Genomic DNA, 115,343 nt, shown 5'->3' with positions numbered 1-115,343 from the left:
CAATGGAAGCCTCATGTCATCCATTCGCATATGTTTCATGCAAATATAATTGCAAGATTGGTAAAAATAAATAAAAAAAATATTCGTATTATTTGTAGTTCTCATTCTAATTATGAAGGTGGAGCATTACGTATGATGATGTATGCTATGACTGAAAAATTATGTGATGTGCACACAAATGTAAGTTCTAATGCTGCAACTGCATTAATGCTTGCTGGTGCAGTAAGAAAAAGAAAAATTAAAGCCGTTTATAATGGTATTAATGTAAAAGATTATTATTTAGATGAAGTGGAAACCAAATACTTACATAAAGAGTTTAACTTGAAAGGTGAAGCTAAAATTATAATTACAATAGGGAGGATAGATACTCCTAAAGATTATCCGAATTTACTAAAAGCATTTAAAATAATTTATGAAATAGATGATAATACTCACTTATTTGTAGTAGGAAATGGGCCAAAAAAAGAAGAAATCATGCTATTAGCTAATAATTTAGGTATCAATAGTAATGTTAAATTTTTAGGCATACGGAATGATATTTCTAAGCTGTTAAATGCATGTGATTTATTTATTTCATCTTCTGCATGGGAAGGATTTGGTCTAGCTATATTAGAGGCAATGATTTGTAAAAAACCTATTGTAGCAACTGAAACAGATGGTGCGAAAGAATTATTAAATAGTGAAAATTTGGTTGAGATTGGTAATCCAGAACTTTTGGCTAAAAAAGCACTACAAAAACTTCAGAGTAATTTGAGAACAATTGAATATAGTGGAATTGAGAGATTTGATTGGAATGAAATCTCTAAAACTTGGCTATCTTTATATGAAGGAAAAGATTTTTAAATGATTAAGATATCTAGTACACTCTATATTTTAGCTGGTCTTTTAGTACTTTCTGGTGCTTTTTACTCTATAGACTTTTTAAAAGTAATTTCTCTAGGGGTATTTGGTATATGTATATTCATTTTTTTTGTGTTCGCATTAACTGGAAATAAAAATAATTTAATCTTAGATAAAAGTGGTATTATTTATATTTTATTTATATTTTCTTTTGTGTTGATGTTGATATCGGCAGCATTAAATAATGCTATTGATTTATTTATAGGTGTTCTTTTATTTCTTTTATTAGTAATTAATTTTTCTATTTTTAATTTGAATAAAGCTTGTTTTGATTTTTTTGATAAACCTGTTAAATTGACTTTTTTAATTATTACTTTAATAAATTTTTCATTTGGTTTTTCCATTCCATTTAATGGTGCATTTTCTAATCCTAACTCCTTAGGTGGAATTTATGCAATGTTATCATTTTTATCAACAGGTATATTATTAGATAAAGCTTATAATTCTAAAGGTAAAAAAATTGATTATTATTTATTACTTATAATTTTGTTAAGTACTTTCCTTACGTTAGTATCAAACAGTAGGATATCCTTTATTAGTTCTTGTTTGTGTTTAATAGTATTGTTTCTATATTTTATGATAAATAGTTTTAATTTAAAGAATGGAATTAGTATTAAAATTAGTTTTTTTAAGAAGATGGTAGCAACTTTAGTTGTTGGTATTAGTGCTATCCTTATTCTTTGGGAGGAGATTGAGGACATCTTTGTAAAAAAAGTAATGTATAAAATGGATGACGGGGGAGGTGTTACGGGTGGAAGAAATGAAGTTTGGGATGCAATTATTGATAACAGTTTAATATTTGGTCATGGTAGATTTTCTCCACACTTAGAATATTTTGATTTAGCAGCCCATAATACTTTTTTAAGTATATATGATCAGTTTGGATGGTTAAGTTGTTTTTTCTTCGCCATAACTGTTGTTTTTGTTGCTTTTAATGTTTTTAATCCCAAAAATATAAGAAGCTACGGAATTACTCCAAGTTTTATATGCTTTTCTTTTCTTTTCTTATCAATTTCTGAAAGTATGATTAATAAAACTATTTTCTTTTGTTTTTTAATGATTGTAAATTTAAATTCTTTTAAAAAGAATAGTGTTTTATAAATGAGGATTGTTTATGACTAGAAGTATCTCTATTGATGTGCTAAAAGTTATTTTGGCACTTTTTGTTATAGCTCTACACTCTAAAATATTTATAGATTTTAATGATATATTATATTTTTTTTCAGTTAATGGTATTTTTAGGATAGCAGTTCCAGTTTTTTTAGTCATTACAGGTTACTATTTTTATTTAGTTACTAATTTTGCTGCGTGGTTAAAGAGAGTTGCTTTTTTATATATAATATGGATGTTTTTTTACGGTCTTTTTTATATTGATTTTTCTTTATCTGTTTATGCTTTATTGAAAAATATTTACTTTATTTTATTTGGTTATCATCATTTATGGTATTTAATAGGAACCGTTTTTGGTGGTATTTTGTTATTTTATGTGAAAGATTTTAATGTTAAATTTCAATTTTTTTTAGCAATTCTATTTTTTACTTTAGGATGTATAGTTCAATATTTAGGAAACTTCCATTTATTTAACTCTAAGTGGGATATGGTGTTAAATGCTAATCCTATTTATAGAAATTTTTTAACCGTTTGTTATCCCTTTTTAACTTTTGGTTATCTTATTCATAAATTTAATTTAACTGCTAAATATAAAAAAATTGCCCCATTTGCTGTAATAATTTCTTTAATTCTTCTATATGTTGAAGTTTATGTTAATTATTTCTTTATAAGCAAAACAGATCCATTAGATCTAATGTTTTTCTTAATGTTATTATGTCCCTCTCTTTTCATATTTGTTTTTAACTTAAATATTAAAGGGCAAGGGAAAAAGTTGGCACTTTTTTCAACAGCTTTATATTTGATACATCCTTTATTTCAAAATTTACTTAAATCTTTTAATATCAATTCAATTGAATTGTTTCTCGTGACCGTTGTTCTCAGTTGTTTAGCTTCTATCGTATTGATCATGTTAAACAAAAAAATTAAGGTTATTTTGTGAGTGAAGTTGAAAACAAAATGAAATTTTTAATGATTAGTAGTTTTTTACCTTCAGTTTTAAATTTTCGTGGAAAATTACTAGAGGCTATTCATCATCAAGGCTATGAGATTCATATTATTGCCCCCGATCTTGAGCTGTTTCAGCCTGAACTGGACAAACTAAAATCTCTTGGTTACTCAGTTTACTCGGTTGAAATGCAAAGAACAGGGACTAATCCAATTGCAGATATAAAAACACTATTTGAAATCTATAAAATTATAAAGAAGATTCAGCCAGACTATGTCTTGTCATATACGATTAAACCTGTGATCTACGGCACGCTTGCTACTTATTTGGCAAAAGTGCCAAATCGTTTTTCACTCATCACAGGATTGGGATATGCTTTTCAGAATGTAGACGGTACAAGTAAAAGAAGCACGTTTCAAAAAATCGTACATTGGCTTTATAAACAAGCATTAATAAGATCGTCCAAAGTTTTTTTTCAGAACCCTGATGACCTTGCTTTATTCCAACAATTAAATTTATTAAGTAATAAGGTTCCAGCCGTAGTTGTCAACGGGTCTGGTGTTAATGTGACTGATTTTGAAGTTGTAGGTTTACCGCGTACTTTGAATGGTGACGTTAAGGTTTCTTTTTTATTAATTGCTCGATTATTAGAAGATAAAGGTATAAGAGAGTATGTAGAAGCAGCCAAATTAATAAAAAAAGAATATCCTCAAATTGAATTTAATTTAGTGGGTTGGATAGATGAAAATCCAACCGCGATAAAACAGCAAGAATTAGATTCCTGGATAGATGAAAAAATTATTAAATACTGGGGGAAGCTTTCTGATGTTCGTCCCGCTATTGCTGAAACTTCAATTTATGTATTACCTTCCTATAGAGAAGGCACACCTCGTACTGTCTTAGAAGCAATGTCTATGGGGCGAGCTATTATTACAACAGATGCTCCTGGATGTAGAGAAACTGTAGAGCACGACGGAAATGGTTATTTGGTTGAAGTAAAGTCTGTCACTAGTTTAGAGATGGCAATGAAAAAATTTATTCAGAATCCTGAATTGGCTGAAATTATGGGAACACGCTCTAGAGAAATTGCATTATATAAATATGATGTACATCAAGTGAATCATCATATGATGACAGAAATGGGAATTAAATAAGTGTTAAAACGTTTACTTGATATCATTATTGCTTCTATAGCCTTAATTTTGCTCTCGCCATTATATTTCTATGTTGCATATAAGGTGAAAAAAAACTTAGGCTCGCCAGTATTGTTCCGCCAAGTTCGCCCAGGTTTACATGGGAAACCGTTTGAAATGATTAAATTTCGAACCATGAAAGACGCAACAGATGCGCAAGGTAATCCTCTGCCTGACAATGAGCGTTTAACCCCATTTGGTAAAATGCTTCGTTCTACCAGTTTGGATGAAATGCCTGAGCTTTGGAACGTGATTAAAGGTGATATGAGTATTGTAGGTCCAAGGCCCCTATTGATGGAGTACTTGCCACTTTATAATAAAGAACAGGCGAAACGCCATGATGTACGTCCAGGAATGACTGGCCATGCTCAAGTTAATGGACGTAATGCAATTGGTTGGGAAGAAAAATTTAAACTTGATACGTGGTACGTTGAAAACAGATCGCTTTGGTTAGATTTTAAAATTATGCTGCAAACCGTTAAAAAAGTAATCGCTAAAGACGATATTAATGAAGCGGGTGAAGCTACGATGACCAAGTTTACAGGTTCAAAGTCGGAAGCAGATAAATGAGTAACCAGATCTATGCGATTTATGGTGCTTCAGGCTGTGGCCGCAGTTTGATGCCTGTTGCAAGACAACAGCTTCAACGTCAGGGTATTGCGGCTGAAATTTATTTTATTGATGATAGTTTACAAGAAGAAAAGATAGTAAACGGACATACGGCCTTAAACTATCAAACTTTTAAATCAATAGAATGCTCTAATAAGTATGTATTAATCGCTATTGCGAATAGTCAAATTCGTGAAAAAATTGCAAATCAGTTGGCTACAGATAATATTAAACTTTGGTCTGTACAAGCTGATAATACAGTCATTATGGATAATATTGAAATGGGTGAAGGTGCAGCACTGAGCCCTTTTGTTTCAATTACATCAAATATAAAAATCGGTAAATGTTTTCATGCTAATTTATACAGTTATGTTGAGCATGACTGTGTGATTGGTGACTACGTTACATTTGCTCCAGGCGTTAAATGTAATGGCAATATTCGTATTGAAGATCATGCGTACATTGGTGCTGGAGCCGTCATTAAACAAGGTACACCTGACAAGCCGTTAGTCATTGGTAAAGGTGCTGTTGTTGGTATGGGGGCTGTAGTAACTAAAAGTGTAGCAGCTGGCGTAACAGTTGTGGGCAACCCCGCCAGAATTTTAGAAAGAAAGTAAGAAGTATTTTTTTATTAGGAAATCAGAATGTTAAACACTGCATTTGAACCATGGCCAAGTTTTACTACAGAAGAAGCTGACGCAGTCAAAAATGTATTACTATCAAATAAAGTAAATTATTGGACTGGTCAAGAATGTAGAATTTTTGAAAAAGAATTTGCCGAATTTTCTGGTACAAAATATGCGGTAGCTTTGGCAAATGGTACCGTGGCATTAGATGTTGCATTAAAAGCTTTAGACATTGGTGCTGGTGATGATGTTATTGTGACGTCTCGTACTTTTCTTGCTTCAGCAAGTTCTATTGTAACGGCGGGTGCTAATCCTGTTTTTGCCGATGTAGAATTAGATTCTCAAAACATTTCACGACGTACGATTGAAGCTGTCATTACACCAAATACGAAAGCAATTATTTGTGTACATTTAGCTGGTTGGATGTGCGATATGGATTCAATTATGCAACTTGCTGCTGAGCGTGGCATCTATGTTATTGAAGATTGCGCACAGGCTCATGGTGCAAAATATAAAGGTAAAGCTGCAGGATCAATCGGTCATATTTCTGCTTGGTCTTTTTGCCAAGATAAAATTATGACAACTGGTGGTGAGGGCGGTATGGTCACCACAAATGATGAAGCACTGTGGAAAAAAATGTGGTCATATAAAGACCATGGTAAAAGCTACGATAGTATTTATAATAAACAACATCCTCCAGGTTTTCGTTGGTTGCACGACTCATTTGGTACCAACTGGCGAATGATGGAAATGCAAGCAGTTATTGGTCGAATTCAGTTAACACGTATGGCTGAATGGACACAAAAACGTACTGAAAATGCCGGAAAGATTTTAAAAGCGTTTGAAAGCTCTCCTTACTTTAACGTTCATATCCCTTCTGATGACTATGTACATGCATATTATAAATGTTATGTGCAAGTGAATTTAGAGACGTTACCAGAAGGTTGGACACGTGATCGTATCATGCAAGAAATTAATGCCCAAGATGTGCCTTGTTTTAGTGGCTCTTGTTCTGAAGTTTATTTAGAGCATGCTTTTGATGGAACCCCATGGCGTCCAGAGAAACGTTTGGAAAATGCACAGCAATTAGGTGAAACAAGCTTGATGTTCTTGGTACATCCAACTTTAAGCCAAGATAGTATAGAAAAAACAATTAGTGCAATTAATGCTGTTAGTAGAGCTATACAATCATAAAAAATGCGAAGCTATTCACTAGCTTCCTTTTGAATTATGATCTGATTTAAAGTTATGTAACCGCTGCGTAAATTTTATTTCTAGTTATATGAGAAATGAGTATAAATATCGCACGGTTACTAGAACGATTAGAAGAGTATTGTGAAAAAGATTATTTATCAGTTTGCGTCTGCCCCAAGACTTGCCAAACAATGTTTTTTGGTTCTTGTAGACCTTTTTGCGTTTCCTGTTATTTTGTGGTTATGTTACGCCATTCGACTATTTGATTTAGGTGCTGATGTTATCCCAGGTATTAACTATGGAGTAGCCATCGTTACTATCGTTGCTATTTTAAGTTTGATGGTAACAGGGGTATATCGCTTTATTGTTCGTACTTTTAACGAAGCTTTTATTGCAAAATTAGCGCTTGCTGTTTCGCTAATGGTCATCGTTTTATATAGCTTAAATGCATTCTCGGCAGCTTTTGTTCCAACTTCAATTCCATTGATGTTTGGTTTCTTAATGTTTAGTTGGGTTTGGTGTAGCCGTGCATTTATCCGTTTTATTATAAAGACTGCTTTACTCACAGGGGAAGAAAGAAAGCGTATCGCAATCTATGGCGCAGGTGATGCCGGTCAGCAAATTGCAGCTGTGCTTTATCGTTCTGGTAACCATTTACCTGTCTTCTTCATTGATGATAATCCATCTTTGCAAGACCATATGGTTGGTGGTTTAAAAGTACTATCTTTAGAAAAAGCGTTACAACGGTTTAAAAAATATAGAACTGATGAAATTTTATTAGCATTACCCTCAGTAGGTCGCGTACGTAAAAGTGAAATTATCCAACAGTTAGAACCAGTACATCTTAAAATCACTGAACTTCCTGGCCTTACTCAGCTGGTTGATGGTGAACTAAAAGTTGCTGATATTCGTGAAGTAGACATTATTGACTTATTGGGACGTGACCCAGTACCCCCTGTAGATCATTTACTTGCAAAAAATATTCATAATAAAATCGTGATGGTAACAGGTGCGGGCGGATCTATTGGCTCGGAGTTATGTCGACAAATTATTAAAAATCAACCTAAAATGTTGATTATTTATGAAATTACGGAATTTGCTCTTTACAGTATAGATAGAGAATTGCGTCTAAGCGCTCAATGTGAAATTGTTCCAATTTTAGGTACGGTTCAGGATCAACAAAAATTAGAGCGTATTATTGAGCAATATAGTGTACAGACTGTTTATCATGCCGCTGCCTATAAACATGTACCTTTAGTAGAATGTAATCCAATTGCAGGATTAAAGAACAATGCGATTGGAACAGCGAATAGTTTAAATGCAGCTGTGAAAAAAGGGGTTGAGACATTCGTTCTCATCTCGACTGATAAAGCCGTACGTCCAACCAATGTTATGGGCGCCTCAAAACGCATGGCCGAACTTTATTGTCAAGCAATGGCTGAAGCTCAGAAGCAAACTCAAATTAGTATTGTACGTTTTGGTAATGTATTGGGTTCTTCGGGCTCTGTAGTGCCGTTATTTAAAAGTCAGATTGCAAAAGGTGGTCCTATTACTGTGACTCACCCTGATGTAACACGTTACTTCATGACTATTCCTGAAGCATCTCAGTTAGTTATTCAAGCTGGTGCTTTAGGTAAAGGTGGAGATGTCTTTTTACTTGATATGGGTGAACCTGTTCGTATTCAGGATTTAGCTCGACAAATGATTTCTTTAAGTGGTTTAACTGTGCGTGAACAAGACTCAGTCCAAGGGGATATCGAAATTCGCTATAGCGGATTACGCCCTGGGGAAAAACTTTACGAAGAATTATTAATTGATCAAGAAAATACTGAATATACCGAGCATAGTAGAATTCTTCGATCATTTGAAAAGTTCTACCCTCTCACTGAAATTCAAGAAGTTTTTGATCGAGTTAATAATATGACTGCTGTTCAAAAAGATATTGATTGGGCTCTTTGTCAACTCGAACACTATGTTGATGGTTATAAACGTAGTAAAGATATTATGGTTAATTAGAGAGTGAATGTGTGATTAAAAAGGCAGTTTTACCGGTAGCTGGATTAGGTACACGTTTTTTACCAGCAAGTAAGTCAATTCCCAAAGAAATGGTCACAGTGGTTGATCGCCCTGCAATTGAATATGTCGTGCGTGAAGCTGTAGAGGCTGGAATTGAGCAAATTATTTTGGTAACTCATTCATCTAAGGCATCAATTGAAAATTATTTTGATCGAAACTTTGAACTAGAAACGACTCTAGAGCAAAAGAAAAAATTCGATTTACTTGAAGAAATTACACAGATTATTCCTTCTCATGTAAGTGTGGTAAGTGTAAGACAACCACAACCTTTGGGTTTGGGGCATGCTGTTTTATGTGCAAAAAGTATTGTTGGGCAAGATGATTTTGCTGTGTTATTGCCAGATGTATTGGTGCAAGATAACTCAGGAAAAAATGATTTATCGCGTATGATTTCACGCTATGAGTCAAGTCAAGCTGCTCAAATCATGGTTGAAGCAGTAGCAGATCATCTTGTAGATCAGTATGGAATTGTTGATGTAGAGCAGAGCCCGAATGAGGGTGAAAGTATTGCTATGCGGGGAATTATCGAAAAGCCTGCTATAGGTTCTGCACCGTCTAATTTATCTGTGGTAGGGCGTTATATTTTACCCGCTAAGATTATGCAGCTTTTGGAAAATACTCCGAAAGGCGCGGGCAATGAAATCCAGTTAACTGATGCGATTGCAATGCTTCAAGAAACGGATACCGTTGAAGCCTATCGGATGCAAGGCCAAACTTTTGATTGTGGTAGCAAGCTTGGTTATTTGAAAGCTGTACTACACTATGGGGTTGCACACCCTAAGTTAGGATTGGAATTTAAACAGCTGATTCAAGAACTTAAATTATAAAATTTTGTAGTTCTGCTCAAGTATTTGTAAAAACTACTGAATATAGTAGCTGAGCAGTATATTCTCTTCCTGTAAAAGGAAGAGAAATCTATAAAATACGAAAAAATCAGGTGTGCAATGAAAATCGCAGTATTTGGAACAACGTTACATGCCGGTGTGATGGCAGCGTTATTAGCTGAATATGGTAATCAAATTTACTGGTGTACAAGTGTCACCTGTGAAGAAAATATTTCTGTACTTTCCTATCAAGATCAAGACGTAAATAATTATTTAAATAAGCAGCGAAAAGCGGGTTTCTTAAAAGAGAGCCCTTTTTCTGAGATTCCTTTAGATATTGAAGTTTATCTATTTTGTTTTAGCCCAACACAAATTGAACTTGCGTTAAAAACAGTAGAAAAACTAAGTGAACGGCCAATTGTTCATCCGCGATTAATGATTAATGGCTCTACTTTTGGTTTGCATGGTACAGAGAAATTAAAACAGTATTTGCCAAAAGATGAGTGGGTTTACTTTCCTGATGTGATTCAGGAAGGTAATGCCATCAATAGTGTATTGAATGTAAAACATGTCATTGTTGGTGTTGAATCTAGGGATGCGAGTGAAACTATGCAAGAGTTATTGCGTCCTTTTTTCCAATTTAGTTATCAATATTTATTTATGCCGATTTTAGATGCTGAGTTCACCAAACTGAGTATTTCAGGCATGTTGGCTACCCGCATTAGTTATATGAATGACTTGGCTATGGTCGCTGAAAAGTTAGGTATTGATATTGCGAATGTAAAGCATGGTATCGCTGCTGACACACGTATTGGCGCTGCATATTTATCGCCAGGTGTAGGATTTGGCGGTGAGAACTTTTCGCATGATATTTTAACCCTTTCGAGTACTGTCTCTGAAACTGGAACAAAAAGTCGACTTTTGGAACAGGTCTGGGCGATTAATGAGCAGCAGAAAGAAATTTTATTTCGGAAGTTATGGAATTATTATCACTGTAGTCTAAATGGCAAAACAGTTGCGATTTGGGGTGCTTCTTTTAAAGAAAATACCTCGAATATACATAATTCACCGATTCATATTTTATTAGCCGCATTATGGGCACAGGGTGTAATAGTACATCTGCATGACCCTCAAGCTTTAGATGAAATAGCTGCAACTTATGGGCATCGTGAAGATTTAATTTTATGTACTGATCAATATGAGGCGGTACGAGATGCTCATGCATTATGTCTAGTCACGGCGTGGAAGCAATATTGGAGTCCTGACTTTAAGCAACTACAACAGTTAATGAAGCATCCTTTAATTTTAGATGGACGTAATATTTATGATCCTGCCTATGTAAAGGCGAAAGGTTTTGCTTATGAAGGAGTTGGTCGCTTATGAGTAAATCAATTGAGCAATTTCCAAAGGAATTAGTTTCACCTTTAGCCCATCTTCAAACTTTAGGCGAAAAAAACTCAAAATTACATATAAAAGAGTTATTTGCTTTAGAGCCAGATCGTTTTCAAAATTATTCTGTAAAATTTGATCAATTATTTTTTGATTATAGTAAGCACCGCTTAACCAAAGATATTTTGGGACAGTTAATAGCTCTTGCAAATATTAAAAATTTAACTGAATGGATTAATCGCCTTTTTTCACAAAATAAAATTAACTGTACTGAGCAACGTGAAGCAATGCACTGGGCATTGCGTTTACCAGCTGACTATTCAAAGTTTTCAGATTTAACAGAACAAGTTCATAGCCAGTTACAACGTATGTATGCCTTAGTGGAAAAAATCCATGCGGGACAATGTCGTGGCTCAACTGGTGAGGTAATTCAAGACGTTGTTAATATTGGGGTGGGCGGTTCTGATTTAGGACCACAAATGGTCACTCATGCTTTATCTGATTTTAAGGTAAAAACAGCTAAACCTTTAAATATTCACTTTGTATCTACGATGGATGGTAGTCAGTTATCTGAGTTGCTCCATCAACTTCGTCCTGAAACAACTTTATTTATTATTTCATCTAAATCTTTTGGTACGATTGATACCTTATCAAATGCACAAACAGTTCGTCAGTGGCTTGAAAAAGTGTTAGGAACACATGCTCGTGTATTAAAAAGTCACTTTATTGGTATATCTACAAAAGCTGACAAAATGTCAGAATGGGGAATCGCGCCTGAAAACCAGTTATTACTGTGGGACTGGGTAGGTGGGCGTTATTCTCTATGGTCTTGTATCGGTTTACCTATTGCTTTGACGATTGGTGTGGAAGGCTTCCAGCAGCTCTTAGCAGGAGCTCATGCCGTCGATGAGCATTTTCAAAATACGAGTTTTGATCAAAACATTCCGGTGTTAATGGCATTGTTAGGAATCTGGAATAATAACTTTTTAAATATTCAGACCCATGCAGTATTACCCTATGATGGGCGATTAAAATATTTTGCGGCTTATCTGCAACAGTTAGAAATGGAATCTAATGGGAAGTCAGTACAGCGCAATGGCCTAAAAGTTGAGCTTGATACTTGTCCTATTATATGGGGCGAGGTTGGACCCAATGCCCAGCATGCTTTCTATCAGTTGTTACATCAAGGTTCACAAGCAGTAAGCTGTGATTTTATTGCGCCAATTCAACGTTATAACGCAGATCATTTTACTTATGTGGAAAATGCGGAAGCTCTCGTTGAACAACATCATCTGGCACTTTCAAATTGTTTAGCACAATCAAGATTATTAGCTTTTGGTAATGAAGCTTTAGACTCGACTGAATTAGAGAATTTACCAATTTATAAGCAATATGAAGGTAATCAACCAAGTTCTACATTATTATTAGATGAGCTAAACCCGTATAATCTAGGAATGCTGATCGCTTTATATGAACATAAAGTATTTGTTCAGTCTGTGATTTGGAACATTAACCCGTTTGATCAATGGGGTGTTGAAAAAGGTAAACAGATTGCTGATCAGTTACTTCCGATTTTAAATGGTATTCAAAGTGATTTTTCAACACTTGATGCCTCGACTCGGGGGTTAATTAAAATATTGTTAGGAAAGGTAGATGGCTAAAATTCTAGTCACTGGAGGGGCCGGTTATATAGGTTCCCATACTTGTATCGAGTTATTAGATGCAGGATATGAAGTCATTGTTTTTGATAATCTTTCGAATAGCTCAGAAGAATCTTTAAATAGAGTTCAAGATATCACTCAAAAAAGTTTAACTTTTGTGCAGGGTGATATCCGTAATGCAGATGAACTTGATCGTGTTTTCGAAAATCATTCAATTGATGCTGTTATTCACTTCGCAGGTTTAAAAGCGGTCGGTGAAAGCCAAGAAAAACCGCTCATTTATTTTGATAATAATATCGCGGGTAGCATTCAACTGGTTAAATCGATGGTACAAGCTAAGGTTTATACACTAGTGTTTAGCTCTTCCGCTGCTGTATACGATGAAAGCAATATATCGCCATTAAACGAAGACATGCCAACAGGTATGCCAAGTAATAACTATGGTTATACTAAATTGATTGTTGAGCAATTATTGCAAAAGTTATCGGCATCTAATCCACAGTGGTCAATTGCATTGCTTCGTTATTTTAACCCAGTAGGTGCACATAAGAGTGGCCGTATTGGTGAAGATCCACAAGGTATTCCAAATAATTTAATGCCTTATGTGACTCAAGTTGCTGTTGGCCGCCGTGAGAAATTATCCATTTATGGAAATGACTATGACACGGTAGATGGCACGGGCGTACGTGACTATATTCATGTGGTTGACTTAGCGAATGCACATTTGTGTGCTCTAAATAATCGTTTACAGTCGAAAGGTTGCCGAGCATGGAATATCGGTACAGGCAATGGTTCATCTGTTTTACAGGTTAAAAATACCTTTGAACAAGTTAACGGCATACCTGTAGCCTTTGAGTTTGTAGCTCGTCGAGCTGGCGATGTTGCAACATCTTTTGCAGACAATAGCCGTGCAGTTGCTGAGTTAGGTTGGCAGCCTCAATATGGCTTAGAAGATATGCTCAAGGATAGTTGGAATTGGCAGAAGCAAAATCCTAATGGATATAATTAAATACCAATAAAAAAAGGAGCTTATAGCTCCTTTTTTTATTATGAATTAGTTCTGAATCAACCCAGTCAACTCATCTACATAATGTTGCATTGGCTGAGCTTGGCGGTCTGCACGGCTTTCAATGTTGAGGCGTAGTAAAGGCTCAGTGTTTGACGCACGGACATTAAAGCGCCATGAACCAAAGTCTAGACTTACACCATCAGTGCGGTCAATTTGTGGATTTTGATCGGCATAGAAATCAAAAATCTTTTGAATAGTGATCTGTGTGTCAGCCACTTTAAAATTGATTTCACCGCTACAAGGAAACTTGGTAATCATATTTTCAACAAGCATTGAGAGTGATTGTCCTGTTTCAGAGAGTAGGGCAATGGTGAGTAACCAAGGAATCATGCCGCTGTCGCAGTAAGCAAAGTCACGGAAATAGTGGTGAGCACTCATTTCTCCGCCATATACAGCATTGTGTTCGCGCATGACATCTTTAATAAATGCATGACCAGATTTTGACTGGACGGCAACACCGTTGTATTGATTAACGATATCAAATGTGTTCCAAACCAAACGTGGGTCGTGAACAATTTTTTCGCCAGGTTGTTTAATTAAGAAAGCTTGAGCTAAGAGGCCAACAATATAGTAGCCCTCAATGAACTGTCCTTTTTCATCAAATAAGAAACAGCGGTCAAAGTCGCCGTCCCAAGCGATTCCCATATCTGCTTTATGCTCAATTACAGCATTTCGGGTACTGTCACGGTTTTCAATTAAAATTGGATTAGGGATGCCATTTGGGAAAGTACCATCTGCTGCATGGTGAATTTTAATAAATTCAACGGGTACGTTAAGCGCTTTAAATTTTTCTTCGATTGCATCAATCACATGACCCGCAGCCCCATTACCCGCGTTTACCACTAACTTTAACGGGCGAATTTTTGCAGGTTCAATATAGGTAATTAAGTGATCAACGAACTCAGGCAAAATATTATAACTTTGAGTAGTACCTTTTTGGCTAACCTCTTCAAAGTTATTGGTTTCTGCTAAAGCCTGAATTTCTTTTAAACCCGTATCTGCACTAATTGGACGAGCATTTTCTCGTACAAGTTTCATGCCGTTATAATCCATTGGGTTATGACTAGCAGTAACTTCAATTCCACCTTGTACATCTAAATGAAAAGCGGCGAAGTAAACTTCTTCGGTACCTGTCATGCCCAAATCAAGCACATTCACACCCGCATAATTTAAACCGCGGATGGTCGCTTGTTTTAAATCCTCACTGCTTAGACGAATATCACAACCAACTACTACAGTCTTTGGTTTGTAGATCTGTCCATAAGCACGGCCAATTTTATAGGCGATTTCTTCATTCAATTCGGTGCCGAGTTTGCCTCGGATATCATAGGCTTTAAAACAGGTTAAAGTAGTCATTATTCAGTTCAATACAAATGATTTGAGTTTTGAGCATTATTATACATTTCTCAATAAATGGTTATGTTTATAGTTTTTATATTCAAGTTTTACGCTTTATTTCTGTAGATGATATTTAAATTTATAAGAACGTTTTTTACGACTTTAGTCTAATAATAAAAGTTCTAAATTAGAAAGAGCTTGATTTTACTTACCACTATTGGTCATACCAATTTTAATGGTTATTTAGTGATTGACCTTGATAATAGCTGTGTTTATGATGCGACCTGTGGTTTAAGGAATAACATTTGCACTTAAATTTTAATTGGTCATACCAATTGTGCTAAATGTTTAAAATTTTAAGGTACAAAAAATTCGCCTCGGCATTTCAAGGAGATGACAATGCTCAATATGTGGCAACAACTTTATGACCCTTTAAATAATATTTGGCTGTCCAGTGCAGTTGCATTAATCCCGATTATTTTCTTCTTTTTAGCATTAGCAGTTTTTCGTTTAAAAGGCAGTATCGCGGGTACAGGCACAGTCATTATTGCATTATTGATTGCTCTCTTTTTCTATGAAATGCCGGGTCAAATGGCCTTTGCTTCTATCATTTATGGTTTTTTCTATGGTCTATGGCCAATTTCATGGATCATTATTGGGGCAGTCTTTCTATATAAAATTTCGGTAAAAACAGGCCAGTTTGAGGTTATTCGCTCAAGCATTTTGTCAATTACCGAAGACCAGCGCCTACAAATGCTATTGGTTGGTTTTGCTTTTGGTACTTTCTTAGAAGGGGCAGCGGGTTTTGGTGCTCCTGTGGCAATTACCGCCGCACTACTTGTAGGTTTAGGCTTTAAGCCACTTTACGCTGCTGGTTTATGTTTGATTGTAAACACGGCGCCAGTTGCGTTTGGTGCAATGGGTATTCCAATTATTGTGGCGGGGCAGGTTTCCGGTGTAGATACCATGGAAATTAGCCAGATGGTTGGGCGTCAGTTGCCATTTTTAACGTTGATTGTGCTGTTCTGGATCATGGCGATTATGGATGGCTGGCGTGGTGTGAAGGAAACTTGGCCTGCTGTATTGGTTGGTGGTGGTGCTTTTGCGATTGCCCAATATCTTACATCTAACTTTATTGGTCCTGAATTACCGGATATTACCGCGGCAATTGCTTCATTGGTCAGCTTAACTGTGTTGTTCCGTTTCTGGAAACCAAAACATATTTTCCGTTTTGAACCTGAAGCTGGTCAAACTTTGGTTCAGCAGCCTACAACCGTTCAACGTTATAGTATTGGAAAAATTGCTAAGGCGTGGTCTCCATTTGCGATCTTAACTGTCATGGTCACAATCTGGAGTGTTAAGCCATTTAAAGCATTATTTGCAAAAGATGGTGCTCTTGAGCACTGGATTTTTAAACTTGAAGTGCCGTACTTGCATAAATTGGTCGAAAAAATGCCACCAATTGTGGCAGAGATGAAGCCATACGAAGCGATTTATAAGTTTGACTGGTTCTCTGCAACAGGGACTGCAATTTTTATTGCTGCAATCATCACTGCTATTTTCTTGAAAATGAAAGCGAGTGAAGCAGTAACGACTTTTGGTGAAACACTCAATGAGTTAAAAACACCGATTTATTCCATTGGTATGGTGTTGGCTTTTGCCTTTATTGCAAACTATTCAGGTTTATCTGCAACTTTGGCTTTGGCTCTATCACATACGGGTCATGCGTTTACTTTCTTCTCGCCATTCTTAGGTTGGCTTGGTGTATTCCTTACAGGTTCAGACACCTCTTCAAATGCTTTGTTTTCTGCACTACAGGCGACCACAGCTCAGCAAATTGGTATTCCAGAAGTATTACTTGTAGCAGCGAATACCAGTGGTGGTGTGACAGGTAAGATGATTTCTCCACAGTCGATTGCGATTGCTTGTGCAGCAGTAGGATTAGTTGGAAAAGAATCTGACTTGTTCCGTTTCACGGTAAAACATAGCATCATATTCACTGTCTTTGTTGGCATCATTATTACGGTTCAGGCTTATCTGGTGCCGTGGATGATTCCATAACTCCAGTGAAGGAAACGCGATGAGAATCTCCGATCAAGTGGTCATGAAATTGCAGGCATTAATTGAAGAGCGTCACATGAAAAAAGGTGATCGTTTGCCTGCCGAACGCCAGCTTGCAACAAGCTTAGGAGTTTCTCGTCCTTCTTTGCGTGAAGCGATTCAACAGCTCAATAGTCAAGGTGTACTCAGTAGCCGCCGTGGAGATGGGACTTATATTCAGCAGTTACCTGAACAGTGGCCACAGCAACTGATTGTAAATCCAATTAGTAACCTGATTGAAGAAGATCCGCTGTACCGTTTTGATGTGCAAGAGGCGCGGTTATTACTTGAAGGTGGCACAGCATGGTATGCCGCATTGCGCTCAACACCTGAAGATCGCGCCAAAATCCGTCATTATTTTAATGAAATTAGTCGTCATCAAAATGCGGGTGACTCAGCACAAGCTGCGGTGGCAGATGCTGAATTCCACTTGGCGATTGCAGAAGCATCTCATAATGTGGTGCTGATTCAGATGATGCGTAGCCTGTTTGATTTGTTGCAATACAACGTCTTGTTGGGACGTAAAAAAGTTTATAACGATCCAATAAATAGTGACTTGCTGAGTGAGCAGCATTTTCAGGTCATGGATGCGATCGATCGTAAAGATCCCGAGGCCGCACGCCAAGCTGTCTGCGGTCATATTGAATTTGTGATTAATCATGTGCGTTCTCTGGATGAAGACGAAGCTCGCCAGAAACGTGCAAATCGTTTAAATAGAGTTGATTCAAAATGATTATTTCTTCTGGCAATGATTATCGTGCTGCGGCACAGCGTCGCTTACCTCCATTTTTATTTCATTACATTGATGGTGGAGCGTATTCGGAACATACCTTAAAGCGTAACGTACAAGATTTGTCAGAAATTGCATTGCGTCAGCGTGTGCTTAATGACATGTCAGCGTTAAGTTTAGAGACAAAACTGTTTAATGAAACATTGTCGATGCCAGTTGCGTTGGCACCGGTTGGTTTAACAGGCATGTATGCACGCCGTGGCGAAGTGCAGGCAGCGATGGCAGCCGATAAAAAGGGCATTCCATTTACGCTTTCAACGGTTTCGGTGTGTCCGATTGAAGAAGTTGCGCCTGCAATTAATCGCCCAATGTGGTTCCAGCTTTATGTATTACGTGACCGTGGGTTTATGCGTAATGCTTTGGAACGTGCAAAAGCGGCGGGCTGCTCAACACTTGTGTTTACTGTAGATATGCCTGTGCCAGGTGCGCGTTACCGTGATGCCCATTCGGGAATGAGTGGACCAAATGCTGCAATGCGTCGTTATATGCAGTCTATGTTTCATCCACATTGGTCGTGGAATGTCGGCTTAATGGGCCGTCCGCACGACTTGGGCAATATATCTAAATATTTAGGTAAACCGACTGGTCTTGAAGATTATATTGGCTGGTTGGGCTCGAACTTCGACCCATCGATTTCATGGAAAGACCTTGAGTGGATTCGTGAATTTTGGGATGGCCCAATGGTGATTAAGGGGATTTTAGACCCTGAAGATGCCAAAGATGCCGTGCGTTTTGGTGCAGATGGTATTGTGGTGTCAAACCACGGCGGTCGTCAGTTAGATGGCGTGATGTCATCTGCTCGTGCATTGCCTGCAATTGCTGACGCAGTGAAAGGTGATTTGGCGATTTTGGCCGACTCAGGCATCCGTAATGGCCTAGATGTGGTGCGTATGTTGGCGCTCGGTGCTGATACGGTTTTGCTTGGCCGTGCATTTGTTTATGCCTTGGCAGCAGCAGGTGGGCAAGGGGTGTCGAACTTGCTTGATTTGATTGATAAAGAAATGCGTGTTGCGATGACGCTTACGGGTGCTAAGTCGATTTCGGATATTAATGCGGATTGTTTAGTACAGGCGATGAAGCTCTAATATTTTCGTATTAACTTTGATGATATTGGCACGACGGAGTCTTATCGGGAAAAGTTCAATATAAGTAGCTAATTGACGTTACTTTTTTAAAAAAGTAACCAAAAACTTTTGTTTCGATGACGGTACGTCCTTGCTACCGCATCGAAACGGCGGCATCCCTGCCGCCAACCGCGATAGTAAATATAGGGCTGATTCACATTAGAGAATGAGCTAATTAAATTATAAATTACAAACGGTAAGATCCCGTCGTGTTGGTCTAATTTGATAAATGGATGACCAAAAGGAAACCATCATGCAAACATTTTCTCCTCAAGTAGTGATCGAACGTTTACAGAATATTGTAGGGCGTTCGCATGTTTTGACTGATGATCAAAGTATGCGTCAGTATCGTCAAGGTCGTCGTTTTGGTGAGGGGAAAGTACTTGCTGTGGTGGTGCCGGGGAGCTTGCTAGAGCAATGGCAGGTGCTCCAAGCTGCAATTGATGCTGATTATGTGGTGATTATGCAGGCGGCGAATACAGGACTCACTGGTGGTTCAACCCCGTATGGTGATGATTATGATCGTCCTGTTTTAGTGATGAGTACGCGTCGTTTAAAAGGCATACAAGTCATTCATGATGGTAAGCAAGTGATTTGTTTACCGGGTGCGACCTTAGATAATTTAGAGCAAATTTTAAAAGGCTATGATCGTGAACCGCATTCAGTAATTGGTTCATCTTGTATTGGGGCATCGGTACTTGGCGGTGTGTGTAATAACTCGGGTGGTGCGTTGGTACGCCGTGGTCCTGCGTATACTGAGCTGGCGTTATATGCTCAGGTGAATACTGCTGGTCAATTAGAGCTGGTGAACCATTTAGGGGTGAATTTAGGCTCGACTCCCGAAGAAATTTTGACACGTTTAGAGAAGCAGAAATATAAAGCCGTAGATATTTTAGATGATGGCGAAAAGCAGGCATCGGACCATCGTTATGCATACGATGTGACTCAGGTCGATGAAGATACACCCGCGCGCTTTAATGCAGACCCGTCACGATTGTTTGAAGCCTCGGGTTCGGCTGGTAAAGTCTGTGTGTTTGCGGTACGCCTTGATACCTATGAAAAAGTAGAGAGTAATGTCTTTTATATTGGCAGTAATGATGCCGATGATTTAACCGCTATTCGTCGTTACTTACTAACCTCACTACCAAGCTTGCCGATAGCAGGTGAATATATTCACCGAGATGCTTACTTGATTGGTGAAAAGTACGGAAAAGACACGTTCTTATTTATTGAAAAATTTGGCACAGCCAATGTTCCCAAAGCTTTTGCGATGAAAGATAAAGTCGATGGTTTCTTAGAAAGATTTAAAATTAAAGGTTTAACGGATCAGATTTTACAGGCAATTACCTTCTTTTTACCGAGTCATTTGCCTAAGCGTATGACCGAGTATCGAGATCGTTATGAGCATCATTTAGTGCTGCGTGTCGAAAATAATTCAAAAGCACAGACCGAGCAGTTTTTAAAAGAATATTTTGCAGTGCATCAGTCAGGTAGCTATTTCGTATGTAGTGAAGAGGAAGGGCGAAAGGCTTTCTTACACCGTTTTGCGATTGCAGGGGCAGCAATTCGTTATCGAGATACGCATCGTAGTGAAGTTGAAGATATTGTGGCGCTTGATATTGCGTTACGTCGCAATGACCGTGAGTGGGTAGAGCAACTGCCAGCCGAGATGGAAAAGAACATCCTTCATAAGCTTTATTATGGGCATTTCTTTTGTCATGTTTTTCATCAGGACTATATTCTTAAAAAGGGTAATGACCCTTTAGAAATGGAACATCAAATGTGGAAATTACTCGATGTGCGCCGTGCTGAATATCCAGCAGAGCATAATGTCGGGCATCTCTACATTGCTAAACCTGCCTTAGCCAATTTCTATAAAAAACTCGACCCAACTAACAGTTTTAATGTGGGGATTGGGCATACCTCAAAACTGAAGTATTGGGGCAAAAGCAAACCTTAGTATTGAGATATAAAAAAAGGCGCCGAAGCGCCTTTTTTAATAGCTGTATTATGCCGCTTCTGTTGATTTAGTAAGCACTTCTGCAACTGCTTTAGCAACAGTGTAAACATTGTTCATGTTTAAACCAGCAACACAAATACGACCACTGCGTACTAAATAAATTGCATATTCTTCACGCAAGATATCAACTTGTTCCGCAGTTAAACCTGTGTAGCTGAACATACCTTTTTGGTTTACAAGGTAGCTAAAGTCACGATCTGGTAGTGCTTTAGTGAGTTCGTCTTTCAAGATGCTACGCATTTTAATAATACGCTCACGCATCTCTTTTACTTCACCTTGCCATTGTTGGTTAAGTTCAGCGTCATTTAACACTTCGTCAACCAACCATGCACCTGTTGTAGGAGGGCTAGAGTAAATACGACGTACAGTCGCTTTTAACTGACCGAATGTGCATTGAGCAGCTTCTGCATCATCACAAACGAAAGTTAAGCCGCCAACGCGCTCGCCATATAAAGAGAAGATTTTAGAGAACGAGTTGCTCACAATGAAGTTTAGACCCGCTTGGTCTAAAGCACGGATTGCATACGCATCTTCTTCCATACCGTCACCGAAACCTTGGTAAGCGATATCTAGGAATGGAATAAGGTTACGATCTTTTAATACTGCAATCACTTGGTCCCATTGTGCTGGATTTAAGTCAGCACCCGTTGGGTTGTGGCAGCATGGGTGCAATAACACAATGCTTTGCTCAGGCAAAGTTTTAAGTGTAGAAAGCATACCGTCAAAATCTACACCACGTGTTTCGTTATCGAAATATGGGTAGAAATGAGTCTTGATACCAGCGCCATTGAAAATCGCAACGTGGTTATCCCAAGTTGGTTGGCTTACCCAAACGTCTGAATTTGGGAAATAATTTTTTAAGAAGTCAGCACCAACTTTCAACGCACCTGAACCACCAAGCGTTTGGATCGTCACAGCACGGCCAGCTTTAACTGCTGGGCTGTTTGCACCAAATAAAAGTGCTTGAATTGCTTCACGGTAAGGTTTGAAGCCTTCCATTGGCAAGTAAAGTTTGGTTTTACCGTTCTTAGGCTCAATACGCTTTTGCGCCTCAAGAATGGTTTCTAACTGAGGAACAATACTGTCTTCGTTATAATAAAGACCAATACTCAAGTTTACTTTCTCAGAACGAGTATCAGCGTTGAACTGTTCCATTAAAGATAAAATTGGGTCGCCTGCGTATGGGGGGATATGTTGAAACATCAAAAAAGTCCTTTCATTCAACAATATGCATAGAGTTAAGTTTTTTCTGTTTCGAAAAATACGTTACATCTATGTCGATGCTCAATAATGTACCAATAAAGCTACCATGAAGCACCTGATAATTTCACTAATATCGATATTTCCCAGAAGAAACGATAAAAAAGATGTAAAAGAAATTATGGTAAATAGATACTAATTTATAACTCATGATTTCATTTAAATAGATTGTCTACAATCTTGCTGTAATACATGCCTTGTAGACTAAAGTTTGAAACAAAAAATTAGCTATCTAAAACTGATACCAGAAAAGCCATAAAACGATAGATAAAATTATATTAAACATTTGTTTTGTAATAACTAATAGGTAGGCAGTGTAAGTGTCTAAATATAGGGTGAAATAAGCGGTCAAACGATAAAAGTTGACCTGATGCGTTCTCTAAAGTGTCAACAATCACCTTGATTTTTTTCATTCATACCGCTATAAAACTGATAATTGATTAGAAATTGTCGACAATATGCAAGATTTGACCTTCGCACCAGAGCCATTACAAAGTCAGGGAAGAACACTGACCGAGAATGTATTTAAACAAATACAGACGGCGATTGTTTTGGGTCAAATTCCGGCAGGTAGCAAAATTTCTGAACCCGAACTGGCAAGAACTTATGGCATTAGCCGTGGGCCTTTGCGTGAAGCGATTCATCGCCTTGAAGGGCAACGTTTGGTTGAGCGCACAGCTCATGTTGGTGCACGCGTGGTTTCGCTTTCACTGCAACAGTTTAAAGAGCTTTACCAAATTCGTGCGTCTTTAGAAGGTTTAGCCTGCAATCTTGCTGCACAGCATATTGATAAAAAGCAAATTTTGGCGCTACGTGATGTTTTGCGTATGCATGCTGAAGATGAAAACTTTAAAGCAGGTAAAGGATATTACTTGCAAGAAGGGCAGGATGATTTTCACTACTGCATTATCAAAAGTAGTGGAAATAAAACCCTAGAAAAAATGCTATGCGATGAGCTCTATCATCTCATCCGCATGTACCGAATTCAGTTTTCAAACACACCCGATCGACCGAGCAAAGCTTGGGACGAACACATCCGTATTTTAGATGCAATTGCAGAAGGCGATGGTGAACTTGCCGAGCTGCTCATGCATCGACATATCAATGCTTCTTACAAAATTATTGAGCAAACACTGCTACAAGCACAAGGAGAACATAACAATGGCTAAACAATCCGCAGGTCAGCTATTTCGCGATGCAGTAGCCCAAGAAAAGCCATTACAAGTGGTTGGAACCATTAACGCCAATCATGCACTTTTGGCAAAACGTGCAGGTTATAAAGCGATTTACTTATCAGGTGGTGGTGTAGCCGCTGGTTCTTTAGGCTTACCTGATTTGGGAATTAGTAACCTTGATGATGTATTGACAGACGTACGCCGTATTACCGATGTATGTGATCTTCCATTATTGGTCGATGCCGACACAGGTTTTGGTGCTTCTGCATTTAACATTGCCCGTACTACAAAAGCACTGATCAAGTTTGGTGCTGCGGCAATGCACATTGAAGACCAAGTGGGCGCAAAACGTTGTGGTCACCGTCCGAACAAAGCCATTGTGACTCAAGAAGAAATGGTTGACCGTATTAAAGCTGCGGTTGATGCGCGTGGTGATGACAGCTTCGTGATTATGGCACGTACCGATGCATTGGCAGTAGATGGTTTACAAGCTGCAATTGACCGTGCAGGTGCTTACATTGAAGCGGGTGCAGACATGTTGTTCCCTGAAGCAATTACCGAGCTTGATATGTACAAGCAATTTGCTCAGACAACTGGTGCACCAATTTTGGCAAACATTACCGAGTTTGGTTCTACACCACTGTTTACTACTGAAGAGTTAGCATCTGCCGATGTAAGCCTTGCGCTTTATCCGCTTTCTGCTTTCCGTGCCATGAACAAAGCAGCCGAAACTGTATATGAAACTTTACGTAAAGAAGGTACACAAAAGAACGTGGTTGATATTATGCAAACGCGTAAAGAGTTATATGAACGCATTAACTACTATGCGTTTGAAGACTACTTAGACAACGCATTTGCTAAAAAGAAATAAGAAGTAAAACACGGTACATATGCCGTGTTTCCCAAATAATTTAAATAGATAGGAAAGGACAATCTTATGAGCTCAAATGAAACAACAACAGGCTTCAAACCAAAAAAATCAGTTGCACTTAGCGGACAAGTTGCAGGAAACACAGCACTTTGTACCGTAGGACGTAGCGGTAACGACTTGCACTATCGTGGCTATGACATTCTTGACCTTGCCGTCGGTAGCCAGTTTGAAGAAGTTGCTCACTTGCTTGTACATGGCAAACTACCGAACAAAGCTGAACTCAAAGCATATAAAGCAAAATTAAAAGCACTTCGTGGCTTACCAGCAGCACTTAAAACTGCACTTGAACAACTTCCTCCGTCTGCACACCCAATGGATGTAATGCGTACAGGTGTTTCAGTTCTTGGTTGCTTAACTCCAGAACACGAAGACCACAACGAAGCGGGCGCAAAAGACATTGCTGATAAATTAATGGCGAGCCTAGGCTCAATGCTGCTTTATTGGTACCACTTCAGCAACAACGGTCGTCGTATTGAAGTTGAAACTGATGACGACTCAATTGCAGCGCATTTCTTACACTTACTTCATGGTGAAAAACCATCTGAAGAGTGGATTGAAGCAATGCATACATCTCTCATTTTGTATGCTGAGCATGAGTTCAATGCGTCTACATTTACTTCACGCGTGGTTGCAGGTACAGGTTCAGACATGTACTCGGCAATTACTGGCGGTATTGGTGCACTTCGTGGACCTAAACATGGTGGTGCGAACGAAGTTGCATTCGTAATTCAACAACGTTATGACAATGCAGACGAAGCAGAAGCAGATATCCGTAGCCGTGTTGAGAAGAAAGAAGTTGTGATCGGTTTTGGTCACCCAGTCTATACAATTTCTGACCCACGTAACGAAGTCATCAAAAAAGTTGCGCACGACTTAGCACAAGCGCAAGAGAACACCAAAATGTACCTCATTGCTGAGCGCTTAGAAGCAGTGATGAAAGATGCGAAAAACATGTTCCCGAACCTCGACTGGTTTAGTGCAGTGAGCTATCACTTAATGGGTGTTCCAACTGCAATGTTCACACCATTATTCGTAATTGCACGTACAGCAGGTTGGTCAGCTCACGTGATTGAACAACGCCAAGACGGCAAAATCATTCGTCCAAGCGCGAACTACACAGGCCCTGAAAACCTCAAATTCAAACCATTGGCGGAGCGTGGTTAATGAATACAAAATACCGTAAACCGCTGGCAGGTACCCAGCTTGAATATTATGACGTGCGTCAAGCCGTTGAAGATATTCAGCCAGGCGCATACGAAAAACTGCCTTACACATCTAAAATACTTGCAGAGCAATTGGTACGCCGTGCCGATGCCGAGAATTTAACTGCTTATTTAAAACAGTTAATTGAAAGCCGTCAGGACTTGGACTTTCCTTGGTACCCAGCGCGCGTGGTGTGTCATGACATCTTGGGTCAAACTGCACTGGTTGACCTTGCAGGTTTACGTGATGCGATTGCCGACAAAGGTGGCGACCCATCTAAAGTTAACCCAGTTGTGCCGACTCAGCTTATTGTCGACCACTCTTTAGCAGTGGAGTACGGTGGTGCTGACCCAGACGCTTTTGCAAAAAATCGTGCTGTTGAAGACCGTCGTAACGAAGACCGTTTCCACTTTATTGAGTGGACTAAAACTGCATTTAAAAATGTCGATGTAATCCCTGCGGGGAACGGCATTATGCACCAGATTAACCTAGAGAAAATGTCTCCGGTGATTCAGGCGCGTGATGGCGTAGCATTCCCTGACACATGCGTTGGTACAGACTCACACACGCCACATACAGACGCTTTGGGCGTAATTTCTGTGGGTGTTGGTGGCTTAGAAGCTGAAAACGTAATGTTGGGCCGTGCATCTTGGATGCGTCTGCCAGACATTATTGGTGTTGAGTTTGTAGGTCAGCGTCAAGCAGGCATTACTGCAACAGATATCGTACTTGCTTTAACCGAGTTCTTGCGTAAAGAGCGCGTAGTGGGTGCTTACCTTGAGTTCTTTGGTGAAGGTGCTGACAGCATGTCTGTGGGTGACCGTGCAACCATTTCGAACATGACTCCAGAATATGGCGCTACGGCTGCAATGTTCTACATCGACCAAAACACAATCGACTACTTACGCCTAACAGGCCGTGAAGATGCTCAAGTGGCATTGGTTGAACAGTACGCAAAAGAAATCGGTCTTTGGGCATCTGACATGACCAAAGCAGAGTACCCACGTGTACTACGTTTTGACCTATCAAAAGTAACGCGTAACATCGCTGGTCCATCAAACCCACATGCACGTGTTTCAACTGCGGACCTAAAAGAAAAAGGTATTGCTGGTGTTGTTGAAAACCGTTCTGATGGCTTAATGCCTGATGGCGCAATCATTATTGCTGCAATCACTTCATGTACCAACACTTCTAACCCACGTAACACCGTGGCGGCAGGTTTGTTGGCACGTAAGGCAAATGAGCTAGGTTTGGTTCGTAAACCTTGGGTGAAATCATCATTTGCACCGGGTTCAAAAGCAGCTGCACTTTACCTTGAAGAAGCGGGTGTTCTAAAAGACTTAGAACAACTTGGTTTTGGTATTGTGGCTTACGCTTGTACGACGTGTAATGGTATGTCGGGCGCGTTAGATCCAGTCATTCAACAAGAAATTATTGACCGTGACTTGTACGCAACAGCAGTACTGTCTGGTAACCGTAACTTCGATGGCCGTATCCATCCATATGCAAAACAAGCGTTCTTAGCATCTCCACCGCTTGTTGTGGCTTATGCAATTGCGGGCACAATTCGTTTTGACATCGAAAAAGATGCTTTAGGTCATGACAAAGAAGGTAACCCGATTTACTTGAAAGACATCTGGCCATCTGATGCTGAAATTGATGCGTTAGTTAAAGAAGCTGTGAAGCCTGAACAGTTCCGTAAAGTCTACATTCCAATGTTTGACTTAGGCGTAACAGAAGAAGCTGAAAGCCCACTTTACGACTGGCGTCCACAAAGTACTTACATCCGCCGTCCACCATATTGGGAAGGGGCGTTGGCTGCACCACGTACTTTAGCGAACATGCGCCCACTTGCAATTTTGGGTGACAACATCACCACTGACCACTTGTCGCCTTCAAATGCGATTTTGATGGACTCAGCTGCGGGTGAATATCTTCATAAAATGGGCTTACCAGAAGAAGACTTCAACTCATACGCAACTCACCGTGGTGACCATTTGACTGCACAACGTGCAACATTTGCGAACCCGAAACTCTATAACGAAATGGTAGTTCGTTCAGACGGTACCATTAAGCAAGGTTCAAAAGCGCGTGTAGAGCCAGAAGGCGAAGTGATGCGTATGTGGGAAGCGATTGAAACCTACATGAACCGTAAACAGCCATTAATTATTGTTGCGGGTGCTGACTACGGTCAGGGTTCAAGCCGTGACTGGGCTGCGAAAGGTGTACGCCTTGCAGGTGTTGAAGTGATTGTGGCAGAAGGTTTTGAACGTATTCACCGTACTAACTTGGTGGGTATGGGCGTGTTACCACTTGAGTTTAAACCGGGTGTAAACCGCAAGACTTTAAAACTAGATGGTACTGAGCTTTATAGCGTGATTGGTAATATCGCGCCGCGTTCGACTTTAACTTTAGTGATTGAACGTGCTACAGCGGATGGTAAAGAAGAGATTCTTGAAGTGCCAGTGACTTGCCGTTTAGATACAGAAGAAGAAGTTTCTGTATATGAAGCGGGCGGTGTATTACAGCGTTTTGCACAAGACTTTTTAGAAGGCCAAGTGGCTTAATATTGAGTTAAAAATAATTGATACGGTTTTAAAAGCCCCGCTTTAGAGTGGGGTTTTTTATTTATTTACACATAGTTAATTAATTATAAAGAATGACTGCATATATTATATTTTTTAAAATTATTTTATTTTTGTCATCAAATTCTCTTTAACTTACATTAAGATACGCGGCTCTTACACTTAAATATAAATCACAATAGATTTCTTGGAAAAATATCAATGCGTAACTTATTCATTATTTCAATTTGCTCTCTTATATTAACTGCTTGTGGGACGATGCCTTATGTAAGTACAGAGTACCCTTTACGTGCAGGTTTAATTCAACCTGTGAAGGTTATTGGTAAGGCAGATGTAACCAATGCTCAAACTTCAGATGAACGAGTGATTGTATATTCTTATATGGGCACAAAACTGGACTCTAGCATTAAGTCTATTACAGAAACGATGGTACAACAGACTCAAAAAGAACTATTGAAAAATGGTCAACCTGTTGATGGTAATGGATCGAAATCGATTGCGATTAAAGTAAATTCATTACGTAGTACCTACACCAATCTGCTTTTCTGGCGCAGTAAAATTAAATTCGAAGCGACTTTAGGAAATGGACAAACTATTCCATTTACCGTTCCTCATACGAGTGGTGTGTTAGTACAAGATTTAAATGGATGTATTGCAGAAGGGGTAATGACTTTACTCAATGATGCACGTGTAAGAAGCTATTTAGCAGAAAAATAAGAATATAAAAAAAGCCCGACATCCTGTCGGGCTTTTTCGTATTTGGTTGCTAGATATGACTCCTGTCGTATCTCACGCTCCTAGTGCATGAACCTATTATTGTTGTTTTATGTTCCGGAACATCCTGTTCCTGTATGAACTCATGATAGGAAAAAAGTGGTAAGTCGCCAATCCGCTAAATCCCTAAAAGTTTGTAAGATAAATCGTACAAATAACATTTTTTGCATTTATGCCATCATCATCGGGCGAAATGGACAATTGACAATCACTCTAACTGGGTTATATTCCTGTTTAATATCTATACGATTACAGGAATGCAATCATGGTAACAGCTGGCGAAAAACCCGGAACAGGCTTCTATTTCTGCGCTCAATGTGGCCAGAGAGTGTTTTTAGAAATTAATACAGATCGTTTACCACCATGCACTAAATGCTATTGCACTGAGTTTAAACGTTAAGAATAAAATAATATTTGCGTTCGCATTTAACAAAAAGCCCTGTCACCCGATGGGGCTTTTTGTTAGTTTAAAATAAGACTTACATAACAAGACCCGCGATGGGCATGAAAAAGGAAACCGTTATGGAAACTATATTAGGTTTATGTATTGGCGTGGGGCTGAGCGCTGCCTGCGGTTTTCGCGTGTTTGTACCGTTGTTAGTGATGAGCATTGCAACAATGATGGGATGGTTTGAGCCATCAAAAGGTTTTGAGTGGTTGGCCATGCCATCGGTTTGCTTGGCTTTAGCTGTGGCAACAGTATGTGAAGTTGCAGCTTATTATATTCCATGGGTCGATAACGCTTTAGACACGGTCGCGACTCCTGCGGCCATGATTGCTGGTACGTTAACGACCATGGCTGTGAGTAGTGGTGAAATGTCACAGTTCGCAGGTTGGGCGGCAGCGATTATTGTGGGCGGTGGTACGGCAGGTGTGGTGCAAATGAGTACAGTTGCTGCACGTGGTGTTTCAACTGCAACCACAGGCGGCTTAGGGAATTTTGTTGTCGCTACAGGGGAGTGGATTGGAGCAATCTTGCTTTCGGTTTCAGCTTTGTTAGTTCCTGCGCTTGTTGCGATTGTGGTGGTTATTGCTGTTATTTTGGCAATACGTTGGATACGCCATAAAAAGCAAGAACAGGCGCATAGTCCGCTATAGGTTAACTTCAATATCATTTTTAAATGACCATAAAAAAAGCCCAACATCCTGTTGGGCTTTTTCGTATTTGGTTGCTAGATATGACTCCTGTCGTATCTCACGTCCTGATGCATGAACCTATTATTGTTGTTTTGTGTTCCGGAACATCCTGTTCCTGTATGAACTCATCATAGGAAAAAAGCAGGGTGTCGCCAATCCGCTAAATCCCTAAAAGTTTGTAGGTTAAAGCGTACATTCAGAAATGATTTAACTTTTCAAAATGAATATGAATAATAGCCACCTTGTTACTTTAAGAAAAAAATCAAATGCGTATTAGAAAATCTTCAAGACTATTAGTTCTTAATGAAAATTATCAAATTTTGTTATTTCAGTTTACCCATACAAATGATGCTTTGGCTGGACAATTATATTGGGCAACCGTAGGTGGCGGGCTTGAGGAAGGGGAAACCTTCGAGCAAGCAGCTTGCCGAGAGCTTTATGAAGAGTTAGGCGTAGTACGACAGAATGTAGACACGCATGTTGCAACACGCAATTTTGAAATGATGTTGCCGAGTGCGGAAGTTGTAATTTCTAATGAAAGGCTCTTTATTGTTTTTATTAAAAAAGAAGAAGTGAATACGTCAAACTGGTCAGAACATGAAAAACTTGTGATTAGTAAAAGTCGTTGGTGGACATTTGATGAACTAAGCCAAACCAACGAGACTGTTTATCCAAACAACATTCCTAATATTCTTGCAGATAGTCTGCCAGAGATTTTTAAACCCTAAAATCCCAATATTCAGATATAAAAAAAGCCCAACATCCTGTTGGGCTTTTTCGTATTTGGTTGCTAGATATGACTCCTGTCGTATCTCACGCTCCTGGTGTATGAACCTATTATTGTTGTTTTGTGTTCCGGAACATCCTGTTCCTGTATGAGTTGATATTAGGAGAAAAGCAGGGTGTCGCCAATCCGCAAAATCCCTAAAAGTTTGTAGGTTAAAGCGTACAAGGATGTTAAATACTTTATGGAGTTCTAAGAATTACGTCATTATTAACGTATTAGAACTCTAACTAAGCTTTATAATATCCACTTAAATTTAAAGAAGAAAATGATCATGGCTTTAATAGAAAAAGTGGTTCCTGTGGTATTTAGGGAAATAAATAATAACTTGGAGATTTTAGTATTTAGACATCCGTTAGCAGGAATTCAAATCGTTAAAGGCACCGTGGAGCATCAAGAAAAGTTAGAACACGCCGCTTTGCGTGAGCTTTATGAAGAATCTGGAATAAAGAGTGCTCAAATTCATTCATACCTAGGTAAACATATTCCTTCAGAGGCAGGGCCTGATTGGCATGTTTTTGTGTGTAGTACACATGAGACTTTAAAAGATAAATGGTCACATTTTTGTGAAGATGATAATGGATTAACTTTCGATTTTTTCTGGCATCCTTTCTTAAGTGCTACAACAAAAGAATGGCATCCTCTTTTTAAAGAATTATTTGAATTTATTAAATCTAAATACAAGTTCAACTAACTAAACAACTTTAGGCCCCTGCGCCACAACAGGCTTTAATCTTTTGCGCTGATTTAAAGTAATAAACTATTGCGGCACAGAGATAAAGGGGCTAAGCCAAGCGCTTAACCCATCTCATTTTTGTCACACCGTTGCATGACGTTAAAGAAAGTAGGGGCAAAGTCCTGTGGGAGAACAGGACTTTGCAAACTGACATGTTCTAGGCGTTGCATGAGCTTAGGAGAGTAAGCTTGTTCAAGTCGCTGATAAATACAGTCACAACTGGTTTTGCTGTGTCCACCCGACAGGCAAATTTTTTCAAAATCCTGTTGGGTGTGTAATTTACAGCCCGAAATACCCAAGCTGCCTAGAACGAAACTTAAAGCCAAAATAGGTTTATAAATTGTCATATTATTCTCATAATAATTTATATCTATGAGTAGAATAAAAAATATAATTGGTTTTAGGGTTTTAAATAAATTTTAGGTAATAATTAATCCTCCCATAAATATAGGAAAATAAAATAATTAAATTTTTAAAATAAAAATAATTTATAAATTTAAAAAATAAGGCAATAGAAAACCCAAATTTTAAATAAATAAAATGATTAAATTGGAGAGGGAATAAGTTTGAAAAGTATCATGGTCAACTCCTTAAAAAATGGAGTCCTACCACCAGATCACCGTCAATTGATTATGGTGGTAGAACGAAAGAGGGTTGACAGACTGGAAACAAAGGAACCAGCACACACAAAGGTGTCCCCCTTCCGCCCTACCATAGAGAAAAAGGGGGCGAACGAGTTCCCGACACACAAAATAAGAATTTTGCATATCGTCTTTGTTATTCGCGGTCTGTCAAAACCGTCTGGCAATGTAGGCCAGCAACGAGATAATAATCGGTGATTTTAATTACGTCAATTTAATATTTAAAATATTTTTGATTTAATAATAAAACTAAATTTATTCTTAAAATAATAGAATTAATGTTTATATTTAATTAGAAAAAATAAAGAATAAAATGATTTGGATATATAATTTTATTAGTAATCGAAATTTATCATTTTATAAATAAAAATATTATAGGCGTGACCGACTTTATTCTAAACTTTTAAGAACTTCTTTAGCATCTACATCGCCTGCATTGGCAGCTTGCTGAAACCATTTCTTTGCCAGTTGTGGGTTTTTCGGCGTGCCTTCACCATTTAAATACATTTGGGCCAAGTTGTACTGGGCATCACTTTCGCCATGCTCAGCCGCTTTGGTGTACCACTTAAGCGCTTGCTCATTACTTTGTGAGACGCCGTGACCTTTATTATATAGCTGAGCTAAATTATATTCTGCGGGTGGGTAGCCTTGTTCGGCAGCACGACTAAACCACTCAAACGCCTGCACATAATTTTGCGCAGTTCCTTCACCTCTGTCATATAACACCCCTAAGTTATATTGCGCTTTAGCATGACCTTTGGCCGCAGCCTTAGTAAAATAATCAAAAGCACGCTTGGCATCTTTTTCGACGCCAGCACCTGTGTAATACAGCATTCCTAAACTATATTTTGCACCTACACTTCCATTTTGGTCAGCAGCCGTTAACCATTTAAAAGCTTGCTCAAAATTTTTAACAACGCCTTGTTCGCCACTTAAAAGCATCATGCCTAAATGATATTGAGCAACGGGTTGCCCTTGTTCCGCACGATATTGAATATCGGCGACACTCGGTTCAGCAAATGCTGAAGAATGAAGTGAGAAAATCACGGTAAATATATAAAAAGCAGACTTTTTTATTTTCATATCTCATCCTGAATTTTATTAATTTGAAGATTTATTTAATTTTATATCTATTTGAATATAAAAGAAAAATGTCAAATATGTCTCTGTGGCTGATATCACTTTAAAATGATCTGATTTTACTTTTTAAATATCTATTTAGTAAGAAGTTAACCTAAAACAGCATATTTAGACCAGTTACATTTTGAAAATGAGTATAGATAGACAGGTCAGTATTTTTTTAATTAAAATGCGGCCTAAATATAAGTTTGATTGATAATAAAAATGCAGATGAGTGTGTCGAGTATATTGGAACGTTTAGGCCTTGTTTCACAAAATCGTGCTGTTCATATCCAATTCTCAAATCAGTCTTTAAATCAGCAAGTCTTCTTACAACGTATTGAAGGCGAACATACGCTCAATCAGGGCAGCGTTGCTGAGTTACTGTGTCTGTCGACAAACGCGCATATTGCATTAAAACAATTTATTGGCTGTCAGGTTGCTGTCGATCAGGTCACTGACATGGGCCAGTTTTTTAGAACTACAGGTATTATTACCGAAGCGAGCCAAGGGCAAAGTGACGGCTCACTCACCATTTATAACCTCACCTTAAAAGACCCAACCGCACTCTGGCATAAACGCCGCAATAGTCGCGTGTTTATGAATAAAAGCGTGCGGGATATTAGCGAAATTCTGTTTAAAGAATGGCAGGGGAAAAGCCCGTTATTTGCCTCAAGCTTAACGCTCGATACGGCAGGTTTAAGCAAAGACTACGATGTGCGTCCGTTTGTGATGCAGTCAAATGAAAGCGATTATGACTTTTTAACCCGTTTGTGGCGTAGTGAAGGTATTAACTGGTTAGTCGATGAATCACAGCTTTTGGTTGCTGACCCGAATGCTTCTATTCAGCCACAAGTACTCCGTTTAATTGACGAGAATCAAAATTATAAAGCTCTTGAACGCCGTAGCCTACGCTACCAGCGCAGCAGTGCTACAGAACAGTTCGATACGATTACTCAAGTCAAAGCTGAGCGCCGTTTACAACCAACTTCGGTTCATGTGCAACGCTGGCAAGCCGATGCGCTGCAACAAGAAGAAGGCAGTGGTAGCGTACAAGGCACCCAAAAGCACAGTGAACACTATGACAATGCGAGCCTAAACCTTGAAGATGCATGGCATGTTAGCCCCGCGTGGATGCAGGACTTAAACGGTGAAGACCAAGCCACAGCTTCAGGCAATAGCCAGATTGAACAGCTTAACCAGCACATCAATGCTTATCATCACCTGAGCTCTAAACAGTTTACGGTTTCAGGTAACGTCCGTGATGCACAGGTGGGTTACTGGTTTGAGCTCAATGATCACCCTGAACTTGAACGACACGACAGTGCTGATAAAGAGTTCTTAATCTTAAGCAAACACTACTATAACCAGAATAATTTACCGAAAGAATTACAACAGCAACTCGAGCGCTTATTACCAAAAGACAAGCTCAAAGCAGCCCAACTCGACAGCCAAAATCCTGAGCAGCGCCACTTTGCTGAGCTGAATGTCGTTCGACGCAACACTAAAGCTGTGCCTGAATATAGCCCACTAGAACACCGACCAGCAGCTTACCCGCAGCGCGCTAGGGTTGTGGGGCTGGAAGGAGAAAGCATCCATGTCGACCAGTGGGGGCGTATTAAAGTTCGTTTCTTGTTTACCCGAACTGACGACCATAGTCATGACGGTGGAGCAGGAAGTAACGATAATGACACCGACTCAGCTTGGGTCGATGTACTCACCCCGTGGGCAGGTGCGGGTTATGGCGCACGCTTCTTGCCACGTGTCGGTGAGATCGTGGTCATCGACTTCTTTGACGGCAATATTGATCGGCCATTTGTGGTGGGCCGTATTCATGAAGCTGAACGGCATCCAACCCAGTTCGACCAGAAAGGCCAATTACCTGACACTAAAAAACTCAGTGGTATCCGCTCCGAAGAAGTCGATGGTAAAGGTTTTAACCAGCTACGTTTTGATGACACCACAGGACAAATTAGTGCCCAGCTACAAAGTAGCCATGCAGCTAGTCAGCTCAACTTGGGTAACTTAAGCCATCCAAAAGACAAGGCGGAAAGTGATGGTCGTGGTGAAGGTTTCGAACTCAGAACAGACCAATGGGGAGCGGTAAGAGCTGGTAGTGGTTTACTTGTTAGTACCCACAAACAGGATCAAGCCCAAGGCGTACACCTTGATGCAAATGAGGCCAAGCAACAAATAGAAGGCGGTCTTAGCAATGCCAAGGCACTCAGTGAAGTCGCTAAAAATCAGCAAACTGACCCGTTAGAAAATTTAGAAAACCTAAAATCCTTTATTGAAAAACTTGAGCAGCAAGACAACGCAAAAGCCAAAACCTTTAAAGAGGCGATTATGTTGCTAGCGAGCCCAAATAGCATCGCGCTGAGCAGTAACGAAGACATTCACTTAAGCGCTGATGGCCAGCTAAACCAAACTGCTGGAGACAGCATTAATCTGTCTACCCAAAAGAACTTGATTGCACATGCCCAAAATAAAATTAGCCTTTTTGCGGCTCAAGAAGGGGCAAGACTGTATGCAGGTAAAGGCAAAGTCGAGATACAAGCACAAGGCGACGGGGCAGATTTAATTGCCCGTAAAGCTGTTCAGATTATTTCAGCAGAAGACAAAATTGAAGCGACAGCAGCCAAAGAAATTGTGCTCACCGCAGGCGGTTCTCAAGTCAAAATTACTGGTTCTGGCATTTTTATGACCACCGGCGGTAAATTTGAAGTGAAGGCTGGACAGCATTTGTTTATGGGGGGCGGGAGTGCGAATAGTTCATTACCGTATCTACCCGAACAAGGAAAGCAAAAATATGGTTTATGGTTTGATGTAATGGATAAACAAGGAAATAAACTAAAACCTGGCACGGGATATATTATTTTTGACGAAAATAATAAAGAAATCGAACGTGGTCAGTTAGATCGAACAGGCTTGGTTAAGTTAGAAACGGAAGAGCCGAACAAGCAATATAAAATACATGTGGAAATTTAAACATGAATGATGCTGCTATTGCTCTACAAAGCTTTGCAAAACAAACCTGCGGTCATGCATGTGTCATGCCTCCTATACAACCTGTAGTACTAGATGTCTATAAACAAAGTTTTACTGCATTTGTTGGTGGTGCTGCTGATAAATATCAATTTCTGGGGCGCCCTTTAGATATAGATTTCCCAGATGATATTGGAGCTGGACCTACAGGCATCATGAAATCATGTATGAGAAAATTTAAAGAGGCATCTGGCTCACAGATAAATAAAGCTAAATTTGAGTACTATGGTTATGAAGAAGCTTATACTAATGATAGTGTTGTAAGACGATATAGAGGAAAATTATTATTAAATTTACTCACAGATATAAAAAATATTTTGAAAGAGGAACCAAATACACAAATAAATTTAGTTGGACATAGTTTAGGAGGATGGAATGTTGCAGGATTATCAGAAGAATTATCTAAAGCAAAAATCTGTACAGTTCATACTCTTATAACAATAGACCCAGTGGGCATTAGACTTAGTAAAAGTGGTATGGGAACAGATAGGGCCCGTATTTATTATTTAGAGCCAGACCCAGTTGCGAAAAAATGGATTAATATCTTTTCTCAACCTTTAAAGAACTATAGGGATGATTATATAGCAATCTTAGGTGGAAGATGGAACGATGATGATACGGCAAAAGCTAATTTTAATAGTGTTTCTACTTATCATCATGGAGAAGCATCTGAAATGTTTTTTGAAAAAAAGTTTTTGGAAAATAAAATGTCAGCTTCAGATCTTTTAGTTTCTGAGTTAAAAAAGGTCATAAAATGAGAAAAAAATTATTTTTATTGAGTTCCTTGTTTTTAATAGGTTGTAGTGAGAGTTTTTCAAACTTCACAATAGATAATGTAGTTAAAAGTAATGAAAAGTTAAGTTTTTCTATTAATTTTAAAGATAATAAGATTTTAGATAAAATAAGAGAGTCATCATCAAAAAAAATTGTTTGTAATAATACTGCTAATCACAACCAAATGTTAGATGCTTATATAAATAAGATTGAGAATAACAAAATTGATGTATCTGTAGAATTTTGCTCAAATAATGATAATAGAAGCTGCGAGCCTATAGATATAAGTTCAGTTAAAAAAATTAATTTAGAATGCCAAGCAGTTTTCTCTGCAATGATTGGTAATGTCTCTAAATCAGAAAAATTTCCAATTATATGGGAAGAAAAATAATTAAATAATTTTGCACTCTATAAGCATAAATTTAAAAAGTAGAAGAAGCCTAATAAATTACGCTTCTTCTCTCATAAGAAATTATTTAAGCAGCTTGAATTGCTTCTCCACAAAGAGAGACGGTTTCTTGCTTATGCTGGTGTAAGTACCAAAACTGCTCCGCAATGGTTTCTGGATGTACTGTGTAGGTCTTATCTTGTGCGCCTGCTGTTCCATCTACGAAGCCATTCACAATCACTTGGCTTACGTAAACATTTGAGTCAGCAAGACTATGAGCAAGTAAGTTAGTGGTTTTATATTGAGCAGCGGCAGCAATTGCTAAAGATGAATATTCTTTAGCAACCAAATCAATTCCTACTGCATCGAACGCAAAAATTCCATTGGTTGATAAAATACTACCGTTATTCTTTTCTAAATCACGTAAGCAAGCTTGTACCGTAGCAATATAGCTTGAAACGCGAATATGAAAGCTTTTGGTTAGCTCTAGTGGAGGGGTTTTTAATATGTTGCCTTCAATATCATGAAAAGCATTCCAATGAATATTTTTAATCTCTCCTAATTGATCTTTAATACGTTTAATAAGATTTGGTATGTTTTCAAGAACCGCTAAATCACATGTAAAAGCATAAGCTTCTATACCTTGTGTTTTAAGTTCTAAAATGGCCTTTTCGAGTTTTTCGGCATTTCTTGCCACTAACCCGATTTTATAGCCTTCTTTACCAAATTTATGTGCTACGGCTTTAGAAATACCTGTTCCATAACCAAAAATTATAATATTGTTGTTCATTATAAAGTTCCAAAAAACCAATTATTTGGTTAGAAATAGTTTATAATATGTTTTTATAATGTATTCAAGCGAAAAAATTATATCTGAGAATAATGTAGAAAAAACAAAACAAAAAATCTTAACAATCGTAATCAGTAAGTTTGCTTTGAATGATCTGGATGGACAACGATTGATAAATTTGCAATATCATGAAAAGCGTTGAGCAATTATTATTGAATCAGCTAAACGATTGCTAGTGAAACAGTTCTTATAAGTAATATTGATCTTAATCAAAACATTCTAAATAAATCGCCTAGATTAATTTTTAATTTGACTTCTCTATCTTCCTATCATAAATTAATTGGAACGATCATTCCTGTTAGATGTGTGTATGCGAACTAAAGAATTTGAAACTGATGAAATTGCTGATGCTGCAATGCAGGTTTTTTGGCGCCGCGGTTATGCTGCTACTTCAGTTCAAGACTTGGTTGACGGTACAGGATTATCTAGAAGTAGCCTTTACAACACCTTTCAAAACAAACAGGGTCTATATCAACAAGCATTACAACGCTATGAACTTTTAACTACACTAAATAATGTGAAGTTGTTGTCTGGTTCAGGTTCTCCGAAAGCGCTTATTCGACAATTACTTCTTAATATTGTTGAAGATGAGCTAAGTGATCCAGAACACAAAGGGTGTCTTGTTGCAAATGCGTGTTTGGAGCTGGCTGGCCATGACGAAGATGTCGCTCAATTCGTTGTAAGTAACCTACAGAAACTACAACATGCTTTAGAGAGTTTGTTAATTAAAGCTCAACAGTCGGGTGAAATTTCTTCTACCCAAAACCCGCGTGCGTTAGCGAGTTTTTTTGTAAATACTATTCAAGGTTTACGTGTTTTGGGGAAAGGCAGCCCGCTTGAGCAAAGAAAGCAATGTTTAATGGATGTAGTCGAGGTTGCTTTAAACGTTTTATAAAATTCATTTAAACCTTAACTATTGTTGAGCTGAATAGTTAAGGTTTTTATTTAATTTAAATTGGAATGATCATTCCTAAGTAATATTTTTAGTTCACATGGAGAACAAAAGTCTTTCCATCCTAACGCTATAAAACGAGTTATAGCTATGCAGAGAAAGCGAAGAAACTTGAAAAAGAATGTGAGAGTAAAACTTTATGAATATTAAGAGTAATGGAACATCTACTCAGTTAACCGAAAAGTTTTCTGCTCAATTACCGATTTGGAAACTGTTGGCTTTTACAGTTGCAGGCTTTCTGACCATCATGACAGAAACCATGCCAGCTGGGCTTTTGCCCCAAATCAGTCAAGGGCTAAATATTTCAGAGGCTTATGCAGGGCAGCTTATAGCCGTATATGCCTTAGGTTCTGTTTTAGCGGCAATACCGCTTATTAGTCTCACCCGTAGTTGGAATCGGAGACCCTTATTACTCAGTGCTATTGCAGGTTTGTTTTTATTTAATGCGATTACTGCTTTATCAAATGATTATATTTTGACGTTAATTACTCGTTTTATTGCAGGTATGGCCGCGGGTGTTATATGGGGGCTTTTAGCGGGTTATGTAAGACGCATGGTGGCAGCATCGTATCAAGGACGAGCTTTAGCAATTGCTGGAGTTGGGCAGCCAATTGCTTTATCTATTGGTGTCCCTTTAGGTGCGTGGTTGGGAACGTTGTTTGAATGGCGTGGCGTATTTTGGATCATGTCTTTATTGGCATTGATTTTATTTGTCTGGATTCGTTTTAGTATTCCAGATTTTGTGGGCCAGCCAGCACACAAAAAGTTGCCCATTTTAAAAGTTCTTTTAATGCCGGGTATTAGAGCTGTTTTAGCAGTTGTCTTCCTTTGGATATTGGCTCATAGCATTCTCTATACTTATATTTCACCTTTCTTGGCCTCGACAGGGCAGCTATACAAAGTTGAGACTATCCTTTTTATATTCGGCATTTCTTCTATAGTCGGCATCTTGATTACGGGGATGTTTATTGATCGTTCATTAAGAAAAATAACGCTTTTAAGCTTATTTATCTTTGTAATCGTAACAGCGCTCTTAGGTTTTTATAGTTCTTCAAGTTTTGTCGTACTGGTGGGTGTAGTGTTATGGGGAGTAACTTTTGGTGGTGCTCCAACACTATTACAAACAGCATTAGCAAATACTGCGGGTCATGAAGCAGATGTAGCGCAGTCCATGTTAGTCACGGTATTTAACCTTGCTATCGCATTCGGTGGAATGGTGGGTGGTGGATTGCTTGAAAGTTTTGGGGCTGCCTATTTTCCATGGTTTATGCTGGTTTTTGCCCTGATCGCGTTATGTACTGTTTACCATGCCCAGAAACATGGTTTTATTTCTTCATAAAAGATTTTGCCCTTCATGGTTAAAAGTGAAGGGTGATTTACTTTTATAGTCTGATGTACTGTCACTTAAAATAATTAATGGCTTGGTAAAATAAACCGTAAAAAACAAATAAAATGGAATTTAAATTTAACTAATTATTATGAAATGGAAATATATTCTTTTTAATTTTAATTATTGCGTAAAAATTCCCAAAAATATTTAAAATTAGCTGTTCTTAGAAAAACAATCCCACAGGGTACTGGCTAAACTATATCTCAAGGGTGTGATAGGGATCGAAAAGAGTAGCATGCACCAAAACGTATAACGTTAGTGTGTACTCACCCAAAAGGTCTCGATTCGGCTTAGGACGCTATAGATCAAAAGTTTATAGGCATAAGGTTCTAACTTACAAAGTTATAATTGTTGAAGTAAACCATAGATGGTTTCCCTTGACACCCTAAAAAATTCTCTATAATAAAAATTATACTTTACAAGAATATAATTCATGAATAAGCCTTATCTTTCTACCTTGCCGTATGACAGCCAAATCTCATCTCAATTGAAAAATGCTTACTTCCACGACTCGTGGAGTATTGTGCTGGGTCAACCCGACCTGAATGTATTTGGGCAGCTCATCAAACTGTTCCATCACACTCCTCAATGGATAGAATGGAGTATGAACTTGCGTAATAAAATTACTTCAAAGATCGGGCTTAAAGATTTAGGAAGTTTTAAGCAGATTGATTCGAATAAAAAAGAAAATGAATATGTAGCTGGTGATCGGATTGGAATTTTTACCTTGCTACAACGTACCGAAAATGAGTTAGTCATTGGAGATGATGATAAGCATTTAAATGTGACTTTATCTATTTATAAAAATGAAAATACTCAAGTGCTTACAGTGACTACAGTGGTACATATTAAAAATTTGCTTGGGCGATTGTATATGGTACCTGTAATTCCTGCTCATCGAAAAATAGTGCCAGCGACTTTACAGATATTAGGTTAGAGTACTATTTTTATTTACGATGCAATCAGCAAAAATCGTTTATATACTAATCTTATTATCATAATAACGAGCTGAATAATATGGAAAATAAAAACCATTGTCGCCAATGCGCTGTTTGTGGAAAGAGTTTTCCTTTAAAAGATCTTGTGTCTGGTGAAGTCATTCGGAATGTCATTAGTGATGAAATTATAAAAGATCATCCAGACTGGACTTACTCAAGCTTTATTTGTCGCGCAGATCTGGCAGATTATCGAATTAAATATGTGCAGTCGCTATTACGCTCGGAGAAAGGCGAACTCTCTAATTTAGAAAATGAAGTGATTGGCAGTATGCAACGCCATGAGCTGATTAGCCGAAATACAGAAACAGATTTTGATCAAAAATGGACGCTTGGAGAAAAACTGGCAGATAAAATAGCCACTTTTGGGGGGAGTTGGGCATTTTTAATTTGTTTTGCTTTATTTTTAATAGGCTGGATAATTTTAAATACAGTTGTGATGGTAGTACGTCCAGTCGATCCGTATCCTTTTATTTTGCTTAATTTAGTTTTGTCATGCTTAGCTGCAATTCAGGCGCCGATTATTATGATGAGCCAAAATCGCCAAGAAGCCAAAGACCGCTTACGTTCTCAACATGACTATCAGATTAATTTAAAAGCGGAACTTGAGATTCGCCACCTGCATGAAAAAATGGACCATCTTTTGTCGCATCAGTGGGAAAGGCTTGCACATATTCAAGAAATCCAGCTCGATCTTTTAGCTGAAATGAATAAAAAACGATAAAGATTTTCTGAGTTTCACGTGGAACATGAATAGAGCGTTATAGATTATTTTGCGGTAGGTCTGAAATTTCTTTATGATCTGCCGCCATGCTCCATTGCTGCTTCTACGACCATGCCTTTAAACGACAATTTTGTTTACGCTCCACCACAAGATCCACTTTCAATCCTCTTTGAAGATGACGATTTGGTTGTGGTTGATAAACCTGCAGGTTTGTTATCAGTAATGGGTCGTTTACCTGAACATCATGACAGCGCTTATTTACGCGTGTTGGAAAAGTTCCCTTTAGCTAAGGTTACCCATCGTTTAGATATGGCAACTTCAGGTCTACTCATGTTTGCCAAACATCGTGATGCAGAAGTTGCGGTAAGTAAAATGTTTCAGGCTAGAACAGTCAAAAAACATTATATTGCTTTGGTGCAAGGCCAAGTCACAGAAGAGGGTAGTGTTGAAGTTCCACTCATTACCGACTGGGAAAATCGCCCAAGACAAATTGTACATTTTGAACTAGGCAAACACGCTAAAACCTTGTTTCAGCCTTTGGTTTATGATGCTCAAACAGATCAAAGTCGTGTTTTACTGGAGCCAGTAACAGGGCGTTCGCATCAGCTACGTGTGCACATGATGCATATTGGACATCCGATTATGGGTGACAAGCTTTATCATCCTGAGCCTAAACGTTTTCATTTAAACCGAATGGCACTACACGCAGCATATTTGGCTTTCCAACATCCATTAAATGGAACGAATGTAGTGATTGAATCGCAGATACCTTTTTAAAATTTATATACAATTAAAAAGTTAATTTGATGCAATTGGGAACGGAATATATACCCAAACTGCAATAAAAGTCGGGTATTCTTAAGGCCGAATAATATTAATACGGCGACAACAACAAGGATCATTCTATGACTCGTGACTACGAACAATTTCCAGATGACGATAACGGCAATGTACTTTGGCAAATGGCTGAAGATGGGGATGATTTAACCGATTTACATGAAATTGAATTTTCTATTGCTTTTCAAGATCAGAAAAATGCAGAGCAATGTGCGCTCTATTTGCTTTACCAAGAACAAAAAGTTTCACTTTTCCAAGATGACTCTGTTGAGCCAAATGAATGGGTGATTACTGTCTTTGTCAACATGGAACCAGAGTATTCAGATATTGTTGACTTAGAGCAATGGTTTACCAGCATCGCTGAAAAATTTCAGGGCGAATATGATGGATGGGGCTGTATGGCCTATGTCTTTGATGAAGATGACGAAGAAGATGACCTGCTACAATAAGGTCTAAAATAAAAGGTAGGAGATAATCATGAACTTATCTCAAAAACAAATTGCTGTACGGTTTTTAGAGCTTGCCGCTGCTGGCGAGGTCGATGAAGCTTATAGCAATTATACTGCTCCAAACTTTAAGCATCACAATCCTTATTATGCGGGTGATGCGACCTCTTTGAAGGAAGGGATGCGTGAAAGCGCGGCTGAAACTCCAAACAAAGTCTTTGACGTTCAACATGTGATTGAAGATGGTGATTTGGTCGCTGTGCATTCTAAACTTGAAATGCAAATGAATGGGTTAACCACCTTGGCAGTAGTTCATATTTGTCGTTTTGAAAATGGAAAAATTGCTGAGTTTTGGGATGTCGGTCAAGTACAGCCCAACCCAATCGTCAATGAAAATGGTATGTTCTAGTGAAAAGCCCGAAATGATTCGGGCTTTTTTATTTATGGATGAATCAAAATTTCCACTGTGCTGAAATTGAAGCATTGAGCGGCTCACCTGGTTGAATCCACAAATCGCTATAGCTTGAGACGTAGTAGGTTTTATCAAACAAATTATTCACATTAAGTTGATAGCGTAAACGATCAGATGGGGCATAGTAACCATTTAAATTGACCAGTGTATAGCTTGGTAAATTAAAGCCATTATCAAGGTTATGACCACTGCGCTCGCCAACATAGGTAAGGTTAGCTCCTACACCTGCTTTTCTTGCACCTTCTTGTAGAAATTCATAATTGGTGCTTACTGAACCTTGATGTTTGGGTACATTGCTCAGACGTGCACCTTTGGCAAGGTCTTGGTCTTTTTCAATTTGAGCATCGGTATAACTATAATTGGCATTAACCAACCAGCGGTCATTGATCTGACTATTTAAATCAAATTCAAACCCTTGGCTGCTGACTTCGCCTGCCGCGGTTTGAAAGTTACTGTCAATTGGATCGGTTGTCAGTACATTCTGTTTTTTCATTTTAAACAAAGCAAGACTCAGCACACTTTGGTCATTCATTTTATATTTGGTGCCGACCTCGTAGCTTTCGCCTTTTTCAGGAGCGAAGGTTTGTCCATTTCGGTTCATACCACTATTCATTGCAAATGAGCGACCATAGTTTGTATAAAACGCCCATTGGTCAGAAGCTTTAAAATTTACTCCGAAACGTGGACTATTTTGATGAAGTGTCTGGCTATTTTCAGTCTGAGTCAGGTGATTTTTAAAGTCTTGCTCGACCTGATCAAAACGGTTACCAAATAACATACTCCACTGATCATTTAAAAAGATCTGGTCTTGAATATTGAGTGCAAAATAACGCTGGCGCTCTTTAGTATTGGTAAAAGGAGCTAAGTTCGGTAAATATTTACCATATTCTGGTTGGTAAATATCAATAGTATTTGGAGTGTCTGAGCTGTGGTTGCGTCGCAGTTGATATTGTTGATAGTTGAGTTGACCAAGCTCGGTTGAAAGTAAAATTTCATGGCGCGCCCAGGACGTATCAAACTTACCAAGTAATTCCGTCTGAGCCAGCACATCTTCACTTTGATAATCACGATAGCGGCGTTGGCGTTCTAAAGTACGACCCTCGGCTTGTATGCGTCGTGGTTCTGTTGAAAAGCCGACCATTTGGGCGTCTTTATAGCTAACCGCACTATTTAGCTTCCAGTCAGGGCTAAACTCGTGACTAAGACGTAACTGGTAAAAGTAATCTTTTACTTTCATCTCGCCGTCATCAGGTTCTCCCGTAAATGTTTTCGGATCCATCACAAACTGGTGATTGACTGTGCTCACACCACGGTCAAAGGTTCCTTGGTGTTCAGTAAATTCACTGTCAAAGTCGAGTTGTGTTTGGTCTGAAATTTTCCATGTGAGCTGTGGTGAAAAGAACCAGCGTTCACTGCTGACATGATCACGGAAGCTTTGATTATCTTCGTGGGCAACCGCTAACCGATAGGCCAGTTCATCGTTAATCGGCGCGGTGTGTTCCAGACTTATTCGATATTGTTCTTGGGTATTGGCACGTAAGTTAACTTCACTTTCGCTTTCCCACTGTGGTTTTTTACTGTTGAGATTGAGCAAACCTCCTGTTTCCCCACGGCCATATAGCGCAGCCATTGGCCCTTTTAAAAATTCTAAAGAGTCAATATTTACAATGTCTTTAGGAGCACTAATCCCTCGGTTTACACTCAAACCGTTTCGAATCATGGCTGCTCCTAAATTTGGGTCACCACTAAAACCTCGGAAAGAGTAATTATCCCAAAAGCCGCCGCCATAATTATTTTGATGAAAAACGCCACTGACTAAAGTCAATGCATCATCAATCCGCTGCACGTCTTGTTGTTCTATTGTTTGCTTAGAAACAAAAGCACGATTGAACGGCACATCCAAAACATCGTGAGAAAATTTAGTCGCCGAGCTATTTTGGCTCACATCTTCTTGAGAACTTTCAGCTTGAATACGTATGGTCTCAAGTACCGTTGACGTTTCTTCTCCCCAAGTGAGTGTCGATATAAACGATAATCCTAACGAAGACAACAATCCTAATTTGTGTTGCATAAATGAACAGCCATAAAAGACAAAAGGAATTAAATGTAATAATATAACGTTACATTATTTTATTGATTATCGCTATGTCTTTAGAAAAAAATATTGAGCGTTTACAGTCGATTGATGCCTTACGTGGTTTGGTCATCCTCATTATGTTACTCGACCATGTGAGAGAAACTTTCTATTTGCATAGGCAGGTTATAGACCCAATGGATGTAACAGTAACTGAACCTGCCTTATTTGGTAGTCGGTTATTGGCACATATTTGTGCGCCGATTTTTGTACTTTTAACTGGAATTTCAGCTTTTTTATTTCAATCAAAAAAACAGGATTTACAGCAAACTCGAGCTTTTTTATTAAAACGTGGCTTATTTTTGATTGCATTAGAGCTCACGCTTGTGAACTTTGCGTGGACAGCAACCTTTCCACCTGAAGTCATTTATTTACAGGTGATATGGGCGATTGGTATTAGCATGGTGGTGTTGGCTTGCTGCGTGAGTTTACCCTTACCTGTGATCGTTAGTGCAGGCCTAATCATTGTTTTTGGGCATAATTTGTTAGATTCAGTGCACTTCTCACAAGGCACACTACAAAATATATGGTTCGTTTTACATGAACGTGGTTGGATCGAGTTTGCAGGGATCAAGCTTCGCACAAGCTATCCTGTTTTGCCTTGGATCGGGGTGATTTTACTGGGCTATGCCTTAGGTCAGTTCTTTAGTTCAAAATATTCAGTAAAGCAAAGAAGCCGCGCTTTACTCAGCCTTGGTTTAGCAAGTATTGGGTTGTTTGTTTTACTACGGTTTATCAATATTTATGGCGACCAGCCTTGGCAACATTTTGAGTCATTACAACTGACATTAATGAGCTTTTTTAACCTCACTAAGTATCCACCATCTTTATTATTTATTTTACTGAATGTTGGAATTGGTTTGATTGTGTTGGTTGTTTTTGAACGAATGCAGCAATACTCGTTTTTAAAACCATTGGTGGTGTTTGGTTCAGTGCCTATGTTCTTTTATTTATTGCACTTATATGTTTTGAAACTGATATATGTATTTGCGCTAAGTGTGTGGGGAGCTAACTATGGAAATTATTTGTCGGTCAACCATGTGTGGATGTTGTGGTTAATTACGATTGCGCTGTCTTTTACACTCTATCCAGCGGTTAAATGGTTCTCGAAATTCAAACATCAAAATAAACATATTTCGATTTTAAAATATTTTTAAAACGTGAGTAAAGCGAGTCTAGACAAGCCTCGCTTTACTTGCTTACATCTAGATATAGAGTTTCTTTCACTTCTTCCATGACCACATAACTGTGTGATGATGCTGAAGCAGGGAGTTTCTTTAAAAGATCTCCTAATAAGCGGCGGTATGCGCTCATTTCTTTTAAGCGAGCTTTTACAAGATAGTCAAACTCACCTGAAATAAGGTGACATTCGAGGACTTCAGGAATCTCAACTAAGTCTCTAGCAACCTGATCAAATACATCGCCTGATTTGGCAGATAACTTAATTTCTAAAAAGACGAGCAGGTTACGGTCTACGTAGGCTGGATTTAACCTTGCGTAATAACCCATGATAATGCCATCGCGTTCAAGACGCTTTACACGCTCTGAACAGGGAGTTGTCGATAGGTTGACTCTCGATGCCAATTCACTAATCGCAATTCGTCCTTCGCGCTGCAAAATATCCAGAATCATGCGATCTATACGATCTAAGGGGCGCATAGATATTTCCTCTTTTTTTAAAATTCTCGCGAGAAAAACATAAATTTACCTAGATTATACCCTGAAAAACAGTGAAATAAACTATTGAAGCAGAAATATACTAGTTAAATAAACTGGTGTGCGTGAGGGAATAGAAATGCGCGTAATTGTATTAGGTAGCGGCGTTATCGGAGTGGCAAGTGCCTATTATCTAGCTCAACAAGGAGCTGAGGTCACTGTTCTTGACCGTCAGGCAGGCCCTGCTGAAGAAACAAGCTTTGGCAATGCAGGTCAAATTTCGCCAGGGTATTCAACCCCTTGGGCAGCACCAGGAATTCCTTTTAAAGCTGTGAAGTGGATGTTCCAACACCATGCACCGCTTGCGATTAATTTAGATGGCAGCATGTGGCAGTTACAGTGGATGGCGCAAATGCTAAAAAACTGTAATCCACAAAGTTATGCTGTGAACAAAGAACGTATGATGCGTGTGGCTGAATATAGCCGTGATTGCTTACGTGAACTTAGAAAAGATACAGGCATTAATTACGAAAACCGTGCGAAGGGTACTTTGCAGCTATTTCGTAAAGAAGCACAAATGGAAGCGGTTCAACGCGACATTAGCGTGCTACAAGAATGTGGCGTGAGCTACGAATTATTAAATGGCAACGAACTTGGTCGTGTAGAACCAGCGTTGGCAAATACGCAAGATAAACTGGTTGGTGGTTTACATTTACCAAATGATGAAACAGGTGACTGTTATTTATTTACCAATGCTTTAGCTCAAATTGCCAAAGAGTTGGGTGTTAACTTCCAGTTCAACCAGAACGTAGAAAAATTGATTGTTGAAGGCGATGAAATTAAGGGTGTTCAGGTCAATGGTAAAGTTTTAACTGCTGACCGTTATGTTTTAGCGTTTGGTAGCTATTCACGTGATTTCTTGAAACCACTCGATCTACAGTTGCCTGTATATCCTGTGAAAGGTTATTCGTTAACGATTCCTATTGTTGACCCTGCTTTTGCTCCGCAATCTACGGTGCTTGATGAAACTTACAAAATTGCGATTACTCGTTTCGACCAACGTATTCGCGTAGGTGGAATGGCAGAGTTAAGCGGTTTCAATTTAGGTCTGAACGAAGACCGCCGTGCAACCTTGCAAATGGTGACTCAGGACTTGTTCCCGGGTGGTGATATGGCGCAGGCGTCTTTCTGGACTGGTCTACGTCCAATGACACCAGACAGTACCCCAATTATTGGTGCGACTCGCTTTAAAAATCTGTTCTTGAATACAGGTCACGGTACTTTAGGTTGGACCATGGCGTGTGGTTCAGGAAAATTAATTAGTGACATCGTATTGAATCATAAGACTGAAATCAGTACAGATGGTCTTTCAATTCAGCGTTATTCACACGCGCATGCTGCATAACGGACGTTAGGAATTAATCATGCCTCGTCCTATTACCGCAGTGATCCACCGTCAAGCCTTACAAAATAACTTGGCGGTGGTACGCAAGGCTATGCCAAACAGTAAGGTCTTTGCCGTTGTAAAAGCCAATGCTTATGGACACGGAATTGAACGTGTCTATGAAGCGTTTAAAGCAGCAGATGGCTTTGCCTTACTTGATCTTGATGAAGCAAAACGCATTCGTGCTTTAGGCTGGACAGGCCAAATTTTGTTGCTCGAAGGGATTTTCTCTCCTCAAGATTTATTTGATTGTGTGCAGTATCAACTCAGTTTCACTATTCATAGTGAAGCGCAAATCGAGTGGGTAGAAAAGCATCCTTATCCAGCCCAATTTGATGTTTGCTTAAAAATGAACAGTGGTATGAACCGTCTTGGTTTTAAACCACAGCACTATGTTCAGGCATGGGAACGTTTAAATAACTTGGCAAATGTGTCCAAGATTACGCACATGATGCATTTTTCAGATGCAGATGGTGATCGTTTTGGCCATCAAGGTATCGATTATCAAATCACTGCATTTGAAGAAATTATTAAAGATTTACCGGGTGAAAGGTCGGTAAGTAATAGCGCGGCAATTTTACGCTATCAAGACCAGCTCAAATCAGATTATGCACGTAGCGGCATCATGCTTTATGGCAGCTCGCCAGATTACCCGACGCATAGTATTGCGGACTGGGGCTTACAACCGACCATGAGCTTACGCAGTGAAATTATCTCCGTTCAGCATTTAGAGCCGAATGAAAGCGTAGGTTATGGATCAAACTTTGTCGCAGAGCAGCCCATGACGATTGGAATTGTCGCTTGCGGTTATGCCGATGGTTATCAACGTATTTCACAGACTGGCACTCCTGTTTTGGTGAACTCTGTACGCACTCGTACAATTGGTCGCGTTAGCATGGATATGCTGGCAGTCGATTTAACCGGCATTGAGAGTGCCAAAGTCGGCAGTGAAGTGGTGCTCTGGGGCCAATCAAGTACAGGTGTTGTTTTACCTATTGATGATGTCGCAGTTTCATCTGGTACGGTGGGTTATGAACTGATGTGTGCAGTCACCGCCCGTGTTCAATTTATTAATCAGGTATAAGGAAATCCGAATGTCACATTCAGATATACAAAAGATCAATAGCAATGAAGTCATGAGCGCTGTGACTGTTTTTAACAAAGTAGTTTATCTGTCAGGTCAAGTACCTAAAAATACTGAGCAAGACGTGGCAGGCCAAACTCGTGAAATTCTTGCAACGATTGATGAACTTTTGGCATTAGCCGATACCGATAAATCTCGCTTGCTCTCTGCACAGCTCTATTTAAAAAATCTTTCTGACTTTTCAACTGTAAATGCAATTTGGGTTGACTGGTTAAAAGGGTGTGTTGCTCCATCACGTGCCACAATTCAGGCCGATTTGGTCAACCCAAATTGGTTAATTGAAATTGCCGTGACGGCAGCACAAAAGTAATTCGTTTTTACTCCAAAAATGATGATGTATCTAACAGAAGGAAGATAGATACGGTTTATCCAGTCATTTTTTGGTGAACAGATTCAGTGACCTATGGTATACGGTTCGATTTTCGCCATAGGTTGCTGATCTTAACAAAGGAATTCAAAAAGGAATTTTAATATGACAACGGCTCGTCATTCAGATACAGAAAATTCTCCTGATCATCTGCAACGAAAACTGTCTAACCGTCATTTACAACTGATTGCAATTGGCGGTGCAATTGGAACCGGCCTATTTATGGGTTCGGGCAAAACCATCTCCCTCGCAGGTCCTTCAATCCTTTTGATCTATATGATTATTGGAGGCATGTTCTTTTTCATGATGCGTGCAATGGGCGAGTTGCTCCTTGCAAATCTGCATTACAAATCTTTTGTTGATATGGCTCATGACTTGATTGGTCCTTGGGCCGGTTACTATTTGGGCTGGACCTATTGGTTAGGTTGGGTGCTGGTTGGTATTGCGGACCTTTCAGCGGTCATTAACTATTTAGGTTTTTGGCTGCCCGATGGCACAAGCTTTTCTCCTACTCAGCAGGCTATGATTAGCGCAGGCTGTGTATTGTTTGTGATGGGTCTTAACCTACTGACAGTCCGCCTATTTGGTGAAATTGAATTTTGGTTCGCACTCATTAAAATCTTGGCGATTATTGGCCTGATTGGTGTGGGTGGCTATATGATTTTTAGCCATTTCCAAGCTCCTCAAGGCGCTGTGGCAAGCGTGAGTAATGTGTGGTCACATGGCGGTTTATTCCCGAAAGGCACCGAAGGCTTCTTGGCAGGATTCCAGATTGCTGTATTTGCTTTTGTCGGGGTTGAACTGATTGGTACAACGGCTGCTGAAACGAAAGATCCAGAGAAGAATTTACCTAAGGCAATTAACGCAATTCCAGTACGTATTATTTTATTCTATGTGTTAGCACTCTTTATTGTGATGTCAGTGACACCTTGGGATCATATTCGTGCAGACAAAAGTCCGTTTGTTGAGTTGTTCTTAAATGCGGGTATTCCGGTTTCTGCCATCATTATGAACTTAGTGGTGCTATCTTCGGTGATGTCTTCAATGAACAGCGGCGTGTTTTCAACCAGCCGTATGTTGTTTGGTTTATCAAAAGATGGTCAGGCACCAGGTGCATTTGGTCGTTTATCAAAACGTGCAGTACCTTCAAATGGTTTGATTTTCTCATGTATCTTTATTATGGGTGGTGCAGTACTTCAGTACTTTGTTCCAAACACGATGGAAGCATTTACTCTGGCAAGTTCACTCTGTGTGATTCTATTCATTAGTGTCTGGAGTCTCATCATGGTGTGCTATTTGCGCTATCGTAAATTACGCCCTGAATTACATGAAAAATCAACTTTTAAAATGCCAGGTGGCGTTTGGATGAGTTATATCGTTCTGGCATTTATGCTTTTCACTTTAGTCATCTTGGCACTTGAGCCAGATACGTTGAAAGCACTCTATGTCAGTCCAGTATGGTTAGTCATCTTAGGTGTCACCTATCATGTGCTATATAAACCCCGCATGAAAAAACTAGGGCGTGAACTCGTCAACGATCATTAAGTTTTATTAAAAAGCCAATCAATCATGATTGGCTTTTTTTATTTTTATTGGATTTTTTATCGGAATAATATTGTTTATTTTTAAATCATCAGTGCAATTTTGAGGGTGTTGGCAAAGTACATATAGCATTATCACATGCTAAACTTCGGCTAATCTGGAGTACCCAGATCGATTAATTAAAATTGCCGTGAAGGCAGTACATAAATAATGTGACTTAAAAAAAATCAGGACAAACGATTTATCAATTAAGGAAAAATATACTTGAACATCTTGTCCTGAGGTATAGACTCAGCAACCCTCGATATACGGTTCGTTTTTCTCCCTATAGGTTGCTGATTTTAAGTTAAGCAAAATATAAAAAGGACTTCTAATATGACAATGGTTCATCATCCAGATGAGGCAGGCTCCCCTGATCATTTACAACGGAAATTAAATAATCGCCATCTACAAATGATTGCAATTGGCGGTGCAATTGGAACCGGTCTATTTATGGGCTCGGGCAAAACCATCTCCCTCGCAGGTCCTTCAATTCTCGTTATCTACATGTTAATTGGTGGCATGTTCTTTTTCTTAATGCGTGCATTAGGTGAACTACTGCTTGCTAACTTACATTACAAGTCATTTGTCGATATGGCATATGATTTGATTGGACCATGGGCTGGTTATTATATAGGTTGGACCTATTGGTTAGGCTGGGTACTGGTTGGTATTGCGGATTTATCTGCGGTCATTAATTATTTAAGTTTTTGGCTGCCCGAAGGCGCCAGTTTCTCACCAATGCAACAGGCCATGATTAGTGCAGGCTGTGTACTATTCATTTTAGGGCTTAACCTTCTTACGGTGAAGTTGTTTGGTGAGGTTGAATTCTGGTTCGCACTCATTAAGATCTTGGCAATTATTGGCCTGATTGGTGTGGGTGGCTACATGATCTTTACTCATTTTCAAGCTCCACATGGTGAAGTTGTGAGTGTAAGTAACGTGTGGTCGCATGGTGGAATATTTCCAAAAGGCGTAAGCGGATTTTTGGCAGGTTTCCAGATTGCCGTGTTTGCTTTTATTGGTGTTGAACTGATTGGTACAACAGCAGCTGAAACGAAAGATCCAGAAAAGAACCTACCGAAAGCAATTAACGCGATTCCAGTACGTATCATCCTATTTTATGTGTTAGCACTTTTTGTGGTGATGTCAGTGACTCCTTGGGATCACATTCGTGCAGACAAAAGTCCGTTTGTTGAGTTGTTCTTAAATGCGGGTATTCCGGTTTCTGCCATCATCATGAACTTGGTGGTGCTGTCTTCAGTCATGTCATCTATGAACAGCGGTGTGTTTTCAACCAGCCGTATGCTGTTTGGTTTATCAAAAGATGGTCAAGCGCCAAGTGCATTGGGGCGTTTATCAAAACGTGCCGTACCTTCAAATGGTTTGATTTTCTCATGTATCTTTATTATGGGTGGTGCAGTACTTCAGTACTTTGTTCCAAACACGATGGAAGCATTTACTCTGGCAAGTTCACTCTGTGTGATTCTCTTTATTAGTGTATGGCTTCTGATCATGGCGTGCTATTTACGTTACCGTAAGTTGAGTCCAGAGTTACATGCTAAATCGACCTTTAAAATGCCGGGTGGAGTGTTGATGGCGTATGTTGTCGTTGCATTTTTCTTGTTCACTTTAGTGATTTTGGCACTAGAGCCAGATACCTTAAAAGCATTATATGTCAGTCCATTATGGCTGGTTGTTTTAGGCGTTAGCTATCATGTGTTTTATAAACCGCGCATGAAAAAACTAGGCCAAGAAAGTTTTGATTAATTATTCATAATTTCAAAAAAGCCAATCATTCGTGATTGGCTTTTTTTATTTGATATCTAATCCACCAATAAATGCTGATATTTATCGGCTTGTTTACGCAAATAATCCCAGACAAGTTTAATGCGCGGTTCATGCTGTAAATCAACAAAAGTCAGCATCCAAAAGGTATGAGTAAAGCGAACTTGCTGCTCTAAAACCACGTCTAGTTCTGGTTTATCATCTGCTAGAAACTTGGGTAAAATCGCAAGTCCTGCACCAGCACTCACCGCAATTTGTTGAGCCAAAATACTGCTGCTACGGAAGTTCGCATTAAGCTTTAAGGGTAAACGTTCTAAACAGTACAACTCAGGGCTATACACCAGATCATCAATATAGTTCACAAAGCGGTGTTGGGTTAAATCTTCTAAACCACGAATGGGTGGGTTTTGTGCCAGATAGTTTTGGCTGCCATAAATTTTCAAGCAATAGTCTGATAACCGCGTAATAATGTAGGGTCCGGATGTTGGACGGTCAATGGATACCACAATGTCTGCCTCACGGTGGGAGAGCTTAATCATTTTGGGTACTGGAATCAGGTCGATGGTGAGCAGTGGATATTGAATAGAGAACTCAGCCAGTAAACGGGCCAAAAATGCAGTGCCAAAACCTTCAGGTGTGCCAATTCGCACACGACCTTGCAAAGGTTGATGTGGTTTTTCAATTTGTAAGAAAGCTTGCTCCATTTGCTCAACTCGAGGAACAAGTGCCATCCCTTCAAGTGTCAACTCATAACCAGTCGCTTCACGCTTAAACAGCGTTGTACCCAAAGCAAGTTCTAGGGCCTGAATCCGTCTAGCCACTGTACTGTGTTCGACACCAATAATCCGCGCAGCGTTGGTCAAGGTTTTAGTCCGCGCTAAAACCAGAAAAAAATGTAGATGATCCCAATCTACTTTCATTTTTGTTGTCATCCTTGTGCATATTTGCACAACAATCGTGCATGAATTTCCGTTGGTGGTCAAAGTTTTCTTTGCTAGTCTCAATTGAAACTGGAATAAAGAAAATATAATCAAAAAGTATTTTCTAATAATTGAACACAATAAAAATATGGCCTACGGAGAGGTTATGAACACAATCCAAAAAATCGAATTGGAAACCGCTAAATTACTTATTAACGGAAATTTTATCGAATCTGAAACACAGGAATGGCAAGACATTGTTAACCCTGCGACTCAGGAAGTGATTGGTCGTGTACCATTTGCAACGGTTAAAGAAGTTGACGCTGCCATTCAGGCTGCACAAGATGCGTTTGCTTCTTGGCGTCAAACTCCAATTCAGGCACGTATGCGCATCATGCTTAAGTTACAAGACTTAATCCGTGCCAACATGAAAGAAATTGCCCAAGTACTAACGGCGGAACAGGGCAAAACCTTGGCAGATGCAGAAGGCGATATTCAGCGTGGTCTAGAAGTAGTTGAACATGCATGTTCGATCGGTACTCTACAGATGGGTGAATATGTTGAAGGTGTCGCACGAGGTGTAGATACTTATACCTTGCAACAACCTTTGGGTGTCTGTGCGGGTATTACGCCGTTTAATTTCCCTGCCATGATTCCGCTTTGGATGTTCCCAATGGCAATTGTGTGCGGCAATACTTTTGTTTTAAAACCATCAGAACAAGATCCGTTATCAACTATGATGCTGGTTGAGCTTGCGATTCAAGCAGGCATTCCAGCAGGTGTGCTCAACGTTGTGCATGGCGGTAAAGAAGTAGTTGACCGTCTGTGTACACATAAAGACATTAAAGCGATTTCATTTGTGGGTTCAACTACGGTTGGAACACATGTTTATAACCTTGCAGGGCAACATGGCAAACGTGTGCAGTCGATGATGGGTGCAAAAAACCATGTGGCTGTCATGCCAGATGCCAATAAAGAGCAAACCTTAAATGCCTTGGTCGGTGCAGCATTTGGTGCAGCGGGGCAACGCTGTATGGCATTGTCAGTTGCGGTAATGGTGGGTGAAAGTAAACAGTGGATTCAAGAATTAGTTGAAAAAGCGAAAACCTTAAAAGTAAACGCAGGCCATGAGCCAAATACTGACATTGGCCCAGTCATTTCAAAACGTGCTAAAGCGCGTGTGCTTGATTTAATTAATAGCGGTGTTGAGCAAGGTGCAGAGTTGCTACTCGATGGTCGTGATGTTCAAGTTCAAGGCTATGAATCGGGCAACTTTGTAGGCGCGACGATTTTTAGTGGCGTAAATACCGACATGCGTATTTATAAAGAAGAAGTCTTCGGTCCTGTACTTTCCATTATTTGTGTAGACACCCTTGAGGGAGCGATTGCTCTAATCAATGCCAACCCATTTGGTAACGGTGTAGGTCTATTCACACAAAGTGGTGCGATTGCACGTACTTTCCAAAACTTAATTGATGTTGGTCAAGTTGGTATCAATATTCCAATTCCTGTGCCAGTGCCTTTCTTTAGTTTTACTGGTTCAAGAGGTTCAAAACTTGGTGATTTGGGACCATACGGCAAACAGGCTGTGCAGTTCTATACACAAACCAAAACTATTACCAGTCGCTGGTTTGAAGATAGCCATGAAGTTGGTGCAGTAAATACAACTATTAGTTTACGTTAAGGGGATCACGGATGAATATCGCCTTTATCGGTCTAGGCAATATGGGCGGCAGAATGGCCCATAACCTCCTTAAAGCCGGACTCAATGTTTATGGATATGACCTCAGTGAAGTTGCTATTCAGCACTTTGCCGAGGCAGGTGGTGTGGTCTGCGACAGCCCACAGGCAGCAGCGAAACAAGCTGATGTGGTCATTAGCATGTTGCCTGCGGCCAAGCATGTTAAAGAAGTTTACTTGGGTGAAAATGGTGTTTTAGAAGTGCTAAAAGCAGGTAGCTTATGCATTGATAGCAGTACCATTGACCCACAAACCATTAAAGACATTGCCGCTGTTGCGCAAAGCAAAAATATTAAAATCTGTGATGCACCAGTCTCAGGTGGAACCATTGGTGCTCAAGCAGGAACTCTAACCTTCATGGTGGGTGCCGATGAGCACACCTTTAACGAAGTGAAATCTGTGCTCAGCCACATGGGCAAAAATATTGTTCATTGTGGCGATGTCGGTGCAGGTCAAATTGCCAAAATCTGCAACAACCTGATTTTAGGTATTTCAATGGCTGCTGTTGCCGAAGGTATGGCACTCGGTGTGAAGTTGGGCATCGACCCACAAGCATTGGCAGGTGTCATTAATACCTCAAGTGGCCGTTGCTGGAGTTCAGATGTGTGTAACCCATGGCCACATATTAATGAAAATGCGCCAGCATCTCGAGGCTACCAAGACGGTTTTGCGACTCAGTTAATGCTAAAAGATTTAGGACTTGCTGTAGAGGCCGCGGGCCAAGTCAAACAGCCAGTTGTATTAGGTGGCATGGTACAGCAGCTTTATCAGCAAATGTGCATGCGTGGTAATGCTAATCTCGATTTTTCAAGCATTATTCAGCAATATTTGCCACAAGAAGCATAACAGCAAAGCCAAAGGATGGCTTTAAACACATTAAACCCTGTCGTGAATAACAACAAATCCGGACTGAGGGAAAAGATATGATGGATTATCAAAATGCTGCACAGGCTTTCGATTTGGAAAGTACTGCAAAACAGATGTTATCAGGTTCACTTGATGCCTTAAATGCTTGTTATGAATGCTGTGATAGACATGCCGATGGCAACAAAATTGCGCTGTATTGGCAAGGAAAAGACGGACGAAAAGAGCAATATACCTTCCGTGAACTAAAAGAATGGTCGAGTCAGTTTGCCAACTTTTTAAAATCACAAGGTGTGAAAGCAGGCGACCGTATTTCAGGGCTATTACCGAGAACACCTGAACTGATTGTGACTATTTTTGCAGCTTGGCGCATAGGTGCAGTCTATCAACCCCTATTTACTGCATTTGGTCCAAAAGCGATTGAGCACCGTATTCAGCTTGCACAAAGTAAGCTAGTGGTAACCGATGTAGGTAATCGTAGCAAGCTTGATGAAATTGAGAATTGTCCTGCAATTGTGACGGTGGCCGACACACAAGGTACTCCGCTTAAAGTAGGTGATTTTAACTTTTGGAATGAAGTGAAGCAGCAGTCCGATCAATGCGATCTGGTTATGCGCAGCATTCAAGATCCTTTCTTGCTCATGTTTACTTCAGGCACTACCGGGCCAGCGAAACCATTGGAAGTGCCATTAAAAGCACTGATTGCCTTTGGTCGATATATGCAAGATGCCATTGGTTTAACTGAAGAAGACTCATTTTGGAATATTGCAGATCCGGGTTGGGCATATGGTCTGTACTATGCGATTACTGGGCCGTTATTCTTGGGCCACTCTACTTTGTTCTATGAAGGTGGTTTCAGCACAGATAGCCTATGCCAAATTGTGAAAGATTATAAAATTAACAACTTGGCAGGCGCACCAACTGCTTACCGCATGATGATGGCGGCTGATCCAGCACAAATGGCGCCGTTAAAAGGCCTATTCCGTGTCGTTAGCAGTGCAGGTGAACCGCTCAACCCAGAAGTGATTCGCTGGTTTAAACAAGTCTTAGACGCTCCGATTTATGACCACTATGGGCAAACTGAAGTGGGTATGGTGGTGTGTAATCACCATGGTTTAAAACATGAAATTCATGCTGGTTCAGCAGGTTTCCCAAGTCCGGGCTACCGTGTTGCGATTGTCAATGAACAAGGTGAAGAACTTCCGGCAGACACACCAGGAATTTTAGCGGTCGATATTAGCCAGTCTCCAATGATGTGGTTCGGCGGCTATAAAGAAAGCCGTAAATCGCCTTTCGTGGGTCATTACTATTTAACTGGCGACACTGCCGAGTTACATGCTGATGGCAGCATGAGCTTTGTGGGCCGCAGTGATGATGTAATCACCACATCAGGTTACCGCATTGGGCCTTTCGATGTAGAAAGTGCCTTACTCGAACATGACGCAGTGATTGAGGCGGCAGTGATTGGTGTGCCTGACCCAGACCGTACCGAAGTGGTTAAGGCATTTGTAATTTTGGCTGCGGACGCTCAACCTTCAGAGGCACTTGCTGAACAACTTAGCCAATTTGTTAAAAGACGACTTTCTGCACATGCGTACCCGCGTTTAGTTGAATTTGTGAGTGAATTGCCTAAAACTCCAAGTGGTAAAATCCAGCGCTTTTTATTGCGTAATCAAGAAATTGCTAAACAACAAGCTAAAGCAGGGTAAAGGAAATAATAATGCAATTTACCGAAGAACAATTACTCATTCGTGATATGGCGAAAAGTTTCGCCCAAGAACAAATTAAGCCTAATGCCAGCGATTGGGATCGAGACGGAACGTTCCCGAAAGACACCTTAGCCCAAATGGGACAACTCGGTTTTATGGGTATGCTTGTTTCAGAGCAATGGGGCGGTTCAGACACAGGTAACTTAGCCTATGTACTGGCCCTCGAAGAAGTGGCAGCAGCAGATGGCGCGACTTCGACCATCATGAGTGTACATAACTCGGTTGGTTGTGTGCCTATTTTAAAATTTGGTACAGACGAGCAAAAAGAGCGTTTTTTAAAACCTTTGGCACAAGGTGAAATGATCGGCGCTTTTGCCTTAACGGAACCACATACGGGATCAGATGCGGCAGCTCTTAAAACTCGAGCGGTGAAAGATGGCGATGATTACATTTTAAATGGTGCTAAGCAATTTATTACCTCTGGTGATAATGCAGGCGTCATTATTGTATTTGCAGTGACCGATCCAAGTGCAGGCAAAAAGGGCATTAGTGCATTTTTAGTCCCACGCGAGACACCGGGTTATGAAGTGATTCGTGTTGAAGAAAAACTAGGTTTGCATGCTTCAGATACCTGTCAGATTGCCCTCACAGATGTACGCATTCACAAAAGCTTAATGCTAGGCAAAGAAGGTGAGGGTTTAAAAATCGCCCTCGCCAATTTAGAGGGTGGTCGTATTGGTATTGCTGCACAGGCAGTCGGTTTAGCACGTGCGGCGCTCGAAGAAGCGACTCACTATGCAAAAGAGCGTATCACTTTTGGAAAGCCAATTTTTGAGCATCAAGCTATAGCGTTTCGCCTTGCCAGCATGGCAACTGAAATCGAAGCAGCGAGACAACTGGTTCACTACGCTGCGCGTTTAAAAGAAGCAGGTCAACCGTGTCTCAATGAAGCTTCAATGGCCAAACTATTTGCTTCAGAAATGACTGAACGTGTGTGTTCGAGTGCCTTACAGGTGTTTGGTGGTTATGGCTATCTTAAAGACTTCCCGATTGAGCGCATCTATCGTGATGCCCGTATTTGTCAAATTTACGAAGGCACAAGTGATATCCAACGTTTAGTGATTGCGCGTAGTCTATAAAACCAGAACAAGGAATAAATAATGCAGTGGCAAAGTATTTTATTAGAAAAGCGTAATGGGGTTGGACTGATTACATTAAATCGCCCTCAAGCGCTCAATGCTTTAAACAGCGAATTAATTAGTGAAATTAATCAGGCATTAGATCAGCTCGAAAAAGACCGCGAAATTGGCTGCATGGTATTGGCAGGTTCTGAAAAAGCTTTTGCCGCAGGTGCAGACATTAAAGAAATGGCTGATTTAGCATTTCCTGATATTTATTTTGATGACTTTTTTCATCTTGCAGACTGTATTGCACAGCGCCGTAAACCTCTAATTGCAGCGGTGAGTGGCTATGCATTAGGTGGTGGCTGTGAACTAGCACTCATGTGTGACTTTATTTATTGTGCTGACAACGCTAAGTTTGGCTTACCTGAAGTCACCTTAGGGGTAATTCCGGGTATTGGTGGTACACAACGCTTAACCCATGCCATTGGTAAAGCCAAGGCAATGGAAATGTGTTTTACCGCTCGTCAAATGGGTGCTGTAGAAGCAGAGCAAAGTGGTTTAGTCGCACGAGTGTTTAGTAAAGAAGAATTACTTGAACAAACCTTGCAAGCCGCAGAAAAAATTGCGGCACGATCTTTAACTGCAAACATGATGCTCAAAGAAACTATTAACCGCGCTTTTGAAGTAAACCTTACCGAAGGCTTACGTTTTGAAAGACGTATGTTCCATTCAATTTTTGCAACATCTGACCAAAAAGAAGGAATGCAGGCTTTTGTTGAGAAACGAAAGCCAAATTTTAAAAATCAATAAGAGATCAATAAAATGAATACAGAAAATCACTTAATGATTGAGCAACAAGGTAAGTTGGGCGTGATTACCTTAGACCGTGTGACTCATCTCAATGCATTGTCGCTAGATATGATTAAAAGTATTGGTGCCCAATTGGAACTGTGGCGAAATGATGCTGCTGTTCAGGCAATTTTAATCAAATCAAATAGTCCAAAAGCCTTCTGTGCTGGTGGCGATATCCGCTATCTCTACGACAGTTATAAAAATGGCTCGGCTGATTATAAAGGCTACTTTAGTGCCGAATATAAAATGCTAAATATACTGCGTGAATATGCAAAGCCAGTGATTGTTGTGCTTGATGGCTATGTTTTAGGTGGCGGTTTTGGTTTAGCTCAGGCTTGTCACATTGTTGTGAGCAGTGAAAAGTCCAGATTTGCTATGCCTGAAACAGCGATTGGCTTTTTCCCAGACGTTGGCGCAACACACTTCCTGTCTCGCCTTGATGATATTGGCGTTTATATGGCAATTACGGGTGAGCAGATTAGCAGTAGTGATGCGCTTTACCTCGATTTAATTGACTACCATGTGCCAAGTGAGCAGTTACAAGCTTTGCAGGATGCTCTCGTTGAAGCGCCAAGTTTACGCAAAGAGGGAATTGAACACATCATTACCCGATTTATTACTCGCCCTGCTGAAAGCGAACTCAAACAGTTGGCCGAAGGCATCCGTAAACACTTCGGCTTTCAGCATTTAGATGAAATCGAACAAAGTCTTGAAAATGAACAAGATGAAGGCTTAAAAACTTGGGCAAGTAAGATGCTTAGTATTTTGAAGCAGCGCTCATTTATTGCCAAACAAACCAGCTTAAAACTGCAATATTTAGGGCGGGGACTATCTTTACCGCAATGTATGCAGCTTGAGCGTGATTTACAGGACATCTGGTTTGAGCATGGTGACTTTATTGAAGGGGTTCGTGCCCTTATAGTCGATAAAGACAAACAACCACAGTGGCAAGAACGTAATTCGAAATTTGAGCCAATTTTAGAAAAATTGAACTAAATCGAATTACAAAAACATAAAAAGCTTAAGGAGATAAAGCGAGACCTGAAAATGCTTATGGTCAGGGCTGGTCATAAGCATAAAAAAGACAAAATAAGAAAATCTAAAAAGGAAATTGCGATGCAAACAGTACATGGAAACGGTTCACATACTAAAAAGTCATCACATCGATTAGCAGGTATCTCTAGCATGGTCGGCACCACTATTGAATGGTATGACTTTTTTATTTACGGTGCGGCAGCGGCGCTGATTTTTAATAAATTATTTTTCCCAAATCTGGATGCACTGACGGGTGTACTTGCTGCATTTGCCACCTATGCCGTTGGGTTTATTGGCCGTCCACTAGGTGGTTTAGTCTTTGGTCATTTTGGTGACAAAATTGGCCGTAAATCGATGTTGCTGTTGACTCTGATGCTCATGGGGATCCCAACAGTACTCATTGGCTTATTACCGACTTACGAATCAATTGGTTATTGGGCTGCGATTGGTCTGGTTATTTTGCGTTTCATTCAAGGAATGGCAATGGGCGGTGAATGGGGCGGTGCTGTGCTTATGGCCGTTGAGCATGCACCCGAAGGTGGTAAGGGCTTTTGGGGAAGTTTACCTCAAGCGAGTACGGGTGGCGGTTTAATGCTAGCCTCAATCGCACTCGGGCTGGTGTCGTTATTACCTGAACAAGCTCTATTTAGCTGGGGTTGGCGTTTACCGTTTCTTGCCAGCATTATTTTACTGGTAGTAGGTTGGTACATTCGAGTGAAAGTACCAGAGTCACCAGATTTTGAAAAAGTAAAACAGCAGTCTGAAGAAGTTAAAGTTCCTGCTTTACAAGTTTTTAAAAATCATCCGAAGCAACTCATCACCATTATTTTGGCGCGTGCTGCCGAGAATGCATGGTTCTATATTGCTTCAACCTTTACATTGGCTTATACGACTGCACAACTTGGGATCGCACGCCAAGACATTTTGTTTGCCACCATTTGCGGTGCAATAGTCATTCTATTTATGACACCATTCTGTGGACATTTGTCAGATAAAGTCGGCCAACGCAATATGTTTATGTTTGGTCTATGCGTTTTAGCACTTTACTGCTATCCATTTTTCACCATGCTCAACACAAAAGATCCGGTATTAGTCTGGACAGCAATTGTTTTAGCGATTGGAGTGGTCTTTCCAATTATGTACGCACCACAAGCTCAGCTTTTTGCCCGTCAATTTCCGGCAGAAATTCGATATAGCGGAATCTCAATTTCGGTACAGTTGGCTGGGGTACTTGGTGGTGGTTTAGCACCGTTAATTGCAACCAAACTTTTAAGTATCGGGCAGGGTAATCCTTATTTAATTATGATTTATATTGGATCTATGGCTATCGTTGCGATTATATCGACTTCATTTATGCCACGTGATTGGAATACTAAAACTGATGAGGCTTACCATAAGAAAGCAGACTTAAATTTGAAAACCAAAATTACTGAGTAGTCTTAATATTAAGTTTGAAGCTTTAAACAGAGAAAAGCCCTAATCTTTTGACTAGGGCTTTTGAAATTTAGCGAGCGAAACGAGATTAGGGCTTAAGACCTTCATCTTTGCAATGTCACCAATATTATTTAACCAACTACACTTCAATCAAGCATGCAAACATAGCATATCCATCAATAACCATTGGCGGTCCTGCACGATGAGCACGGAAACCCGCAGCACGTAATAATCGCTCTACACCAAGAGGTGAGGTCGTAATGAGTTGTTTTGCACCTTGTTCTCTTGCAAAGTTGATCGCTTCTTGCAGAATGGCAATAGACACAGGAGATGACACTGCTTGACTAGCAGAGGTCGGCGGATTCGAGAAATCTACAGCTGAAAATCTTGATAATTCCCAGATTTCTGATGAGCAAGGAATCGGCATGCCATTCATTAATTGAGGGAATATTTCACCCAGTAAATAGGGTTGAGTCGTGGGTAGCAGTCTGGCACAGCCAATAATATTGGATTCTCTATCTTGAGCGACGACATAAGCTGTATCGACTTTATCAAATTGATCTAGTTCTTCATTGTGTGGACAGTTCAACTCCCACCCTAAATGTTCAACAAATACCTTGTAGCGGTAACTTTTAAATTTAGTATATAAGCCTTCTGAAAAATTGTTTTGAAATCCAGCAATAATATTCATTACAAGTGCTTCCACTTATTTTTCAGGCGACTTTACTCGACAGCTGAAAAGGTGGTAACTGTAAGAATTTACAGGTTTCTAAGAGAAATTTGGACTTAATTTAGTCTTTGTTTGCGTTGTATTGATTTGAGCATAAATGAACTGTTCCCAAAACAACGTATCTATTTTTTTTTCGATTAATGTTTCAGTAATATCAAATCCAATATCTGTACCAGATACATCAACAATCATGATATTGCTTCGAGGTAGCCCAATTCGTTTTAAGCTAGCAATTCCATTTTGCTCAACAAACTCCCAGTCCCATCCAGTACTTAAAGCTGGGGTCAGTGATGTTGCCCATTCAGTAAACCCATAATATAGAATTTGAGAATCCTCAATTTGTGTAGATTCAACAATAGATATGAGGTGTTGGAGGGGGTAATTCATAAGCTGATTTTCATTCATCCGAATAAAACCATCAGTTGAGATTGAGAAATCAGGGTGTATTGTGACCATGCTACCTGTTCAAGTGACTTGAATTACAATTCTATAGATAAATAACATAAATTATTGCCAACAAAATACTGTTATGTTTTACAGGTTAATCGTAATCTGATAGTGCACAACGTTAAGCTGTTCTTTAGAAAGTACTTCAGGCAGTGAGGTTTAATTATGCAGAAACTGAGCACGCTGTAGCTTCAATATGAAAGGTACCCGTTTCAAGATTATTAGTGGGGTAAATTTATCCTGTGCATTGTAGATAATATCTATCCTTATTATTAAAGCAATGTTTTTGAGATCACTATAATTATTTTAAATTTTACCTAATAATAAATAAAAGGCTCATACGGAGTATATTGTGAGTGGATGTTATTCTTTAGTTAAATTAATATAAATATACAAATAAGAATAAATAATAGACGCTTTTTAAAAATAAAAAGTACTCATTTTTGTAATAAAATGCATTCTTTATATTTGAGATTTTCAAGCATAATTTACATATGCAATATAACAACCTTAAAAAGCTTTCTGAATATAGTTTATCCGAAGAATTTACCACCCTCTCAGGCTTAAAATGTTGTTAATTGGATTATGAATTCACTATATGCAACTAAAAAGTGCTTTATGAATGAGGTCTAATGAGAGTAAATGGAAAATTGGCAAGAGGATCTACTATCAGCATCCCTGATGGTAAAAAATAAATATCAGCTATTTGAGGTCGTCAAATCTACGGCTTTAAAGCTTGGATTTGATTATTGTGCTTATGGTATGCAGGCACCATTATCTATTGCTGAACCAAAAATGATTATGTTGAATAATTATCCCGAAGCATGGCAGAAGCGTTATGTTAAGCAGCAATATGTAGTAGTTGATCCAACCGTACAGCATTGTATGTTGTCACTTCAACCTCTTGTCTGGTCGAGCCAATCTGCAAACACACAAGCTCAAAAAGATTTTTGGGAGGAAGCGCGCTCTTATGGGTTGAATGTCGGTTGGGCACAGTCAAGTCGTGACTTTATTGGTACAAGAGGAATGTTAACACTAGCAAGATCCACTGACCAATTATCAGAAAAAGAGCAGAAAGCTCAATATACCAATATGTTTTGGTTGTCTCAGACAGTACATTCCAGTATTGCTAAAATTGTGAATGAAGCAGAATTTACTCAGTTTAATCTTTATTTAACCAACCGAGAAAAAGAAGTTCTACGCTGGACTGCGGAAGGTAAGACGTCAGCAGAGATTGCCCAGATTATCGGGGTGACTGAAAGAACAGTAAATTTTCATCTTGGAAATTCAATGCAGAAGCTAAATGTGAATAATAAAATTTCAGCAGCTATTCGAGCCGTAATGTTGGGAATTTTATAAAGGCATATATAAAAAACAGAGAAATTTAATAGCGGGTTTTAATAAGATAAATTATTATATGGCATGTATTTAAAATTAATTACTTGAAAATATTTTAATTAAAAGTGTTTTAATTGAAATTTAATTTATATAGAAATTTTTATTTTAAAATAGATTTTATATTTTGGTTTTAATAATAAAATAATGAATGAATTTATTTTATTAATAAAAATATTTTTTAATTAGTACTCTTGTTGGAAACTTTAGTATTCGTGTTTTATAGACCCTTGAAAGATGAAGTCTATTGACTTATTAGAGTTATATATTAGTCACAAGGCTGTACATAATTTTAAGCTATTCAAATGCAAATTTAAGCAGATTCCTTTGGGGCTTTATCCTTGTAAATAAAGGCTATGAGAAGATCTTGCCTGAATCATCTATTGCCTTTAAGTAAAGAAAATACATAGTCAATTAGATGCTGAATAGAAGGTCTACAATCAAGAAATTCACAAAATAAGAATATGAACAGGGCCTCTGGTTGGTATGCCAAAAACCTTTAGAAATCCTATTAAATATTAATGAAATAAGAGGAATTGAATTCGAGTTTTAATTTAATTGTCAGTGTTCACAATATCGAACTGAATAAAAATAATTTATGAAAGATACCCCGTGTCTTAATTTTCAATAAAAACAAGCCAACCTGTAAACCCTTACAGGTGTAATAAAAAACATTAGCACATAAAATATAATGTGAATTTATATTTTAAACAAAAAATTATATTCATTTTTATTAAAAGCCCTCAGCTAGAAATGTAGTTTCTGAATTAGCAAATTTAAGGGTGAATTATAAATAATCGGAGTAAGTTATGGCTGTAATGGGTACGGATAATATCATTGCAACTTTGGAATCCCACGCAAATTCAAATGGAGCTAAGGTTGCTTTCGAGTATTTGGGACGCCAATCTGCTGGTATTCAATCTCTAACGTATGCAGATCTGAATGAACGGGTTCAATATCAAGCCCAAATATTAATGAATCTTGTCGATAGCGGTGATCGTGCCGTATTGTTGTTTGAACCTGGGCTAGACTTTATCGTTTCGTTTTTTGCCTGTCTGAAAGCTAAGATTATCGCAGTACCTGTCAGCTTGCCTTTTAATCGCAACGGTTTTTCAAATATTTTGAATATTATGAATGACTGTGAGCCAAAGATAGTCCTCACAACTAAAAAGATTCTTGAGCTATCCGGTCTTATTACATTAAAAGCTCAAAATGAAAATTTAATATTGCATGCTGTTGATGCGGAATTACAGCGTGACTTGGTGGAAAAGGATTTTCCGCATATTGATGAAGAAGATATCTGCTTTCTTCAATACACTTCAGGGTCAACAGGTTGGCCTAAAGGTGTGATCGTCACCCATAAAAATATCATGGCAAATGAAGTCATGATTGCTGAAGCTTTTGGCACACAAGTTGATGATATCGGTCTTACATGGCTACCTGTCTATCATGACATGGGGTTGATCGGTTCGGTTTTGCAGACCGTGTATGTGGGTCTGACCTGCTATGTAATGTCACCGCTGGATTTTATCCGTAAACCTCTTAAGTGGCTGAAATTCATTAGCGAGAAAGGTGTCACGATTAGTGGTGGACCAAACTTTGCCTATGAGTTGTGTCTACATCGCATCTCGAACGAGGAAGCTGCATCGCTTGATCTGAGTCGTGTACGTGTGATGTTTAATGGTGCTGAGCCGATCAAAGCTAACGTCATGCAGCGTTTTATGGAGAAGTTCAATACTCAGTCGAAATTGAGACTGGATACTTTCTTGCCGTGCTACGGCTTGGCAGAAGTTACGCTCTTAGTCAGTGGTGTGACTGGGCCTCTCAATGCTATTTCAATCGATCGTGAAAAGTTGAATGCCAATTTGGTGCAGACCAGTAAAGATCAAACCGCCGTGCAAGTGGTGAGCTGTGGCAAGATTTCTACACACATTGATTGTCGTATTGTCAATCCGCATACCCGCAAAGAGGTAGGAGCTGATGAAGTCGGTGAAATCTGGCTAGCAGGCGAGAGCGTTACTGCGGGTTACTGGCAGAAGCCAGAGGTCAATCAGGAAACCTTTGCTGCTACCATCCTCGATAAAGTAGGTAAGCCTAGTCAAGTGCATTACTTGAGAACTGGTGATATGGGCTTTGTCAAAAACGGAGACCTATATGTGACTGGTCGCCTCAAAGATGTGATTATCATCCGTGGCAAGAACTATTACCCGCAAGATATCGAGTGTTCTGTCGAAGTGGCGCATCCTGCTGTCCGTAAAGGTTGTGTCGCAGCAGTGAATTTCGGTAATTCTGACGGTGTCACGGTTGTGCTTGAGATCAAAAAGAAGTCGATAGACAAGACTCTTAATTTTGAAACCATCAGAACTCTGGTTAAAGAGCAAGTGGCGGCTGATATCGGCTTGCCTGTAGAAGGTGTTTATTTGCTGCATCAAGGTCGGATCAACAAGACCACTAGCGGCAAAATCAGAAGAAGAAAAATTAAAGAGCAGATCGAGCGCGGTCAACTGATCTGTTTAACCCATCCAAACCGTAGAACGGTGATGGCCCGAAACTATGTCAAGAACGGCTTAGAAATCATCCGTGATCGTGAGCAGCGGGGGCAACTGATTCGTTATAGCTCCAATCTACTCAACTCAATGATCAAGGAAAGAGAAGTGCGCGCGCTCATTTTTAATCGATTGAAAAGTGCTTTGTTTTAATCCTTACCCTTTAATCATTTGAGCAAAAACTCATGTCACTTACATCTAATTTGCGGCAGTTTCAATCTGCTGCTCGTCTGGAGCAAATTTTAGGCTCCGTACATGATATCAATAATGATTTTTCTTGGTCCGCTGCCATTGAGCGTGATGAGAAAGAACAATACCCTCAGCGTGCTGTTGATTTTCTGAATGCCGTGGGCATGAACCGTTTTTATGTACCTTCAGAGCTTGGAGGTCGCATGGAAATTGGTGAAGAGTTGCTATATCTGCATCGTGTGCTGGCGCGACGTGATCTAACCATCAATTCGACCTATAGCACGAATGCTTGGTCTGTGATCGTATGGATCGGTGGTAATGCGAACCAATGCCAAAACATTGCTAGTCGAATTTTGAGTGGTGCTGCACCTGCGCTGGCTTATAGTGAAAAAGCGCATGGAGCTGACCTTTTATCTAGTGAAGTAACTGCACAAGCTACTGAAAGCAAGTACGTCTTAAATGGCGAAAAATGGTCAATCAATCGCGCGACTCTAGGTGACTCTTTAAGTCTGATTGCTAAAACGTCGGATGACCGTGGTCCACGTAGCCTGAGTGCATTCTGGCTTGATAAACGCCATATGGTTTCTAAGGAAACTTATAGCCTGAACCGTCTGCCAACAGTGGGTATGCGTGGGCTAGATATTAGCGGTATTGGCTTTAACAATGCTGAAATTCACAAAGATGCTCTGATCGGTGAAGAAGGTCAGGGGTTGGAGCTTGGACTCAAGACGCTACAAGTGACGCGTGCATATTGCAGCAGCTTCTCTCTGGGTGCTGGTGATACGATGCTGCGCATCGCGACCGAGTTTGCTATCGAACGCGAGTTGTATAACAAAAAAGTCATTAGCATTCCGCTCGTACGTGAGCAACTCGCTACTGCTTATGCTTATCTGTTAGCAGCTGAGGTATTATCACTCGTTGGCGCGCGCGGGCTACATGTCTGTATTAATCAATTCAGTACATGGTCACCGATCATCAAGGTACTGGTGCCTGAGTATGTCGAGTCATTGGCTAAGATCACTTCCTCGGTACTTGGGTCACGTTTTTTCTTAAGAAATGCATATGCTGATGGAATGTACCAGAAAGCCTTCAGAGATCATCTGATTGTTAGTGTGTTTGACGGTAGTAGCACCGTCTGTCTAGACAGCCTGAGTTTTCAACTCAAATCTGCCAATAAAGGGCGTAGTAAAAAAGCCAACCATCTCGACCAAGCTGAAGCTAAATCACGCTATCGCCAGTTATATGACTTACAGGTGAAGACGGACGCTATTGATTTTCGTGAGCTTGAGATTTTCAACCGCGATGGTGACTTGGTGATGGAGTCATTGGGAACGATCATCGAGATGCTCAACGATGCGGACGTTACAGAGGGATTGACTACTGAGATCCTGTCCTCGCTACGTGAGCGTGCTGATCAGCTTCTTATCGAGCAGCGCACGCTAGATCAAAAAATTCAGGATTATTTCTCAAATTCAGAAGCGGCTAAAGAGTTTGAAACTTTGCGTTTCAGTCTGGCCCGCGATTATGCCGAGCTATTTTCTCGTATTGCTGTGTTGGGTTTCTGGATCTTTAACCGTCATGGCTTAAGACCAGCTTTGCAGGATGGTGCATGGCTGATCATTTTCCTAAATGCTGCTGAAGGGCAGACGATCCCTCCAATGACATCACTGCGTGAAAGCACATTGGCAGATCTGCTAGACCGAATTTCAAACAACCATATGTTATCTGTCATCGATTTTGCACTGGCACCGCGTGATGCCCAACCAGTTAAAGAGGATATTAACCCATGAATAAAGATAAAGCTTACTGGAGCGAAATCATTCGTACGCTAGTAGCCAAAGAAATGCGTGTCGAACCAGAGGCTCTTGATCCGCAGCAAAAATTTACTAGTTACGGTCTTGATTCTATCGTCGCTTTGTCGGTGTCAGGGGATCTGGAAGATCTAACACAACTGGAACTTGAGCCGACACTACTATGGGATTACCCGACCATTAATGCGTTGGCTGAATATATTGTTTCTAAGTTGCAGCAGGGAGTTGCTTCGTGAATAACCTTGTACGACTGGAACCTGCAATTTTATCGCGCCATGCGATTTCTGCAGAACAGCTCGGCATCTGGTATATCCAGCGGCTTGAGTCAACTTGCAGTGCCTACAATATGGTGGTGGCCTTTGATGTGAAGGTCAACCAGCCATTAGGCAACAAGCCAATGGAGATTCTAGAGGCGGTAATGCATGATTATCCGCTGTTGCGTGTCAGTATGCCTGCCAATGATCAAGGTATTGAGCAACTCATCTGGGATCGAATCTATCCTAATATCGTCTTCTCTGATGCTCGCCATGTCGATGCATCTGATTTGACGCAATTGGTCGAGCAGGATACTAAACAGCCATTTGACCTGACTCAACCACCGCTGTGGCGTATTCATTGTTATGAACGTGGTGAAAATCACTATGTGATTGCAGTCGTGATTCATCATGCCCTCATGGATTTCTGGTCGATTGGTCTCTTACTGCGTGATGTTGGCAAACGTTTTGGACTAGTTACAGAGTCAGACGTAGTGAACGGAATCGAGTTCGCACAGTATGCCGATAAGCAGCAGAGTACTGCGATTGACGATGCTGATGAGAGTCTAATTTTCTGGAAAAATGCATTGCAGCATGCACCACACGTGCATAGCATTCCGCTTGATTATCCTCGGCCGGCTGTGCAGCAACACAAAGGTAGCTCACTGGTGTTCCGTGTGCCTGAATCAGTGTCGTCTGGTCTTGTGAACTTAGCGAAAGATTATGAGATCACGCTGTTTGGACTCGTACTATCTGGCTTCTATATCCTGCTACATAAGCTATCGAATGAAAATGAACTCGTTATTGCTACACCTGTAGCTGGTCGACTTGAACGCTCGTTGCGCAATGCGCTGGGGCAGTTTGTCAATACGATTGCTATTCACATGGACATCGATGCTGATCAGACTTTGCGTCAATTTACACAGCAGGTGCAGGAACAATTAAGACAGAGCCTCAAGCATCAAAAAGTTGCCTTTTCCAGAGTGGTTGAAGCTGTTTCACCAAAGCGTGATGGTAGTATTAACCCATTAGCTCAGGTGGGAATGTTCTGGGAACGTCTAGGTGGTATGGATGAGTTTAAAGAACTACTCCTGCCAATCCAGACCCCAGCGACCTTGGTTGGTCAAGATTTGACGTTAGGAAGTTTCCCAGTTCGCCAGCAAGAAGGTCAATTAGATCTTACGCTGGAAATGGGCGGTGATTATCAAGGCGAACTGGTTGGTGTATTGAAATATAACTCTGAGTTATTTTCTGCACAGTCTGCCGAGAATATGGTGCAACTGCTGCAAGCTGTACTATCAGAGATGGTGGCTCATCCTGAACGTAAGATCGTTGAGTTAGATATTGCGCCTGATTATGTGGATTGCATCCAGTTTGAGACCCTACGTGGGCAGGCTACTGATTATCCTCAACATGATCTACTTGGAATGATTCTAAAGCAGATTGATGAGCGTGGTGACAATCATGCTTTGACCTCAAAGGGTCATGCGGTTAGCTATCGTGAGTTAGGTCAACATATCGCTGGTATTGCTGACTATTTACGTGCGCATGGCGTTACCCGTGGCGATCGTGTAGGTCTGATGTTAGATCGTACAGCTTTATTGCCAGCAGCAATCCTCGGGATCTGGGCGACAGGAGCAGCTTATGTGCCGCTAGATCCTAATTTCCCAAGTGAACGTTTACACAACATCATCGAAGATGCTGAACCTAAAGTCATCTTGGCTCAAACAGAGTTGATGGATGCTCTTAACGTTTCTGTGCTGCGTTTAGATATCAATCAAGCTGGTGTTGTGTCGCTAGAGCAAGTGCGTGAGACGCTGGCCTTTGGTGAGACTGCTTATGTGATGTACACCTCTGGCTCGACAGGTAAGCCTAAAGGCGTACGTATTGGGCATCCTTCAATCATCAATTTCTTGTTGTCCATGAATGATAGATTGCAAGTAACTTCTGAAACTCAGTTGTTAGCAATCACCACTTATGCGTTTGATATTTCAATTCTTGAGCTACTGATTCCGCTGATGTACGGCGGTGTAGTGCATGTGTGCCCACGTGAGGTATCACAAGATGGCAATCAATTGGTGGATTATCTAAATGTTAAGTCGATCAATGTTTTGCAGGCAACACCGGCTTCTTGGAAAATGCTCTTAGACAGTGAATGGAGCGGCAATGCAGGGTTGACAGCACTCTGTGGCGGCGAAGCGCTAGATACTATTCTTGCAGAAAAACTGCTGGGTAAAGTCGGCTGTCTTTGGAATGTCTATGGACCGACCGAAACTACAGTGTGGTCTAGTGCAGCTCGTATCACCGATGCAAAGTGTATTGATTTAGGCGAACCACTAGCGAACACCCAGCTTTATGTCCTTGATGAACAGCAACGTTTAGTCCCACCGGGCGTCATGGGAGAGCTTTGGATTGGGGGTGATGGTCTAGCAGTTGATTACTGGCATCGACCTGAACTGACAGATGCGCAATTTAGAACTTTGCCATCTCTACCAAATGCTGGTCGACTCTATCGTACCGGAGATAAAGTCTGTCTGCGTACGGATGGAAGTTTGACTCATCATGGACGTCTAGATTTCCAAGTCAAGATTCGTGGATTCCGTATTGAACTAGGCGAAATCGAGAATGTTATTAAACAGATCGACAGTATTACAGATGCAGTCGTACTGGTTAAGACGACAGCCAGCAACGACCAGAAACTGGTGGCTTATTTAACTGGACATGAGATTGATATTGCTAGTTTGAAAAAGACGATGCAAATCCATCTACCAGCTTACATGGTACCAAATACGTTTATGACGTTGGATGAATTTCCAATGACAGCCAACAATAAGTTGGATCGTAAAGCGTTTCCTGAGCCTGTGTTTGAACAAAGTAACGATTATGTTGCACCACGTGATCCGATTGAAATTGAACTCTGTACTACCTTTGAGCAGATTTTGTCGGTTAACCGGGTTGGTATACATGATGACTTCTTTGATTTGGGTGGACATTCGTTACTTGCTGTGAAGCTTGTTAATCACCTTAAAAAAGCATTTGGCACCGAACTATCAGTTGCTTTGCTGGCCCAATATTCCACTGTGGAGAGTTTGGGTGAGATCATTCGTGAAAATAAAGAAATTAAGCCTTCTATTGTAATTGAACTGCGCCGTGGAACTTACGAGCAACCACTGTGGTTGTTCCATCCAATTGGTGGTAGCACCTTCTGTTATATGGAGCTTTCGCGCCATCTCAATCCGAGCCGCACCTTGCGTGCTATTCAGTCTCCGGGCCTGATTGAAGCAGATGCTGCTGAAGTTGCGATTGAAGACATGGCAACACTCTATATTGCTGAAATGCAAAAGACTCAGCCTGAGGGACCTTATTTTCTTGGTGGCTGGTGCTTTGGTGGTGCGATTGCATACGAGATCAGTCATCAGTTGCGTCAAATGGGGCAGCAGGTCACAGGTATTGTCATGATCGATACCCGAGCGCCGATTACAGAAAATGTGCCTGAAGATGCCGACGATGCGATGCTTTTATCTTGGTTTGCCCGCGATTTGGCTGCGCCTTATGGCAAAAAGCTGACGATCCCAGCGCAATACTTGCGTGAATTGAGTCCAGATCACATGTTTGATCATGTACTTAAAGAAGCCAAGGCCATTAATGTCTTACCTCTAGATGCTGATCCATCAGATTTTCGACTTTACTTTGATACCTATTTAGCGAATGGCATCGCACTCCAGACCTATTTCCCAGAACCTGAAGATTTTCCGATCCTCTTGGTTAAGGCTAAAGATGAGCTGGAAGATTTTGGCGAAAGTTTAGGCTGGGACCAACTGGTTAAAGACACGTTTACACAGGTGGATCTGCCTGGTGATCATTCATCGATTATGTACGCTGAGAACGTCGTGGCTGTTGCCCAGACGATTGATCAGATGTATCCAATCCCTGCATAAAAAATACAAGAAGGTAGAACCACTATGGTGACCATAGAACATGCTTTCCTCATGCCGGCCGAGATTGACAAGGTTTTCAACTACCTTGCAAACCCAGCCAATGATGCAGGCTGGCAATTGTCCTGTAAGCATTCTGAACTGCTAGACAATACTCCGCGTGTGGGCAGCAAGTATGAAATCGGTTTTAGCTTTATTGGACGTGAGATGTCCTTTAAAGGTGAAATCACACATCTAGTACCGAACGAATTATATGCGTTCAAAGTCGTGGAAGGACCTTTCCTCTACACAGGTACTTATCGCTTCAAACCACATCCTGAAGGTACATGGATTGAGTGGGTGTTTGAGGCTGAACCAGGCAGCTTTTTTGGTGTATTGCCTCCAGCACTGCTGAAAAAGATGGTTCTTGCTCAGTTTAAAAAAGATGTTGCTAATCTTGAAGCATTGGCTCAGAAGGGCGAAGCCTATGAGTCGGCTGGTAACGATAGTAAGCAAACGCATGAGACCACTAAACCACTTCGTAAGACTCATCAGGTGATGGAACAATACTCGCGTTGGATTCTCAGACATCGCCGTATTGTGCTGACAGTGGTCATGCTCTTGACCATTGCGTTGGCGTATCTTGCATCTGGCGTAAAAATTATTATTGATCCAGACGCGCTTGCCCCTAAAGGACATCCTTATATCACCTCGACCAAGCTGATTGAAAAGAAATTCGGCTCCAAGTACATGGTCGTGATTGGTATTACACCAAAGCAGGGGGATATTTATCAGCCGCAAGTGTTAGAAAAAGTCAAACGCATTACCGAAGAAGTTGATAATGCTCCGGGTGTGGTTCGATCTACTCTAATGAGTCTGGCTGCACGTCAGGCCAAAGGGATCACCGCCAATTCAGATGGATTTGATGCCAAGAAACTATTGCCGAACAGTTCTGTAACTGAGAGTGATGTTGATCAGCTGAAAAAACTGCTGGCACTCAATCCAATCTACATGAATTCGGTAGTATCTAAAGATCAGAAAACTGCTGCTATTTTGCTTGAGCTTGAGGAAAGTCCAGAAGGCTTCCAAAAGATGATGGGCCCGATCAACAAAATCGTAGCGGCTGAACAGTCTAAAGATATGACCATCAGTGTTGGTGGTAATCCAGTCTATTTGGATAAAGCTGAAGATTACTCTAAGCGTATCAACATTTTGTTCCCGATTGCCATACTGGTCATTGGGTTATTGCACTTCGAAGCATTCCGCAGTAAGCAGGGTTTGATCCTGCCACTAGTTACAGCTTTACTGGCTGTGGCGTGGGGTATGGGTATGATGGGTCTGTTCAAACAGCCAATGGATATTTTTAACTCTCCTACACCAATTCTGATTCTGGCCATTGCGGCGGGGCACGCCGTACAGTTGCTCAAGCGATACTATGAAGACTTTGATCGTCTGATTGCCCAAGGGATGGAGCCTAAAGCTGCAAATAGCGAAGCCGTGGTGCAGTCTATGGTTCGTGTTGGTCCAGTTATGATACTGGCTGGCGGAATTGCAGCGGCTGGATTCTTCTCGCTGTTGACCTTTAATATTCCGACTATCCGTTCATTCGGTATTTTTACAGGAATCGGGATCATCAGTACGCTGATCATTGAGATGACTTTTATTCCTGTACTTCGCTCGATGTTACCACCGCCTTCGGTTACCAAGGTCGCACGCAAAGGTTTACCGATTTGGGACTGGATTCCAAAACGAATTGGTGATGTCATTCTGTCAGTTCGTCCGCGAATGATGCTAATGACTGTGATTGCAGTACTGGGTGTTTTTCTTGCTCTCGGTACTAGCCGTATTGTGGTAGATAACGATAGCCGCAACTTCTTCTCGCGCGATCTACCAATGCAGCAAGACGACAGATTCTTGAATCAGTCTCTTGGTGGTACAAACAGTCTTTACATCATGGTCGATACTAAAGTTCGTGATGGTATTGAAAACCCAGAAATCCTAAAAGCGATTGATAATACAGAAAAGTTCGCGAATTCAATTCCAGAGGTCGGTAAAACCATCTCTATCGTGGACTATATCAAAAGAATGAATCAGGCAATGAATGCCGATCAGCCACAGGCATTTCAGGTTCCAGCAACTAAAGATATTGTTGCTCAATATCTGCTGTTGTATTCAATGTCTGGTGAGCCGACTGATTTTGAATCTTACATTGATACAACTCAGCGCTATGCCAAGATCACGATTCTGCTAAAAACAGGGAGTAATCACCGCATTAAAGAAATCCTTGAGTCGCTAAAAACGTATATGGCGGGTCAGTTGGGTGATAAAGCTGTCGTGAGTTTTGGTGGTGATGTGACTCAGACCATTGCTTTAACTGAAACGATGGTTCACGGCAAGCTCATGAACATTCTACAGATTTCATTTGCGGTATTCTTTATCTCTGCGCTAGTTTTCCGCTCGTTCTCTGCTGGACTCATTGTCCTAACACCACTTCTATTCTCGATTCTTGCAATCTTTGGTGTGATGGGCTGGCTCGACATTCCGCTCAATATTCCGAACTCTCTGATCTCAGCCATGGCGGTTGGTATCGGTGCAGATTATGCCATTTACTTCCTCTATCGCTTGCGAGAAATCTTGAGTGAAGAGGGTGGTGATATCAAAGATGCTATTCGTAAAACTTTAAGTACGGCTGGTAAAGCTTCGCTTTTTGTTGCGACTGCTGTTGCTGGTGGGTATGGCGTATTGTCCTTATCACAAGGCTTCCATGTGCATCAATGGCTAGCGATGTTTATTGTGATTGCGATGCTTTTCAGTGTATTTGCAACCTTAATTATGGTACCTACAATGATTCTAATGTTGAAACCTCGTTTTATTTTTCCCTCAAATAAGAAGAACATTACCGTTGCACAAACGGTTGTGACAAGTCTCTTGTTGGGTACGGCGCTCACAATGTCGATGCCTAAAACATCTCATGCAGATGAAGTCCAAGACATTGTTAATCGTAGTGATGATGCCTCTAAGTTTTTGAGTTCAAGTGCTAGTGCCAAATTTGTGCTGACGTCTAAAAGCGGCGAGCAACGCGTACGTTTGACTAAAAATATGACTAAGCTTGCTGGAAATACTCAGAACAATATGCGTTTGACTGAGTTCATCTCACCAGCAGATGTACAGGGAACTACGACGCTATTGATTGAGAACTCAAAAGGCAGTGATAGCATGTTTGTCTATTTGCCTGCATTGAAAAAAGTACGTCGTCTTGCATCAGCGAATAAGGGCGATGCTTTTATTGGTACGGACTTTAGTTATGGTGATGTACTTGGCTATAAGTTAAGTGACTGGAAGTACACTAAACTGGCAGATGGCAAATTTAATGGCAAAGATTGCTACACGATTGAAGCAACGCCAATCAATAATACTGTGAAGAGTGACTTTGGTTATAGCAAACGTCGTATGTGCATCCTCAAAGATAACTTTGTTACAGCAACCATCGACATTTGGGATACAGCAGGTAAGCCGTTAAAGCATATTGAGTTCACGGATATCCGTCCTTACGGCAAAGTGAAACCAAGATGGCAGGCCATGAAATCGATGGCGAAAAATCTGCAAACTCAACATATGACACAAGTTATCGTCAGTGATTTTGTCGCAGAGAAAACCTTATCTGATAAGATTTTCTCACCGCAGAGTCTTGAAAAATGACGCAAGGTACCTTTTGGGTATTTGCATGCTGCAGTAGCTTTATGCTACTGCAGCATGCTTATGCAGATGACAGCGAAATTAGTTTTGTGAGCCAGAACTCGGCTAGATTCGATGTGTGGTCATCGGATCGTGATTTAAGTTCGTTAAAAAACATTGGACAAGCAAGTTTCTGGTCCAATGGTACGCTCAAGTTTAACCCAGAGTTTAAGATCCATTACGATATAAATATTGGAGACGAAACGGACCATACTGTAAACCCAGATCAGGTGAGTAAGGTAAATCGTAACTTACGTGAGTTGTATGCTTCTTATAACTGGGATCAGACAGTCTATGTCGATGTTGGTCGCCAGATTGTAGTCTGGGGGAGAGCTGATGGAATTAACCCAACAGATAATCTATCGCCCCGTGACTATACGCGCCTAGTGCCAGATGAGACAGATCAACGTATTGGAAATGATGCAATCAAATTGACATATATTCCTGAATCAGGAACCAATAAATGGACAGCATTGTGGTATCCGCGTAGTCGTTCAGATGTGATTCCATTACGCCAGATTTCTGGTGTCCAGTATGAAATAGATAAGAAGAGCCGTCCTGCATTTGCAATGCGCTGGGATTATTCTGTAGATGGTTTAGATGTTGGGGCATCGTATTTCTCAGGTTTGGATCACATGCCCGATCTGTCAATTCTTTCTGCATCTCCAACAGGGGAGGCAACATTGCAGCTGAAAAATAATCCTATGTCCGTCTATGGATTTGATTTCAGTTATAACCATAACGATATCGTATGGCGCGGTGAAGCGGCATATACCCATACTGACTCGAATGGTAGTGAAGATCTTACGCACAAAAAAAATAATCTGACCGTGGTCTTGGGGCCAGAATTAGCATTGAAGAATTCCACGCTGAGTTTGGTCGGCGTATACAAACATACGGAGGACTTTAGATCTGCCGACAGCCTAACAAATCCATCATTGAGTGCAGTCTACCGTTATCAGCAAACAATCAGTAACCAATATCAGCAGAATCAGTATGGAGCTATGCTGCGCTATGCACTTAACTTACTGAATGATAATCTAAAATTAGAAGTAACAGGATTCTATTTTGCACCAGAGCCTAATGAATTGTTGAGAGTACGTATTAATTACAGCCTTGATGATCACTGGCAATTGAATGTAGGTGGAGACCGCTTCTGGGGCAGAAATGATACGGTGTTAGGACAATTTAGAGATAACAGTCTGGTGTATGCCCAGATTCGATATAACTTTTAAGATAATTCGCTCCAAAATAATGCTGGAGTTTGCAGTCCCTAATAAGGTGATTTATGGATAATTTAAATAACGCAAAAAAAGATAATTTTTCACAGAAGACCATATTAGTAACAGGTGCAGCGGGTTTTATTGGCAGTAGGTTGATCGTTGATCTCCTGCGTGAAGGTCATCAGGTGATTGCTGCGCTGCGTAATGCCGCAACCAAGAAAGACAAGCTGTTAGGCTTCATTGCAATGCAAGGGTTGGTTGATCCATCTATTTCTTTTGTTGAATATGATTTGAGCCGAGACTTTAAGCTGGACTCTTTACTATCAGATGCTCAAGCAAAGATCCATGTTATTTATCATCTTGCCGCATCATTTAATTGGGGCATTAGCAAAGCTGAAGCTGAGCGTACCAATATTAAGTCAGGACTTGCCTTAATTGAATGGGCTGCAACATTGAAGCAGCTTGAGCGATTTATCTGGATTGGTGGATATCGTGTGGCTGCTCCACGACAAGAGTCAGCTGATGAGTTGTATTGCAAACATGGTGGCTATGAAGCTTCAAAAATCTTGGGTTATCAAGCTTTCATTGAGGCCTGTAAGCGTTTAAATGTGCCGTGGACTGCAATAAATCCGGCGACAGTCATTGATGGTTTCTATACATATGGCGATATGCAATACATTGGTGTCGCTGACATGCTTGATAAGCTCTATCAGGGACGTCTGCTGGCTTTGCCAGGTGGCCGTGACACATTCCTACCACTGTGCAATATGCAGTATATCGTGAGCTTTCTAATCCGAACGATGTCTTATCCTGAGACTATTGCTCAGGAGTATATGTTGCTTGACCCTGCGACACCGAAACTTCATCGTCTCATTCACCTAGCTGCCGAGCACTTAGGAGTCAGCGCACCACATTTACAACTCCCCAAAGGTCTATTAGAGAAATTGCCTGAGGTACTGCTTGATGGTTCTAAAGAGCAACTCTCTTTCATTTCTACCGAGCACTATCATGTTGCTGGGGCAGAGGCACAGGCCGCTAAAATGGGCATCGCGGACCTGATCAATATCAGTCCTTATTTCTCTCACTGGATTGATCGTCTAGTGCTTAGCCATTTTGGTCGTATGCAAGTACCAACACCTAGTCATTTCAGCTATCAGAATCGATATTGGACAGAAATCTATACTAAACAGCCAATTAGTTCTGACACATCATCTGCATTATTTTTACATGGGATTCCATTCGATAGTACATGCTGGTCTCCAATCATTAATAAAATCACATGCGATCAGGTCGCTATGATGGACCTACCGGGACTTGGACGTTCAGGCAGTTATGAGATGATGGAAGACAACAACCATCAATTTATTGATGCCGCGGCAAAGCTTTTAGCACCAAATAGTATTGTTGTTGCACACTCGTTAGGATGTCTTTTTGCGTTGAATCTTGCAAAGAAATATCCAGATAAAGTTGCACGCCTCATCCTCATATCGCCTTATTTTGTTCAGGCACAGGCCGCTAAAATGTTTCAGATAAAAACCATATCTAATCTGATTTTCCGTTTTGTGCCAAAAGATATGATTGCGAAAGACCTACATCCAGATGGACAACAAAATCCTTCTGTTGGTTATGCAATGGATTCTTTACGTCGAGTGTCGGTAGCCAAGCACATTAGTGAGTATATGCACCGCATTAGTTTGCCGCAGCAGCGGGCAACTCAAACAGCTTTGTTAAACGAGCTTAGCTCGAAAGTTGAAATCATTGTGGGAGAGAACGACCCAATTGTTACCACAATAAGCTCAGATATCCCTGTACATATCATCGCTGGTGCAGGCCATAATCCGCATATTACACATATAGATGCGGTTTCTGACTACCTCGTACCAGTTCTGAAGAAGTACAACAGCACCACAGCTTCTTAATGTCTGATCGTGCCCAAGTGCAGGTTTATATTTGCCCAGTTTCACGGGTACCACAAGACCATTTGATATTGAGTCATTATCTCGGCTTTCTCAGTTCGGCAGAGAAGCTGAGATATGATCAATATCATCCTAAGGCGGCTCGCCTTTTCTTGATCTCTCGCGTATTAGTGAAGACTGTCTTGGCGGATAAGCTAGGCATTTCCTCGCATGAGGTTAACCTGCAATTACATCCCAACGGCAAGCCTTTTGTACAAGGCAGCAAGGCTGTGTATTTTAATCTTACTCATTCAGCGGACGTCATCATCCTTGCTGTGACTGAAGAAGGGGAAATAGGAGTGGATATTGAACAGGATCGTGAGTTCGAGTGGATGCGTGTTGATAGTGTGTTAGCACCGATTGAAATTGAATGGATTAAAGAGAATGAACTCACTGATCCATTCAGTGCATACCAGCGGTTTTTTCAAATATGGACCTTAAAAGAAGCCTATATTAAATGTACTGGCGAAGGAATGAGCCGTCATTTAAAAATGCTTAACTTTCATGTGTCTGCTGAACATATACAGTTTCTCGACTCAACCAATGATGCTCAAAAGACAGAAGAGTATTATTTTGAAAGCTATATATATGATTCTAACTTCATCTTTTCTATATGTTTACAACAAAGTTGTAGCCTAGAGCGCTTTAACTTGGACTGTTTTCAATTATTACCTTTTATCTCTACGCATCGAATAACTCCAACGCCTTGCAAATATAACTAGATTTAATCGTTATAACTGGTGATTTAAAAATTTGAATCTAGTAATGAAATACTTGGCCTTGAACTGAGCCATTCTCAATAAAGTATGTTGTGAATACATAGACCGCAAAAATTATGAATCAATAAAAAGAAAAAAGCCCCAGTCTTTCGACTAGGGCCTTTTAAATTTGGAGCGGGAAACGAGACTCGAACTCGCGACCCCAACCTTGGCAAGGTTATGCTCTACCAACTGAGCTATTCCCGCATATATAAGCAGTTTTTACGAAAACTTTCTCAAAAAAAAACCAATTTGGAGCGGGAAACGAGACTCGAACTCGCGACCCCAACCTTGGCAAGGTTATGCTCTACCAACTGAGCTATTCCCGCGTGCCGCTTATAATACATTAAGCGAAACATGGGTCAACAACTTTATGCAAATAAATATGCTGATTGCATAAAATAAAATCAGAAATGAGCAATTAGATGTATTTTTATCGTTAAGTTGCCGAATAAATAGACATTTTGTTTGAAGCCAAAGCGTACAAGAGCAACTTTTGTTTGTGTGTAGACAGGGTATACTAGGTTCAAATATACGAATAATCGTAAAAGGAACAGCTATGAGTCTTGAACAACAATTGATTGAACGGTTACAAACCCTTGCACCTAGCCATTTGGAAGTCATCAATGAGTCTGCTGGACATGGTGGTTATTTTCCAGGTAAAGAGTCACATTTTAAAGTGATTGTGGTGAGTGAGGAATTTAACGGATTACGTTTGGTTCAACGTCATCAAAAAGTTTATGCCTTAGCTTCCGACTTAATGAATCCAGGTCAAATTCACGCTTTAGCAATTCATGCTTATTTGCCAAGTGAATGGCAAGGTCAGGCACCTGCTAGCCCAGAATGTGCACATGCACCTAAAAGCTAAGGGCTAATTTCATGGATGCACATTTACTCACTAAAATTATTCATATGACTGCGGTAGCTGCCGCACTTATGGTTTTTGTCTTACGCGCTTCAACTCTGTTTGTGGGCGTGCAAGGGGAGCAACCAAATCCGGCGGGACGCAAAATATTAGTTGCCTTACAGCATCTATCATTTACCGTAGTTTTTATTACGGGCGCAATTTTATTGGTCATGAAAGACTTTCAGGTACAGCCGTGGTTTTACGCTAAAATTATTCTATTTTTAGTCTTGTTATCTTCTCTGATGAAAGCCTTTAAAAAAGATGACACTCTTTTATTGGCGCAACGTAGGGCTGGTTTAATGATTAGCGCTATCGCATTTATTGCTATTATTATTTTAGTGATTGTGAAGCCTGTTTTTGCTTAATTGTTCTACATTCTTTGCCTTTTTGCTTAAGCTCTAGGTTAAACTGCGTACAGTAAAAAAATATGCAGAGGGAAACATGTTAACTCGTGTGGTGTTTAACCAAAAAGGCGGTGTAGGGAAATCAAGTATTACTGTAAATTTGGCTGCAATTAGTGCCAAACATGGCTTCAGGACATTGGTCATTGATCTTGATCCTCAAGCCAACTCTAGTCAGTACCTTTTGGGGGATGACGCAACTTATTCTGCTGAAAAATCAATTTTAGAACCAAATATCGAAAATTTCTTTGATGATGTGTTGGGAAACAATCAACAAAAGAGTTTAATCGGTAATGCATTAGGTTCGATTTTAAAAGCCCCACGAAATAAAGATATTGATAGCTTCGTACACTCAACTCCCTTTGCAAAATTAGACGTGCTTCCTGCTAGCCCAACACTTGGTGCTCTTGAACATGCGCTTGAAAGTAAACATAAAATTTATAAATTACGTGATTCGATTCAAAACTTAATTGGACGATATGATCGTATCTATATAGATACACCACCTGCATTTAACTTTTTTACTTTATCGGCACTCATAGCAGCAGATAAAGTCTTAATTCCTTTCGATTGTGATGTCTTTTCAAAGCGCGCGTTACAAACATTGATTGAAAATGTTCTCGAAACGCAAGATGATCATAATGATCGCTTGGAAATTGAAGGAATTGTCGTCAACCAATTTCAAGCTCAAGCAAAATTACCTCGGGAAGTGGTTCAGCAGTTGAAAGATGAAGGGTTGCCTGTACTTAATAGTATGTTACCGCCTTCGGTTTTAATGAAAGAATCGCATCAGAAAAATTTACCTTTGGCTCATTTGGCACCAGAACATAAATTGACTCAAGCTTATGAGACATTGTTTGGTGAGATTGAGCCAAAACGATAAGAGAAAAATGATGAAAGGCTTATATATTGCGCCTTTGGTGGCAGCCACTTTATTGCTAGGCGCTTGTGCTACGACGGTAAAACCGACTTACGTGTCTCCGACTCAGTATCAATCTTTGGGCTGTCAACAGCTACAAAGTGAATATAACCGTATTCAACAATATATCGACAATGGCGTACAAACTCCAAAAAGTACTGGTATGGGTGTTGGACTTGGACTCGGCGGTGGATGGGGACGAGGCGGATGGGGATTCGGTCCATCTATTTCTGTAAATATGGGACAATCTTCGTCAACCAAGAACACCGAACTTTCACGTGTTTTAGGTCAGCAAGAAGCAATAGTTCAGGCTGCTCAATTCAAAAACTGTCCAATTGTTGTTCGAAAAAAGGCGAATTAATAGTCTATTTTGCATCACAATATGCTAATTAAGGCATATTGTGATGAATAAAGTTTAGCAAAATGTTTCATAATAAAATTAATATAAATCAATGTTTTTAAAATTTTAAAGCTTAATAAAACTTGTATTTTCTCTAATCAAAAGCCCTCACAAACTTGCTATATTTTGCCTATTTCGTTTAAGGTGGCCCCATCTTGGATGTTGTGGAAATTTTATGATTGAGAGTTGGTTTTTTGTATTGGCAATGTTGGCTGTTTTACTCATTCCGGGGCCGACAAATGCTTTACTTGCAACCGCTGCTCATTCTCAAGGTTTATCTAAAGCATTCTGGCTTATTCCAATGGAGTGGTTAGGCTATGCTTACGGTATTAGCTTTTGGGCTGTATTTATTCATTTAGCTGCTCCAATCTGGCCAGCACTACTGCTTATATTGCATATTACGAGTGTGCTTTATGTATTCTGGATTTCTTTTCATTTATGGAAGAACACTCATTTACAACAGTTCAGCCAAAGTCATCGTAATATTCGCCCTCGCCAATTATTCTTATCTACCTTAAAAAATCCTAAAGCTTTGCTGTTTGCAGCGGGTATCTTTCCTGCCGAAGCATGGAATTCGCCTGAAAATTTTCTTATGGTATTTGGTGTTTTTACATTAATCTTAATTCCAGCGGCAAGCTTCTGGATGATTTTTGGACGGGCATTGTTAGCGGGTCCAATCAAAAAAATAAAAGCCGATCATTTATATAAAGGATCGGCCATGTTACTCATTTTATGTATGCTTCCGGTGGTATTCCGTTTCTTTTAATTAGTCCCGAACATTGGCTTTTCGGTTTTTGAGTTTTTCACGCATAAATCCGATGATTCCTGGTAAAACGCTAATAATAATGATGCCGAAAATAAGATGGGTAAAGTTATCTTTAACGATTGGCATATTTCCAAATAAGTAGCCTAACGTTACAAAAGAAGCGACCCAACAGAGTGCTCCAATCAAATTATAAGTTAGGAAGAACTTATAATTCATGCTACCAGCCCCAGCAACAAAAGGTGCAAAGGTACGGGCAAATGGAACGAAACGAGCAAAGATAATGGTTTTGCCGCCATGGCGAGCAAAGAATTCTTGAGTTTTAACTAAATGCTGTTTATTAATGAATCGAGAATTCATTTCAAAAACACGTGGACCGATAAAACGTCCAATATGGTAATTTACTGTGTCACCTAAAACGGCAGCAATGAAGAGTAGAGTGCCCAATACCCATGGATCCATCGCACCTGTAGATGCTGCTAAAGCACCAGCCGCGAATAGCAAACTATCTCCCGGCAAGAACGGCATAACCACTAAACCGGTTTCAACAAAAATAATTAAAAATAAAATGCCGTAAATCCACGTTCCGTAATTTATAATAAACTCGGCGAGATGTTGATCAACGTGTAGAATAAAATCAAGAAGTTCCATGATAAGAGCAAGTGGCAAACCGTGCTCAAATCCTAGCAGTGAGCCTATAGAAAGTCAGTATAAAACATCAAAAAAATACAAATTGATCATCTCGTTTATGCAACGATATATATGGATTTTGAGTATTTAATTATCAATGTCCCAAACCTAGAATGAGCTCATCAATAAATAAGCATTTAAATAAAGGTGGCAATATGTTTAATCCAAATGTAGTGGTCAAAAATATCGTAACGCAATCAGGTGCAGACAGTTTCATTAGCCTCATTGCGCGTCTTCTTATCGCCTATATCTTCCTTGTTGCAGGTTGGGGGAAAATTACTGGTTATGCAGCAACTGCTGGATATATGGAAGCAATGGGGGTTCCAGCTGGAATTCTTCCTTTAGTTATCTTGGTTGAGTTTGGTGGAGGTTTAGCCTTGTTGTTTGGTTTCCAGGCGCGCTTTGCGGCTTTTGGGCTTGGAATCTTTAGTATCTTAACTGCATTTTTATTCCACCAAGGTGGTGCTGATGCAGCGGCACAATATAACAATGGCATCCATTTTATGAAAAACCTTGCAATGGCGGGTGGTTTATTCTTCCTGATGCTTCATGGCGCTGGACGTATTAGTCTGGATCATGCAATCGAGAAATAATATTCAAGACAAAATAAAACCGGATGATCAATTCATCCGGTTTTTTTTATTTCTAGGGCTGTAAAATTAGAGCATAAACTGGATTTGTAGTTCCCCAACAACAAAACCAAGTACTGCGCCTACTGCAATGAGTGCCCATTCATCTTCTTTGAACGCAGGACGTAACATACCTTCAAATTCAGATGGTGTTAATTTTTGCATACGTTCAATTAAAGTACTGCGAATATTCATAGCATCTTCTGCATAAGACTCTACGTATTTCATTGTCTCTGGTAGTCGTTGCATAATACGTTCAGCAACTTGCGATTTCATATCCTGATATTTTTCTCCGCCAATTGCATATACAACCAACGGGCGAATAACACCTGCTTGCATATCAATTTCTTGTTTGACATGGCGGTTAACCAGATCAATAACACGTGCAGAATGTGTACCAGAAAATAACTCTTCCATCATATGGCGAGAAGTTAAAAGCTGTTTGGAAATTAGCGCTGCGTAGTCGGCGGCAACTTCATTTTGGCGTTTAATAAACAAACCTTGCCACGTATAACCCAATATTTTCTTAGGATAAAGTGGTCTAAACATCATTTGTAATGCAATCCAGTCACTGAAAAACCCCACAAAGCCACCAAACATTGGCAGCATCCAAGGATATTTACCTTGCGTGACAATCCAGCACAACATCTGAATCACACCAATACCGAAACCGAAGAAAAATCCGACATTACTGAAAAACTTAAATTCTTGTTTGCCTACTCGTTTAAAAATATTGTTGAGCAGGCGTTTGTCTTTAAGTAAGTTACTGATAACAAGATGTTTAATATCAAAATATCGGTTCACATCACGTTGTACTTCACTCATGATGTGTTCAACAATCTCGGGCGCTTTTGATTGCACACGACGAATGAGTCTTTGACGCGCAAACTCTGGCATGCCTTCCCATAACCCTGGCTGATATTCTTGCGCAACATCACGGGTAATATCTTCAGCTGCTGCAAGCAGTGGTTTTTCTATTTCTTTGGCAATACGTTTAGGATCTAAGCGTGCAAAAATTTCTTCAGGTTTAATGAGTTTAGCTGTCATGAGCTCAACAGCAATTGTTGCCATTTTCTCGGCTTTGCGTGGCACGATGCCTTGCCAACCCAGAAACGGTTTAATGCCTTTAAATTCAAGTGGCGAAAACATCATCTGAATGGCAATCACTTTAGTGATGTAGCCAATTAAACCACTCATAAAAGGAATAGAGATATACAACCAAAAATGTTGCTGGAAATCTGCAATCATAGTTTGAAGCATTGTTGTTCCTTAGATTTCTATTGATTTTGATAGGGGGCAACAAGCCATAAAAATGGATAATTGTTTAAGCACAGACAAATATCGCTTATGGTATTTACCTTTCCATGGTAATGCCTGTTTTATCGGCTCATCTTAACATCAAATTCATGGTGATGTTGAATAGAATGTGATGAATTTATCAATACGTGTGAAGTTTTTTAGATTAGTTCAGATCATTGATAAATATAGGTAAATATTAATTTATATCAAAGAATTCAGCGATAGAAATGATTCAAAAATGAAAAAAATAAGATATATGATGATTTGCGGTGCGCCGAAGCGTGAAAAATGTTAAAATGGCGCGCTTAATTCTTTTGCCATTTAGTGGTTTGTCATGACTACCAATACTCAAATTACTGAAGATCGTATCCTGATTCTGGATTTCGGCTCTCAATATAGCCAGCTCATTGCACGTCGTGTACGTGAAGCCGGTGTTTACTCTGAAATGTATGCTTTTGATATGTCTGAAGAAGACGTTCGCGCTTTTAAGCCAAATGGCATTATTTTGTCAGGTGGACCTGAGAGTGTGCATGAAGAAGGCAGCCCACGTGCACCACAAGTGGTGTTTGAGTTGGGTGTTCCAGTATTGGGTATTTGCTATGGTTTACAAACCATGTCTGAACAGTTAGGCGGTAAAGTTGAGCCGGGTACTGTACATGAGTTTGGTTATGCCGAAGTTGATATCGTTAAACGTGACCAACTGATTGGCAACTTACAAGATCGTGAAGACCAACTTCATGTTTGGATGAGCCATGGCGACAAAGTGAGCCAGATTCCAGAAGGTTTTAGCATTACTGCAAGCACACCAAGTTGTCCTGTTGCTGCTGTAAGTGACGAAACACGCCGTTTCTATGGTGTGCAATTCCACCCAGAAGTAACGCACACGGCAAAAGGTGAAGAATTACTTGCAAATTTTGTTCATAAAATTTGTGGATGTGGTGGTCTTTGGACACCTGAACACATCATCGACTTACGTGTAGAACAGCTGCGTAAACAAATTGGTGATGAAAAAGTTCTTTTAGGTCTTTCTGGTGGTGTTGACTCATCTGTAGTTGCTGCACTTTTACACAAAGCAATTGGCGACCAGTTGACATGCGTATTTGTTGACAATGGTTTACTTCGTTTAAACGAAGGTGACCAAGTGATGCAAATGTTTGCTGAAAACATGGGTATTCGTGTAATTCGTGCAGATGCTGAACAACGTTTCTTAACTGCATTGGCTGGTGAAGTTGATCCAGAGAAAAAACGTAAAATCATTGGTCGTGAGTTTATTGCAGTTTTTGCCGAAGAAGCACGTAAACTTGATGGCGTGAAATTCTTGGCACAAGGTACGATTTACCCAGACGTGATTGAATCTGCTGCAAGCAAACAAGGTAAAGCACACGTTATTAAATCTCACCACAATGTGGGTGGTTTACCAGACGATTTAGAGTTTGAATTGGTTGAGCCTTTACGTGACTTGTTTAAAGATGAAGTTCGTAAATTAGGTACTACACTTGGCTTGCCACACAGCATGATTTACCGTCATCCATTCCCGGGCCCTGGTTTAGGTGTTCGTATTTTGGGTGAAGTGAAAAAAGAATATGCAGATATTCTTCGTCTTGCTGATGACATCTTTATGCAAGAGCTTCGCGACAGTGGCTGGTATGACAAAACAGCTCAAGCATTTGCTGTATTCCAACCTGTTAAGTCAGTTGGTGTAGTAGGTGATGGTCGTCGTTATGCGTGGGTGATCGCACTTCGTGCAGTTGAAACAGTTGACTTTATGACAGCTCGTTTTGCACATTTACCATACGAATTGGTTGATAAAATCTCAACGCGTATTATGAACGAAATTAAAGATGTATCACGTGTTGTATACGATGTGTCATCTAAACCACCAGCTACGATTGAGTGGGAATAATTTTCCTCTGTTTGTTGGTAAAGAAAAGGACGCGTTAGCGTCCTTTTTTATTACTTAACTTTTAAAGATTAAAATTAATTTTAATAATTATCAAAATGATAAATCTATTCTTATTACTTATACTTGATAAAAGATATATTAAGATATATCTTAATAATTATAAATTGATCATTTTTAGGTTTTAAAAGATGAAACAGCAATCAGAACATCATCATGCTGAACACAACGAGCATCATCGAGAACATCACCGTTCAGGGCGCCGTGGAAGGCTTTTTGAAGCAGGTCGTATGAAACTTTTAGTACTTCATCTCATTCAGAAAAGCCCTAAGCATGGTTATGAAATTATTAAAGAAATAAGTGACTTGGTGGGTGATGGCTATACGCCGAGTGCAGGAACCATTTATCCAACGTTAACCAGTCTTGAAGAAATGAATTTGATTAATTTGCTAGACGTAGAGCGTAAGCAATATCAAATCACGGAAGACGGAGAGGCTTACTTAACCGAGCAACAAGACAAGTTAACCGAGTTATTAGAAAAATTACGCTTAAGACGGGAAATCCACAGTAATGATGAATTAATCGACATTCACCGTGCAATGGAAAACCTAAAAACTGCCTTACGTTTGAAATTGAACTCGGCAGGTTTACAACAAGAGCAAATTTATCAAATTGCTGAAAAAATTGATCAAGCTGCGGTTGCGATTGGACGGCTATAAGTGGGGAAGTGGAATGTTAGACCTACAGCATAAAATCAAAGAAGCAGGCTTAAAAGTCACTCATCCAAGACTTGCTGTTTTGTCTTTAATTCAGCAACAAACAGAAGATCTGACCGTCAAACAGATTTACCAAAAGTTATATGCCCAAAAACAGAAATTAAGTTTAGCCACGGTTTATCGGGTGGTGAACGACTTAGTAGGAGCAGGTTTAATTTCAAATCGTCAGCCACAACGGGACGAAGCTAAATTTAATTTGCCAACAGTTGAGAATAATCAATTATTGCAAATTCGCTGTACAGATTTAACGGTCGTTAAACAAGAGGAATTTTTAGCGTCTTTACAGTCAGTGTTTACACAATTTCAAGTTGAACTTAGACAAGTTGAAATTATTCAAAGTCATTAATTTTTAATAGAGAATTTATATATGAAACAACATCAATATCATGTCACTGTACAACATCTAAAAAACGCGAAAGGAGAAGCCTCTACCTATACTGAACGTCTTGAGTTCTATGTAGGAAATCATGATGATATCTTTGAAATTGTCGAACGCTTAAAAAAAGTAGATTTTTTTGATGATGAAACTACTAAAGCTTTTGGGGTTGGTCTAAAACTTTTTAGCGAAGTCATGTTGGAAAATCGAGACCATCCGCTATTCCAAGAGTTTTTTCCACAATTTGGGCAGTTTATGAAAAATCTAAAACAGCTCGTTAAAACTCAATCATCTTAAGCTGCTCAATGCAGCTTTAGTTTTTCTATAATTAAAAATTATTGTCTCATTCATAACACCCTGTGTATTACTAAAAGACTATATTGAATAATGAGTGTATTGTTAAGATCATTAGAACAACTCATTGCAAAAGCATAGGTAAAAGAGAGTAATATCATGAGCAATAATAATGATTACGATATTTCTGATTCAAAGGATTGCGAGAAATTTGCCAATCAGTTTATTCAGGAATTTCCAATTCGCTCTGCTGAAATTGGACAGGGGACAGTCATTAAGCGGGCTTTACCTAGCCGACAAAAACGAATGATTGGAGCGTGGTGTTTCTTAGATCATGCAGGTCCAGTAACTTTTCCAGCAGGTGATGGTCTAGATGTGGGTCCTCATCCTCATATTGGTTTGCAAACCTTCACTTGGATGATTGAAGGAACCATGATGCATACTGATAGCTTAGGTTCAAAACAACTGATTCGTCCTAAGCAAGTTAATTTGATGACGGCAGGTCATGGCATTTCACATACAGAAGTTGCACCTGACACAGAAACTCAAATGCACGCTGCACAGCTCTGGATTGCTTTGCCAGATCATAAGCGCAATATGGATCCGAAATTTGAACATTATCCTGAGCTGCCTGTTGTTGAAAAAGATGGTCTAGAATTTACCATTCTTGTGGGTGAATATTTGGCAACGACTTCTCCAGTAGTGGTACATACACCGTTAGTTGGTGTCGACTTAATTGCTAGCGAAGATACTAAAACTCGTATTCCATTAAATCCTAATTATGAATATGGTTTTATGGCTTTAGAGGGTAGTGCTCATGTAAATGGTCATGAGTTAACTGCTGACAACATGGTGGTTTTAGATACTGGACTGAGTGAAATTGAGATTGAAGTAAAAAAGGGCAATCGTATTTTGTTAATTGGTGGTGAACCGTTTGAAACGCCAATTTTACTCTGGTGGAATTTTGTTGCACGTACAATGGATGATTTAAAAGAAGCGCGCGAGCAATGGATTAATCATGATGCACGTTTTGGTGAAATTCCAGATTATGTGGGTGCACGTTTAGAAGCCCCTGTTCTTCCAGACCAAATGAGAGCATCAAAATGACAGCAGTAATTGCAAGCAGTAAAGCAAAGCCCCTTGCTGAGCAATGGAAGGGCGAAATCACCAGTGGTCGTCATCAATATTTTTGTGATGAGCCTGAAAAGCTTGAAGGGCAAGACCAAGGCCCAGCACCCTATGATTTGCTCACTGGAAGTTTGGCTGCGTGTACGCTTATTACTTTAAGAATGTACGCGAAGCATAAAGGTTGTGATTTTGGTGAATTCTCGGTTGAAATTGATTTTCATACCAATAGAGAGCATGAAGAACATATTGAACGTCGTATTGTTTTTAAAGACTTACCAGGTGAAGAACTTCAGCAAAAAATCTTAACGGTATGTGGTAAAACGCCAGTTACTAAAACTTTGTTACGTAGTTTAGACATTCATACTGTGCTTGTTACAGTGTAAAAATGCTATTTTGTGGAGGTGGATGATTTTATATCCATTCCACAAATGGAATAAAACAGCATGTTCACATGCTGTTTTTTATGTAAAAAGAAAAATAAAAGCAGGCAATAACATGATTAGTGTACACCACCTGGAATGTTCGCGATCGTTTCGAATTTTATGGGCTTTAGAAGAGTTAAGCTTAGATTATGATATTCATTATTATCAACGCTTACCTAACTATTCCGCTCCAGAAACATTGAAATGTATTCATCCTTTAGGTAAAGCTCCGATTTTGACTGATGATGAGCAAGTCATCGCAGAATCTGCTGTGATTTTGGAATATCTACAACAGCGTTACGATCAGAAGCAACAATTTAAACCTACACAGCCCCAAGATTTACAGCAGTATATTTACTGGATGCACTATGCAGAAGGCTCACTTATGCCACTATTAGTCATGACTTTGGTCATGAATAGTGTAAACAAGCATGTGCCATGGTTAATTCAACCAGTAGCAAAAAGAATCACGGAAGGGGTGAAGGCAAATTTTGTCCGCCCACGTATGAAAGATCATATTAGTTTTTTAGAAAACTATTTGGCAGAGCATGAATATTTCGCAGGCGATTTTTCATTTGCTGATATTCAAATGAGTTTCCCACTGGAAGCTTTGCAATCACGTTTGCAAGGGAAATACCCTAATATTCAGGCTTTTTTACATCGTATTCAGCAAAGACCTGCGTTCCAGAAAGCGAAACAAAAGGGAGTGGGTTCTAATGAAAGGAATTGTGCTGATATTTAAAAGAAAAGGAACAATTACTTGTTCCTTTTTTATTTGCTTTACTTGCGTTTGATCACAATAGAGTCAATGCCACTGTGTTGTAAGGTCTGTTGAGCAGCCAATGCAGCATCTTGGGAGTCATAAGGGCCTGAAATAACACGGTACCATATTTGCCCATTTTCACTACTTTTGACTACATCTGCAGATAAGCCATTCAAAATAATTTCTGCACGGCGAGCATCGGCCTGATCGGGGTCGTTATAGCTGCGAACCTGTAAAATATAGGTAGGCTGCTGAGGAGCGGTGGCTGATGGGTTAGTATCAATTCCTGCACTTTCTGAAGCTGCTGGTTGAGCTGCACTTGGTGCCTCAACAATCATGGCTGTACCTTGATTTTTGCTTTCAGGAATCGCTTGTTCAGGAATAGGTGTTACTTGCTGTTGAGGCAATAGATCGTAAAAACGGTAGTCTTTATTGGTATCTTCTTCTTGATAGTGCTCAGAGGTAATCTGATTTTTTGCGGGAACAGGTTGCCAAGGTTTCCAAAGCATAAGCATTACAGCGATACATAAGACCGCCAAAATAGCGACAAGTGTCCCTAACCATTTAGGAATTAGGGGCTTTTTAGGCTTGTTAGGTCTTTCAGATACACCGCGTTGCGTTTTGCCAAACACGTGGATTATTCCTCTGTATTTTGATTGTTTTAATTCGAGTTTGATCTCGTATTACGATGCTGAAACAGTGGCTCGTATGAGCTATTTTAACTCTACAAACCACTGCTTACTATATTGCATGACCTTTATTTATTGCCATGCAATATTATTTTTACATAGATTCTGGTGCAGATACACCAAGCAATTCTAAACCATTGTGCAACACTTGTTGTACATTGATTGAAAGTAATAAACGTGCTTGTGTAAGCTCAGCATCATCGCTTAATACTTTATGTTCATTGTACCAAGCGTGGAACAAGGCAGCTAATTCTTTTAAGTAGTTACCCACCTGATGTGGTTCATACGCATTTGCAGCTCGCAATACTGCGTCTGGATAAGCTGCCAATTTAGCAAGAATCTCAGTTTCAGCATCAAGAGACAAGCGTGCTGCATGTGGGCGGGCAGTGTTTATATCGAATTGTAAGTTTGTGCTTGCTGCTTTTTCTAGCATGCGGCAAATACGTGCATGTGCATATTGGATGTAATACACAGCATTGTCTTTACTTTGTGAAACAGCAAGGTCAAGGTCGAAGTCAATGTGTTGTTCGCTCTTACGCATTACGTAGTAGAAACGAGCCGCGTCATTACCTACTTCTTTGCGTAAGTCACGTAAAGTCACGAACTGGCCTGAACGAGAAGACATTTGAACCATCTCGCCGCCACGCCATAAACTTACGAACTGAACTAAAAGTACAGTCAATTTTTTAGAGTCGTAACCCATTGCATCAATTGCTGCTTTTACGCGAGAAATATAGCCGTGGTGGTCAGAACCCCAAATATCGATTAGGTCGGTATAACCACGTTGTAGTTTATTTAAGTGATATGCAATATCTGATGCGAAATATGTAGTTTGGCCATTACGACGTTTAACAACACGATCTTTTTCATCACCAAATTCAGTTGATTTAAACCAGATGTTGCCATCTTTTTCATAAAGGAAGCCGCGTTGATCAAGTGTTTCTAACGCTTCATCAATTTTTGCACTAAGAGACGCTTCACTAAACCATTGATTGAAAGTTACACCGAAATCAGCAAGGTCATCTTTAATATCATCTAAAATGGCATGAAGAGCAGCTTGATGGAATACACGGTAGCCTTCACCTAGTAATTGTTGTGAATTGGCAATAAGACCATCAATATGTTTTTCTTTGTCGCCAGATAAAACGACTTTATTGCCATCGCTATCTAGTTCTTCTGCATATTGTACGTCTTCTGGCACATCTTTATAGACATCAGCCACGTCACGAAGGTAGGCATCGCCATCTTTATCAATAATAGTCTGTGCGATTTCTTTAACGTAATCGCCTTGATAAGCATTTTTTGGAAATACAAGGTTTTGACCAAGTAATTCTAAATAACGTAAATAAGTAGAAGTCGCCAAAATATCCATTTGACGGCCAGCATCATTCACATAGTATTCACGGTCAACTTTAGCACCAGTTGCTTCAAGTAACGTGGCAACAGTCATACCATATGCAGCGCCACGGCCATGTCCTACATGTAGACTAGACGTTGGGTTTGCAGAAACGAATTCGACTTGAATCTTTTTCGCTGCGTTTGCCTGACTGCGACCAAAAATTTCTTTTTGTGCTTGAATCTGGTCAAGAATAGCAAAGCGTTGATCTGCATTTAAAAAGAAGTTAATAAAACCAGGTCCTGCGATTTCAGCTTTACTGATATCTGCTACTTCTGGTAATGCAGCTAGAACTTTCTCAGCTAAATCACGTGGTTTCATACCAGCAGCTTTCGAGCCGATCATGGCAATATTAGAAGCAAAGTCGCCATGGCTTCGGTCTTTGGTGCGCGTTAAGTTGCTTGTGTTATTCCAGTCGGAAGGAAGCACGCCTTCTTGTTGAAGGTTTTGCACTGCATGGTCGAGAGCTGCTTGTATTGCCGTATTCATATCAATCGAAAATAGATGTCGCAGAAAAACGTCAAATATAGCAAATTTCCTATGCGTTAGGGGAGTGGATTTAATATTCCAGTAATTCTTTTTGTGCAACTTACTGAGTATTATTTTTTTAATGAATATTGCGGGGTGGACTATCTCATTATTATAAAAACAAATAAATACAAGCCTTCTGTGGCTTTTTAATCGGGAAATTATGCCGAAAACCTACTATTATTTCCTGAGAAAATATCTAGTAGTATTAAAATATATGGTTTAGGCTTTTAAATTTAAGAGAATAAAAGATTTTATGAAAACTTAAAATTATTAAGATGTTGATATTTATTGTTTATTTTTATATATGTTTTAACTAAATAGTCTTTAATTTTAACATCACAGTTTAAAATATCTATTTTGAAGGAATTAGGCTTAAGCTTATACGCACAAAGAGTTTTAGAGACCATACAAAAACGTGTTTTTCTCTACTCTAAGCTGGAAAATGAGATAGGCAATGATATCAGGACACCCAAGTAAACACCCCCTTTATATTCCATATGCAGGTTTTACACTTTTAGAGTTACCACTTTTAAATAAAGGTTCGGCTTTCACTGAAGAGGAAAGAAGTAACTTTAACTTACACGGTTTACTCCCCCATATTATTGAAACTATTGAAGAGCAGAGCCAGCGCTCTTATCAACAATATTGCGCTTTCACTGATGATATCAATCGACATATCTATCTGCGTAATATCCAAGATACTAATGAAACCTTGTTCTATCACCTAATCGAAAATCATCTTGAAGAAATGATGCCGATTATTTACACCCCAACAGTAGGTGAGGCATGTCAGCGCTTCTCTGATATCTATCGTCGTCATCGTGGTGTTTTTATTTCATATCCAGATCGTGATGTGATTGATGATATTTTGCAGAACGTAAATAAAAATAATGTAAAAGTCATCGTGATTACTGATGGTGAACGTATTTTAGGTCTTGGTGACCAAGGTATTGGCGGAATGGGAATTCCTATTGGAAAACTTTCGCTTTACACGGCTTGTGGTGGGATTAGTCCAGCTTATACATTACCAATCACAATTGATGTAGGAACGAATAACCCACAACTGTTAAATGATCCGATCTATATGGGCTGGCGTCAGCCACGTATTAGTGGCGATGAATATTACGCATTTGTAGATATGGTGATTGATGCTGTGAAGCGTCGTTGGCCAAAAGCATTAATTCAGTTTGAAGATTTCGCACAAAAAAATGCGATGCCACTTTTAGAAAAATATCGCGATAAAATTTGCTGTTTTAACGATGATATTCAAGGAACAGCGGCGGTATCGGTTGGTAGTTTGATTGCTGCGAGTCGTGCAGCGGGCAAGCAATTAAAAGATCAGAAAATTGCTTTCTTAGGCGCAGGTTCGGCAGGTTGTGGTATTGCAGAGCAAATTGTTGCTCAAATGGTTGCCGAAGGTCTAACTGATGCAGAAGCACGTGCTCGCGTTTATATGGTAGACCGTTTTGGTTTGATCACTGAGAATCAACCAAACTTGCTCGACTTCCAGCGTAAGTTGGCGCAAAAAGCTGAGGTGGTTGATCAGTGGGGCAATATTGAAGAAGTGATTTCACTGCTTGATGTTGTTAAAAATGCTAAGCCTACAGTGTTAATTGGTGTTTCTGGTCAGCCAGGTTTGTTCACAGAAGAAATCATTAAGACTTTAGCTGCAAATTGTGAACGTCCAATTGTTATGCCGTTGTCTAACCCAACTTCACGTGTTGAAGCTGTACCAGCTGATATTGTGGAGTGGACTGAAGGTAAAGCATTAATTGCAACAGGTAGCCCGTTTGCTCCTGTGAATCATCACGGCAAACTTTACAATATTTCGCAGTGTAATAACTCGTACATTTTCCCAGGCATTGGCTTAGGCGTGATTGCATCGGGCGCTAAGCGTGTGACCGAAAATATGTTAATGGCATCAAGTAGTGCTTTAGCAAATTGTTCTCCATTGCTTAAAGATCCACAAGCTGATTTGTTACCGCCGTTAGGTGAAATTCAACAAGTTTCTAGGGTTATTGCGTTTGAAGTTGCGAAAGCAGCTATGGCTGATGGTGTAGCTGTAACGATTAGTGATGATTTGCTGAAACAGAAAATTGATCAATCATTCTGGAAACCTGAATACCGCAAATATAAACGTATTCCTTTCTAAAAATGAGAGTGTAAAAAGAGGAGCTTAAGCTCCTCTTTTTTATTAATATGTCTCAGTTTCAATAAAACATAATTATGAGAACTTTTTCATGAAGAATATTTATATTTTAATTTTTATAGGCGCTTTAATGGCTTGTAGTGATAAAGATCCGCATAAAATGCAAAATGATTCTAATCATGAATCTGGTGTGGTGCAGACGGAGGCGAATAAATCACATTCTGCTGTAAGTAAGGCTTTACCTGTAAGTGAAAAGAAAGAGAGTGCAATTAAAACAAAAGAAGCTGATCAAATAGCTCAAATTTCTTGTTCAAATCCAAATATTACAGAATGGTATGGTTTCGATGAGGCAGTTGCTGAACCAAAGTGCGAAGTCGTAAAGAATTTCAAATTATCAGCTTATAAATGTGATATTTCCAAGAATGCCTTTGGTGCAGATAAAGATGCCATTTTATTGGAGAATCAAGACAAACGAATTTTTGTTTATTCAACTTCTAAAGATTGTAATGAAATGCTGGAAATAAGAAACTCTAACGCACCATAGGTTGCTGTTTTAAGATCTTATTTTTATTGATTTGTGCGAGAGATCCATAATATCTATATAAAATGACAACGTATTTATTTTACCTCTCTTCGGTCTGAAATAAAAAAGTAGCTACCTTGATAGCTACTTTTTTTAAATTTTACCCTTCTAGAATTTCTTCTAGTAATTCTTCACTAGGTGCAAAGTAATAAGCACCATCAAGTGGTGTCACGAAGTGTAATAGGCGGTCGTGAATACCATCTCCACTTGTACCGAACATACGCTTTAACATGGCATCAATAATGCTGAGGTCTTTAGTATAGGCAATGAAAAATAAGCCCTGATCGCCTCGACCATCGCCATAAGGAAGGCTATGACGCAAGATTTCCATTTCTTCGCCTTCATCATCTTCAACAACAGTGCGGGCAACATGGGCATTTTCTGGTTTAACGTCATCATCTAATTCAATAGATTCAAGTTTGGTGCGACCCATAACATTTTCTTGCGCATCAACTTTCAATTTTTTCCATTTTTCTAAATCATGAGCATAGCGCTGCGCGAAAATGAAACTACCATCGGCAAATACTCCAGCCTCTTCGGCTAGAAGAGCTGTTTCTGCACGGTCATCTGGGAACTGAGGATTTTCCGTGCCGTCTATAAAACCTGTCATATCTCGACCATCGAAATAGCGGAAGCAAACACGTTCATCAAGAACTTCGACTTGATCTTTAATACCTTCAAAAAACGCTTGGCTTAATGCAAAACAAATATCAGAGCGCATGCTGGCAATGTGAATAAGCACATCTGCTGGCACAGCTGGCATATTGAATGCACCTTGTTCTGGCTCAAGCTGTTTAAATCCTACAGGAATTTGCGAATAGAGCTGTTTCCATAGTTCGGGACCAAAAGCGACTGCTGTTTTAATTTGAGCATCAGAATGCTGAGTCATGAGGCGGTCACGTGCTTCAAATAAAGCTTCAATTTGTTTTTTTAATTCATCAATTGATAAGTCTTTTAAACGAAGAACAATGAAACGAGCATGATCTGATGGCAATGGTAAAATGACAGATTGAGCAGTCATTGGAAGGTATCTCCTCAATTATAATTTGGTATGAGCTTGAATTATTGTGCCTGATGCGAAGAGCTGTTAGTAGTCTATTTCTTGATTTTATTGTTTGAATTCTGACTAAGATAGCTTTATAAAACAGTATAATTCCACTTTTATAGTCTATTTTTCACTATGTCTCTGCAAGTTTGGTTTGCTTATATGTTGGCCTGTTGGGTAATTAGTATCTCACCGGGTGCGGGAGCAATTGCTTCAATGTCGAGTGGTCTAAACTATGGTTTTAGGCATGGATATTGGAACGCAATAGGTTTACAAATTGCTTTACTACTTCAAATTATGGTGGTGGCGGCAGGTGTAGGCGTTTTATTTGCAACGACACCTTTGGCTTTTCAGTTTGTTAAATGGTTTGGTGTGGTTTATTTGTTATATCTTGCTTATTTACAGTGGACGGCACCTGTAAAAGATATAGAAATCCAACAAGAAAAAAGAGATAAATCTGTATTTGCGCTATTGCTAAATGGCTTTGTAGTCAATATTAGTAATCCCAAAGCGATTGTATTTCTATTGGCTGTTTTACCCCAGTTTCTAGATTTGGGTAAGCCCCAGTGGATACAGTACCTGATTATGGCTGTAACAATGATTACGATTGATTTGATTGTAATGGCTGGATATACAGGGCTAGCATCAAAGGTTCTAAGATTACTTCGCTCCCCTAAACAGCAAAAATATTTGAATCGTGGTTTTGCTGTGATGTTTAGTTGTGCGGCTTTATTATTAAGTACAGTTCATCAGGCGTCCTAATTTAGGCCGCCTGTGTTTGATTTTTTAGCTTTTGAGTTATAAAAATAACAGCGAAAGTTAATGCCATACATAAAACAATACTCAAGCCTGTAGAGATATTGAGCGCTGCGCTTGACCATAGCCCCACACTTACCCCAAGCTGGGCTAACACGAACGCCCAAACGACCATTTGCTTTGGTGAATTTGCTAGTAAGCGGGCGCTTAAAGCAGGTATTACCAGTAAGGCACCCATAAGCAAAGAACCTACAGCACGCAAAGCTAAGACAGTAAATAAAGCCAATAAAAGCATGAAAATAAGACGTTGCCAGTTCGCATTTACCCCTTCACTAATTGCAATGTCCGGATCAATTGCAAACTGTATTTGCGGCTGCCAAAAGCGGTAAAGAATTGCGAGTGATAGCGCAATAATTAAAGTGAAAACAGGTAAGTCGGGCCAATCAATGCTGAGCAAGTCGCCAAATAAATAACTTAAAAGTTCTGGTCTTAAACTTGGAACATGTTGAATAAACAATAAACCGCTACAGAGTAATGTCGCTGAACATAAGGCTAAGAGCGCATCATTGGGTAAACGATTATCATGCAGGGCCCATAAAATTGCGACTAGTAAAACAGCAGTGCCTGCAACACCAAGCCAAAGAGGAAGACTTAAAGCACCTGCGATAGCAACCCCAAGTAATGTACCGTGTGCCATGGTGTCAGCAAAAAAAGACATGCGTCTCCACAGCATTAGACAACCAAGAGGTGCGGTTAAAAACACCAGCAAGGTTCCCATAATCCATGCGGGCAACAATAATTGTAACCATTCCATCATGGCTTAAGCTTCCGGTTCTGGGTGGATGTGTGGACGGTCGTTATGAGGGCAGGGGTGTGCTGCATCACCGTGAGCACAATGATCATGATGATGTTGATAGAAAACTCGTTGAGTTCCAAAGATAGCCTGATATTCAGGATGTTGTTGAATATTTTCAGGTAGCCCACTACAGCAAATATGCTTATTTAAACATACTACACGGTGTGTTCCTTCCATCACCCATTGTAAGTCATGGGAAACAATTAAGATCGCACAGCCATATCGTTCCGGCAGACTACGGACATACTCATAAAGTTCTGCTTCAGACTGAATATCTAAGCCTTGCATCGGTTCATCAAGAACTAAAATATCTGGTTGGCGAAGTAGTGCACGCGCTAGTAGTACGCGTTGGCGTTCACCACCGGAAAGTTGTTGTACTTTTGATTGTTGTAACTTTGAGATACCGGTGTCTTGAATAATTTCCTGACGCAGGGCAGGGGTACATTTTTCTAAATCAAGTAGATCCTGAACACGTAAAGGCAGGCTGTGTGAAGGATTGAATTTTTGTGGCACATACGCCATTTTGAGTTTTTTATAATTAATAATGCGTCCACTGCTCGGCTGGAGAATACCAAGTAGAACTTTAATCAGTGTTGATTTACCAGCACCATTTGGTCCGATCAAAGACACAATTTCGTTTTGATGTAGAGCAAAATCAACCTTTTTTAAAATTTCCCGACTATCACGATGAACAGAAACCTGCTCAAGCTGAATTAATACCGGATCTAACGAGTTGTGCGGCACTGTTGGCATTTCCCCGAAATTTCAATAATGCTGTGTTGAGCCACGAACTCATCTGACGCTGCAAGTTGGTCAAGCTGGTGAGTTAAACCTTGAGAAGAGGCTTCTTTAACCATGTGACATTCGGTGCAAATTAGGAATGCTGCTTGGTGGCCTTCGCGAGGGTGGCAACAGGGAATATAGGCATTAATAGAAGTTAGGCGATGGATCAAACCTTTTTCTAATAAAAAATCTAAAGTTCTATATACAGTTGGAGGAGCAGCCGGGCGATCAGTTTGACTTTTTATACGTGCGAGTAAGTCATAGGCGCCCATTGGACCTGAAGCATTTAAAATGAGTTCCAAAACTTCTTTGCGCAAAGGCGTAAGTCGTGCGCCAGTCGCAGAACATAAATTTTCTGCTTCAGCTAAACGGTTTGCGACATTATGGTGATCATGCACACCATGCAAAGAATCATGATGTTCATGCGAGCAGGAACTCATAGAAATAACCTCGAATTTTTAACGGAATATTAGCATGAAGCGATGCTTCATTCGATTAATCTTAGGTATTTTTGTAACTTTGTTATATTATAACATGCTTCGAGCTAATTTAAATTGATGGTCTGTCATGTTCCGTTTTTTTGTTTTCAGTATGTTCTCTCTTTTGAGTACGTTAGGGTGGAGTCAGGGTTTGGTGGTTTCTACACACCCGATCTATCTGATTGCAAAAGAAGTCACTCAAGGTGTTGAAGAACCACAACTCTTATTAAAGGGACAAACTGGGCATGACGTACAATTAACCCCAGCGCACCGTAAAGCAATTAATGATGCATCATTGGTGATCTGGTTGGGGAAGGCTCATGAAGCACCTCTAAATAAATTGTTAGGTAATAATAAGAAAGCAATTGCCTTATTAGATAGTGGCATAGTTTCTATTTTACCTCTGCGTAGTACACGCGGTGCGGCTTTACCTAATACAGTAGATACCCATGTGTGGTTAGAACCTAACAATGCGGTTCGAATCGGTTTCTTTATTGCAGCTTTACGTTCTCAGCAGCATCCTGAAAATAAGGCAAAATATTGGAATAATGCCAATATCTTTGCTCGCAAAATGTTTCAGGCAGCACAAGCTTATGACAGTACAAGTAATGGTAAGCCATATTGGTCATATCATGATGCCTATCAATATTTAGAACGCTCTTTAAACTTAAAGTTTGCAGGTGCTTTGACAGATGATCCTCATGTTGCACCAACAGCAGCTCAAATTAAGTATCTTAATGATAATCGACCAAAAGATCAGATGTGTTTGTTGGCGGAAAGTTTTACCACTAAAAGTCAGTATCAAAAATTAGGTAACATTACTTTTCAGCCTGTAGACGAGAGCATGAATAACGAGGATGATTTCGTCACTGCATGGAAGAAACTGGCTATAAAAACAGATAAATGTGTATTAAGTACGCAAAAGTAAGATAAAAAATAAACAAAGGCTGACTGTAGCGTCAGCACCACCTGTCATGAAAAACCCCGACTAAAGTCGGGAAAAGATTGCATGTTCAGGGGTGTAACTCTATAATGCCTGCGATTAAAAGCGATCATCAGCTAAACTTGTCAAGCATTTATGCTGTGAGTGGATAAATAATGAGCCGAACTAGTCGCTTGATTGACCGACGATTAGCAAAAGCTTTGGTCTTCTTACAAGCATGTATGATCCCTGTTTCCGCCCTCGTGGCGTGGAGCATAAAAGACATGACAGCAGCATTAAGTGCGGCACTTGGTGCACTGGTTTGCTGGCTTGCTATGGGTTATTTCTCTTGGCAATCCTTCAGAACAGCAGGTGCGAGAGCATCAAAACAAGTGCTGTCTAACATGTATAGGGGCATGTTAGGCAAATTTGCAATCATGATCGTTGGATTTATTTTGATTTTGAGCAATGTTAAACCTTTATCACCGTTAGCATTGCTGTTTGGTTTTATTCTCGTTCAGGCAATGTCGTGGGTCGCTCCGTTTTGGGTGTCACGTCAACAAAAACGGGTGTAGAAACAAGAAGAATTGAAGATTTTTTGGAGGGTGGCGAGATATCGACAGTACGCCGATGTTCGTAACCCTTCTTTTTAGTAATTGACATTGACCAGGTGTGATTTATGGCTGCTGAAGAACATGCCCTCACTTCGACAGAGTATATCAAGCATCACTTGACCAATATGACCTATGGCAAAATGCCAGACGGTACATGGAAATTGGCTGAGACTGCTGAAGAAGCTCATTCGATGGGGTTCACTGCAATTCACTTGGATTCAATGGGTTGGTCAATTGGCCTTGGTGTTATTTTCTGTTTGATGTTCTGGATCGTTGCGAAAGCTGCTAATGCAGGTGTTCCAACTAAATTCCAGTCTGCAATTGAAATGATCATCGAGTTTGTTGACTCAAGTGTCCGTGATACTTTTCATGGCAAATCACGTTTAATCGCTCCGCTTGCACTCACTATTTTCGTGTGGATTTTCCTCATGAACTTAATGGACTTGATCCCAGTTGACTGGATTCCTCAAGTTGCAGCGTTTGTAGGTGCAAACGTATTTGGTATGAACCCTCACCACGTTTACTTCAAGATCGTTCCATCTACAGATCCAAACATTACTTTAGGTATGTCTTTATCTGTATTTGTACTTATCTTGTTCTACAGCATCCGCGAAAAGGGTGTTAGTGGTTTCGTAGGTGAATTGGCACTTAACCCATTTAACCCAAGTAATCCAGTTGCAAAAGCGTTGCTTATTCCAGTGAACTTGATTTTGGAATTGGTAACATTCCTTGCTCGTCCGATTTCATTAGCTCTCCGACTATTCGGTAACATGTATGCCGGTGAGTTGATCTTTATCCTAATTGCTTTATTGCCGTTCTGGATTCAATGGGCGTTGTCTGTGCCTTGGGCGATCTTCCACATTCTTGTAATCACGTTGCAGGCATTCATCTTTATGATGCTTACCATCGTTTACTTGAGCATGGCAAGCGAAAAACATTAATGGTATTGCCTAACTATCAAACGATGGTTGGGCTGAATTTTTTTTAATTTAATTTGGTAATAACCTAACCTCTGAGGAATTTTTCATGGAACTCACTTTAGGTCTAGTTGCAATTGCATCTGCTATCTTGATCGCTTTCGGTGCTTTAGGTACTGCGATTGGTTTTGGTCTTTTGGGTGGTCGCTTTCTAGAAGCTGTAGCTCGTCAACCAGAATTGGCTCCACAACTTCAAACTCGTATGTTCTTAATCGCGGGTCTTCTTGATGCTGTGCCTATGATCGGTGTTGGTATTGGCTTGTTCTTCATCTTCGCTAATCCATTTGTAGGTTAATCATCTTAATTCCTAAATCCACTATTTGAGGAATTGCAATGAATATCAACCTCACATTGATTGGTCAAGCGATTGCGTTTGCATGCTTTGTTGCATTCTGCATGAAGTTTGTTTGGCCACCACTAATCAATGCGATTAGTGAGCGTCAGCGTAAAATTGCTGATGGCTTAAATGCAGCAGAAAAAGCGAAAGCTGATCTTGCCGATGCACAATCGCAAGTAAAGCAAGAGCTTGATGCAGCTAAAGCACAAGCGGCTCAATTGATCGAACAAGCGAACCGTCGTGCAGCACAATTGATCGAAGAAGCGCGTACTCAAGCTGCGGCTGAAGGTGAGCGTATTCGTCAACAGGCTAAAGAAGCTGTTGATCAAGAAATCAATTCTGCTCGCGAAGAATTACGTCAACAAGTAGCTGCCTTGGCAGTAACTGGCGCAGAAAAAATCCTGAACCAGCAAGTTGACGCAGATGCTCATAATGCCATGCTGTCACAGCTGGCTGCTAAACTTTAAGAGAGGCGAATCATGGCTGAACTCTTGACGTTGGCACGTCCGTATGCCAAAGCAGCATTTGCTTATGCTTCTGAGCAAGGTGCAACAGACAATTGGTCGAATGCGTTACAAGTGCTCAGTGCTGCGGTGCAAGACGAAGCATTTTCCGCTTATTTAAATCGCCCTGAACTTACTCCTGTGGAGCAAGTGAAGCTTTTTGCTAAAGTTTTAGGTGAAGATCAATCTCAAGCAGTGTCTAACTTTTTGACACTTCTTGCAGATAACGATCGTTTAATGTTGTTACCTGAAATTGAAGCAGAATATGAACAGCTTAAATCACAGAATAACAACAATGTGGATGTCGTGATTGAATCGGCTTTCCCATTAACTGCTGAACAAGAACAACTGTTGAAATCTGCTTTAGAAAAGCGTTTTAACAGTACTGTAACTGTTTCAGTTGAAGTTAAACCTGAGCTTATTGCAGGTGTTGTAATTCGTGCAGGCGATCAAGTGATAGATGATTCTGCGCTTAACAAGCTTGAAAAAATGCGTACTCGTCTTCTTGCATAATGCAAATGATGAAGACTGAACTAATAAAAGATTGAGGAATAGCGCAATGCAACAACTGAATCCATCCGAGATCAGTGCGCTCATTAAACAGCGTATCGGAGATCTGGACACCAGCGCGACCGCTAAAAACGAAGGTACCATTGTTATGGTATCCGACGGTATCGTGCGCATTCACGGTCTTGCTGATGCAATGTACGGTGAAATGATCGAATTCGACGGCGGCTTATTTGGTATGGCACTGAACCTAGAACAGGATTCAGTGGGTGCCGTTGTTTTAGGTAACTACCTAAGCCTTCAAGAAGGTCAAAAAGCTCGTTGTACAGGTCGTGTATTAGAAGTTCCAGTTGGTCCTGAACTTCTTGGCCGTGTTGTCGACGCTTTGGGTAACCCAATTGATGGTAAAGGCCCAATTGATGCGAAATTAACTGATGCTGTTGAAAAAGTAGCACCAGGTGTAATTTGGCGTCAATCTGTAGATGAGCCTGTTCAAACTGGTTATAAATCAGTTGATACAATGATTCCTGTTGGCCGTGGCCAACGTGAGTTGATTATTGGTGACCGTCAAACTGGTAAAACAGCGATGGCGATCGATGCGATTATCGCTCAGAAAAATTCTGGCATTAAATGCGTATACGTTGCGATTGGTCAAAAACAATCAACAATTGCAAACGTTGTGCGTAAGCTAGAAGAAACTGGCGCTATGGCGTATACAACTGTTGTCGCTGCTGCGGCTGCTGATCCTGCTGCAATGCAGTACTTAGCTCCGTACTCTGGCTGTACAATGGGTGAATACTTCCGTGACCGCGGTGAAGATGCTCTTATCATTTATGATGATTTGTCTAAGCAAGCAGTTGCTTACCGTCAAATTTCATTGCTTTTACGTCGTCCACCAGGTCGTGAAGCGTATCCGGGTGACGTATTCTATCTTCACTCACGTCTTCTTGAACGTGCTTCACGTGTATCTGCTGACTACGTTGAGAAATTCACTAATGGCGCAGTAACTGGTCAAACTGGTTCTTTAACTGCATTGCCAATTATTGAAACTCAAGCGGGTGACGTATCTGCATTCGTACCAACGAACGTAATTTCGATTACTGACGGTCAGATCTTCTTAGAAACATCATTATTCAACGCAGGTATTCGTCCTGCTGTGAACGCGGGTATCTCTGTATCTCGTGTTGGTGGTTCTGCTCAAACTAAGATCATCAAAAAATTGTCTGGTGGTATCCGTACTGCTTTAGCACAATACCGTGAATTGGCTGCGTTTGCTCAGTTCGCTTCTGACCTTGATGAAGCAACTCGTAAACAACTTGAACATGGTCAACGTGTAACTGAGTTAATGAAGCAAAAGCAATATGCTCCTTACTCAATTGCTGACCAAGCTGTTTCTGTTTATGCATCTAACGAAGGCTATATGGCTGACGTAGAAGTTAAGAAAATCGTAGACTTTGATGCTGCGTTAATTTCTTACTTCCGCTCTGAATATGCTCCGTTGATGAAACAAATCGATGAAACTGGTGATTACAACAAAGACATCGAAGCAGCAATCAAAGCAGGTATTGAAAGCTTTAAAGCGACTCAAACTTACTAAGTTCAGTTTTAGTTAAGTTTGGTTCACGGATCAACCTTCGGAAGCTCGAAAGAGCTTTCGAATACTAGGTTAAGCGTATGGCAAATTTAAAAGAAATTCGCGCCAAAGTAGCTAGTATCAAGAGCACGCAAAAGATTACTCGCGCGATGCAAATGGTAGCTGCTTCTAAAATGCGTCGTGCGCAAGAGCGCATGGCTCAGGGCCGTCCGTATGCCGATAATATGCGCCGTGTAATTGCTCACTTAGTCCAAGCAAACCCTGAATACAAACACCGTTATATGGTTGATCGCCCAGTTAAGCGTGTTGGCTATATCGTAGTGTCTTCAGATCGTGGTTTGGCAGGTGGCTTGAACATTAACTTGTTCAAGAAAGTTGTGCAGCATGTCAAAGCACAACAACAGCAGTCAATTGAAGTTGAATTTGCTTTAATTGGTCAAAAAGCGGTTTCGTTTTTTAAGAATTACGGCGGTAAAGTGCTTGGTGCAACTACCCAACTTGGCGATGCGCCGAGTTTGGAACAGTTAACTGGCTCAGTTCAAGTTATGCTTGATGCATTTGATAAGGGCGAATTAGATCGTATCTACCTCGTATCAAATGGCTTCATTAATGCAATGACTCAGCAGCCTAAAGTAGAACAACTTGTTCCTTTAGCACCAGCAGAAGAAGGCGATGATCTCAACCGTACTTATGGTTGGGACTATATCTACGAACCAGAAGCAGAAGAATTGTTAAATGGTTTGTTGGTTCGCTATATCGAGTCTATGGTTTATCAAGGTGTGATTGAAAACGTTGCATGTGAGCAGTCAGCTCGTATGGTCGCGATGAAAGCAGCGACAGACAACGCAGGACAACTGATTAAAGACCTACAACTCATTTACAACAAGCTGCGTCAAGCCGCGATTACTCAGGAAATTTCCGAGATCGTTGGCGGTGCCGCTGCCGTTTAACATTATTAAGTTTGAATTGAGGAGACAGCAATGAGTAGCGGTCGTATCATTCAGATCATCGGCGCGGTTATCGACGTCGAGTTTGAGCGCAATAGCGTTCCTAAGATCTATGACGCTCTCCAAGTTGACGGTACTGAAACTACATTAGAAGTTCAGCAACAGCTTGGCGATGGTGTTGTTCGTACCATCGCAATGGGTTCTACAGAAGGTCTTAAACGTGGCCTTAACGTAACCAGCACAAATGCACCGATTTCTGTTCCAGTAGGTCCAGCTACGCTTGGTCGTATTATGGACGTTTTGGGTCGCCCAATTGATGAAGCAGGTCCTGTAGCGACTGAAGAGCGTTTGCCGATTCACCGTCAAGCACCTTCTTATGCTGAACAAGCAGCTTCTACTGATCTTTTAGAAACTGGTATTAAAGTCATCGACTTACTTTGCCCATTTGCAAAAGGTGGTAAAGTTGGTTTGTTCGGTGGTGCTGGTGTTGGTAAAACCGTTAACATGATGGAGTTGATCAACAACATCGCGAAAGCTCACTCAGGTTTATCTGTGTTTGCTGGTGTTGGTGAACGTACTCGTGAAGGTAACGACTTCTATCACGAAATGAAAGATTCTAACGTTCTTGACAAAGTAGCAATGGTCTACGGTCAGATGAACGAGCCACCAGGTAACCGTTTACGCGTAGCGTTAACTGGTTTGACGATGGCTGAATACTTCCGTGATCAAAAAGACGAAAATGGTAAAGGTCGTGACGTATTATTATTCGTCGACAACATCTACCGTTATACACTTGCAGGTACTGAAGTATCAGCATTGTTAGGTCGTATGCCATCTGCGGTAGGTTACCAACCTACACTTGCAGAAGAAATGGGTGTTCTTCAAGAGCGTATTACGTCTACTAAATCTGGTTCGATCACATCGATCCAAGCAGTATATGTACCTGCCGATGACTTAACAGATCCATCGCCTGCAACTACATTTGCTCACTTAGATGCAACAGTAGTATTGAGCCGTGACATCGCATCTTCTGGTATCTATCCAGCGATCGATCCACTTGACTCAACTTCACGTCAGTTAGACCCATTAGTTGTTGGTCAAGAGCATTATGAAATTGCACGTTCTGTACAGAACATTTTGCAACGTTATAAAGAGCTTAAAGACATCATCGCAATCTTGGGTATGGATGAGTTAGCTGAAGAAGATAAATTGGTTGTTTACCGTGCGCGTAAAATCCAACGTTTCTTCTCTCAACCATTCCACGTAGCTGAAGTGTTTACTGGTGCTCCTGGTAAATTAGTATCGCTTAAAGAAACGATTCGTGGCTTTAAAGGTCTATTAGCTGGTGAATACGATCACATCCCAGAACAAGCGTTCTATATGGTTGGTGGTATTGACGAAGTGATTGCTAAAGCTGAGAAACTCTAATTTAAGGAGATCATCTCATGGCGACTATGCAATGTGATGTCGTAAGTGTTAAAGAGTCTATTTACTCTGGCGCAGTAACGATGTTAATCGCGAAAGGTTCTGGTGGTGAGCTTGGTATTTTACCAGGGCACGCTCCACTCGTAACCTTGCTTCAACCGGGCCCGATTCGTGTTCAGTTGGAAAATGGTACAGAAGAAATCGTCTATGTATCTGGCGGTGTTTTAGAAGTTCAACCTCATGTTGTGACGGTTCTTGCAGATACTGCAATCCGTGCAGACAATTTGGATGAAGCTGCAATTTTAGAAGCACGTAAACATGCTGAACAATTGCTTGCGAACCAAAAGAGTGATTTGGACTCTGCTGCTGCTTTGGCTGCCTTGGCAGAAACAGCTGCACAGCTTGAAACTATTCGTAAAATCAAAAACCGCGCACTTTAAGTGTGGGTTTGAGATAAAAAAAGCCACCGTAAGGTGGCTTTTTTTATGATATGTATTTTAGATTAAGAGTCAGTTTTTGAATCTGATTTTTCATCTCCAGCCATAATCATAGCTGCGAGTTTAACCATATCCATTTGAATGGTATTCAGTTGCTTTTCAATTTTGTCAAAATTGATTTGATCTAATTTCCCGTTTAATAGCGGCATGCTAAGAGCTTGTTGATTGGCCTGTAATAAACTTTGGCGGATATTCTCAATTTCCTGACTTTTGATATCCAAGGTGAGAAGAGCTTGATTTAAACCTTGCAATTGCTGTTTTAAAGTTGCAACAGTTGTTTTTAATTCATTTTGATCTTTATCTTGAATTGCTTGTTCAACGTCAAGTTGAGTATCTTTAAGTTGTTCAACATAATCTCCAGCTTTAAGTTGTAAATTAGCTGCATCTCGAACCATATAAAAAATATTACCGCTTTTAAGTTCATTTTTACTCTGAGCGATATCTGACTCTTGGCGTTCAATAGATTGATCAGATGTCTGTTCGTTTATTTCAGTATTTTCTTGTGCAGTAGCATGGTCTTGTGCCTGATCACACCCGAGTAAAAGCATGCCTGAGGCAAAAATTACAAAAGGAAGAAAAGCACCCTGTAAAACTTTTTTCATAACTACAAACAACATCAAATAAAGCAAAAGGTACTATAGGCATAAAATATGGAGAAAGATTGTATTTTTGCAAACAAACAACACTTTGACCAGATAATAAAAAAGAGCGTAGAAAACGCTCTTTTTTACGTTTTTTTAAAACGTTATTTTGCTAATTCTGCTTCAACTGCTTTAACGATTTGTTCATCATCTGCAGTTATGTTTGGGGCAAAACGTGCTACTACTTCGCCATTTTTATTAATTAAGAATTTTTCGAAGTTCCATAAAACTTCTGGAGCTGGATTAGTTGGAATACCTAAACCTTCTAAACGCTCACGGAAAGGGCCTTCACCGGCACGTTCTGGTTGAGCGGCTGTCAAAGTTGCATAAAGTGGATGCTTATCTTCACCTGCAACAGACACTTTAGAAAATAAAGGGAAGTGAACATCGTAATTTAATGAACAGAATTGCTGAATTTCTTCATCAGAACCTGGTTCTTGTTCTTTAAAGTTGTTTGCAGGGAAACCTAAAATTTCAAGACCTTGATCTTTCTTTGCTTGATAAAGCTTTTCTAGACCTTCGTATTGAGGAGTTAAACCACATTTAGAAGCAGTGTTTACAATAAGTAAAACCTTACCTTTGTATTGTTCAAGATCAACCGTTTCGCCTGAAATGGCTTTTACTGGAATGTGATATACAGATTGTGTCATGAGTCTTTCCTAAAGATTTTAATTGATATCAAGTAACGCATTTGTTTTAACTGCTATTGAGGGGTAGTGCAATAATATTCGTGTTCAAAAAAGAAAAAGTTTTTAAAGATAAACTGAATTTTAGTTATTTCTGATTTGAATAGGCGTTTGCCCAGTATAGCGTTTAAAAAACTCGATAAAACTTGAGCTATGTTGGTAACCTAAATCGTATGCTAAACGTTTAATGGATGTCCCTTGGCGGATCTGATGAATGGCATAAACAATTTTGGCTCGGTTACGCCATTCTGACAATGAAAGCTGAAGCTCTTGTTGACTCAAACGTAATAAATGGCGATCACTGACCGAGAAGTTTTGAATTAATTGTTGTAAAGAATGATCAAAAAGTAAGGGGTCTGAAAGTTTTTCTAGAATAGGTAATAAAACAGGATGGCGTGTTTGCGGTAAATAGTGTGAATATGCAGGTGCTTGTTTGAGTTGATCGAACAAAACTTGTAGAAGATGCTCTAAATATTCAGGGTTTTCGATTTGTTTTTGCTGTTCGAGAATTTGTAAAACTAAGGTTCGAAAGAAAGGCTGAATACTAAAGCATTTACAGACGTCACCTAAAATAGAACAGAGGCTAGGGTGTAGTCGAATACAGATATAGTGAATTTCGTGATCGATATGAGTAGATTGATGAACCGTTTGAGGTGGAATCCAAAGCCCATAGCTTGGGGGAGACAAGTAGATTTGTTCCTCTACTTGCATTTCCAAAATGCCATTCAAACTGAAATTAAAATCTCCCCAGAGAGATGCGTGAGGACGAACAATATCTTCTTTTTGGTATAGAAATTCATGAACTTCTATACTGTTCAATAAAGAAAATTGCTGGTCCTCATTTTTCATTTATGTGCTCTGATTCATATTTTAATTTTCACAAGTAGCTTTAGGATTATTTAAACCTTTTGCTAAGGTAAATGTACTCAGTAATGCTAGGGCAACAAAGCTTAATACACCATAAATTAAAGTATTTTCATTGAAATGATCAACTACATATCCACCTAATAATGAACCTGTCGCAATCATCACCTGAAACATACCTACAAAAAGTGGCATACCTTTTTCAACTGCATTTGGTGCATGGACAAACATCCAGATATTTGCTGAGGTAGGGAAAGCACCAAATGCGAAGCCCCATAAAGCTGTTAAGACAATAGCACCAAATTCATGAATGGCAAAAAGTGGAAATCCAAAAAATACAATCGCAAAACAAGCACTAACAAAGGCAAGAGTATATCGGACATTTAAATTACCGCTATATCCGGCAAATGCATTTCCGAAAATACCTGCAATTCCATAGAGCAATAGTAATGAACTAATTGTTGTGCCGTTAAAGCCTGCAATATTTTTGAAGAAAGGTGCTAAATAGCTATAGGCACAAAAATGAGCAAGTCCGATCAGTAAAACAATCAACATACCACTACGTGCTTTAGGAGTACGTAATAATGCTGGTAAGTCTCTTATATGAATTGCGGAGTCTGGAACAAGTTTAGGTAAGAAGATTAATTGTAAGATTAAAACAATTAAACCAATTCCTGCTGTAATTCCAAAAGCACTGCGCCAACCATAAAACTCACTTAACCATGTTCCAATCGGAACACCTAAAACTGTCGCAAAAGTTACACCAGCCATTACTACAGCTGTTGCTTTCGCAATAGGAAGATGCGAGGGAGCTAATTTCCCACTTAAAGCAATTGCTGTCGCCCAGAATCCACCAATTGAAATACCTAAAATTAAGCGACTGAGTAATAAAATATGGAAGTTTTCTGCAAAGGCAGTAATGGTATTGGCAATGACCATAATGGCTGTCAGCAAGATAA

105 protein-coding genes, 2 tRNA genes and 1 pseudogene (2 of these 108 cut by a window edge) are annotated in these 115,343 nt (G+C 40.0%); 83 read left to right on the top strand and 25 right to left on the bottom strand.

What is annotated here, in order from left to right; genetic code table 11:
* The 12 genes from MMY79_RS19025 to galE form a co-directional block, all read left to right on the top strand.
* On the top strand, positions 1–843 hold the 3' portion of the coding sequence (locus MMY79_RS19025; protein WP_252610973.1) for a glycosyltransferase. It extends 222 nt beyond the left edge of the window; 843 of the gene's 1,065 nt are visible here — the last part of the coding sequence; the start codon falls outside the window, past its left edge; its stop codon occupies positions 841–843.
* The gene (locus MMY79_RS19020; protein WP_252610972.1) at positions 844–2,001 is read left to right on the top strand and encodes a polysaccharide polymerase; all 1,158 of its coding nucleotides are present in this window, start codon (positions 844–846) and stop codon (positions 1,999–2,001) included.
* 13 nt (positions 2,002–2,014) lie between these two features.
* Entirely contained in the window at positions 2,015–2,950 is a 936-nt protein-coding gene (locus MMY79_RS19015) for an acyltransferase family protein (protein ID WP_252610971.1), read from the top strand.
* Between the two features lie 17 nt (positions 2,951–2,967).
* Entirely contained in the window at positions 2,968–4,110 is a 1,143-nt protein-coding gene (locus tag MMY79_RS19010; protein ID WP_252613586.1) for a glycosyltransferase family 4 protein, read from the top strand.
* The gene (locus MMY79_RS19005; protein WP_289781520.1) at positions 4,111–4,719 is read left to right on the top strand and encodes a sugar transferase; all 609 of its coding nucleotides are present in this window, start codon (positions 4,111–4,113) and stop codon (positions 4,717–4,719) included.
* Positions 4,716–5,375: a NeuD/PglB/VioB family sugar acetyltransferase gene (locus MMY79_RS19000; protein WP_252610970.1), complete on the top strand. Its 660-nt coding sequence runs from the start codon at positions 4,716–4,718 to the stop codon at positions 5,373–5,375. The genes MMY79_RS19005 and MMY79_RS19000 overlap by 4 nt, the downstream gene beginning before the upstream one ends.
* 27 nt (positions 5,376–5,402) lie before the next feature.
* Positions 5,403–6,578, top strand: coding sequence for a DegT/DnrJ/EryC1/StrS aminotransferase family protein (locus MMY79_RS18995; RefSeq protein ID WP_252610969.1), 1,176 nt, complete (start codon positions 5,403–5,405; stop codon positions 6,576–6,578).
* 141 nt (positions 6,579–6,719) lie between these two features.
* Positions 6,720–8,594, top strand: a complete 1,875-nt coding sequence (locus tag MMY79_RS18990) for a nucleoside-diphosphate sugar epimerase/dehydratase (protein ID WP_252610968.1) — start codon at positions 6,720–6,722, stop codon at positions 8,592–8,594.
* 11 nt (positions 8,595–8,605) lie between these two features.
* Complete coding sequence (gene galU, locus MMY79_RS18985) at positions 8,606–9,481, top strand: UTP--glucose-1-phosphate uridylyltransferase GalU (protein WP_252610966.1); 876 nt, start codon at positions 8,606–8,608, stop codon at positions 9,479–9,481.
* 117 nt (positions 9,482–9,598) lie between these two features.
* Positions 9,599–10,861: a nucleotide sugar dehydrogenase gene (locus tag MMY79_RS18980; protein WP_252610964.1), complete on the top strand. Its 1,263-nt coding sequence runs from the start codon at positions 9,599–9,601 to the stop codon at positions 10,859–10,861.
* A complete protein-coding gene (gene pgi / locus MMY79_RS18975; RefSeq protein WP_252610962.1) occupies positions 10,858–12,528 on the top strand; it encodes a glucose-6-phosphate isomerase in 1,671 nt (556 codons plus the stop codon). The genes MMY79_RS18980 and pgi overlap by 4 nt, the downstream gene beginning before the upstream one ends.
* Positions 12,521–13,537: a UDP-glucose 4-epimerase GalE gene (gene galE / locus MMY79_RS18970; RefSeq protein ID WP_252610960.1), complete on the top strand. Its 1,017-nt coding sequence runs from the start codon at positions 12,521–12,523 to the stop codon at positions 13,535–13,537. The genes pgi and galE overlap by 8 nt, the downstream gene beginning before the upstream one ends.
* Before the next feature lie 45 nt (positions 13,538–13,582).
* Here galE and MMY79_RS18965 read toward each other — a convergent pair whose 3' ends face one another.
* Positions 13,583–14,953, bottom strand: a complete 1,371-nt coding sequence (locus MMY79_RS18965) for a phosphomannomutase CpsG (protein WP_252610959.1) — start codon at positions 14,951–14,953, stop codon at positions 13,583–13,585.
* A gap of 375 nt (positions 14,954–15,328) precedes the next feature.
* Between MMY79_RS18965 and lldP the strand changes: the two genes are divergently transcribed.
* The 4 genes from lldP to dld all read left to right on the top strand — a co-directional run bounded on the left by lldP (position 15,329) and on the right by dld (position 20,909).
* Positions 15,329–16,996, top strand: a complete 1,668-nt coding sequence (gene lldP, locus MMY79_RS18960; protein ID WP_252610957.1) for an L-lactate permease — start codon at positions 15,329–15,331, stop codon at positions 16,994–16,996.
* A 19-nt stretch (positions 16,997–17,015) separates the two neighbouring features.
* Complete coding sequence (gene lldR / locus MMY79_RS18955; protein WP_289781519.1) at positions 17,016–17,768, top strand: transcriptional regulator LldR; 753 nt, start codon at positions 17,016–17,018, stop codon at positions 17,766–17,768.
* Positions 17,765–18,910: an FMN-dependent L-lactate dehydrogenase LldD gene (gene lldD, locus MMY79_RS18950; RefSeq protein WP_092710004.1), complete on the top strand. Its 1,146-nt coding sequence runs from the start codon at positions 17,765–17,767 to the stop codon at positions 18,908–18,910. Before lldR ends, lldD begins: the two co-directional genes overlap by 4 nt.
* A 292-nt stretch (positions 18,911–19,202) precedes the next feature.
* On the top strand, positions 19,203–20,909 hold the full coding sequence (gene dld / locus MMY79_RS18945) for a D-lactate dehydrogenase (RefSeq protein ID WP_252610955.1): 1,707 nt from the start codon (positions 19,203–19,205) through the stop codon (positions 20,907–20,909).
* A 48-nt stretch (positions 20,910–20,957) separates the two neighbouring features.
* On the opposite strand, the gene MMY79_RS18940 is transcribed toward dld, so the two are convergent.
* On the bottom strand, positions 20,958–22,172 hold the full coding sequence (locus tag MMY79_RS18940) for an amino acid aminotransferase (RefSeq protein WP_252610953.1): 1,215 nt from the start codon (positions 22,170–22,172) through the stop codon (positions 20,958–20,960).
* A 335-nt stretch (positions 22,173–22,507) separates the two neighbouring features.
* Positions 22,508–22,642, bottom strand: a complete 135-nt coding sequence (locus tag MMY79_RS18935; RefSeq protein WP_252610951.1) for a hypothetical protein — start codon at positions 22,640–22,642, stop codon at positions 22,508–22,510.
* Between the two features lie 45 nt (positions 22,643–22,687).
* On the opposite strand from MMY79_RS18935, the gene MMY79_RS18930 reads away from it, so the two are divergent.
* The 9 genes and pseudogenes from MMY79_RS18930 to MMY79_RS18890 all read left to right on the top strand — a co-directional run bounded on the left by MMY79_RS18930 (position 22,688) and on the right by MMY79_RS18890 (position 31,512).
* Complete coding sequence (locus MMY79_RS18930) at positions 22,688–23,398, top strand: GntR family transcriptional regulator (RefSeq protein ID WP_016139645.1); 711 nt, start codon at positions 22,688–22,690, stop codon at positions 23,396–23,398.
* Positions 23,391–24,275, top strand: coding sequence for a methylisocitrate lyase (gene prpB / locus MMY79_RS18925; RefSeq protein WP_003655707.1), 885 nt, complete (start codon positions 23,391–23,393; stop codon positions 24,273–24,275). Before MMY79_RS18930 ends, prpB begins: the two co-directional genes overlap by 8 nt.
* Positions 24,276–24,341: 66 nt before the next feature.
* Positions 24,342–25,499 carry a 2-methylcitrate synthase gene (gene prpC, locus MMY79_RS18920; protein ID WP_003655705.1) on the top strand — a complete coding sequence of 386 codons (1,158 nt, stop codon included), beginning with the start codon at positions 24,342–24,344 and terminating at the stop codon, positions 25,497–25,499.
* A complete protein-coding gene (gene acnD, locus MMY79_RS18915) occupies positions 25,499–28,105 on the top strand; it encodes a Fe/S-dependent 2-methylisocitrate dehydratase AcnD (protein WP_252610949.1) in 2,607 nt (868 codons plus the stop codon). The genes prpC and acnD overlap by 1 nt, the downstream gene beginning before the upstream one ends.
* 219 nt (positions 28,106–28,324) lie before the next feature.
* Positions 28,325–28,840, top strand: a complete 516-nt coding sequence (locus tag MMY79_RS18910; RefSeq protein ID WP_013199240.1) for a hypothetical protein — start codon at positions 28,325–28,327, stop codon at positions 28,838–28,840.
* A 322-nt stretch (positions 28,841–29,162) separates the two neighbouring features.
* Positions 29,163–29,297 carry a zinc ribbon-containing protein gene (locus MMY79_RS18905; RefSeq protein WP_004640417.1) on the top strand — a complete coding sequence of 45 codons (135 nt, stop codon included), beginning with the start codon at positions 29,163–29,165 and terminating at the stop codon, positions 29,295–29,297.
* 122 nt (positions 29,298–29,419) lie between these two features.
* Entirely contained in the window at positions 29,420–29,995 is a 576-nt protein-coding gene (locus MMY79_RS18900; RefSeq protein ID WP_078225511.1) for a DUF4126 domain-containing protein, read from the top strand.
* 265 nt (positions 29,996–30,260) lie between these two features.
* A pseudogene (locus tag MMY79_RS18895) lies at positions 30,261–30,762 on the top strand (NUDIX domain-containing protein).
* A gap of 330 nt (positions 30,763–31,092) precedes the next feature.
* A complete protein-coding gene (locus tag MMY79_RS18890; protein ID WP_252610945.1) occupies positions 31,093–31,512 on the top strand; it encodes an NUDIX domain-containing protein in 420 nt (139 codons plus the stop codon).
* A 104-nt stretch (positions 31,513–31,616) separates the two neighbouring features.
* Here the strand turns inward: MMY79_RS18890 and MMY79_RS18885 are convergent, their stop codons facing one another.
* Together MMY79_RS18885 and MMY79_RS18880 are read right to left on the bottom strand one after the other, a co-directional pair.
* Positions 31,617–31,901: a hypothetical protein gene (locus tag MMY79_RS18885; protein ID WP_252610943.1), complete on the bottom strand. Its 285-nt coding sequence runs from the start codon at positions 31,899–31,901 to the stop codon at positions 31,617–31,619.
* A 684-nt stretch (positions 31,902–32,585) separates the two neighbouring features.
* On the bottom strand, positions 32,586–33,278 hold the full coding sequence (locus MMY79_RS18880) for a tetratricopeptide repeat protein (protein ID WP_252610941.1): 693 nt from the start codon (positions 33,276–33,278) through the stop codon (positions 32,586–32,588).
* A 261-nt stretch (positions 33,279–33,539) separates the two neighbouring features.
* On the opposite strand from MMY79_RS18880, the gene MMY79_RS18875 reads away from it, so the two are divergent.
* The 3 genes from MMY79_RS18875 to MMY79_RS18865 are packed head-to-tail and all read left to right on the top strand — an operon-like array spanning position 33,540 to position 37,524.
* Positions 33,540–36,302 (top strand): type VI secretion system Vgr family protein, encoded by a 2,763-nt coding sequence (locus MMY79_RS18875; RefSeq protein ID WP_252610939.1) that lies wholly within the window; start codon positions 33,540–33,542, stop codon positions 36,300–36,302.
* A gap of 2 nt (positions 36,303–36,304) precedes the next feature.
* Positions 36,305–37,117: a hypothetical protein gene (locus tag MMY79_RS18870; RefSeq protein ID WP_252610937.1), complete on the top strand. Its 813-nt coding sequence runs from the start codon at positions 36,305–36,307 to the stop codon at positions 37,115–37,117.
* The gene (locus MMY79_RS18865) at positions 37,114–37,524 is read left to right on the top strand and encodes a hypothetical protein (RefSeq protein WP_252610935.1); all 411 of its coding nucleotides are present in this window, start codon (positions 37,114–37,116) and stop codon (positions 37,522–37,524) included. The genes MMY79_RS18870 and MMY79_RS18865 overlap by 4 nt, the downstream gene beginning before the upstream one ends.
* A gap of 85 nt (positions 37,525–37,609) precedes the next feature.
* Here the strand turns inward: MMY79_RS18865 and MMY79_RS18860 are convergent, their stop codons facing one another.
* Positions 37,610–38,311, bottom strand: a complete 702-nt coding sequence (locus tag MMY79_RS18860; RefSeq protein WP_252610932.1) for an SDR family NAD(P)-dependent oxidoreductase — start codon at positions 38,309–38,311, stop codon at positions 37,610–37,612.
* A gap of 370 nt (positions 38,312–38,681) precedes the next feature.
* On the opposite strand from MMY79_RS18860, the gene MMY79_RS18855 reads away from it, so the two are divergent.
* From MMY79_RS18855 to MMY79_RS18825, 7 genes are all read left to right on the top strand, one after another.
* On the top strand, positions 38,682–39,266 hold the full coding sequence (locus MMY79_RS18855) for a TetR/AcrR family transcriptional regulator (protein ID WP_252610930.1): 585 nt from the start codon (positions 38,682–38,684) through the stop codon (positions 39,264–39,266).
* Between the two features lie 196 nt (positions 39,267–39,462).
* A complete protein-coding gene (locus MMY79_RS18850; protein ID WP_252610928.1) occupies positions 39,463–40,662 on the top strand; it encodes an MFS transporter in 1,200 nt (399 codons plus the stop codon).
* Between the two features lie 484 nt (positions 40,663–41,146).
* Positions 41,147–41,650: a DUF2867 domain-containing protein gene (locus MMY79_RS18845; protein ID WP_252610926.1), complete on the top strand. Its 504-nt coding sequence runs from the start codon at positions 41,147–41,149 to the stop codon at positions 41,648–41,650.
* Positions 41,651–41,730: 80 nt separating this feature from the next.
* The gene (locus MMY79_RS18840) at positions 41,731–42,432 is read left to right on the top strand and encodes a DUF1003 domain-containing protein (protein WP_049838216.1); all 702 of its coding nucleotides are present in this window, start codon (positions 41,731–41,733) and stop codon (positions 42,430–42,432) included.
* Between the two features lie 111 nt (positions 42,433–42,543).
* Positions 42,544–43,209, top strand: coding sequence for an RluA family pseudouridine synthase (locus tag MMY79_RS18835; protein ID WP_252610924.1), 666 nt, complete (start codon positions 42,544–42,546; stop codon positions 43,207–43,209).
* Positions 43,210–43,337: 128 nt separating this feature from the next.
* On the top strand, positions 43,338–43,718 hold the full coding sequence (locus MMY79_RS18830) for a ribonuclease E inhibitor RraB (RefSeq protein WP_151743783.1): 381 nt from the start codon (positions 43,338–43,340) through the stop codon (positions 43,716–43,718).
* 28 nt (positions 43,719–43,746) lie between these two features.
* A complete protein-coding gene (locus MMY79_RS18825; RefSeq protein WP_252610922.1) occupies positions 43,747–44,124 on the top strand; it encodes a nuclear transport factor 2 family protein in 378 nt (125 codons plus the stop codon).
* Positions 44,125–44,167: 43 nt separating this feature from the next.
* On the opposite strand, the gene MMY79_RS18820 is transcribed toward MMY79_RS18825, so the two are convergent.
* Complete coding sequence (locus MMY79_RS18820; protein ID WP_252610920.1) at positions 44,168–46,258, bottom strand: TonB-dependent siderophore receptor; 2,091 nt, start codon at positions 46,256–46,258, stop codon at positions 44,168–44,170.
* A gap of 74 nt (positions 46,259–46,332) precedes the next feature.
* Between MMY79_RS18820 and MMY79_RS18815 the strand changes: the two genes are divergently transcribed.
* Positions 46,333–47,478 (top strand): heparan-alpha-glucosaminide N-acetyltransferase domain-containing protein, encoded by a 1,146-nt coding sequence (locus MMY79_RS18815; protein ID WP_252610918.1) that lies wholly within the window; start codon positions 46,333–46,335, stop codon positions 47,476–47,478.
* A gap of 34 nt (positions 47,479–47,512) precedes the next feature.
* On the opposite strand, the gene MMY79_RS18810 is transcribed toward MMY79_RS18815, so the two are convergent.
* A complete protein-coding gene (locus MMY79_RS18810) occupies positions 47,513–47,980 on the bottom strand; it encodes an Lrp/AsnC ligand binding domain-containing protein (protein ID WP_001247568.1) in 468 nt (155 codons plus the stop codon).
* Positions 47,981–48,116: 136 nt separating this feature from the next.
* Here MMY79_RS18810 and MMY79_RS18805 point away from each other — a divergent pair, with 136 nt between their 5' ends.
* The 5 genes from MMY79_RS18805 to MMY79_RS18785 all read left to right on the top strand — a co-directional run bounded on the left by MMY79_RS18805 (position 48,117) and on the right by MMY79_RS18785 (position 54,283).
* On the top strand, positions 48,117–49,382 hold the full coding sequence (locus MMY79_RS18805) for a D-amino acid dehydrogenase (protein WP_005037548.1): 1,266 nt from the start codon (positions 48,117–48,119) through the stop codon (positions 49,380–49,382).
* 19 nt (positions 49,383–49,401) lie between these two features.
* The gene (gene alr, locus MMY79_RS18800; protein ID WP_252610916.1) at positions 49,402–50,505 is read left to right on the top strand and encodes an alanine racemase; all 1,104 of its coding nucleotides are present in this window, start codon (positions 49,402–49,404) and stop codon (positions 50,503–50,505) included.
* A 10-nt stretch (positions 50,506–50,515) separates the two neighbouring features.
* Complete coding sequence (locus tag MMY79_RS18795) at positions 50,516–50,875, top strand: RidA family protein (protein ID WP_252610915.1); 360 nt, start codon at positions 50,516–50,518, stop codon at positions 50,873–50,875.
* 162 nt (positions 50,876–51,037) lie between these two features.
* Complete coding sequence (locus tag MMY79_RS18790; RefSeq protein ID WP_252610914.1) at positions 51,038–52,477, top strand: amino acid permease; 1,440 nt, start codon at positions 51,038–51,040, stop codon at positions 52,475–52,477.
* 378 nt (positions 52,478–52,855) lie between these two features.
* Positions 52,856–54,283 carry an amino acid permease gene (locus MMY79_RS18785; RefSeq protein WP_252613580.1) on the top strand — a complete coding sequence of 476 codons (1,428 nt, stop codon included), beginning with the start codon at positions 52,856–52,858 and terminating at the stop codon, positions 54,281–54,283.
* A gap of 56 nt (positions 54,284–54,339) precedes the next feature.
* Here MMY79_RS18785 and MMY79_RS18780 read toward each other — a convergent pair whose 3' ends face one another.
* Positions 54,340–55,221 (bottom strand): LysR family transcriptional regulator, encoded by an 882-nt coding sequence (locus MMY79_RS18780; RefSeq protein ID WP_004640467.1) that lies wholly within the window; start codon positions 55,219–55,221, stop codon positions 54,340–54,342.
* Between the two features lie 166 nt (positions 55,222–55,387).
* On the opposite strand from MMY79_RS18780, the gene MMY79_RS18775 reads away from it, so the two are divergent.
* The 7 genes from MMY79_RS18775 (at position 55,388) to MMY79_RS18745 (ending at position 63,982) form a co-directional block, all read left to right on the top strand.
* Positions 55,388–56,905, top strand: coding sequence for a CoA-acylating methylmalonate-semialdehyde dehydrogenase (locus tag MMY79_RS18775; RefSeq protein ID WP_252610912.1), 1,518 nt, complete (start codon positions 55,388–55,390; stop codon positions 56,903–56,905).
* An 11-nt stretch (positions 56,906–56,916) separates the two neighbouring features.
* Positions 56,917–57,807 (top strand): 3-hydroxyisobutyrate dehydrogenase, encoded by an 891-nt coding sequence (mmsB, locus tag MMY79_RS18770; protein WP_252610911.1) that lies wholly within the window; start codon positions 56,917–56,919, stop codon positions 57,805–57,807.
* A gap of 77 nt (positions 57,808–57,884) precedes the next feature.
* Positions 57,885–59,534: an AMP-binding protein gene (locus MMY79_RS18765; RefSeq protein WP_252610909.1), complete on the top strand. Its 1,650-nt coding sequence runs from the start codon at positions 57,885–57,887 to the stop codon at positions 59,532–59,534.
* A gap of 11 nt (positions 59,535–59,545) precedes the next feature.
* Positions 59,546–60,673 (top strand): acyl-CoA dehydrogenase family protein, encoded by a 1,128-nt coding sequence (locus MMY79_RS18760; protein ID WP_252610907.1) that lies wholly within the window; start codon positions 59,546–59,548, stop codon positions 60,671–60,673.
* A gap of 21 nt (positions 60,674–60,694) precedes the next feature.
* Positions 60,695–61,468 (top strand): enoyl-CoA hydratase, encoded by a 774-nt coding sequence (locus tag MMY79_RS18755; protein WP_252610888.1) that lies wholly within the window; start codon positions 60,695–60,697, stop codon positions 61,466–61,468.
* A 12-nt stretch (positions 61,469–61,480) separates the two neighbouring features.
* Positions 61,481–62,506, top strand: a complete 1,026-nt coding sequence (locus MMY79_RS18750) for an enoyl-CoA hydratase/isomerase family protein (protein WP_252610886.1) — start codon at positions 61,481–61,483, stop codon at positions 62,504–62,506.
* 120 nt (positions 62,507–62,626) lie between these two features.
* Positions 62,627–63,982 carry an MFS transporter gene (locus tag MMY79_RS18745; protein WP_252610884.1) on the top strand — a complete coding sequence of 452 codons (1,356 nt, stop codon included), beginning with the start codon at positions 62,627–62,629 and terminating at the stop codon, positions 63,980–63,982.
* 136 nt (positions 63,983–64,118) lie between these two features.
* On the opposite strand, the gene abaI is transcribed toward MMY79_RS18745, so the two are convergent.
* Both abaI and MMY79_RS18735 read right to left on the bottom strand, forming a co-directional pair.
* A complete protein-coding gene (abaI, locus tag MMY79_RS18740) occupies positions 64,119–64,685 on the bottom strand; it encodes an acyl-homoserine-lactone synthase AbaI (protein WP_252610882.1) in 567 nt (188 codons plus the stop codon).
* 63 nt (positions 64,686–64,748) lie between these two features.
* Positions 64,749–65,165, bottom strand: a complete 417-nt coding sequence (locus tag MMY79_RS18735) for a DUF4902 domain-containing protein (protein ID WP_252610880.1) — start codon at positions 65,163–65,165, stop codon at positions 64,749–64,751.
* 633 nt (positions 65,166–65,798) lie between these two features.
* On the opposite strand from MMY79_RS18735, the gene abaR reads away from it, so the two are divergent.
* The 9 genes from abaR (at position 65,799) to MMY79_RS18690 (ending at position 82,900) form a co-directional block, all read left to right on the top strand.
* Positions 65,799–66,515: a LuxR family transcriptional regulator AbaR gene (gene abaR / locus MMY79_RS18730; RefSeq protein WP_252610878.1), complete on the top strand. Its 717-nt coding sequence runs from the start codon at positions 65,799–65,801 to the stop codon at positions 66,513–66,515.
* 845 nt (positions 66,516–67,360) lie between these two features.
* On the top strand, positions 67,361–69,250 hold the full coding sequence (locus MMY79_RS18725; RefSeq protein ID WP_252610876.1) for a fatty acyl-AMP ligase: 1,890 nt from the start codon (positions 67,361–67,363) through the stop codon (positions 69,248–69,250).
* A gap of 50 nt (positions 69,251–69,300) precedes the next feature.
* Positions 69,301–71,076 carry an acyl-CoA dehydrogenase gene (locus MMY79_RS18720; protein WP_252613578.1) on the top strand — a complete coding sequence of 592 codons (1,776 nt, stop codon included), beginning with the start codon at positions 69,301–69,303 and terminating at the stop codon, positions 71,074–71,076.
* Complete coding sequence (locus MMY79_RS18715) at positions 71,073–71,333, top strand: acyl carrier protein (protein ID WP_252610874.1); 261 nt, start codon at positions 71,073–71,075, stop codon at positions 71,331–71,333. Before MMY79_RS18720 ends, MMY79_RS18715 begins: the two co-directional genes overlap by 4 nt.
* Positions 71,330–75,289 (top strand): non-ribosomal peptide synthetase, encoded by a 3,960-nt coding sequence (locus MMY79_RS18710; RefSeq protein WP_252610872.1) that lies wholly within the window; start codon positions 71,330–71,332, stop codon positions 75,287–75,289. The genes MMY79_RS18715 and MMY79_RS18710 overlap by 4 nt, the downstream gene beginning before the upstream one ends.
* A gap of 24 nt (positions 75,290–75,313) precedes the next feature.
* Positions 75,314–78,964 (top strand): outer membrane lipoprotein-sorting protein, encoded by a 3,651-nt coding sequence (locus MMY79_RS18705; RefSeq protein WP_252610870.1) that lies wholly within the window; start codon positions 75,314–75,316, stop codon positions 78,962–78,964.
* Complete coding sequence (locus MMY79_RS18700) at positions 78,961–80,235, top strand: DUF1302 family protein (RefSeq protein ID WP_252610868.1); 1,275 nt, start codon at positions 78,961–78,963, stop codon at positions 80,233–80,235. The genes MMY79_RS18705 and MMY79_RS18700 overlap by 4 nt, the downstream gene beginning before the upstream one ends.
* Positions 80,236–80,288: 53 nt before the next feature.
* Positions 80,289–82,142, top strand: a complete 1,854-nt coding sequence (locus tag MMY79_RS18695; protein ID WP_252610866.1) for an alpha/beta fold hydrolase — start codon at positions 80,289–80,291, stop codon at positions 82,140–82,142.
* Positions 82,142–82,900, top strand: a complete 759-nt coding sequence (locus MMY79_RS18690; RefSeq protein ID WP_252610864.1) for a 4'-phosphopantetheinyl transferase superfamily protein — start codon at positions 82,142–82,144, stop codon at positions 82,898–82,900. The genes MMY79_RS18695 and MMY79_RS18690 overlap by 1 nt, the downstream gene beginning before the upstream one ends.
* 167 nt (positions 82,901–83,067) lie before the next feature.
* On the opposite strand, the gene MMY79_RS18685 is transcribed toward MMY79_RS18690, so the two are convergent.
* Positions 83,068–83,143, bottom strand: a tRNA-Gly gene (locus MMY79_RS18685).
* A 46-nt stretch (positions 83,144–83,189) separates the two neighbouring features.
* Positions 83,190–83,265 (bottom strand) — tRNA-Gly (locus tag MMY79_RS18680).
* A 230-nt stretch (positions 83,266–83,495) separates the two neighbouring features.
* Between MMY79_RS18680 and MMY79_RS18675 the strand changes: the two genes are divergently transcribed.
* The 5 genes from MMY79_RS18675 (at position 83,496) to MMY79_RS18655 (ending at position 86,329) form a co-directional block, all read left to right on the top strand.
* Positions 83,496–83,804: a BolA family protein gene (locus MMY79_RS18675; protein WP_000051228.1), complete on the top strand. Its 309-nt coding sequence runs from the start codon at positions 83,496–83,498 to the stop codon at positions 83,802–83,804.
* Positions 83,805–83,815: 11 nt separating this feature from the next.
* Positions 83,816–84,208, top strand: a complete 393-nt coding sequence (locus tag MMY79_RS18670; RefSeq protein WP_004640503.1) for a SirB2 family protein — start codon at positions 83,816–83,818, stop codon at positions 84,206–84,208.
* Between the two features lie 76 nt (positions 84,209–84,284).
* On the top strand, positions 84,285–85,127 hold the full coding sequence (locus tag MMY79_RS18665) for a ParA family protein (protein ID WP_016139600.1): 843 nt from the start codon (positions 84,285–84,287) through the stop codon (positions 85,125–85,127).
* A 10-nt stretch (positions 85,128–85,137) separates the two neighbouring features.
* Entirely contained in the window at positions 85,138–85,524 is a 387-nt protein-coding gene (locus MMY79_RS18660; RefSeq protein WP_252613576.1) for a hypothetical protein, read from the top strand.
* Between the two features lie 214 nt (positions 85,525–85,738).
* Positions 85,739–86,329, top strand: a complete 591-nt coding sequence (locus MMY79_RS18655; protein ID WP_252610862.1) for a LysE family transporter — start codon at positions 85,739–85,741, stop codon at positions 86,327–86,329.
* On the opposite strand, the gene MMY79_RS18650 is transcribed toward MMY79_RS18655, so the two are convergent.
* Positions 86,330–86,977, bottom strand: coding sequence for a DedA family protein (locus MMY79_RS18650; RefSeq protein WP_252613574.1), 648 nt, complete (start codon positions 86,975–86,977; stop codon positions 86,330–86,332).
* 194 nt (positions 86,978–87,171) lie between these two features.
* Between MMY79_RS18650 and MMY79_RS18645 the strand changes: the two genes are divergently transcribed.
* Positions 87,172–87,609 carry a DoxX family protein gene (locus tag MMY79_RS18645; RefSeq protein ID WP_004795325.1) on the top strand — a complete coding sequence of 146 codons (438 nt, stop codon included), beginning with the start codon at positions 87,172–87,174 and terminating at the stop codon, positions 87,607–87,609.
* Positions 87,610–87,675: 66 nt separating this feature from the next.
* Here MMY79_RS18645 and MMY79_RS18640 read toward each other — a convergent pair whose 3' ends face one another.
* Complete coding sequence (locus MMY79_RS18640; protein WP_252613572.1) at positions 87,676–88,893, bottom strand: DUF445 family protein; 1,218 nt, start codon at positions 88,891–88,893, stop codon at positions 87,676–87,678.
* 385 nt (positions 88,894–89,278) lie between these two features.
* On the opposite strand from MMY79_RS18640, the gene guaA reads away from it, so the two are divergent.
* From guaA to MMY79_RS18605, 7 genes are all read left to right on the top strand, one after another.
* On the top strand, positions 89,279–90,847 hold the full coding sequence (guaA, locus tag MMY79_RS18635) for a glutamine-hydrolyzing GMP synthase (RefSeq protein ID WP_252610860.1): 1,569 nt from the start codon (positions 89,279–89,281) through the stop codon (positions 90,845–90,847).
* Positions 90,848–91,035: 188 nt separating this feature from the next.
* On the top strand, positions 91,036–91,563 hold the full coding sequence (locus MMY79_RS18630) for a PadR family transcriptional regulator (RefSeq protein WP_252610858.1): 528 nt from the start codon (positions 91,036–91,038) through the stop codon (positions 91,561–91,563).
* A gap of 13 nt (positions 91,564–91,576) precedes the next feature.
* Positions 91,577–91,966 (top strand): transcriptional repressor, encoded by a 390-nt coding sequence (locus MMY79_RS18625; protein WP_252610856.1) that lies wholly within the window; start codon positions 91,577–91,579, stop codon positions 91,964–91,966.
* Between the two features lie 21 nt (positions 91,967–91,987).
* Positions 91,988–92,293 carry a DUF3861 domain-containing protein gene (locus MMY79_RS18620; RefSeq protein WP_252610854.1) on the top strand — a complete coding sequence of 102 codons (306 nt, stop codon included), beginning with the start codon at positions 91,988–91,990 and terminating at the stop codon, positions 92,291–92,293.
* Positions 92,294–92,449: 156 nt separating this feature from the next.
* On the top strand, positions 92,450–93,397 hold the full coding sequence (locus tag MMY79_RS18615) for a pirin family protein (RefSeq protein WP_252610852.1): 948 nt from the start codon (positions 92,450–92,452) through the stop codon (positions 93,395–93,397).
* Positions 93,394–93,801, top strand: coding sequence for an OsmC family protein (locus MMY79_RS18610; protein WP_252610850.1), 408 nt, complete (start codon positions 93,394–93,396; stop codon positions 93,799–93,801). The genes MMY79_RS18615 and MMY79_RS18610 overlap by 4 nt, the downstream gene beginning before the upstream one ends.
* 112 nt (positions 93,802–93,913) lie before the next feature.
* A complete protein-coding gene (locus tag MMY79_RS18605) occupies positions 93,914–94,582 on the top strand; it encodes a glutathione S-transferase (protein WP_252610848.1) in 669 nt (222 codons plus the stop codon).
* A 38-nt stretch (positions 94,583–94,620) separates the two neighbouring features.
* On the opposite strand, the gene MMY79_RS18600 is transcribed toward MMY79_RS18605, so the two are convergent.
* Complete coding sequence (locus MMY79_RS18600; protein WP_252610846.1) at positions 94,621–95,235, bottom strand: SPOR domain-containing protein; 615 nt, start codon at positions 95,233–95,235, stop codon at positions 94,621–94,623.
* A gap of 151 nt (positions 95,236–95,386) precedes the next feature.
* Positions 95,387–97,177: an arginine--tRNA ligase gene (gene argS / locus MMY79_RS18595; protein WP_252610844.1), complete on the bottom strand. Its 1,791-nt coding sequence runs from the start codon at positions 97,175–97,177 to the stop codon at positions 95,387–95,389.
* A gap of 496 nt (positions 97,178–97,673) precedes the next feature.
* On the opposite strand from argS, the gene MMY79_RS18590 reads away from it, so the two are divergent.
* Complete coding sequence (locus MMY79_RS18590) at positions 97,674–99,371, top strand: NAD-dependent malic enzyme (protein WP_191900737.1); 1,698 nt, start codon at positions 97,674–97,676, stop codon at positions 99,369–99,371.
* Positions 99,372–99,459: 88 nt separating this feature from the next.
* On the top strand, positions 99,460–99,912 hold the full coding sequence (locus MMY79_RS18585) for a hypothetical protein (RefSeq protein ID WP_252610842.1): 453 nt from the start codon (positions 99,460–99,462) through the stop codon (positions 99,910–99,912).
* 139 nt (positions 99,913–100,051) lie between these two features.
* Here the strand turns inward: MMY79_RS18585 and MMY79_RS18580 are convergent, their stop codons facing one another.
* Positions 100,052–100,972 carry a Dyp-type peroxidase gene (locus tag MMY79_RS18580; protein ID WP_252610840.1) on the bottom strand — a complete coding sequence of 307 codons (921 nt, stop codon included), beginning with the start codon at positions 100,970–100,972 and terminating at the stop codon, positions 100,052–100,054.
* A 159-nt stretch (positions 100,973–101,131) separates the two neighbouring features.
* On the opposite strand from MMY79_RS18580, the gene MMY79_RS18575 reads away from it, so the two are divergent.
* Complete coding sequence (locus tag MMY79_RS18575; RefSeq protein ID WP_252610838.1) at positions 101,132–101,758, top strand: LysE family transporter; 627 nt, start codon at positions 101,132–101,134, stop codon at positions 101,756–101,758.
* Position 101,759: 1 nt separating this feature from the next.
* Here MMY79_RS18575 and znuB read toward each other — a convergent pair whose 3' ends face one another.
* From znuB to MMY79_RS18560, 3 genes are read right to left on the bottom strand one after another with little or no spacing between them, the layout of a single operon-like run.
* Positions 101,760–102,569 (bottom strand): zinc ABC transporter permease subunit ZnuB, encoded by an 810-nt coding sequence (gene znuB / locus MMY79_RS18570; RefSeq protein ID WP_004795302.1) that lies wholly within the window; start codon positions 102,567–102,569, stop codon positions 101,760–101,762.
* A gap of 3 nt (positions 102,570–102,572) precedes the next feature.
* On the bottom strand, positions 102,573–103,361 hold the full coding sequence (znuC, locus tag MMY79_RS18565) for a zinc ABC transporter ATP-binding protein ZnuC (protein ID WP_252610836.1): 789 nt from the start codon (positions 103,359–103,361) through the stop codon (positions 102,573–102,575).
* Entirely contained in the window at positions 103,334–103,831 is a 498-nt protein-coding gene (locus MMY79_RS18560; RefSeq protein WP_005309148.1) for a transcriptional repressor, read from the bottom strand. Before MMY79_RS18560 ends, znuC begins: the two co-directional genes overlap by 28 nt.
* 127 nt (positions 103,832–103,958) lie before the next feature.
* On the opposite strand from MMY79_RS18560, the gene MMY79_RS18555 reads away from it, so the two are divergent.
* From MMY79_RS18555 to MMY79_RS18510, 10 genes are all read left to right on the top strand, one after another.
* Entirely contained in the window at positions 103,959–104,798 is an 840-nt protein-coding gene (locus tag MMY79_RS18555; protein ID WP_252610834.1) for a zinc ABC transporter substrate-binding protein, read from the top strand.
* Between the two features lie 170 nt (positions 104,799–104,968).
* On the top strand, positions 104,969–105,367 hold the full coding sequence (locus MMY79_RS18550; RefSeq protein WP_252610832.1) for an ATP synthase subunit I: 399 nt from the start codon (positions 104,969–104,971) through the stop codon (positions 105,365–105,367).
* Between the two features lie 104 nt (positions 105,368–105,471).
* The gene (atpB, locus tag MMY79_RS18545; protein WP_252610830.1) at positions 105,472–106,347 is read left to right on the top strand and encodes a F0F1 ATP synthase subunit A; all 876 of its coding nucleotides are present in this window, start codon (positions 105,472–105,474) and stop codon (positions 106,345–106,347) included.
* Positions 106,348–106,432: 85 nt separating this feature from the next.
* Entirely contained in the window at positions 106,433–106,678 is a 246-nt protein-coding gene (gene atpE / locus MMY79_RS18540) for a F0F1 ATP synthase subunit C (RefSeq protein ID WP_000424060.1), read from the top strand.
* Between the two features lie 38 nt (positions 106,679–106,716).
* Complete coding sequence (locus MMY79_RS18535; protein ID WP_009387442.1) at positions 106,717–107,187, top strand: F0F1 ATP synthase subunit B; 471 nt, start codon at positions 106,717–106,719, stop codon at positions 107,185–107,187.
* A 12-nt stretch (positions 107,188–107,199) separates the two neighbouring features.
* Entirely contained in the window at positions 107,200–107,736 is a 537-nt protein-coding gene (locus MMY79_RS18530; protein ID WP_003655534.1) for a F0F1 ATP synthase subunit delta, read from the top strand.
* A gap of 46 nt (positions 107,737–107,782) precedes the next feature.
* Positions 107,783–109,327 carry a F0F1 ATP synthase subunit alpha gene (gene atpA / locus MMY79_RS18525; protein ID WP_002114049.1) on the top strand — a complete coding sequence of 515 codons (1,545 nt, stop codon included), beginning with the start codon at positions 107,783–107,785 and terminating at the stop codon, positions 109,325–109,327.
* 77 nt (positions 109,328–109,404) lie between these two features.
* The gene (atpG, locus tag MMY79_RS18520; RefSeq protein ID WP_016139574.1) at positions 109,405–110,274 is read left to right on the top strand and encodes a F0F1 ATP synthase subunit gamma; all 870 of its coding nucleotides are present in this window, start codon (positions 109,405–109,407) and stop codon (positions 110,272–110,274) included.
* Positions 110,275–110,304: 30 nt separating this feature from the next.
* Positions 110,305–111,699 carry a F0F1 ATP synthase subunit beta gene (atpD, locus tag MMY79_RS18515; protein ID WP_003655528.1) on the top strand — a complete coding sequence of 465 codons (1,395 nt, stop codon included), beginning with the start codon at positions 110,305–110,307 and terminating at the stop codon, positions 111,697–111,699.
* A 17-nt stretch (positions 111,700–111,716) separates the two neighbouring features.
* Positions 111,717–112,136: a F0F1 ATP synthase subunit epsilon gene (locus MMY79_RS18510; protein ID WP_252610829.1), complete on the top strand. Its 420-nt coding sequence runs from the start codon at positions 111,717–111,719 to the stop codon at positions 112,134–112,136.
* Positions 112,137–112,198: 62 nt separating this feature from the next.
* Here MMY79_RS18510 and MMY79_RS18505 read toward each other — a convergent pair whose 3' ends face one another.
* The 4 genes from MMY79_RS18505 to MMY79_RS18490 all read right to left on the bottom strand — a co-directional run.
* On the bottom strand, positions 112,199–112,795 hold the full coding sequence (locus MMY79_RS18505) for a hypothetical protein (protein ID WP_252610828.1): 597 nt from the start codon (positions 112,793–112,795) through the stop codon (positions 112,199–112,201).
* A gap of 143 nt (positions 112,796–112,938) precedes the next feature.
* Positions 112,939–113,484: a glutathione peroxidase gene (locus tag MMY79_RS18500; RefSeq protein ID WP_252610827.1), complete on the bottom strand. Its 546-nt coding sequence runs from the start codon at positions 113,482–113,484 to the stop codon at positions 112,939–112,941.
* A gap of 120 nt (positions 113,485–113,604) precedes the next feature.
* On the bottom strand, positions 113,605–114,369 hold the full coding sequence (locus MMY79_RS18495; protein ID WP_252610826.1) for an AraC family transcriptional regulator: 765 nt from the start codon (positions 114,367–114,369) through the stop codon (positions 113,605–113,607).
* A gap of 21 nt (positions 114,370–114,390) precedes the next feature.
* Positions 114,391–115,343, bottom strand: the 3' portion of a protein-coding gene (locus MMY79_RS18490; protein WP_005309158.1) for an MFS transporter. It continues 262 nt past the right edge of the window; only the last 953 of its 1,215 coding nucleotides appear in the window; its start codon lies beyond the right edge, outside the window; its stop codon occupies positions 114,391–114,393.

The sequence above is a fragment of the Acinetobacter sp. XS-4 genome, from assembly GCF_023920705.1.
Classification (GTDB): Bacteria; Pseudomonadota; Gammaproteobacteria; order Pseudomonadales; family Moraxellaceae; genus Acinetobacter.
This window is presented reverse-complemented; position numbering and strand designations above follow the sequence as displayed.

Excerpts from the sequence above, each read along its gene's own strand:
- MMY79_RS18810 (WP_001247568.1), bottom strand. The coding sequence starts at position 47,980 with ATGCGCCCCTTAGATCGTATAGATCGCATGATTCTGGATATTTTGCAG.
- MMY79_RS18700 (WP_252610868.1), top strand. The coding sequence starts at position 78,961 with ATGACGCAAGGTACCTTTTGGGTATTTGCATGCTGCAGTAGCTTTATG.
- MMY79_RS18900 (WP_078225511.1), top strand. The coding sequence starts at position 29,420 with ATGGAAACTATATTAGGTTTATGTATTGGCGTGGGGCTGAGCGCTGCC.
- MMY79_RS18495 (WP_252610826.1), bottom strand. The coding sequence starts at position 114,369 with ATGAAAAATGAGGACCAGCAATTTTCTTTATTGAACAGTATAGAAGTT.
- atpG (WP_016139574.1), top strand. The coding sequence starts at position 109,405 with ATGGCAAATTTAAAAGAAATTCGCGCCAAAGTAGCTAGTATCAAGAGC.
- MMY79_RS18825 (WP_252610922.1), top strand. The coding sequence starts at position 43,747 with ATGAACTTATCTCAAAAACAAATTGCTGTACGGTTTTTAGAGCTTGCC.
- pgi (WP_252610962.1), top strand. The coding sequence starts at position 10,858 with ATGAGTAAATCAATTGAGCAATTTCCAAAGGAATTAGTTTCACCTTTA.
- MMY79_RS18550 (WP_252610832.1), top strand. The coding sequence starts at position 104,969 with ATGAGCCGAACTAGTCGCTTGATTGACCGACGATTAGCAAAAGCTTTG.
- MMY79_RS18820 (WP_252610920.1), bottom strand. The coding sequence starts at position 46,258 with ATGCAACACAAATTAGGATTGTTGTCTTCGTTAGGATTATCGTTTATA.
- MMY79_RS18870 (WP_252610937.1), top strand. The coding sequence starts at position 36,305 with ATGAATGATGCTGCTATTGCTCTACAAAGCTTTGCAAAACAAACCTGC.
- galE (WP_252610960.1), top strand. The coding sequence starts at position 12,521 with ATGGCTAAAATTCTAGTCACTGGAGGGGCCGGTTATATAGGTTCCCAT.
- MMY79_RS19015 (WP_252610971.1), top strand. The coding sequence starts at position 2,015 with ATGACTAGAAGTATCTCTATTGATGTGCTAAAAGTTATTTTGGCACTT.
- atpA (WP_002114049.1), top strand. The coding sequence starts at position 107,783 with ATGCAACAACTGAATCCATCCGAGATCAGTGCGCTCATTAAACAGCGT.
- MMY79_RS18995 (WP_252610969.1), top strand. The coding sequence starts at position 5,403 with ATGTTAAACACTGCATTTGAACCATGGCCAAGTTTTACTACAGAAGAA.
- MMY79_RS19000 (WP_252610970.1), top strand. The coding sequence starts at position 4,716 with ATGAGTAACCAGATCTATGCGATTTATGGTGCTTCAGGCTGTGGCCGC.
- MMY79_RS18505 (WP_252610828.1), bottom strand. The coding sequence starts at position 112,795 with ATGAAAAAAGTTTTACAGGGTGCTTTTCTTCCTTTTGTAATTTTTGCC.
- MMY79_RS18930 (WP_016139645.1), top strand. The coding sequence starts at position 22,688 with ATGCAAGATTTGACCTTCGCACCAGAGCCATTACAAAGTCAGGGAAGA.
- MMY79_RS18660 (WP_252613576.1), top strand. The coding sequence starts at position 85,138 with ATGAAAGGCTTATATATTGCGCCTTTGGTGGCAGCCACTTTATTGCTA.
- znuB (WP_004795302.1), bottom strand. The coding sequence starts at position 102,569 with ATGATGGAATGGTTACAATTATTGTTGCCCGCATGGATTATGGGAACC.
- MMY79_RS18735 (WP_252610880.1), bottom strand. The coding sequence starts at position 65,165 with ATGGTCACAATACACCCTGATTTCTCAATCTCAACTGATGGTTTTATT.
- guaA (WP_252610860.1), top strand. The coding sequence starts at position 89,279 with ATGACTACCAATACTCAAATTACTGAAGATCGTATCCTGATTCTGGAT.
- MMY79_RS18670 (WP_004640503.1), top strand. The coding sequence starts at position 83,816 with ATGGATGCACATTTACTCACTAAAATTATTCATATGACTGCGGTAGCT.
- MMY79_RS18625 (WP_252610856.1), top strand. The coding sequence starts at position 91,577 with ATGTTAGACCTACAGCATAAAATCAAAGAAGCAGGCTTAAAAGTCACT.
- MMY79_RS18965 (WP_252610959.1), bottom strand. The coding sequence starts at position 14,953 with ATGACTACTTTAACCTGTTTTAAAGCCTATGATATCCGAGGCAAACTC.
- MMY79_RS18725 (WP_252610876.1), top strand. The coding sequence starts at position 67,361 with ATGGCTGTAATGGGTACGGATAATATCATTGCAACTTTGGAATCCCAC.
- MMY79_RS18840 (WP_049838216.1), top strand. The coding sequence starts at position 41,731 with ATGGAAAATAAAAACCATTGTCGCCAATGCGCTGTTTGTGGAAAGAGT.
- atpB (WP_252610830.1), top strand. The coding sequence starts at position 105,472 with ATGGCTGCTGAAGAACATGCCCTCACTTCGACAGAGTATATCAAGCAT.
- MMY79_RS18830 (WP_151743783.1), top strand. The coding sequence starts at position 43,338 with ATGACTCGTGACTACGAACAATTTCCAGATGACGATAACGGCAATGTA.
- lldD (WP_092710004.1), top strand. The coding sequence starts at position 17,765 with ATGATTATTTCTTCTGGCAATGATTATCGTGCTGCGGCACAGCGTCGC.
- MMY79_RS18860 (WP_252610932.1), bottom strand. The coding sequence starts at position 38,311 with ATGAACAACAATATTATAATTTTTGGTTATGGAACAGGTATTTCTAAA.
- MMY79_RS18690 (WP_252610864.1), top strand. The coding sequence starts at position 82,142 with ATGTCTGATCGTGCCCAAGTGCAGGTTTATATTTGCCCAGTTTCACGG.
- MMY79_RS18905 (WP_004640417.1), top strand. The coding sequence starts at position 29,163 with ATGGTAACAGCTGGCGAAAAACCCGGAACAGGCTTCTATTTCTGCGCT.
- MMY79_RS18885 (WP_252610943.1), bottom strand. The coding sequence starts at position 31,901 with ATGACAATTTATAAACCTATTTTGGCTTTAAGTTTCGTTCTAGGCAGC.
- MMY79_RS18590 (WP_191900737.1), top strand. The coding sequence starts at position 97,674 with ATGATATCAGGACACCCAAGTAAACACCCCCTTTATATTCCATATGCA.
- lldP (WP_252610957.1), top strand. The coding sequence starts at position 15,329 with ATGACAATGCTCAATATGTGGCAACAACTTTATGACCCTTTAAATAAT.
- MMY79_RS18845 (WP_252610926.1), top strand. The coding sequence starts at position 41,147 with ATGAATAAGCCTTATCTTTCTACCTTGCCGTATGACAGCCAAATCTCA.
- prpC (WP_003655705.1), top strand. The coding sequence starts at position 24,342 with ATGAGCTCAAATGAAACAACAACAGGCTTCAAACCAAAAAAATCAGTT.
- MMY79_RS18875 (WP_252610939.1), top strand. The coding sequence starts at position 33,540 with ATGCAGATGAGTGTGTCGAGTATATTGGAACGTTTAGGCCTTGTTTCA.
- MMY79_RS18850 (WP_252610928.1), top strand. The coding sequence starts at position 39,463 with ATGAATATTAAGAGTAATGGAACATCTACTCAGTTAACCGAAAAGTTT.
- MMY79_RS18580 (WP_252610840.1), bottom strand. The coding sequence starts at position 100,972 with ATGACTGCTCAATCTGTCATTTTACCATTGCCATCAGATCATGCTCGT.
- MMY79_RS18500 (WP_252610827.1), bottom strand. The coding sequence starts at position 113,484 with ATGACACAATCTGTATATCACATTCCAGTAAAAGCCATTTCAGGCGAA.
- MMY79_RS18560 (WP_005309148.1), bottom strand. The coding sequence starts at position 103,831 with ATGAGTTCCTGCTCGCATGAACATCATGATTCTTTGCATGGTGTGCAT.
- MMY79_RS19020 (WP_252610972.1), top strand. The coding sequence starts at position 844 with ATGATTAAGATATCTAGTACACTCTATATTTTAGCTGGTCTTTTAGTA.
- argS (WP_252610844.1), bottom strand. The coding sequence starts at position 97,177 with ATGAATACGGCAATACAAGCAGCTCTCGACCATGCAGTGCAAAACCTT.
- MMY79_RS18755 (WP_252610888.1), top strand. The coding sequence starts at position 60,695 with ATGCAGTGGCAAAGTATTTTATTAGAAAAGCGTAATGGGGTTGGACTG.
- MMY79_RS19010 (WP_252613586.1), top strand. The coding sequence starts at position 2,968 with ATGAAATTTTTAATGATTAGTAGTTTTTTACCTTCAGTTTTAAATTTT.
- MMY79_RS18715 (WP_252610874.1), top strand. The coding sequence starts at position 71,073 with ATGAATAAAGATAAAGCTTACTGGAGCGAAATCATTCGTACGCTAGTA.
- MMY79_RS18865 (WP_252610935.1), top strand. The coding sequence starts at position 37,114 with ATGAGAAAAAAATTATTTTTATTGAGTTCCTTGTTTTTAATAGGTTGT.
- MMY79_RS18695 (WP_252610866.1), top strand. The coding sequence starts at position 80,289 with ATGGATAATTTAAATAACGCAAAAAAAGATAATTTTTCACAGAAGACC.
- lldR (WP_289781519.1), top strand. The coding sequence starts at position 17,016 with ATGAGAATCTCCGATCAAGTGGTCATGAAATTGCAGGCATTAATTGAA.
- MMY79_RS18530 (WP_003655534.1), top strand. The coding sequence starts at position 107,200 with ATGGCTGAACTCTTGACGTTGGCACGTCCGTATGCCAAAGCAGCATTT.
- MMY79_RS18835 (WP_252610924.1), top strand. The coding sequence starts at position 42,544 with ATGCCTTTAAACGACAATTTTGTTTACGCTCCACCACAAGATCCACTT.
- MMY79_RS18650 (WP_252613574.1), bottom strand. The coding sequence starts at position 86,977 with ATGGAACTTCTTGATTTTATTCTACACGTTGATCAACATCTCGCCGAG.
- MMY79_RS18645 (WP_004795325.1), top strand. The coding sequence starts at position 87,172 with ATGTTTAATCCAAATGTAGTGGTCAAAAATATCGTAACGCAATCAGGT.
- MMY79_RS18910 (WP_013199240.1), top strand. The coding sequence starts at position 28,325 with ATGCGTAACTTATTCATTATTTCAATTTGCTCTCTTATATTAACTGCT.
- MMY79_RS18655 (WP_252610862.1), top strand. The coding sequence starts at position 85,739 with ATGATTGAGAGTTGGTTTTTTGTATTGGCAATGTTGGCTGTTTTACTC.
- MMY79_RS18785 (WP_252613580.1), top strand. The coding sequence starts at position 52,856 with ATGGTTCATCATCCAGATGAGGCAGGCTCCCCTGATCATTTACAACGG.
- MMY79_RS18790 (WP_252610914.1), top strand. The coding sequence starts at position 51,038 with ATGACAACGGCTCGTCATTCAGATACAGAAAATTCTCCTGATCATCTG.
- MMY79_RS18705 (WP_252610870.1), top strand. The coding sequence starts at position 75,314 with ATGGTGACCATAGAACATGCTTTCCTCATGCCGGCCGAGATTGACAAG.
- MMY79_RS18555 (WP_252610834.1), top strand. The coding sequence starts at position 103,959 with ATGTTCCGTTTTTTTGTTTTCAGTATGTTCTCTCTTTTGAGTACGTTA.
- MMY79_RS18610 (WP_252610850.1), top strand. The coding sequence starts at position 93,394 with ATGACAGCAGTAATTGCAAGCAGTAAAGCAAAGCCCCTTGCTGAGCAA.
- MMY79_RS18640 (WP_252613572.1), bottom strand. The coding sequence starts at position 88,893 with ATGATTGCAGATTTCCAGCAACATTTTTGGTTGTATATCTCTATTCCT.
- atpE (WP_000424060.1), top strand. The coding sequence starts at position 106,433 with ATGGAACTCACTTTAGGTCTAGTTGCAATTGCATCTGCTATCTTGATC.
- MMY79_RS18775 (WP_252610912.1), top strand. The coding sequence starts at position 55,388 with ATGAACACAATCCAAAAAATCGAATTGGAAACCGCTAAATTACTTATT.
- MMY79_RS18585 (WP_252610842.1), top strand. The coding sequence starts at position 99,460 with ATGAAGAATATTTATATTTTAATTTTTATAGGCGCTTTAATGGCTTGT.
- MMY79_RS18890 (WP_252610945.1), top strand. The coding sequence starts at position 31,093 with ATGGCTTTAATAGAAAAAGTGGTTCCTGTGGTATTTAGGGAAATAAAT.
- MMY79_RS18980 (WP_252610964.1), top strand. The coding sequence starts at position 9,599 with ATGAAAATCGCAGTATTTGGAACAACGTTACATGCCGGTGTGATGGCA.
- MMY79_RS18760 (WP_252610907.1), top strand. The coding sequence starts at position 59,546 with ATGCAATTTACCGAAGAACAATTACTCATTCGTGATATGGCGAAAAGT.
- abaR (WP_252610878.1), top strand. The coding sequence starts at position 65,799 with ATGGAAAATTGGCAAGAGGATCTACTATCAGCATCCCTGATGGTAAAA.
- dld (WP_252610955.1), top strand. The coding sequence starts at position 19,203 with ATGCAAACATTTTCTCCTCAAGTAGTGATCGAACGTTTACAGAATATT.
- MMY79_RS18665 (WP_016139600.1), top strand. The coding sequence starts at position 84,285 with ATGTTAACTCGTGTGGTGTTTAACCAAAAAGGCGGTGTAGGGAAATCA.
- MMY79_RS18940 (WP_252610953.1), bottom strand. The coding sequence starts at position 22,172 with ATGTTTCAACATATCCCCCCATACGCAGGCGACCCAATTTTATCTTTA.
- MMY79_RS18780 (WP_004640467.1), bottom strand. The coding sequence starts at position 55,221 with ATGAAAGTAGATTGGGATCATCTACATTTTTTTCTGGTTTTAGCGCGG.
- mmsB (WP_252610911.1), top strand. The coding sequence starts at position 56,917 with ATGAATATCGCCTTTATCGGTCTAGGCAATATGGGCGGCAGAATGGCC.
- MMY79_RS18615 (WP_252610852.1), top strand. The coding sequence starts at position 92,450 with ATGAGCAATAATAATGATTACGATATTTCTGATTCAAAGGATTGCGAG.
- MMY79_RS18620 (WP_252610854.1), top strand. The coding sequence starts at position 91,988 with ATGAAACAACATCAATATCATGTCACTGTACAACATCTAAAAAACGCG.
- MMY79_RS18795 (WP_252610915.1), top strand. The coding sequence starts at position 50,516 with ATGTCACATTCAGATATACAAAAGATCAATAGCAATGAAGTCATGAGC.
- acnD (WP_252610949.1), top strand. The coding sequence starts at position 25,499 with ATGAATACAAAATACCGTAAACCGCTGGCAGGTACCCAGCTTGAATAT.
- MMY79_RS18745 (WP_252610884.1), top strand. The coding sequence starts at position 62,627 with ATGCAAACAGTACATGGAAACGGTTCACATACTAAAAAGTCATCACAT.
- MMY79_RS18675 (WP_000051228.1), top strand. The coding sequence starts at position 83,496 with ATGAGTCTTGAACAACAATTGATTGAACGGTTACAAACCCTTGCACCT.
- MMY79_RS18605 (WP_252610848.1), top strand. The coding sequence starts at position 93,914 with ATGATTAGTGTACACCACCTGGAATGTTCGCGATCGTTTCGAATTTTA.
- MMY79_RS18765 (WP_252610909.1), top strand. The coding sequence starts at position 57,885 with ATGATGGATTATCAAAATGCTGCACAGGCTTTCGATTTGGAAAGTACT.
- MMY79_RS18510 (WP_252610829.1), top strand. The coding sequence starts at position 111,717 with ATGGCGACTATGCAATGTGATGTCGTAAGTGTTAAAGAGTCTATTTAC.
- MMY79_RS18630 (WP_252610858.1), top strand. The coding sequence starts at position 91,036 with ATGAAACAGCAATCAGAACATCATCATGCTGAACACAACGAGCATCAT.
- MMY79_RS18935 (WP_252610951.1), bottom strand. The coding sequence starts at position 22,642 with ATGAAAAAAATCAAGGTGATTGTTGACACTTTAGAGAACGCATCAGGT.
- MMY79_RS18815 (WP_252610918.1), top strand. The coding sequence starts at position 46,333 with ATGTCTTTAGAAAAAAATATTGAGCGTTTACAGTCGATTGATGCCTTA.
- MMY79_RS18855 (WP_252610930.1), top strand. The coding sequence starts at position 38,682 with ATGCGAACTAAAGAATTTGAAACTGATGAAATTGCTGATGCTGCAATG.
- MMY79_RS18805 (WP_005037548.1), top strand. The coding sequence starts at position 48,117 with ATGCGCGTAATTGTATTAGGTAGCGGCGTTATCGGAGTGGCAAGTGCC.
- znuC (WP_252610836.1), bottom strand. The coding sequence starts at position 103,361 with ATGCCAACAGTGCCGCACAACTCGTTAGATCCGGTATTAATTCAGCTT.
- alr (WP_252610916.1), top strand. The coding sequence starts at position 49,402 with ATGCCTCGTCCTATTACCGCAGTGATCCACCGTCAAGCCTTACAAAAT.
- MMY79_RS18880 (WP_252610941.1), bottom strand. The coding sequence starts at position 33,278 with ATGAAAATAAAAAAGTCTGCTTTTTATATATTTACCGTGATTTTCTCA.
- MMY79_RS18750 (WP_252610886.1), top strand. The coding sequence starts at position 61,481 with ATGAATACAGAAAATCACTTAATGATTGAGCAACAAGGTAAGTTGGGC.
- atpD (WP_003655528.1), top strand. The coding sequence starts at position 110,305 with ATGAGTAGCGGTCGTATCATTCAGATCATCGGCGCGGTTATCGACGTC.
- prpB (WP_003655707.1), top strand. The coding sequence starts at position 23,391 with ATGGCTAAACAATCCGCAGGTCAGCTATTTCGCGATGCAGTAGCCCAA.
- MMY79_RS18535 (WP_009387442.1), top strand. The coding sequence starts at position 106,717 with ATGAATATCAACCTCACATTGATTGGTCAAGCGATTGCGTTTGCATGC.
- MMY79_RS18575 (WP_252610838.1), top strand. The coding sequence starts at position 101,132 with ATGTCTCTGCAAGTTTGGTTTGCTTATATGTTGGCCTGTTGGGTAATT.